108 protein-coding genes, 2 tRNA genes, 1 other RNA gene, 1 pseudogene, 1 riboswitch and 1 other annotated feature (2 of these 114 only partly in view) are annotated in these 110,230 nt (G+C 66.7%); of the genes and pseudogenes, 72 read left to right on the top strand and 40 right to left on the bottom strand.

The features are described from left to right. The 8 genes in view from LCM15_RS07375 to LCM15_RS07340 are tightly spaced (at most 39 nt apart) and all read left to right on the top strand, a layout consistent with a single transcriptional unit that may run on beyond the window. Positions 1–60: the 3' end of an ABC transporter substrate-binding protein gene (locus tag LCM15_RS07375; RefSeq protein WP_224854964.1), read on the top strand. Its footprint begins 1,491 nt before the window's first position; only the last 60 of its 1,551 coding nucleotides appear in the window; its start codon lies off the left edge, out of view; the stop codon is at positions 58–60. Between the two features lie 15 nt (positions 61–75). Further along, a complete protein-coding gene (locus LCM15_RS07370; protein ID WP_224854961.1) occupies positions 76–957 on the top strand; it encodes a dihydrodipicolinate synthase family protein in 882 nt (293 codons plus the stop codon). A gap of 39 nt (positions 958–996) precedes the next feature. Beyond that, positions 997–1,962, top strand: a complete 966-nt coding sequence (locus tag LCM15_RS07365; RefSeq protein WP_224854959.1) for a nucleoside hydrolase — start codon at positions 997–999, stop codon at positions 1,960–1,962. Beyond that, the gene (locus LCM15_RS07360) at positions 1,959–2,930 is read left to right on the top strand and encodes a nucleoside hydrolase (protein ID WP_224854957.1); all 972 of its coding nucleotides are present in this window, start codon (positions 1,959–1,961) and stop codon (positions 2,928–2,930) included. The genes LCM15_RS07365 and LCM15_RS07360 overlap by 4 nt, the downstream gene beginning before the upstream one ends. Next, positions 2,927–3,898 carry an ABC transporter permease gene (locus LCM15_RS07355; protein ID WP_007799042.1) on the top strand — a complete coding sequence of 324 codons (972 nt, stop codon included), beginning with the start codon at positions 2,927–2,929 and terminating at the stop codon, positions 3,896–3,898. The genes LCM15_RS07360 and LCM15_RS07355 overlap by 4 nt, the downstream gene beginning before the upstream one ends. Position 3,899: 1 nt before the next feature. Continuing rightward, on the top strand, positions 3,900–4,838 hold the full coding sequence (locus LCM15_RS07350; protein WP_224854955.1) for an ABC transporter permease: 939 nt from the start codon (positions 3,900–3,902) through the stop codon (positions 4,836–4,838). A gap of 2 nt (positions 4,839–4,840) precedes the next feature. Further along, positions 4,841–6,664: an ABC transporter ATP-binding protein gene (locus LCM15_RS07345; protein ID WP_224854953.1), complete on the top strand. Its 1,824-nt coding sequence runs from the start codon at positions 4,841–4,843 to the stop codon at positions 6,662–6,664. Further along, complete coding sequence (locus LCM15_RS07340) at positions 6,661–7,551, top strand: ribokinase (protein ID WP_224854951.1); 891 nt, start codon at positions 6,661–6,663, stop codon at positions 7,549–7,551. Before LCM15_RS07345 ends, LCM15_RS07340 begins: the two co-directional genes overlap by 4 nt. Before the next feature lie 84 nt (positions 7,552–7,635). Here LCM15_RS07340 and LCM15_RS07335 read toward each other — a convergent pair whose 3' ends face one another. Then, entirely contained in the window at positions 7,636–8,586 is a 951-nt protein-coding gene (locus LCM15_RS07335) for a tyrosine-type recombinase/integrase (protein ID WP_224854949.1), read from the bottom strand. A 1,193-nt stretch (positions 8,587–9,779) separates the two neighbouring features. Between LCM15_RS07335 and LCM15_RS07330 the strand changes: the two genes are divergently transcribed. After that, positions 9,780–10,049 carry a hypothetical protein gene (locus LCM15_RS07330; protein ID WP_224854947.1) on the top strand — a complete coding sequence of 90 codons (270 nt, stop codon included), beginning with the start codon at positions 9,780–9,782 and terminating at the stop codon, positions 10,047–10,049. A gap of 476 nt (positions 10,050–10,525) precedes the next feature. On the opposite strand, the gene LCM15_RS07325 is transcribed toward LCM15_RS07330, so the two are convergent. The 8 genes from LCM15_RS07325 to LCM15_RS07290 form a co-directional block, all read right to left on the bottom strand. Continuing rightward, positions 10,526–11,782 (bottom strand): hypothetical protein, encoded by a 1,257-nt coding sequence (locus tag LCM15_RS07325; protein WP_224854945.1) that lies wholly within the window; start codon positions 11,780–11,782, stop codon positions 10,526–10,528. A gap of 250 nt (positions 11,783–12,032) precedes the next feature. Continuing rightward, on the bottom strand, positions 12,033–12,440 hold the full coding sequence (locus LCM15_RS07320; RefSeq protein ID WP_224854943.1) for an XRE family transcriptional regulator: 408 nt from the start codon (positions 12,438–12,440) through the stop codon (positions 12,033–12,035). Between the two features lie 485 nt (positions 12,441–12,925). Continuing rightward, positions 12,926–14,170 (bottom strand): four-carbon acid sugar kinase family protein, encoded by a 1,245-nt coding sequence (locus tag LCM15_RS07315; protein WP_224854941.1) that lies wholly within the window; start codon positions 14,168–14,170, stop codon positions 12,926–12,928. Between the two features lies 1 nt (position 14,171). Then, positions 14,172–15,437: a RuBisCO large subunit C-terminal-like domain-containing protein gene (locus tag LCM15_RS07310; protein ID WP_224854938.1), complete on the bottom strand. Its 1,266-nt coding sequence runs from the start codon at positions 15,435–15,437 to the stop codon at positions 14,172–14,174. A 7-nt stretch (positions 15,438–15,444) separates the two neighbouring features. After that, positions 15,445–15,984: a VOC family protein gene (locus LCM15_RS07305; protein ID WP_224854937.1), complete on the bottom strand. Its 540-nt coding sequence runs from the start codon at positions 15,982–15,984 to the stop codon at positions 15,445–15,447. 8 nt (positions 15,985–15,992) lie between these two features. Continuing rightward, on the bottom strand, positions 15,993–17,270 hold the full coding sequence (locus LCM15_RS07300) for a TRAP transporter large permease (protein ID WP_224854935.1): 1,278 nt from the start codon (positions 17,268–17,270) through the stop codon (positions 15,993–15,995). After that, positions 17,267–17,812: a TRAP transporter small permease gene (locus LCM15_RS07295; protein WP_224854933.1), complete on the bottom strand. Its 546-nt coding sequence runs from the start codon at positions 17,810–17,812 to the stop codon at positions 17,267–17,269. The genes LCM15_RS07300 and LCM15_RS07295 overlap by 4 nt, the downstream gene beginning before the upstream one ends. Beyond that, entirely contained in the window at positions 17,812–18,825 is a 1,014-nt protein-coding gene (locus LCM15_RS07290) for a TRAP transporter substrate-binding protein (RefSeq protein ID WP_224854931.1), read from the bottom strand. Before LCM15_RS07290 ends, LCM15_RS07295 begins: the two co-directional genes overlap by 1 nt. 152 nt (positions 18,826–18,977) lie before the next feature. On the opposite strand from LCM15_RS07290, the gene LCM15_RS07285 reads away from it, so the two are divergent. Beyond that, positions 18,978–20,009 (top strand): LacI family DNA-binding transcriptional regulator, encoded by a 1,032-nt coding sequence (locus LCM15_RS07285; RefSeq protein WP_224854929.1) that lies wholly within the window; start codon positions 18,978–18,980, stop codon positions 20,007–20,009. Positions 20,010–20,274: 265 nt separating this feature from the next. Here the strand turns inward: LCM15_RS07285 and LCM15_RS07280 are convergent. The 3 genes and pseudogenes from LCM15_RS07280 to LCM15_RS07270 all read right to left on the bottom strand — a co-directional run. After that, positions 20,275–20,911: pseudogene (locus LCM15_RS07280) on the bottom strand (IS5 family transposase); the annotation flags it as partial. 43 nt (positions 20,912–20,954) lie between these two features. Beyond that, a protein-coding gene (locus LCM15_RS07275; protein ID WP_224854927.1) for an IS3 family transposase occupies positions 20,955–22,183 on the bottom strand; the annotation gives its coding sequence in 2 pieces (ribosomal slippage) (positions 20,955–21,895 and positions 21,895–22,183; 1,230 coding nt in all). After that, positions 21,786–21,902 (bottom strand) — a sequence feature (AL1L pseudoknot). It overlaps the preceding gene by 117 nt. After that, positions 22,152–22,742 carry a hypothetical protein gene (locus LCM15_RS07270; RefSeq protein ID WP_224854925.1) on the bottom strand — a complete coding sequence of 197 codons (591 nt, stop codon included), beginning with the start codon at positions 22,740–22,742 and terminating at the stop codon, positions 22,152–22,154. Before LCM15_RS07270 ends, LCM15_RS07275 begins: the two co-directional genes overlap by 32 nt. 138 nt (positions 22,743–22,880) lie before the next feature. On the opposite strand from LCM15_RS07270, the gene LCM15_RS07265 reads away from it, so the two are divergent. From LCM15_RS07265 to LCM15_RS07205, 13 genes are all read left to right on the top strand, one after another. Beyond that, on the top strand, positions 22,881–23,429 hold the full coding sequence (locus tag LCM15_RS07265) for a hypothetical protein (RefSeq protein ID WP_224854923.1): 549 nt from the start codon (positions 22,881–22,883) through the stop codon (positions 23,427–23,429). Between the two features lie 60 nt (positions 23,430–23,489). After that, positions 23,490–24,281 carry a hypothetical protein gene (locus LCM15_RS07260; RefSeq protein WP_224854922.1) on the top strand — a complete coding sequence of 264 codons (792 nt, stop codon included), beginning with the start codon at positions 23,490–23,492 and terminating at the stop codon, positions 24,279–24,281. Between the two features lie 131 nt (positions 24,282–24,412). Continuing rightward, on the top strand, positions 24,413–25,330 hold the full coding sequence (locus LCM15_RS07255) for a hypothetical protein (protein WP_224854920.1): 918 nt from the start codon (positions 24,413–24,415) through the stop codon (positions 25,328–25,330). Beyond that, entirely contained in the window at positions 25,330–25,812 is a 483-nt protein-coding gene (locus tag LCM15_RS07250) for a hypothetical protein (protein ID WP_224854918.1), read from the top strand. The genes LCM15_RS07255 and LCM15_RS07250 overlap by 1 nt, the downstream gene beginning before the upstream one ends. Positions 25,813–25,816: 4 nt before the next feature. Continuing rightward, the gene (locus LCM15_RS07245; RefSeq protein ID WP_224854916.1) at positions 25,817–26,437 is read left to right on the top strand and encodes a hypothetical protein; all 621 of its coding nucleotides are present in this window, start codon (positions 25,817–25,819) and stop codon (positions 26,435–26,437) included. A 338-nt stretch (positions 26,438–26,775) separates the two neighbouring features. Next, entirely contained in the window at positions 26,776–27,993 is a 1,218-nt protein-coding gene (locus LCM15_RS07240; protein ID WP_224854914.1) for a DNA cytosine methyltransferase, read from the top strand. Beyond that, complete coding sequence (locus LCM15_RS07235; protein ID WP_224854912.1) at positions 27,993–28,754, top strand: GIY-YIG nuclease family protein; 762 nt, start codon at positions 27,993–27,995, stop codon at positions 28,752–28,754. The genes LCM15_RS07240 and LCM15_RS07235 overlap by 1 nt, the downstream gene beginning before the upstream one ends. An 11-nt stretch (positions 28,755–28,765) precedes the next feature. Next, positions 28,766–29,203 (top strand): very short patch repair endonuclease, encoded by a 438-nt coding sequence (locus LCM15_RS07230; RefSeq protein WP_224854910.1) that lies wholly within the window; start codon positions 28,766–28,768, stop codon positions 29,201–29,203. A 52-nt stretch (positions 29,204–29,255) separates the two neighbouring features. After that, complete coding sequence (locus LCM15_RS07225; RefSeq protein ID WP_224854908.1) at positions 29,256–30,044, top strand: sigma-70 family RNA polymerase sigma factor; 789 nt, start codon at positions 29,256–29,258, stop codon at positions 30,042–30,044. A 65-nt stretch (positions 30,045–30,109) separates the two neighbouring features. Beyond that, complete coding sequence (locus LCM15_RS07220; RefSeq protein WP_224854906.1) at positions 30,110–30,649, top strand: hypothetical protein; 540 nt, start codon at positions 30,110–30,112, stop codon at positions 30,647–30,649. Then, the gene (locus LCM15_RS07215) at positions 30,619–31,644 is read left to right on the top strand and encodes a PD-(D/E)XK nuclease-like domain-containing protein (protein ID WP_224854904.1); all 1,026 of its coding nucleotides are present in this window, start codon (positions 30,619–30,621) and stop codon (positions 31,642–31,644) included. Before LCM15_RS07220 ends, LCM15_RS07215 begins: the two co-directional genes overlap by 31 nt. Positions 31,645–31,915: 271 nt before the next feature. Beyond that, entirely contained in the window at positions 31,916–32,089 is a 174-nt protein-coding gene (locus LCM15_RS07210) for a hypothetical protein (RefSeq protein ID WP_224854902.1), read from the top strand. Positions 32,090–32,179: 90 nt separating this feature from the next. Next, a complete protein-coding gene (locus LCM15_RS07205) occupies positions 32,180–32,521 on the top strand; it encodes a hypothetical protein (protein WP_224854900.1) in 342 nt (113 codons plus the stop codon). A gap of 120 nt (positions 32,522–32,641) precedes the next feature. Here the strand turns inward: LCM15_RS07205 and LCM15_RS07200 are convergent. Then, positions 32,642–32,716, bottom strand: a tRNA-Phe gene (locus LCM15_RS07200). A 148-nt stretch (positions 32,717–32,864) separates the two neighbouring features. Between LCM15_RS07200 and mnmH the strand changes: the two genes are divergently transcribed. After that, positions 32,865–33,923 (top strand): tRNA 2-selenouridine(34) synthase MnmH, encoded by a 1,059-nt coding sequence (gene mnmH / locus LCM15_RS07195; protein ID WP_224854898.1) that lies wholly within the window; start codon positions 32,865–32,867, stop codon positions 33,921–33,923. Here the strand turns inward: mnmH and selD are convergent. Beyond that, on the bottom strand, positions 33,905–36,067 hold the full coding sequence (gene selD / locus LCM15_RS07190; protein WP_224854896.1) for a selenide, water dikinase SelD: 2,163 nt from the start codon (positions 36,065–36,067) through the stop codon (positions 33,905–33,907). The genes mnmH and selD overlap by 19 nt on opposite strands. 231 nt (positions 36,068–36,298) lie before the next feature. Here selD and LCM15_RS07185 point away from each other — a divergent pair, with 231 nt between their 5' ends. From LCM15_RS07185 to LCM15_RS07170, 4 genes are all read left to right on the top strand, one after another. Then, a complete protein-coding gene (locus tag LCM15_RS07185; protein ID WP_224854894.1) occupies positions 36,299–37,039 on the top strand; it encodes a 5-oxoprolinase subunit B family protein in 741 nt (246 codons plus the stop codon). Next, entirely contained in the window at positions 37,036–38,049 is a 1,014-nt protein-coding gene (locus LCM15_RS07180) for a biotin-dependent carboxyltransferase family protein (RefSeq protein ID WP_224854892.1), read from the top strand. The genes LCM15_RS07185 and LCM15_RS07180 overlap by 4 nt, the downstream gene beginning before the upstream one ends. Positions 38,050–38,062: 13 nt before the next feature. Beyond that, positions 38,063–38,839, top strand: coding sequence for a LamB/YcsF family protein (locus tag LCM15_RS07175; RefSeq protein ID WP_224854884.1), 777 nt, complete (start codon positions 38,063–38,065; stop codon positions 38,837–38,839). Positions 38,840–39,166: 327 nt separating this feature from the next. Continuing rightward, positions 39,167–39,907, top strand: coding sequence for a YebC/PmpR family DNA-binding transcriptional regulator (locus LCM15_RS07170; RefSeq protein WP_224854882.1), 741 nt, complete (start codon positions 39,167–39,169; stop codon positions 39,905–39,907). Positions 39,908–39,987: 80 nt separating this feature from the next. Here LCM15_RS07170 and LCM15_RS07165 read toward each other — a convergent pair whose 3' ends face one another. Continuing rightward, entirely contained in the window at positions 39,988–40,329 is a 342-nt protein-coding gene (locus LCM15_RS07165; RefSeq protein ID WP_224854880.1) for a hypothetical protein, read from the bottom strand. 327 nt (positions 40,330–40,656) lie between these two features. Between LCM15_RS07165 and LCM15_RS07160 the strand changes: the two genes are divergently transcribed. The 8 genes from LCM15_RS07160 to LCM15_RS07125 all read left to right on the top strand — a co-directional run bounded on the left by LCM15_RS07160 (position 40,657) and on the right by LCM15_RS07125 (position 46,184). Then, positions 40,657–41,397, top strand: a complete 741-nt coding sequence (locus LCM15_RS07160; protein WP_224854878.1) for an alpha/beta fold hydrolase — start codon at positions 40,657–40,659, stop codon at positions 41,395–41,397. Further along, positions 41,394–41,990, top strand: coding sequence for a histidine phosphatase family protein (locus LCM15_RS07155; RefSeq protein ID WP_224854876.1), 597 nt, complete (start codon positions 41,394–41,396; stop codon positions 41,988–41,990). Before LCM15_RS07160 ends, LCM15_RS07155 begins: the two co-directional genes overlap by 4 nt. 5 nt (positions 41,991–41,995) lie before the next feature. Then, positions 41,996–42,433, top strand: coding sequence for a VOC family protein (locus LCM15_RS07150; protein WP_224854874.1), 438 nt, complete (start codon positions 41,996–41,998; stop codon positions 42,431–42,433). A 438-nt stretch (positions 42,434–42,871) separates the two neighbouring features. Beyond that, positions 42,872–43,582 carry an alpha/beta fold hydrolase gene (locus LCM15_RS07145; protein WP_224854872.1) on the top strand — a complete coding sequence of 237 codons (711 nt, stop codon included), beginning with the start codon at positions 42,872–42,874 and terminating at the stop codon, positions 43,580–43,582. A gap of 52 nt (positions 43,583–43,634) precedes the next feature. Continuing rightward, positions 43,635–44,038, top strand: an RNA gene (gene rnpB, locus LCM15_RS07140) — RNase P RNA component class A. A 116-nt stretch (positions 44,039–44,154) separates the two neighbouring features. After that, complete coding sequence (gene rpmG, locus LCM15_RS07135) at positions 44,155–44,322, top strand: 50S ribosomal protein L33 (RefSeq protein ID WP_007799108.1); 168 nt, start codon at positions 44,155–44,157, stop codon at positions 44,320–44,322. 93 nt (positions 44,323–44,415) lie between these two features. After that, positions 44,416–45,567 (top strand): aminodeoxychorismate synthase component I, encoded by a 1,152-nt coding sequence (locus LCM15_RS07130; protein WP_224854870.1) that lies wholly within the window; start codon positions 44,416–44,418, stop codon positions 45,565–45,567. A gap of 14 nt (positions 45,568–45,581) precedes the next feature. Then, positions 45,582–46,184: an aminotransferase class IV family protein gene (locus LCM15_RS07125; protein ID WP_224854868.1), complete on the top strand. Its 603-nt coding sequence runs from the start codon at positions 45,582–45,584 to the stop codon at positions 46,182–46,184. An 87-nt stretch (positions 46,185–46,271) separates the two neighbouring features. On the opposite strand, the gene LCM15_RS07120 is transcribed toward LCM15_RS07125, so the two are convergent. Both LCM15_RS07120 and LCM15_RS07115 read right to left on the bottom strand, forming a co-directional pair. After that, a complete protein-coding gene (locus LCM15_RS07120; RefSeq protein ID WP_224854867.1) occupies positions 46,272–47,012 on the bottom strand; it encodes a Bax inhibitor-1 family protein in 741 nt (246 codons plus the stop codon). A gap of 136 nt (positions 47,013–47,148) precedes the next feature. Further along, complete coding sequence (locus tag LCM15_RS07115) at positions 47,149–47,370, bottom strand: DUF1127 domain-containing protein (RefSeq protein WP_224854865.1); 222 nt, start codon at positions 47,368–47,370, stop codon at positions 47,149–47,151. A 125-nt stretch (positions 47,371–47,495) separates the two neighbouring features. Between LCM15_RS07115 and LCM15_RS07110 the strand changes: the two genes are divergently transcribed. Continuing rightward, a complete protein-coding gene (locus LCM15_RS07110; RefSeq protein WP_224854863.1) occupies positions 47,496–48,368 on the top strand; it encodes a LysR family transcriptional regulator in 873 nt (290 codons plus the stop codon). 106 nt (positions 48,369–48,474) lie between these two features. Here LCM15_RS07110 and LCM15_RS07105 read toward each other — a convergent pair whose 3' ends face one another. After that, positions 48,475–49,440 carry an NADPH:quinone oxidoreductase family protein gene (locus tag LCM15_RS07105; RefSeq protein ID WP_224854861.1) on the bottom strand — a complete coding sequence of 322 codons (966 nt, stop codon included), beginning with the start codon at positions 49,438–49,440 and terminating at the stop codon, positions 48,475–48,477. 298 nt (positions 49,441–49,738) lie between these two features. Here LCM15_RS07105 and LCM15_RS07100 point away from each other — a divergent pair, with 298 nt between their 5' ends. From LCM15_RS07100 to LCM15_RS07080, 5 genes are all read left to right on the top strand, one after another. Further along, positions 49,739–50,122 carry a helix-turn-helix domain-containing protein gene (locus LCM15_RS07100; protein WP_224854859.1) on the top strand — a complete coding sequence of 128 codons (384 nt, stop codon included), beginning with the start codon at positions 49,739–49,741 and terminating at the stop codon, positions 50,120–50,122. A 55-nt stretch (positions 50,123–50,177) separates the two neighbouring features. Continuing rightward, positions 50,178–50,978, top strand: coding sequence for a histidinol-phosphatase (hisN, locus tag LCM15_RS07095; RefSeq protein WP_224854857.1), 801 nt, complete (start codon positions 50,178–50,180; stop codon positions 50,976–50,978). Between the two features lie 114 nt (positions 50,979–51,092). Continuing rightward, entirely contained in the window at positions 51,093–52,433 is a 1,341-nt protein-coding gene (locus LCM15_RS07090) for an 8-oxoguanine deaminase (protein ID WP_224854855.1), read from the top strand. Positions 52,434–52,489: 56 nt separating this feature from the next. Further along, positions 52,490–52,975, top strand: coding sequence for a CAP domain-containing protein (locus tag LCM15_RS07085; RefSeq protein WP_224854853.1), 486 nt, complete (start codon positions 52,490–52,492; stop codon positions 52,973–52,975). 99 nt (positions 52,976–53,074) lie between these two features. Further along, the gene (locus LCM15_RS07080) at positions 53,075–53,635 is read left to right on the top strand and encodes a CAP domain-containing protein (RefSeq protein WP_224854844.1); all 561 of its coding nucleotides are present in this window, start codon (positions 53,075–53,077) and stop codon (positions 53,633–53,635) included. 15 nt (positions 53,636–53,650) lie between these two features. On the opposite strand, the gene guaD is transcribed toward LCM15_RS07080, so the two are convergent. Next, positions 53,651–54,934, bottom strand: coding sequence for a guanine deaminase (guaD, locus tag LCM15_RS07075; RefSeq protein WP_224854842.1), 1,284 nt, complete (start codon positions 54,932–54,934; stop codon positions 53,651–53,653). A gap of 119 nt (positions 54,935–55,053) precedes the next feature. Between guaD and mgtE the strand changes: the two genes are divergently transcribed. From mgtE to dps, 3 genes are all read left to right on the top strand, one after another. Further along, positions 55,054–56,451, top strand: a complete 1,398-nt coding sequence (mgtE, locus tag LCM15_RS07070; protein WP_224854840.1) for a magnesium transporter — start codon at positions 55,054–55,056, stop codon at positions 56,449–56,451. Further along, the gene (locus LCM15_RS07065) at positions 56,448–57,014 is read left to right on the top strand and encodes a 5-formyltetrahydrofolate cyclo-ligase (RefSeq protein ID WP_224854838.1); all 567 of its coding nucleotides are present in this window, start codon (positions 56,448–56,450) and stop codon (positions 57,012–57,014) included. The genes mgtE and LCM15_RS07065 overlap by 4 nt, the downstream gene beginning before the upstream one ends. A gap of 111 nt (positions 57,015–57,125) precedes the next feature. Further along, the gene (gene dps, locus LCM15_RS07060) at positions 57,126–57,611 is read left to right on the top strand and encodes a DNA starvation/stationary phase protection protein Dps (RefSeq protein WP_224854836.1); all 486 of its coding nucleotides are present in this window, start codon (positions 57,126–57,128) and stop codon (positions 57,609–57,611) included. 388 nt (positions 57,612–57,999) lie between these two features. On the opposite strand, the gene purD is transcribed toward dps, so the two are convergent. Beyond that, positions 58,000–59,262 (bottom strand): phosphoribosylamine--glycine ligase, encoded by a 1,263-nt coding sequence (purD, locus tag LCM15_RS07055; protein ID WP_224854834.1) that lies wholly within the window; start codon positions 59,260–59,262, stop codon positions 58,000–58,002. A gap of 141 nt (positions 59,263–59,403) precedes the next feature. Between purD and LCM15_RS07050 the strand changes: the two genes are divergently transcribed. Then, positions 59,404–59,634: a hypothetical protein gene (locus LCM15_RS07050; RefSeq protein WP_224854832.1), complete on the top strand. Its 231-nt coding sequence runs from the start codon at positions 59,404–59,406 to the stop codon at positions 59,632–59,634. Positions 59,635–59,700: 66 nt separating this feature from the next. Further along, positions 59,701–61,242 carry an exodeoxyribonuclease VII large subunit gene (gene xseA / locus LCM15_RS07045; protein ID WP_224854830.1) on the top strand — a complete coding sequence of 514 codons (1,542 nt, stop codon included), beginning with the start codon at positions 59,701–59,703 and terminating at the stop codon, positions 61,240–61,242. 118 nt (positions 61,243–61,360) lie between these two features. On the opposite strand, the gene LCM15_RS07040 is transcribed toward xseA, so the two are convergent. Further along, on the bottom strand, positions 61,361–61,756 hold the full coding sequence (locus tag LCM15_RS07040; protein ID WP_224854828.1) for a hypothetical protein: 396 nt from the start codon (positions 61,754–61,756) through the stop codon (positions 61,361–61,363). A gap of 288 nt (positions 61,757–62,044) precedes the next feature. On the opposite strand from LCM15_RS07040, the gene LCM15_RS07035 reads away from it, so the two are divergent. Continuing rightward, positions 62,045–62,242, top strand: coding sequence for a hypothetical protein (locus LCM15_RS07035; RefSeq protein ID WP_224854826.1), 198 nt, complete (start codon positions 62,045–62,047; stop codon positions 62,240–62,242). Positions 62,243–62,581: 339 nt separating this feature from the next. On the opposite strand, the gene LCM15_RS07030 is transcribed toward LCM15_RS07035, so the two are convergent. Continuing rightward, the gene (locus tag LCM15_RS07030) at positions 62,582–63,490 is read right to left on the bottom strand and encodes a lytic transglycosylase domain-containing protein (protein ID WP_224854824.1); all 909 of its coding nucleotides are present in this window, start codon (positions 63,488–63,490) and stop codon (positions 62,582–62,584) included. 100 nt (positions 63,491–63,590) lie between these two features. On the opposite strand from LCM15_RS07030, the gene ftsY reads away from it, so the two are divergent. Then, entirely contained in the window at positions 63,591–65,018 is a 1,428-nt protein-coding gene (gene ftsY / locus LCM15_RS07025) for a signal recognition particle-docking protein FtsY (RefSeq protein WP_224854822.1), read from the top strand. Positions 65,019–65,242: 224 nt separating this feature from the next. Here the strand turns inward: ftsY and LCM15_RS07020 are convergent, their stop codons facing one another. Next, entirely contained in the window at positions 65,243–65,737 is a 495-nt protein-coding gene (locus LCM15_RS07020) for an MgtC/SapB family protein (RefSeq protein ID WP_224854820.1), read from the bottom strand. 133 nt (positions 65,738–65,870) lie between these two features. Between LCM15_RS07020 and LCM15_RS07015 the strand changes: the two genes are divergently transcribed. After that, positions 65,871–66,473, top strand: a complete 603-nt coding sequence (locus LCM15_RS07015; protein WP_224854818.1) for an inner membrane-spanning protein YciB — start codon at positions 65,871–65,873, stop codon at positions 66,471–66,473. 117 nt (positions 66,474–66,590) lie between these two features. On the opposite strand, the gene LCM15_RS07010 is transcribed toward LCM15_RS07015, so the two are convergent. Next, positions 66,591–67,892 carry an MFS transporter gene (locus LCM15_RS07010; protein WP_224854816.1) on the bottom strand — a complete coding sequence of 434 codons (1,302 nt, stop codon included), beginning with the start codon at positions 67,890–67,892 and terminating at the stop codon, positions 66,591–66,593. 261 nt (positions 67,893–68,153) lie between these two features. On the opposite strand from LCM15_RS07010, the gene LCM15_RS07005 reads away from it, so the two are divergent. Continuing rightward, on the top strand, positions 68,154–70,430 hold the full coding sequence (locus LCM15_RS07005) for a DEAD/DEAH box helicase (protein WP_224854814.1): 2,277 nt from the start codon (positions 68,154–68,156) through the stop codon (positions 70,428–70,430). A gap of 83 nt (positions 70,431–70,513) precedes the next feature. On the opposite strand, the gene LCM15_RS07000 is transcribed toward LCM15_RS07005, so the two are convergent. The 7 genes from LCM15_RS07000 to LCM15_RS06970 all read right to left on the bottom strand — a co-directional run bounded on the left by LCM15_RS07000 (position 70,514) and on the right by LCM15_RS06970 (position 77,858). Then, entirely contained in the window at positions 70,514–71,443 is a 930-nt protein-coding gene (locus LCM15_RS07000) for an AEC family transporter (protein ID WP_224854813.1), read from the bottom strand. 329 nt (positions 71,444–71,772) lie between these two features. Continuing rightward, a complete protein-coding gene (locus LCM15_RS06995; RefSeq protein ID WP_224854811.1) occupies positions 71,773–72,573 on the bottom strand; it encodes an MBL fold metallo-hydrolase in 801 nt (266 codons plus the stop codon). Then, positions 72,570–73,376, bottom strand: a complete 807-nt coding sequence (locus LCM15_RS06990; RefSeq protein WP_224854809.1) for a TatD family hydrolase — start codon at positions 73,374–73,376, stop codon at positions 72,570–72,572. Before LCM15_RS06990 ends, LCM15_RS06995 begins: the two co-directional genes overlap by 4 nt. Positions 73,377–73,452: 76 nt before the next feature. Beyond that, on the bottom strand, positions 73,453–74,202 hold the full coding sequence (locus LCM15_RS06985) for an ABC transporter ATP-binding protein (protein WP_224854807.1): 750 nt from the start codon (positions 74,200–74,202) through the stop codon (positions 73,453–73,455). Beyond that, positions 74,199–75,176 (bottom strand): FecCD family ABC transporter permease, encoded by a 978-nt coding sequence (locus tag LCM15_RS06980; RefSeq protein WP_224854804.1) that lies wholly within the window; start codon positions 75,174–75,176, stop codon positions 74,199–74,201. The genes LCM15_RS06985 and LCM15_RS06980 overlap by 4 nt, the downstream gene beginning before the upstream one ends. Then, positions 75,173–75,964: an ABC transporter substrate-binding protein gene (locus tag LCM15_RS06975; protein WP_263619587.1), complete on the bottom strand. Its 792-nt coding sequence runs from the start codon at positions 75,962–75,964 to the stop codon at positions 75,173–75,175. The genes LCM15_RS06980 and LCM15_RS06975 overlap by 4 nt, the downstream gene beginning before the upstream one ends. Before the next feature lie 31 nt (positions 75,965–75,995). Continuing rightward, complete coding sequence (locus LCM15_RS06970; protein ID WP_224854800.1) at positions 75,996–77,858, bottom strand: TonB-dependent receptor plug domain-containing protein; 1,863 nt, start codon at positions 77,856–77,858, stop codon at positions 75,996–75,998. A gap of 149 nt (positions 77,859–78,007) precedes the next feature. Next, positions 78,008–78,195, bottom strand: a riboswitch (cobalamin riboswitch). A 693-nt stretch (positions 78,196–78,888) separates the two neighbouring features. On the opposite strand from LCM15_RS06970, the gene mraZ reads away from it, so the two are divergent. The 8 genes from mraZ to murD all read left to right on the top strand — a co-directional run bounded on the left by mraZ (position 78,889) and on the right by murD (position 88,421). Beyond that, a complete protein-coding gene (gene mraZ, locus LCM15_RS06965; protein WP_224854796.1) occupies positions 78,889–79,398 on the top strand; it encodes a division/cell wall cluster transcriptional repressor MraZ in 510 nt (169 codons plus the stop codon). Further along, positions 79,399–80,391 carry a 16S rRNA (cytosine(1402)-N(4))-methyltransferase RsmH gene (rsmH, locus tag LCM15_RS06960; RefSeq protein WP_224854794.1) on the top strand — a complete coding sequence of 331 codons (993 nt, stop codon included), beginning with the start codon at positions 79,399–79,401 and terminating at the stop codon, positions 80,389–80,391. It begins immediately after the preceding gene. Then, positions 80,391–80,735, top strand: a complete 345-nt coding sequence (locus LCM15_RS06955; RefSeq protein WP_224854792.1) for a cell division protein FtsL — start codon at positions 80,391–80,393, stop codon at positions 80,733–80,735. The genes rsmH and LCM15_RS06955 overlap by 1 nt, the downstream gene beginning before the upstream one ends. Then, on the top strand, positions 80,732–82,522 hold the full coding sequence (locus tag LCM15_RS06950; RefSeq protein WP_224854790.1) for a peptidoglycan D,D-transpeptidase FtsI family protein: 1,791 nt from the start codon (positions 80,732–80,734) through the stop codon (positions 82,520–82,522). Before LCM15_RS06955 ends, LCM15_RS06950 begins: the two co-directional genes overlap by 4 nt. Before the next feature lie 63 nt (positions 82,523–82,585). Further along, positions 82,586–84,070, top strand: a complete 1,485-nt coding sequence (locus tag LCM15_RS06945; RefSeq protein WP_224854788.1) for a UDP-N-acetylmuramoyl-L-alanyl-D-glutamate--2,6-diaminopimelate ligase — start codon at positions 82,586–82,588, stop codon at positions 84,068–84,070. After that, positions 84,067–85,500, top strand: a complete 1,434-nt coding sequence (locus LCM15_RS06940; protein WP_224854786.1) for a UDP-N-acetylmuramoyl-tripeptide--D-alanyl-D-alanine ligase — start codon at positions 84,067–84,069, stop codon at positions 85,498–85,500. Before LCM15_RS06945 ends, LCM15_RS06940 begins: the two co-directional genes overlap by 4 nt. A gap of 13 nt (positions 85,501–85,513) precedes the next feature. Beyond that, complete coding sequence (gene mraY, locus LCM15_RS06935) at positions 85,514–86,596, top strand: phospho-N-acetylmuramoyl-pentapeptide-transferase (RefSeq protein ID WP_224854784.1); 1,083 nt, start codon at positions 85,514–85,516, stop codon at positions 86,594–86,596. Between the two features lie 421 nt (positions 86,597–87,017). Continuing rightward, complete coding sequence (gene murD / locus LCM15_RS06930; RefSeq protein WP_224854782.1) at positions 87,018–88,421, top strand: UDP-N-acetylmuramoyl-L-alanine--D-glutamate ligase; 1,404 nt, start codon at positions 87,018–87,020, stop codon at positions 88,419–88,421. A gap of 3 nt (positions 88,422–88,424) precedes the next feature. Here the strand turns inward: murD and LCM15_RS06925 are convergent, their stop codons facing one another. Together LCM15_RS06925 and LCM15_RS06920 are read right to left on the bottom strand one after the other, a co-directional pair. Next, complete coding sequence (locus LCM15_RS06925) at positions 88,425–89,123, bottom strand: hypothetical protein (protein ID WP_224854780.1); 699 nt, start codon at positions 89,121–89,123, stop codon at positions 88,425–88,427. Positions 89,124–89,177: 54 nt separating this feature from the next. Then, positions 89,178–90,368 (bottom strand): NAD(P)/FAD-dependent oxidoreductase, encoded by a 1,191-nt coding sequence (locus LCM15_RS06920; protein WP_224854777.1) that lies wholly within the window; start codon positions 90,366–90,368, stop codon positions 89,178–89,180. Positions 90,369–90,570: 202 nt separating this feature from the next. Between LCM15_RS06920 and ftsW the strand changes: the two genes are divergently transcribed. The 3 genes from ftsW (at position 90,571) to murC (ending at position 94,437) form a co-directional block, all read left to right on the top strand. Next, positions 90,571–91,740 (top strand): putative lipid II flippase FtsW, encoded by a 1,170-nt coding sequence (ftsW, locus tag LCM15_RS06915; RefSeq protein ID WP_224854774.1) that lies wholly within the window; start codon positions 90,571–90,573, stop codon positions 91,738–91,740. 130 nt (positions 91,741–91,870) lie between these two features. Beyond that, positions 91,871–93,004 (top strand): UDP-N-acetylglucosamine--N-acetylmuramyl-(pentapeptide) pyrophosphoryl-undecaprenol N-acetylglucosamine transferase, encoded by a 1,134-nt coding sequence (locus LCM15_RS06910; protein ID WP_224854771.1) that lies wholly within the window; start codon positions 91,871–91,873, stop codon positions 93,002–93,004. Positions 93,005–93,033: 29 nt separating this feature from the next. After that, entirely contained in the window at positions 93,034–94,437 is a 1,404-nt protein-coding gene (gene murC / locus LCM15_RS06905; protein WP_412103283.1) for a UDP-N-acetylmuramate--L-alanine ligase, read from the top strand. Positions 94,438–94,539: 102 nt separating this feature from the next. Here the strand turns inward: murC and LCM15_RS06900 are convergent, their stop codons facing one another. Continuing rightward, a complete protein-coding gene (locus LCM15_RS06900; RefSeq protein ID WP_224854766.1) occupies positions 94,540–95,646 on the bottom strand; it encodes a zinc ABC transporter substrate-binding protein in 1,107 nt (368 codons plus the stop codon). An 86-nt stretch (positions 95,647–95,732) separates the two neighbouring features. On the opposite strand from LCM15_RS06900, the gene LCM15_RS06895 reads away from it, so the two are divergent. Genes LCM15_RS06895 through LCM15_RS06885 form a run of 3 tightly spaced genes read left to right on the top strand, consistent with a single transcriptional unit; the run spans position 95,733 to position 97,777 of the window. Then, positions 95,733–96,212, top strand: coding sequence for a Fur family transcriptional regulator (locus tag LCM15_RS06895; RefSeq protein WP_224854764.1), 480 nt, complete (start codon positions 95,733–95,735; stop codon positions 96,210–96,212). Further along, on the top strand, positions 96,209–96,988 hold the full coding sequence (locus LCM15_RS06890) for an ATP-binding cassette domain-containing protein (RefSeq protein ID WP_224854762.1): 780 nt from the start codon (positions 96,209–96,211) through the stop codon (positions 96,986–96,988). Before LCM15_RS06895 ends, LCM15_RS06890 begins: the two co-directional genes overlap by 4 nt. Beyond that, positions 96,989–97,777 carry a metal ABC transporter permease gene (locus LCM15_RS06885; RefSeq protein WP_224854760.1) on the top strand — a complete coding sequence of 263 codons (789 nt, stop codon included), beginning with the start codon at positions 96,989–96,991 and terminating at the stop codon, positions 97,775–97,777. It begins immediately after the preceding gene. Between the two features lie 113 nt (positions 97,778–97,890). Here LCM15_RS06885 and LCM15_RS06880 read toward each other — a convergent pair. Together LCM15_RS06880 and LCM15_RS06875 are read right to left on the bottom strand one after the other, a co-directional pair. Next, positions 97,891–97,967, bottom strand: a tRNA-His gene (locus LCM15_RS06880). A gap of 66 nt (positions 97,968–98,033) precedes the next feature. Then, complete coding sequence (locus tag LCM15_RS06875) at positions 98,034–98,525, bottom strand: GNAT family N-acetyltransferase (protein WP_224854757.1); 492 nt, start codon at positions 98,523–98,525, stop codon at positions 98,034–98,036. Positions 98,526–98,623: 98 nt separating this feature from the next. On the opposite strand from LCM15_RS06875, the gene LCM15_RS06870 reads away from it, so the two are divergent. Then, complete coding sequence (locus LCM15_RS06870) at positions 98,624–98,818, top strand: DUF6324 family protein (protein ID WP_224854755.1); 195 nt, start codon at positions 98,624–98,626, stop codon at positions 98,816–98,818. Positions 98,819–98,838: 20 nt separating this feature from the next. Here the strand turns inward: LCM15_RS06870 and LCM15_RS06865 are convergent, their stop codons facing one another. Further along, the gene (locus tag LCM15_RS06865; protein WP_224854753.1) at positions 98,839–99,306 is read right to left on the bottom strand and encodes an MmcB family DNA repair protein; all 468 of its coding nucleotides are present in this window, start codon (positions 99,304–99,306) and stop codon (positions 98,839–98,841) included. Positions 99,307–99,416: 110 nt separating this feature from the next. Between LCM15_RS06865 and LCM15_RS06860 the strand changes: the two genes are divergently transcribed. Next, a complete protein-coding gene (locus tag LCM15_RS06860) occupies positions 99,417–100,817 on the top strand; it encodes a hypothetical protein (protein WP_224854751.1) in 1,401 nt (466 codons plus the stop codon). After that, complete coding sequence (locus LCM15_RS06855) at positions 100,817–101,566, top strand: hypothetical protein (protein ID WP_224854748.1); 750 nt, start codon at positions 100,817–100,819, stop codon at positions 101,564–101,566. Before LCM15_RS06860 ends, LCM15_RS06855 begins: the two co-directional genes overlap by 1 nt. Positions 101,567–101,950: 384 nt before the next feature. Here the strand turns inward: LCM15_RS06855 and LCM15_RS06850 are convergent, their stop codons facing one another. Together LCM15_RS06850 and LCM15_RS06845 are read right to left on the bottom strand one after the other, a co-directional pair. Beyond that, entirely contained in the window at positions 101,951–102,205 is a 255-nt protein-coding gene (locus LCM15_RS06850; RefSeq protein ID WP_224854746.1) for a hypothetical protein, read from the bottom strand. Positions 102,206–102,443: 238 nt separating this feature from the next. Further along, complete coding sequence (locus tag LCM15_RS06845; protein ID WP_224854743.1) at positions 102,444–102,773, bottom strand: hypothetical protein; 330 nt, start codon at positions 102,771–102,773, stop codon at positions 102,444–102,446. A 292-nt stretch (positions 102,774–103,065) separates the two neighbouring features. Between LCM15_RS06845 and LCM15_RS06840 the strand changes: the two genes are divergently transcribed. The 3 genes from LCM15_RS06840 to LCM15_RS06830 are packed head-to-tail and all read left to right on the top strand — an operon-like array spanning position 103,066 to position 108,705. Further along, entirely contained in the window at positions 103,066–104,211 is a 1,146-nt protein-coding gene (locus tag LCM15_RS06840; RefSeq protein WP_224854741.1) for an efflux RND transporter periplasmic adaptor subunit, read from the top strand. 4 nt (positions 104,212–104,215) lie between these two features. Continuing rightward, positions 104,216–107,329 (top strand): efflux RND transporter permease subunit, encoded by a 3,114-nt coding sequence (locus LCM15_RS06835; protein ID WP_224854737.1) that lies wholly within the window; start codon positions 104,216–104,218, stop codon positions 107,327–107,329. Then, complete coding sequence (locus LCM15_RS06830) at positions 107,326–108,705, top strand: efflux transporter outer membrane subunit (RefSeq protein WP_224854735.1); 1,380 nt, start codon at positions 107,326–107,328, stop codon at positions 108,703–108,705. Before LCM15_RS06835 ends, LCM15_RS06830 begins: the two co-directional genes overlap by 4 nt. 106 nt (positions 108,706–108,811) lie before the next feature. Here LCM15_RS06830 and LCM15_RS06825 read toward each other — a convergent pair whose 3' ends face one another. Continuing rightward, on the bottom strand, positions 108,812–109,411 hold the full coding sequence (locus LCM15_RS06825; protein WP_224854733.1) for an outer membrane protein: 600 nt from the start codon (positions 109,409–109,411) through the stop codon (positions 108,812–108,814). A gap of 488 nt (positions 109,412–109,899) precedes the next feature. Here LCM15_RS06825 and LCM15_RS06820 point away from each other — a divergent pair, with 488 nt between their 5' ends. Beyond that, positions 109,900–110,230, top strand: the 5' portion of a protein-coding gene (locus LCM15_RS06820; protein ID WP_224854729.1) for a DUF4168 domain-containing protein. Its footprint extends 119 nt past the window's final position; 331 of the gene's 450 nt are visible here — the first part of the coding sequence; the start codon lies at positions 109,900–109,902; its stop codon lies off the right edge, out of view.

Genomic DNA, 110,230 nt, shown 5'->3' with positions numbered 1-110,230 from the left:
ATCGACTACCCCGGACGCTCGGATGGCTACACGTTGGCCTACGACGTGCGGCCCGAGTGATCTGGAGCCGTTCGGATGTCCTTTGAAGGAGTATTTCCTTACCTGGTCTCGCCGCTCAATCAGAGCGGCGAGGTGCGGGGCGATGTGATCGAAGCTCTGGTCGAACGCCTGATCACGGCCGGCGTCCACGGTCTGGCGCCGCTCGGCAGCACCGGCGAGTTCGCCTATCTCGATGGACGCCAGCGGTTGGCTGTGGCGAAATCTGTTATCAAGGCCTCGAGAGGACGCGTCCCGGTCATTCCCGGCGTGGCTTCGACCTCAACCGCCGACGCGGTTTCGCAGACCCGTGCAATGGTGGAGGCCGGGGCGGACGGTATTCTTGCCATTCTCGAGGCTTACTTCCCCATCGAGGAGGATGGCGTCGAGGCGTATTTCACCGCGATTGCCGAGGCGGCCGAGGGTCTGCCGGTCGTGCTCTATACCAACCCGAACTTTCAGCGCTCCGATTTGACATTGCCTGTGATCGAGCGACTGAGCCATGTCGAGAACATCCGCTACATCAAGGACGCCTCGTCGAATACAGGTCGTCTCCTGTCGATCATGGAACGGACCAAAGGTCGGCTCGAGGTCTTCGCGGCCTCCGCCCATATTCCGACTTGTGTCATGATGATCGGCGGCAAGGGCTGGATGGCGGGACCGGCGTGCATCGTGCCGGAGCAGAGCATCGCGCTCTACGAAGCCGCGAAAGCTGGCGACTGGGGCCGCGCGATGGAGTTGCAGCGACCGCTCTGGCGGATCAACGAACTCTTCGCCCGCCATTCTCTGGCTGCATGCATCAAGGCCGCGCTGGAGCTGCAGGGCTTCGAGGTCGGTGATCCGGTTGCCCCGCAGAAGCCGCTTGGCGCTGCCGCGCGCGATGAAGTGGCTTCGGCGTTGCGCGACTTAGGGGCGCTGTAGACCCACAGGCTCGGACAGCGAGATTCCCAAGGAACCAGTATGATAACTCCTACTCCCGTCATCTTCGATTGCGACCCGGGGATTGACGACAGCATCGCCTTGCTCGGTGCATTCGTCGCTCCCGAACTCGACATTCTCGCGATCACGCCGGTTTGCGGCAATCAGCCGCTTGATCGGACCGTGCGCAACGCGCTGCAGATCTGCGAGCTGGGCGGTCGTGCCGACATCCCGGTTCATGCTGGCTGCCATCGTCCTTTGTGCCGCGAGCCGATCCATGGGCAGTTCCACGGCACCACTGGTCTGGGGAGCACCGTGCTGCCCGATCCGCGCAAGACGGTCGAGGCGACCACGGCGGTTGAGGCGCTGATTACGCATCTCGGTCGTGCAGCACGCGGAGAGCGGAGCAAGATCACGATGTGCTGCCTTGGTCCGTTGACCAATCTGGCGCTGGCGTTGCGGATCTGTCCCGAGATCGCCGGCGGCATCGAGCGGATCGTGATGATGGGGGGGGCCTTTCGCGAGCCGGGCAACCGGACCCTCACCTCGGAGTTCAACATGCTTGCCGATCCGCATGCCGCGCAGATCGTGTTCGCGGCAGGAGTTCCGATGACGACACTCGGACTCGACGCGACCCATCAGGTCATGCTGCTGCCGGACCATGTCGCGATGTTCGCGCAGAAGAGCGGCCGGATCTCGCAGACCGTGGCGGAACTCATGGCATTCTGGGACCGCAACGATGTCCGCCGTTACGGGTCCCGCGGGGGGCCGCTACATGATCCGCTCGTGACGGCCTGGATGCTGAGCCCGAACTTTTTCGAGAGTGCGCCCGCCCGCGTGTTCGTCGAAACCGAAAGCCCTCTCTGCCTCGGACAGACCGTGGCGGACTGGTATGGGAAATCGGGCGAGCCCGCGAATGTCGATGTCGTGACGAAGGTGGATGCGCAGGGGGTCATCGACCTCTACCTTGACCTGATGTCCCGCTACGAGGAGCGCGGCGCTGCATGACCGTCACGCGGATCATCATAGACACCGATCCCGGCGTGGACGATGCGGCGGCCATCTGGCTGGCACTGGCCTCGCCCGAGATCGAGCTTCTGGGCGTCACCGCTGTGGCCGGGAACGTGCCGCTCGAGGCGACATATGCCAACGCCTGCCGCATCGTGGGTCTCTCCGGACGTGCTGATGTGCCGGTCATGGCCGGTGCACGGGGTCCGCTGCTGCGTGACCAGGTCTTCGGGAAATACGCCGCCATTGGCGCCTTTCCGGAAGCGTTGGTGCCCGACAGCGGCATGATATCTTCGGATGAGAACGCCGTGGCCTTTATCGCCCGAACCGCACGCGGTGCCGCCCGAGAGGGTCGTCCCGTCACGATCTGTGCCATAGGGCCTTTGACCAATGTTGCCATGGCCTTGCGGCTGCACCCCGAGGTGGCGCAGGGCATCGAGCGGATCGTCGTCATGGGCGGTGCATTTCGTGCGCTCGGTCACCGCACGCCGTGGGCCGAGTTCAACGTCTACGCGGATCCGCACGCGGCGCAGATCGTCTTGGGTTCCGGCGTTCCCATAACGATGTGCCCGCTCGACGTGACTCTTCAGGCATTGTTCACGGCGACGCATGTCGAAAAGCTTCGGGAGCAGGGAGGTGCGCCCGGATGCGCTCTGGCCCGCCTGGTGACCGAATTTGACCGCAGCGATCCCGAAAAATACGGTCGCCCTGGAGGACCGCTTCACGATCCCATGACAATTGCCTGGCTCGTCGCGCCCGAGCTTTTCTCGGGGCGGCGTGCCGCCGTGGGGGTCCAGGTGGGCGGGAGCACGAGCGGCCACACCTACGCAGATTTCAATGACAGTCAGGCACGAACCACCGTCATGACGGATGTGAACGAGCCGGGCTATATCGCGCTGGTTGTCGACCGGATCGCGGCGTTGGGCGCCGCGTCGGAGAGAACCGCGCAGGAGGAGACTAGACAATGAGCGGATACCTGTTCAGCCGACTACTTCAGACCGCCGTGACGCTGTTCGTCATGTCGGTGCTGGTCTTCGGCGGCCTGCACATGGTGGGCAACCCAGTGGACGTGCTGTTGAGCCCCACCGCAACACCTGCGGAACGTCTGGAAGTGATCAAGTCCTTCGGCCTCGACCGGCCCGTGTGGGAGCAATACTGGATCTTCCTCAAGAACGCGCTCACCGGAAACCTCGGCAATTCCTTCGTGTTCAACCAGCCTGCGCTGGACCTGATCCTGCAGCGGATGCCGGCAACTCTGGAGCTGGCTGCTGCTGCCTTGCTCATGGCGCTGGTGCTGGGCATCCCGCTGGGCATTTACGCCGGGCTCAAACCCAACGGTTGGTTCGCCAAGTCGATCATGACGTTCTCGATCCTCGGCTTCTCACTTCCGACCTTCTGGATCGGTCTGGTGATGATCATGGTCTTCGCCGTGCAGCTCGGATGGCTGCCATCATCCGGACGCGGGGACACGGTGGATGTGCTGGGAGTGCCCGTCAGCATCTTTACAATGGATGGGCTCGCCCACCTTGCGCTGCCCGCCTTCAACCTGGCGCTCTTCAAGATCTCCTTGGTGATCCGGATTACCCGTGCAGGTGTGCTCGAGACCATGCAGCTTGATTTCGTCCGCTTTGCCCGGGCCAAGGGGCTGCCCGAAAAGCGCATCGTCACGGTGCATGTGCTCAAGAATACTCTGATCCCGCTCATTACCGTCATCGGTCTCGAACTCGGTTCGCTTATCGCCTTCGCGGTCGTGACCGAGACGATCTTCGCCTGGCCCGGAATGGGCAAGCTGATCATCGACGCCATCGCGGTGCTCGATCGGCCCGTCATCCTCGCTTACCTGATGATCACCGTCGTGATGTTCAGCCTAATCAACCTCGCCGTCGACATCCTCTACTCGGTGGTCGACCCGCGCGTCCGACTGGAGGGCAACTGATATGACCGACGTCTCCAAGACCGCTTCGGTTCACACCGGCGGCAAGACCGACAAGAGCAGAAGCCACTCGGTTTCGCCTTTCCGTATCATCATGGGCAAACTGGTCCGCGATCCGCTCGCGCTCACGGGGCTCGTCATCGTCTCGATCCTCGTCCTCGCCGCGGTCTTCGCTTCGGTCATAGCGCCGCAAGATCCGTATGATCTCGCGCAGCTCGACATCATGGACGGCCGGCTGGCGCCCGGCGCTGAGAGCTTCACCGGCATGACCTACCTGCTCGGCACCGATGATCAGGGCCGGGACCTCTTCAGTGCCATCCTTTACGGGTTGCGCACGAGCATCCTCGTCGGTGTCGCGAGTGCGGCCATCGCTCTCCTGATCGGCGCCGCCGTGGGCCTGCTGAGCGCCTACGCCGGAGGGCGGACCGACGCCTTCCTGATGCGCGTGGTGGACATCCAGCTTAGCTTTCCGGCGATCCTTGTGGCGCTGATCCTGCTTGCGGTGCTGGGGCAGGGGGTCGACAAGATCATTCTCGCGCTGGTGGTGACGCAATGGGCATACTATGCCCGCACCATTCGGGGCTCTGCCCTGGTCGAGCGCAAGCGCGCCTACGTCGATGCGGCACGTTCGATGGCGCTGCCCGATCGCAGGATCCTGTTCCGGCACATCCTGCCGAATTGCCTCGCACCGTTGATCGTCGTGGCAACCATGCGCGTGGCCTACGCGATCATGCTCGAGGCGACCCTGAGCTTTCTCGGCATCGGCTTGCCGGTCACTGAGCCGTCGCTCGGACTTCTTGTGTCGAACGGGTTCGAATACATGCTCTCGGGCGACTACTGGATCAGCTTCTTCCCGGGTGTGGCGCTGCTGATCCTCATTGTGGCGATCAACCTCATCGGTGACTCGCTGCGCGACATTCTCAATCCGCGCCGGGAGGGCTGATCATGAATAACCCCATTCTTTCGGTTCAGGACCTTACCACCTCGTTCCGTGTGGACGGCCAATGGCGGGACGTGGTGCGGGGCGTGAACTTCGACATCGGTGAGCGCGAGACGGTGGCCGTCGTGGGTGAATCCGGCTCCGGCAAGAGCGTCACCGCCATGTCGATCATGCGACTGCTCTCGCCGGGAAATTCCCGCAGTGCCGGACGTATCGAGTTCGAGGGGAAGAACCTTCTCGACATGCCGCTCGATGCGATGCAGTCGATCCGCGGCAACCGCATTGGCATGATCTTTCAGGAGCCGATGACATCGCTTAATCCGGTGCTCAAGATTGGCGAGCAGATCACCGAAGTGCTGCGTCAGCACCGCGGCATGGACGGCGCGCAGGCAGAGGCCGAGGCGGTGCGCTTGCTCGACAGGGTTCGGATACCGTCCGCGAAACAGCGTCTGAACGAATACCCGATGAACTTCTCGGGCGGCATGAGGCAGCGGGTCGTGATTGCGATCGCGCTGGCTTGCTCGCCGAAGCTGCTGATCGCCGACGAGCCGACGACCGCGCTCGACGTGACAATCCAGGCCCAGATCCTCGAATTGATCAAGACGCTGCAGGAAGAGGAGGGCATGTCAGTGCTCTTCATCACGCACGACATGGGGGTCGTTGCCGAGATCTCGGACCGCACCGTGGTGATGTTCCGCGGCGACGTGGTCGAGACTGCGTCCACCGCCGAGATATTCCGCGAGGCGCGTCATCCCTATTCGCGCGCTCTGCTCTCTGCGGTTCCGCAACTCGGCGCGATGACTGGAACCGACAGGCCGCTGCGGTTCCCACGGGTCGACATGTCTTCCGGAGAGATCCAGTCGCCGCCTGCAACGGCGGACACCGTGCGCGCCGACGCGCCGCCTGTGCTCAAGGTCGACAACCTCGTGACGCGGTTTCCCGTTCGCAAGGGGATCCTGCGCAGGGTCGTTGGTCGCATCCATGCGGTGGAGGACCTGTCATTCGAATTGCGGCAAGGCGAGACCTTGTCGCTCGTCGGCGAGTCCGGCTGCGGCAAGTCGACCACGGGGCGCTCTCTCATCCGGCTCGAGGAACCTGCGGGCGGCGCGATTTCGGTCGCCGGTCAGGATGTGCGTGGCGCTGGTCATTCGGATCTCACGAAAATCCGGCGGGATGTGCAGATGATCTTCCAGGATCCGTTCGAAAGCCTCAATCTGCGGATTCGCATCGGCGACGCGATCGCCGAGCCGATGATCACTCACGGACTGGCCACCCGCCGCAATGCCGAGGCCAAGGTCACCGATCTGCTCGAGCGTGTCGGGTTGTCGGGCGACATGATCTCGCGTTTTCCGCACGAGTTCTCGGGCGGTCAACGTCAGAGGATCTGTATCGCGCGCGCTCTGTCCCTGGAGCCGAAGCTGATCATCGCCGATGAATCCGTGTCGGCTCTGGATGTCTCTGTGAAGGCGCAGGTGATCAACCTCATGCTGGACCTTCAGGAGCAATATGGCCTGGGGTATCTCTTCATCAGTCACGACATGGCGGTCGTTGAGCGCATTAGCCACCGTGTCGCGGTGATGTATCTTGGAGAGATCGTCGAGATCGGTCCGCGTGCGTCGGTTTTCGAGAATCCTCAGCACCCCTACACGCGCAAGCTCATCGCGGCGGTGCCCATTGCCGATCCATCCCGCCGTCAGCGGCGTCTGGCGACTGCTGACGAAATTGGAAGCCCCTATCGATCGGCCGATTTCGTGCCACCGAAACGCCATTACCGCGAGGTGGGCGATGGCCATTTCGTGATGGTTGATGCTAGCGAGGTGGCTGCATGATTGTCACCTTCGGCTCGATCAACGCCGACCTGATCTTCGATGTCGAGACCCTGCCGACCGCAGGGCAGACCTTGATGGCAAAGAGCCTCCACACCGAGCCAGGTGGGAAGGGGGCCAATCAGGCGCTTGCCGCAGCACTGGGTGGCGCGGAAGTCCACATGGTGGGTGCCGTCGGCAAGGATGGCCTCGCCGACATCGCCCTGCAAGGACTGCGGCGGGCGGTGGATGTCAGCCTCGTGGCGCGTCTTGAGGCACCGACGGGCTGTGCCTCCATCCATCGTGACCAGGACGGGCGGAACGAGATCGTCGTGGCGGGCGGAGCGAACCTCGCCGTTTCGTCGGACCTCGTGGACGACGCGCCGCTTGATCGGGCGAGCGTTGTCCTGTTGCAGATGGAGAATGACCCGCGAGAGACCGCGCGGCTGATCCGTCGATGCCATGAAAGACGGACCCTCAGCATTTTGAACCTTGCGCCTGCCTACCGACTCGATGCCGAAGTGCTCTCGCTTTGCGGACTTGTGGTCGTCAATGAGGATGAGGCAGAGGCGATGGCCGGCTGGCTTGGCTGCGGCAAGACTGCCGCGGCCCTCGCGGAGGCCACCGGAACCGGCGTTTTGCGCACGCTCGGGGGCGATGGGGCAGAGCTGGCCTGGCGCGGCGAGCATGTCTCGGTTCCCGCAGTCCCCTGCAAGGTGCAGGATACCACGGCTGCCGGAGATTGCTTCGTCGGCACCTTCGCGGCCGCTCTCGACCGCGGCCTGCCTCTCGCGGATGCCATGCATCGCGCAGCGGTGGCTGCGTCCCTCACCTGCGCCCGCAAAGGAAGCCAGGAAAGCATGCCGACCGCAGCGGACGTCGATGCTCATGCGAGCCTCGTCTCTGGGTGAGCGCGGCGCGGTTCTTGCGCCGCGCCGGCTTGAACCTGACCTCGAACGAGCTTCTGGTGCGGTCTGGACTTGGCGATCTTGGGATCATGCGGCGAGAAGATCACTCTCGAGCTTCGCGAACATCGAGACATCCTCCTCAGCGTTCTCGAAGAGATGCCCGTAGACGTCCATCGTCATGGTGATCGACGCGTGACCAAGTAGCGTCTGGATCTTCTTCGGGTTCCAACCCTGCTCGATGAAGAGCGACGCAGCGGCGTGTCGCAGCGCATGCAGACCAAACTTCGGCTCACCGGCTGCGTCGACGATGCCGTTCGCGACGAGCATGGGCTTGAATACGCGATTGTAAATGTTCGAGTAATTCTGGATCTTGCCCGCGCCGTTCGGGAATACAAGGTTCTGCTCTGTCACGGGCACCGTTTCTTGCCATTGCGCGAGTGTGTCGCGCACGAGCGGTGCCATCGGGATGTCACGGTGGCCGGCCCGGCTCTTGGGCTTGCCGAGGACGCAGTGCTCGTCGGCGCGCTGGCGAACATGCACAAGGCCGCGGTCGAGATCGACATTGTCCCAGGTCAGTCCGCGCAACTCCGAGATCCGCATCCCGGTGAAGATCGCGGTGACGAACATGGCGCGGTGCGAAGCGGGCGCGTTCCCGACAATCACCCTGATCTCCTCTTTCGTCGGGATGACGCGCTCGTCGCTTTCGGTGCGGCGCCGGCGGCGCATTTTCACATCGGTGGCGACGTTGTGCTCGATCCACTCCCGCTCAACGGCTTCGGACAGCACGGCGCGCAGGCTGACCATGACCTTGCGCACGAGTGCTTGCGAGATGCCGTCATCAAGCAGCTCGTGCATGAAATCCCGCACCTGACCCCGGGAAAGGTCGCCGAGCAGAAGATCACCTATCTTCGGTTCGATGTGAACGCGCGCGTGGCTGCGGTAGGCCTTCAGGGTTGATCGCTCGAGCTGATTGCGTTCGCAGGTCTTGAGCCAGCTCTCGCAGGCGTCGGTCACGGTTTTCGTCATCGTCTGGGGCATCTTGGCCTCTTCTTCGTTGCTGATGACTACATTATACTCTGCGTGGGCGCGTCCGTCGGGTGGAAACGCCGAAACCTCAATTTTTTCCATATTTGTTAGGGTGTTGGCGCTCTTGTCTCGCCGCTCTCGGCGCGACTGAGAGCATGCGATCTAGAACAGTTGTTGAACGTAACTTATACAGGATTTTGCCATTCTTAATCTTATACGGGGGCAGGGTTGGCGCTTTCGCATCAACGTAGTCGCAACGCAAATGCAAAGAACTTTCACCGGATACCTGCTAGCAACACACGGACGGCGTCGCCTGCACCGCGACCATCCAGCCGTTCGCCAACAGATCGCCAACTTGGAGGCATTTGCCAAGCAACGGAGCCACCATTCAGAGCTCGAGACCCAAAGAAGGGTCTTTATCGCCGACTACGCGCGATCGGTGCGTGGGCTGAATTCGTTGCCGCGGCTTCGTGACTATCTCCAACAAGGCGGACCGATCTTCATCGACGATGCCAGCCGGCTATTCCGGGCTTGTCCTGATGCCGCCACTCAGCGCGCACTATGGGAGGAGTTGACCCCATATCACTCCGCGATCTTCCACCTGCGCTTCATGAAGCCCTTGTCAGAAATCACGGGCACGAAAAGGGAACTCTTGGTGCGTGGAGCGCTAAGAGCAGATTACTTTCTCGCTCCGCGGCGGCGGTCACAGCTTAAACTTGAAGACCGTCGCGACCAAACGGCTTTGGCGACCACAGCGTCATCGAAAGCTAGGCGGCGAGCTTCGCGCGAGGCCGGCGAGCAATTGTCGCGCGTGAAGGCATCGATTGAAAGCGGTGGCGAGACCGCGACGCTCACGAAAATCGCGGCGCGTGCAAACGATGAGGGCCTACGGACCTCACGCGGGACGCTATGGCGAACTGATAGCGTGTCTCGCGCACTGAAAAGATACGACGGGGTCGAGGAGCAGCGCTAGGGCCATCATAAGCGCGCCAGGTGCGTGCCGCGCGACTATCTTGAGCAAAGGGGGCAGACGAGACGGGACGCACACCTACGCGCGGTTCTGCGAGTTACAGCGCCCGGCATCGAAAACGCGGGAGCATTGGCTCTCGTGGATCGAGGTAACATGCCTTGCCCGCCTCTCAGCCTAGACGCGTCGCCTGAAGCATGCGAGCAAGATGGTCTAAGAGCGAGAGGGGCGAGCGCAGATGAAAGAAGACGAGCCGAATGTCGTGATGTCGGGAAAGTGCCAGACCGTCACATTGAGCGGTTACCCCTTCTCCGTCGAGATCTACCGCCTGGAGACGGAGAGCTTGTGGACGCTCGAGGTCGTCGACTGCGACGGGACAAGCCACGTCTGGGACGACCAGTTCCGCTCCGACAAGGACGCACGCACCGCAGCGCTCGAGGCCATTCGGAGCGAAGGTCCGATCGCGTTCATGCGCGGCAGCAATGTCATTCAATTCCCGCAGGACTGATCGGGGCAGGGCGCGCAGGTTTGGGGGCGGTTGCTCGAGATACAAGGATTGGGACGTTGGGCGGCGGCCGACACATTGCTTGCGCCACGGCCGAAGCGAAGCCTTGTATCCCGTCGCAGGGTGACGACGGGCATCGGCGGGGCGCAACTCGGCCTCTTTTCCTGACATTTTTGCAGCCATAGGCGGTGCGGCTCATCGCGCGGGGCGCGCGCATCTCCCGCCAACCTGGCTTGGTCCTTGTGGTCACGGGGCTGTTCGCAAAGCTGAGCGCTCCACGTCAGTCACTGCTGACTGTTTAAGGTAAGCATCTCGGATCTCGCATCTGTGCCTCAGGTCTCTGTCCCCGTTCCTGCGCGCATCCTTCGGTCCCTGGTCTCCCGAGAGGACCGTCACACCCGCTTCTCTCTCTTCGCCTTTCCATGAGCATCAGCCCTCGCATAGAACGCGGCGCTCGAGGCCAGTAGAGGGCAGCGTCTTCACCCATCTTCAAACTGCTTCATCATCTGCTTAAGCGCGCGGCCGATGCGATCGTTGAGCTCACTGTATGCGACGCAGTGGCCACGGGGGCCGAGCTGCCGCACGAGTCTTCCGTCTCCGTGCCGCTTTCCCGTCGCTCGGTCGATCGCGTTGTTTCCCAAGTCGCAGAGCTTCACGCCGATGACGCCGGTCTTCTTGAACACCTCGACCAGCTCCGGTTCTGGCTCTCCGCTCGGAGCGGCTTTGAAGGTCGGGCATTCAAAATCGAAGAAGACAGCGCGGAGGCCTTTCCAGTAGCGTCGGCTGAAATCGTCCACTGTAAACAGGTCGAGCTGCTCCGGGATTGTATCACCCTCAAGCGTCGTGCTCTCGAGCGTGACCTCGATCCGGGATCGTCGGTCCTTCGGCGACAGTTTCACCCGGGGCTCCCCGTCCTTGTCCCTCTGGTCCGCGACTTTGTCCTGCAGCCTGTAGCTCATCGGGCGGCTTCGTTTGCCGAGATAGACCGTCGCGTTCACAGGCGCGGCGAGGTGATTGGCTGGGTCTGTCGCGGCGAGAAGCAACCGCGGCACGTCCTTGAGGTTCCTCGGACCTCGCTGTCCCTTCGGTCGTTCGATCTGGTGTTGTCCTTCACCGTCATTAAAGCGAAGCGAGTCGCGCTTCTCGGTAAAATCACCCGTCTCGAAGATCTGCTCCGGTGCGAAGTGCTTGCGCAGCAACTCCGACATCTGCACCCGGCGCAGGGCGAACTCCAGATTATCTTTCACCTTGCTCGGACGCGGATAGATGTCGATGGCAAGCTCGAAGCCCATTACCCGGTGCTCGGCTCGACCGTCCTCGACCGGCACGTCATAGCGTCGGGCGAGTTCGTCGAGCACCTTCGATAGCCTTTGGAGCGTCGGATCCTGTATTGTGAGCTTCATCTCGCGGGTGTAGCGATCTCCGCCTTTCTTGAGCGGGTTGACTGACACGCCGCCGAGCTCTGGCTGGTTGAGGCGTTTCTTGATCGACTTGCCGACGTTCACCGTGGCCTGTCTCTTGGGCAGCGTGACGGCGATCGCGATCCAGTCGAGCACCGCGCTGAACCTGTAGTTCGTCAGGTCAATGAGCGGCGTGGCCCGGATCCTGCCGTTCGTGACGGGCTGATCGCTCACGTGCGCTTGAAGCTCGTATCGCAGCGTGCGCTGATCGGAGGGCACTGCACCAGCGTCGCGCTCTTGCGTGAGTTCGATCGGGATCTTGAAGCTGTGCGGCATGGCGTCCAGTGCGTTGTGGAGCCGGTCATCTATGATCCGATCTCGGTCCGCACAAGTATGCAGAAACACGACAAAATCAGCTTATTTGGTGCGATCCTCAAATCGGCCGCTGAAGCGCGTCTGACCCAGAGGGCGCTTAGGGTAGCTTCCGGGGTGAGGTGCCCACTTGGCGGCGAATCTGAGGGCTGTCAGGGCATTTTGAGTGCCGAAGCGCGCCAGCACTGAGCCGACGCGCTCGATTCCCGCGATGTCAGACCATCTTTTCGACGTCGCCCTCCCAGACGTCGAGCAAGAGCCCGAGCATGTCGCCGTAGTTGCGGCGCTCTGTCTGGCAGATCGCCTTGAAGCGCTCCACGACCGCGCCGGGCGCGCGGATGTTGACTTGGATCTCCTGCACCGGCGAGGCGGATGCTGCGAGCACGGCCCATGTCTCTGGCATATACTCGGACATTGCGACACGGGTCAGCGCCAGCGGGTCGATGCCGGTGGCGGCGGCGAAGGCCGGGATCCGCTCGATCGGCATGCGCATCTCGCCGGATTTCAGCATGGAGATCACGTTGCCGCGCTCGAGACCCATGTCGGTGGCGATCTCCCGCAGCGTCTTCCCGCTTGCCTCGGCGGCGTCGGTGATCATGCGGGCGGTGGGGCTGGTGGTCATGTCGAACCTCTTCATCTCGTTGCGTTTGACGCGATGATAGAAGGCGCTGCGTGCGTCCTTGTCGCAGCGTGGCTGAAGGATGTCCTAGGCGAGGTGGGGGTGGCCTTGAGGGCCATGCTTGGTCTGGGGCGTGCTACCTAGTCGGTTCCTTGGACTTTCGGTCTCAGTTGCCCCTCCTCAGTTCCGCCGACAGCTTCGGGCGAGCCAGCCTATGAAACTTGACCTGCCCCCTGCCGGGCCCTCATTCATCACGAGAGTCTGCATATTGGGTTTGGGTATTCGGCTTGGCCGTCCGGCGCGCTTGCCGCGGCGTCTGGTTGGCCAGGCGTGAGACAGATTGATCTTCATAGCGGGACGATGAAGAGGCGGGCGGAGCCTCGGATGGCGTCCCGTTTTCGAAGGTCGGGTCGCTGCCGCTGGTCGTCAAGGGCACCGAGCGAGCATCGCGACACAGAGGACGGATTTCCCTAAACAGAACTTCTCGCCTACGTCCGACCGTGGACTGGGCCGTTGTCGCGACGCGTCGCGGCGAACCGGTCGAAGAGATCGCGCTCACCCATTTGCCCGCCTTTCAGCATGATGCGCATGTGGTCTCTTCGCGGTGACGGGTGACTGGCGAGGCAGATACAGACGCCCGGGGCAAGCCCGTGTTCGAAGGCGAGCGCTTCGAACCCCAGCTGCGCGCAAATGCGGCTTGAGGTGTCGCCGCCCGCGAGGCCTAGATAGCCGATCTCGGTGCCCTCCAGCAGGGTTGCCACGAAGGCGGCGCAGCGGTCGGCCAGCCCATCGGGCGACAGCCCGTAATCGGCATCCGGCAAGAGATGAACGAGCGTCGGAGTGCCGGTGCTCAGGAGACGCTGTGCCTGCGCGATCAAGGCCCCAGACCGCAGTGCCTCGGGCGTGAGGGGCAGTCTTGTGTAACTCTTGGCTTCAGCGACCTGCGCCGACGTGGTCTGCGAGCGGCTGCCGGCGAAGAGCAGAAGGTTGTTCGAGGCTGGTAGTGGCAGGTGGGCGGAGGCAGCGCGATCCGTGCCAGCGCCGAGGATCTCGGCGACCGAACTTGCGCCCACAAGAAGCTGTCGCCCTCCGGCGAGGCGCAGGACCTCGGTGATCCTCGTAAGGTCGTCTGGGTGGGTGGCGTCGATCAGCGCCGGACGGGTGCGAAGAGTCCTGGCCGCGCTTGCCGGGTCGCGAAGATCCGAGATCGAGATCAGATCGAGTCCGGTGAGGCCCTGCGCGGCGAGGTGGCGGCGCAGATCGGCCTCCCGCATCGGGGTCACCGGGTGCCGGCTCATGATCGGATGGCGGTCGATGCGGTGCGTCTCGCCGTCGGGTCCGCGGGCAAAGAGCGTGCCGAAGGCGCAATGGCGTCCAAGGCTGGGCTGGCCGCCGATCACTGCCACCACGTCCGGCGAGAAGCGGTCGATCAGCTCTTGCGTCACGGCGCCGATCGACCCCACCTCGGGCGCGGAGTCGAAGGTCGAGCAGACCTTGAAGTGGATCACCTCCGGCGCTTCTGCCGCGACGCGTGGCCAGAGGCTGGCGATTTCGTCTCGCGCGCGTTCGGGCGCCAGTGAGCGCAGATCCGTGGGCAGGCCGAGCGCCTCCAGCCCGTCGTTGCCCGCGTCGCCCAGCACCATCCGGGTGGACATGCCGGCCCGTTCATAGGTCGCGAGGCTGTCCGACGCGCCGGTGAAGTCGTCGCCGATGAAGACGATCCGTGCGCCCATCTCAGCTTGATCCGAAGAAGTTGAGCGCCGCGGCCAGCGCCGGGCGGTCGGCCTCGTCCTCGGCCAGCGATCCCCCCGAGCGGAGCACGTCATACGCTTCGCGGAGCGAGGCGATGCCCGCTTCCGGCCCCTGCGGGTGGGCGAGGATGCCGCCACCACACATGAACATCAGGTCGGAGGACTGTGCCGCCTCCAGCGTCTGCGGCAGGGTGCCGGCCCACTGGCCGGACGAAAAGGCGGGCATGACCCGGTCATCGGGGCCGTCATTGCTGAGCGGCGCGAGGCAGGCGCGGGCGGCGCCGGTGACTTCCTCAGCGGTGTCGACGAACTTGCCGCCGATGCCGTGCACGTGCATGTGGTCGATGCCCGACAGACGAAAGAGCGCGTGGTAGGCTTGGAACCCCATTCCAAGCAGCGGATGGCGGCTCATGGCGCCAAAGCCGTTTCGATGAGCGTGGATGGCAAGCGGGGTGTGGGTGCGCAGGCTTTCCATGCCCGACAGGCCGCACCAGTTGAGACTCGCCATGACGCTGGAGCCACCCTCGCGCGCCACCAGATCGGCGTGACGGCGCATGGCGTCGGTCTCGTCGGTGATGTTGAACGCCATCATCACCTTGCGCCCGGTGCGTTCCTGCCACTTGCGGATCACCGCCATCACGGCTGGCACCCGCTCCGCCAGCGGCGCAATGTCGGGGTTGGCGCAAACCTCGTCATCCTTGATGAAGTCGACCCCCGCAGCGCAAAGCTGATCGACCAGTGAGGCAATCTCGTCCGGTCGCATCCCGACATTGGGCTTGATGATCGTCCCGAAGATTGGGGTGTCTGTTACGCCGATGCTTTCGCGCGTGCCGGCGATGCCCTGCGCCGGGAGTTCAAAGCGCGCGCGGTAGGCTGCCGGGATCTCGAGCGAGAGCAGCTTCAGCCCGGTGATCTCACCGATATCGAAGAGGTTGCCCGACACCGTCGCCGCCAGCGTCGGCAGGTTTCGCCCGATATTGCTGGTCGGAAAGGCGATGCGGATGCGGGCGCGGCGGAACGGTCCGGCGGGCTGCTTCCGGGCGATGTAGGCCGAGTGCAGCGTCGCGGCATCCACGCTGTCCAGCTCTTCGATCGAGAGCACCTCGGCGGCGGCGCGGGCGCGCAGCTCGTCGGTTTCTCCGGCGACGCGCACGAAGGTGCCCGAGCTTTGCTCGCCCGCCATCATCGCAGCCACGTCGGCGAGCGGGTAGGGGGTCTCGAGGAGGTATTCGGCGATAATCCGTTCCATGCCGGCCTCAGAGCTTGCTCAGGTCGGGGAAAGGCCGCACCGGGTCCGAGCCGTCCCAGCCCTCGGAAGCGGTGCGGATCATGTCGAACATGGTGCCCTTGGGGCCCAGCACCTCGGAAAGCTCGATGCAGGTGCCGGGGTGATGCTCCTCGGCGAAATAGGCGAAACGCCCGTTCTGGCCAACGCAGCCAGACATCTTAACTGTGAAGCCACGGTCCAGCATTCGTTGCAGGTCGGTCTCGTATTCCGTGGTCCAGAACGCCACGTGCTGCAGCCCGCGCAGGCCCTTCTGCATGTAGTCTCGATACATCGAGGGAACATCGTTGCGGGTCTGGATTAGCTCGACCTGCATGGCGCCGGAATTGGCCAGAGCGACCGAGTTGTGCGGCTGGTAGCTCTGGCCGTCATAGAGGTAGTCCTCGATCGGAACCTGCGGGTTGTAGAACCACGGGCCGACGCCCATGGTCTCGGACCAGTATTTCATGCCCGCCTCGATATCGTCGACGACGTAGCCGAGCTGGCGGATGGGGCCAAGAAGGGTGCTCATTGGGAACCTCAGTTCATCAGGGTTTCGGGAAGCCAGGTGGACAGCGCCGGGACGGCGGAGACCACGAGCAAGGACAGCAGCAGGGGGATGAAGAACGGCATCACTCCGGCGATCACCTGGGTGATCGGCATGCGTGAGATGATCGAGATCATGTAGAGGCTCATGCCAACGGGCGGGGTAAGCAGGCCGATCATCAGGTTCAGCACGAAGACGATGCCCAGCTGCAGCGGATCAACCCCCGCAGCGGTCAGCGCCGGCGCCACGATCGGCGCGATGATCAGGATCGCCGCGATGCTCTCCAGCGCCATGCCGGCAACCAGCAGCAGGATGTTGACCAGCAGGAGCAGAACGACCGGGTTCTCAGAGACGCCGAGCAGCAGCGCCGAGACCTTCATCGGCACCTGGTCAAGGGTCAGGACCCAAGCAAAGAGCGCGGCCGTGGCAACGACGAAGAGGATGTTGGCGCTGGCCTCGACGGTTTCGCGCAGGGCGCCGATCACGGCGCGGCCGCTCAGGCTGCGATAGATCGTGAAACCGATGAAAAGTGCGTAGGCCACCGTGACTCCAGCGACCTCGGTGGGGCCGAAATAGCCGCTTATCAGACCGCCGATGAGCAGCACGGGCGCCAACAGTGCGGGGAACGAGATGAACGCCTTCTTTGCGATCTCGCGCGGTTTGGCGCTGACCTCGTCGCGCGGCAGGCCCTTCACCCGGGCGATGATCGCTACCTGCACCATCAGCAGTGCGGTCAGCAGCAGAGCAGGGACAATGCCGGCCAGCAGCAGCTTCACCGCAGAGACATTGGCGACCGAGGCGTAGATGATGATCGGGATTGAGGGCGGGAAGATCGGCCCGATGGTGGCGGCGGCGACGGTCAGGCCGGCAGCAAACTCCTTGCGGTAACCCTGCGCGGTCATCTGGTTGATTTGAATCGCGCCGAGTGCGCCGATATCGGCCAGGGCCGCGCCTGAAACGCCCGAGAAGATCAGAGAGACGAAGACGCTAACCTGCGCCACGGCGCCCCGGATGCGGCCGAAGAGCATCCGCACGAGATCGAAGAGATGAGTGGTGACGCCGGTGGCGTTGAGCAGCGCCGCGGCGAAGATGAACAGCGGCACCGCAAGCAGTGGCGAGCTGTCGAGCGCGTTGAGGCTGCGCTGGGCCAGAACCGAGACCGGCAGGCCTTCAGTGACGACGACCACGGCGGCCGAAAGGCCGAGGCACACGGCGATCGGCGCGCCGAGTGCGAGCAACACAGCGAAAATGCTCAGAAGGATTAGGCTCATGTGGGTTGTCCGGTCTCGTCGCGGGGATCGTAATAGTCGGCGCTCGGGTCGCGGCGGCGCAGGGCGTCGAGCACCCGGTGATAGGCCACGGCAAAGAGCAGGAGGCTGCCGGTCAGCGCGAGGCTGTAATAGGCCCAGTTCGGCACCCGCAACGCCGGGGTCAGGAACTTGCCTGCGCGCGGCAGGAACTCGGCAAAGCTCCAGAGCATCAGGCTGGCGAAGGCAAGCGTGGCGAGGTCGGCCACCAGCACCATGGCGCGGCGCGGACCGGGTTTCGACATGTCCGGCAGCATGGTCACCGCGACCATGACCTGCCGGCCGGCAAGCGCGGGAACCGAGACGAACACCAGGCCGATGCAGGCGAAGCGCGCAAGCTCGTCCGCCCAGGGCAGGCCCAAGTCGAGGAAGTTGCGCGCCGCCACCTGCAGCACGACGAGCGTGGCCATCAGCGCAAGCAGCGCCATGCCGAGCCAGATGCCCGCGTTGGTGAGCCGCGCGAGAAACGCGCGGCCTGTGGCTTTGGTCGGGGGCGTGCCCGGCATCAGCCGACCGCCGCGATCTTGGCGTAGAGGTCGCCGTATTCGCCGCCGAAACGCTCGTCCACAAGCGCGCCGACCGAGGCGCGGAAGGCCTCGAGATCGAGACCGTCCTCGGCACCGATCACGGTCATGCCGAGATCGCGCAGCTGCTGGGTCTCGGTCTCCTCGTTGTCGAGGATTGCCGCGGTGGCCTTCTCGCGGGTCTGCTGCGCGGCTTCGCGCACCGCGTCCTGCTCGACGCCGGACATGCCCTGCCAGGTGTCCTCGTTCATCACCACGACCTCGGCGTTCGACATGTGGCCGGTAAGCATGAGATGCGACTGCACCTCGTAGAGCTTGACGTTGAGCACCACGTTGACTGGGTTCTCCTGTCCCTGCACGACGCCAGTGGCAAGCGCGGTCGGCACCTCGGACCAGTCGACCGGCACGGCGACGGCGCCCATGCCCTCGACAGCGGTGGTGTAGATCGGGAACGGCACGGCGCGGATCTTGGTGCCCGCAAGGTCCTCGGGCGACATCACCGCCTTGTTGCAGGTCAGGTTCCGACGCCCGAAGTAATGCGCGTAGATAACGCGCACGTTGGCCGCGGCGATCAGCCCCTCGTTCAGCTCCTGCATCACCGGGCTGTCCACGTCGGTCACCTGCATCAGGTGATCCACGTCGCGGTAGAGATACGGCGTGTCGAGCGCAGCGAACGGCTGATAGAGCGAGCCGAGCGCTCCGGCCGTGTTGTGTGAGAATGCGATGGTGCCGAGCGACACCGCCTCGGCCAGCTCCTGCAATTTGCCGAGTTGGCTGTTGGGGAAGACCTGCACCGTGATGTCGCCGCCCGAGCTTTCGCCGAGCGCCTCTGCGAACCAGTCGGCCTGTGCACCGGCGACCGAGGCAACCTCGTTGTTGTGGCCGTAGCGCAGGCTCCTGCCGGCAAGGGCCGGGCGCGCGATGAACGGTGTCGCGAGCGTTCCGGCGCCGGTGAGCAGCAGGCTGCGACGGGACAATCCCTTGGTGGTCTGCATCTGATCTCCTCCCTGAAGGTTTGATGCGTTTTGACGTGTCGTCCGCGAAATATCCGCAAAACTCACGCTGTGCGAATAAATGTTGACGAAGGCTAGCGGTTTGCACCAGCATCAGTCAAAGCAAATAAGATGATGTTTTTTGAGGTTTATTGATGGTCTCAGCCGACCAACATCCTACCCGCGAGCGGCCGCAGCAGGCCGACGTGGCGGCCCGGGCCGGCGTGTCCTTGGCCACCGTCGACCGGGTGCTGAACCGCCGTAAGGGTGTGAAGGAGCGCACCCGGCAGAGGGTGCTCGAAGCTGCGCGCGAGCTGGGCTTCCTCAGCGAGACCGAGGAAGCGCGGCTCGGCAACGCGCGCCCGCTCAACATAGTCGTGTTGCTACCGGCCGGTTCGAATCCTTATCTTCGGCTCCTGGGCGAGCGTCTGCGCGCGCGGCTCGAGGACACCGGCGCGGAAGGGCCGGTGTTACGCTGTTTCTTCATCGAGAGTTTCAGCGCACAGGCGTTGGCCGAGGCGCTGCGCCGCAACGCCGGTTGGGCCGACGGCATCGCCTTCTTCGCCATCGAGCACCCGGTGGTGCGCGAGGCCGCGGCAGAAGTGGCCGCGACGGGCACGCGGCTCGTCTCGATCGTCTCGGATCTCGGCTCGGTCCCGGGGATTCCGCACGTCGGGCTCGACAATCGTGCCGTGGGGCGCACGGCTGGCCTGCTGATCGGCCGACTTTCGGGCGGCAGAGCAGGGGCTGTGGCTTTGGTGGCCGGCTCGCGGCACTACCGCGCCCATTCCGAGCGCGAGGCGGGCTTCCTCAGCATCCAGGAAGAGCTGTTTCCGCAGCTGCGCGTCCACGGCATGCGCGAGGGGCATGACGATGCTGCCGAAAACTACCGGCACACGCTCGCCCTGCTCGAGCAAGTGCCCGATCTTGTCGGGATCTACAATGTGGGAGGCTCATCCGGCGGCATCACTCGCGCTTTGCGCGAACAGGGTCGGCAGGACGTGATTTTCATCGGCCATGGGCTGACGCAAGACACGAGGAGGGCGGTGCTCGAGGGCATGATGGATGCGATCTTCGATCAGGATCCGGATACGTTGCTCGAACGGGCGGTGGCGTGCCTGAATGAATCGACCGCCACCGCCCGGCCTCTGAAGCTCGATATCTATTTCAGCGAAAACCTGCCTTGAGCCTGGCTTCGTTGCTCGGATCCGAGGTCGGCCGGCCTCTGCTGGCACATGCGCGGCGCTCAGCCGGATCAGAGGCTTGCCGGGCGCTTTCTGCTGCTTGGATAGGCCGGGGTCGCAAATTTCGGATGGCGTCGAGGAACGCAGGAGGCTGACGCGTATCGATCGCAGCGAATCTCCAACAAGAGTGCGCGAGGAGCGCATCTTGGAGGGAAGTGTTGCGCAAATCAACGTTGGGTCTGAGGGTCCCCTTTCCCTTGGCCCTTCGGGCGACAGCCTCGGTCCTGGCTCTGCCGAGGGACGAGGCGCGGTTCATGAAGGCGGTGCGGGTCTGAATCTCGGCGGTTTGGCGGTCGGGGTCAAGGGGCATGACCCACTCACCGAGGAGCTTCAGGCGATTCACCTGCGCCTTGACCCGACTTCAAACATCGGAGCCGGTCCACTTCTTCCAGAGTGCCCTGCCGAGGTGCCGAGTTGCGCGCAGGATCTCGTTTCGCGCCAATGTGCGGGGCAGTCTTCTTTCCAGGCGCGTCGGTTCCGGCGGATCGGTATGACGGCGTCGGCGCCGTGCTCGACGATGGCGGTTTGGAATCGGCGTGTGTCGTATACGCCGTCCGCCGTGACCGTGGCGATCTCTTCGTCCTCAGGAATTTGCGACAGCAGGTCTGGCAGCAGGGGGCTGTCGCCCTGGTGGCTTGAGGTGAACTCGACTGCGCGTATGTCCCCGGTCTCCGTGTCCACAGCATATGAACCTTGCGCCATTGCCTCCGGTGGGAGGAGCCATGCCTCCAGGCCAGCCATTCGCCATCGCCACAAAACTTGATGCCGCTGCTGTTGGTAAGCAGGTTCAGGGGCTTGCCCGAGCGGCGACAGGGTATCTGCACGCCGATCCGCGCGTGCCGTCGGGACTGAACCGCCCCGGGTTTGCCGGAGGCTGATTTTCGTTAGTTACGCGGCCATGTCTTCGGTTTCCAGAGCTGCGTAGAAGTTGGCTTCTGCCTCGGCTGGCGGGATATTCCCGATAGGCTCGAAAAGGCGGCGGTTGTTGAACCAGTCGACCCATTCCAGCGTGGCGTATTCAACGGCTTCGAAGCTGCGCCAAGGGCCACGGCGATGGATGACTTCAGCCTTGTAGAGGCCGTTTATGGTCTCGGCCAAGGCATTGTCGTAGCTATCACCGACGCTGCCGACAGAGGGCTCGATGCCAGCTTCGCCCAGCCTCTCAGTGTAGCGAATGGACAAATATTGCGACCCTCTATCGCTATGATGGATCAGACCCATGGCCTTCGTCGGCCGCCGGTCATGGACCGCCTGCTCCAGTGCATCCAAGACGAACCCGGTCTGCGCCGAGGTGCTGGCGCGCCAGCCGACGATCTTGCGTGCGTAAGCGTCGATGACGAAGGCGACATACACGAAGCCCTTCCAGGTGGTGACGTAGTTGAAATCGCTGACCCACAGCATGTTGGGCGCCGGAACCCGGAACTCGCGGTTCACCTTGTCCAGGGGGCACAGCGCTTTCTTGTCGGAGATCGTGGTCCTGTGCGGCTTGCCGCGGATGATGCCTTGAATGCCCATGTCTTTCATGAGCCTTGCCACCGTGCAACGCGCCACATCGAAGCCTTCCCGGACGAGCTGTCGCCAGACCTTGCGGACGCCGTAGACCCGCCAGTTCTCCTCAAATACACGGCGGATCTCGGGGCGCAGTGCAGCATCACGGCGGGCGCGATCCGACAACCGTGTCGGGTCAGCCCGCTTCGCCAAGTGAGAATAGTAGGTGGAGGGGGCAATCGGCAGCACCGTGCAGATCGGCTCGACCCCGTGCGCATCCCTGTGCGCTTCAACGAAATCCACCATTACTTCGACCGGCGGTCGAGCTCCGCCATCGCAAAATAAGCCGACGCCTTGCGCAAGATCTCGTTGGCTTGGCGCAGCTCTCGGTTCTCGCGTTCAAGGGCCTTCATCTTGTCAGCCATGTCACTCGGAATACCGGCGCGATCCCCGCTGTCCACCTCGGCCTTCTTGACCCAGGCGTTCAGCGTATTCGCCGAACATCCGATCTTAGCAGAAATCGAAGTGATCGCCTGCCAGCGAGAGCCATGCTGGCCCTCGTGATTAAGGACCATCCGCACCGCACGCTCGCGCACTTCAGGGGAAAACTTGTTCGTTGTCTTGCTCATGATGCTCCATCCTACTCAAGAGTTGGAGCCTCCGGCAAACCCGGGGTGGTTCATCCCCGCCTTCGCCTCCGCCGAGCATGACGCGGCCGGTGTGCTGGCGCATCCTCCGGATATCGCGCAGTTCATAGTCACGCTGACGGCGCTCACGGTGCTCGCGCTCGACCTCTTCAACCACCTCGCGACGCATCTCAGGAAGCTCCCCGTTCTCGATCATCCTTCCCAGTCGCTCATGGATCATCGACCAGGCTTGCTCATCCCAATCATACTCGTCCGCAGCTGCGATCCTGGTGCAAAGCTCGGATACGACCTCTTCGATGGCTCCGGTGAGACGAAGAACGGAGTGTGCAGAGCAGCTGCCCATCCAGTCGTCACGCCCTTTCAGGGGAAAGCGGCTCGACGAGGGGCTCTCGACATAGAGCCAACCGTCCTTGGCCATCTCTTCAGCGGCCAAGACATGCCCGACCATTTCAGGGATCTGATCCGCCATGAACTTCGGCCACGTGGCCATCGGGGTCTGCGCAATTGCGCGATCAATCGCTGTCTTGAGAACCGGTGTCATTACTGTCTCCCTGTCTGTCTTTCGAGGGACATAGGCAACGGAGAGGCGCATAAAAAAGGAAGCGCAGAAAATGTTAGGCTGGTCATAACAACCGGGTATCATCGGGGCATTGAAGCTCTGAGACACAGGGGATTTGCTATGAAGTTCTTCATTCAAGTGGCTTGCGTCGCCACTGCCTGCGCGCCGGCATTCGCGCAAGACTCCATGACCCGCACCGACATGAGCAATATCGACATGACTGCCGTGCCATCGATCCAAGAGTGGCAGCCGGTCAAAGACACGACGACCCGCGAAGACGTCATCGAGGCACTCGGCTCTGCGGGCTGGCAGTCCGGCGACATTGAGATGCAGCTTCCGAACGTCGAGAGCTACGAGTTCTATGCTCGCCCGTTGGCTCCTGGCACTACTTCATACCTCGCGATACCGAACGCAGATGGAGGACAGCCAATCGAGTTCGCGCCTTCGCTCGCAGCGGGCAGCATCCGTCAAGTGGGTTGGCCGGGAAGTTGGATCGGTGGTCCTTCTCAAGAGGAAATCCGGCAGGAAATCGTAAATGGCATGGAAGCAGCCATTGCGGCTCTCTGCGAGATGCAGGCCAGGCCGAACACGATCCGCGCTCAGGCATCAGCATTTGGAATCGTCGAAATCGAGGCGACTTGGAGTTCGGCCGAAGTCTGCGAGCCGTAGAGCCGACGTGCAGAAGATTTCCACGGTGGAAACTCCGAGGGCGGCCCCGAAGGGTCGCCCTTGTCAGAATGGGACTGCGCCCTGCCGCGCTTAGCCCATTTTTTGAAGTTTCGAAACGAGTTCATCCAGTCTGTCGCGATGCTTTCTCTCAACCGAGTCCGTGCTCAGTGCCACGATCAAGTAATCAAGAACTTGTTCTCTCTTCTCCTCAGGAATGTCGCTCGCGGACGATGCCGCGAGGCTTTCATTAAACTTCTGAGCATCGTCAGCAGATATTTGGTGTTCACCCTCAAGGGCGAAGAATTCAGAAGTCTTCAAGCGAAGCCTCGTTTCTATTGGAGATGTCCTTCATTGGCACACTTGGGTGGCGTGCCGCGGGTGGCGAAGCGTCGCACTGAGACGGACCAGCTGCACGAATTCCTGAACATCTGCATCGAGCGTGATGCGGACGCCGTCTGCCCGGCCGGCACGCTGTATCGCGCCTTCACGAAGTTCGCCGACCTGAACTCGCTTCCCGAGCTGACCAAGACGGCGTTCGGTCTCAAGCTGAAGGACCGTGGCATCGTGAACGACGAGGACGCCTCGAAGCGCTTCCGCAAGACCATGAAGGCCGGCGTCCGCCTGACCCCAGCGGGTGAGGCATACCTTTCGGGCAACTTCCCGACCCCGATCGACGGCGTGATCGAGGGCGGCTTCGTCTACCGGATCGACACCAAGACCAACCGCGCAAAGTCCGTTTCGGAACTGACATATGAAATCCGCGAGGCTGTCGACAAGGACTGCCATGGCATGATCCCTCCGGTCGGCCGGAAGATCGCGACGCGCGTCGGCACATTTGAACGTCTTGAGTGAGAGTTCCCGGCCCAGCGGGCAAACCGGGATCTACCTGAACTGCCCCCGCTTCGGCGGGGGCTTTTTTCTCCACGGAGGGCTGTTCCTCATGTTACCGGTGTCTGAATTCTAAACGATTCTGGGGAAGTGATTTGAGGAAAACTGCACACTACCGGCGCGCCGATCACGTCTTGGGTGAAGAGCTTACCCTTCAGCAGGCTCTCGGCCACTGCCAAGACCAATATCCTGATGATTCAGACGAATTCCCGGTGTTCGAGTTCAAGAACGGCGTAGATTGCTACATAGCTCGCCATTCCCAGATGGACGGGCGGGAATTCATTCATCTGGTGACCTTCGAGCGGGGTGCTGGTGCTGCCGTGATCGAGACGCTCCAGCGCGCTGGCGTGAACGAAGAGCCGGCACCTCAGGCGAAACAGTTCATCCAGTCTCAGGTCTTCATGCTGTGCTCGAACGACGACATCATCTGGACCTCGCACAACCAGCCGCTCCGCGACAGCGCGATCAGCGTCCTGATCAATCAGCTGATCGAAACCTTCGGCGGCTTCAATCAGGCGCCGAACTACATGCTCCTCGCGACCTTGGATGAAAACCGGTTCCGGGCCCTCATGCGGGAAGGAATAGAGGAGATCGACCTAAACGTCGGCGGGTATCGTGAGACCTTGGAGTATCTGATCAACAACGGGCAGATCGAGCGAGCGGGTATCTTCTCTGTGCTGAAATCCTTGGGCACAAACGACGTTTCCCAGGAGGAGCGCGAGGCGGCGGAGAAGATCAACGCGCGGCTGACGCTCAGGCCCGGACGGGACTGGGACAACCTCCACGTCAAAGAACTGCTTTCGGACATGGCGACGGACGTCCTCGACGAGGATCTCGACGATGGTTTCGCGATTGTCACCAAGAGCGGGCTACGGATCACACGCGACACCGTCCGGGTGAAAGATGACTTCAACGTCGACGGGAACCGCCGCGTCGTAGATGTCGTCCAAGTTAGAACTGGCCTTGACGCTGCATACGCCGAATTCCGGCGTATGGGTGTCCTCGAGCGCTGATGAGACGCCTGGCGCCTGGCAAGATCGTCCTGCTGGCCATCGTCCTGATCGTGCCCGGTATCGGCGTCTATTTTGGCATGGGGGACGCCTTGCGGGCCTCCGAGAAGCCTGCTGAATACATCGGCGTAATCTACTCCATCCTGGCTGCATCCCTGTTCGCAGTGGTCTCGATCGTTGGCGATCCGAGCATGCTTATGCCGGGTAATTGGCGTCAGGCTTGGCAGGATGCGAAGGACGTTCAGCTACGCTTGATGCGCCTCACCTACCTGTTCGTTCTCTACCTCATCGTTCTCGCATTGCTCGTCGCAAGTGAGATCATCGAGCACGCGAAGCTGGAATCCTGGTATATCGTCCATGATGTGTTCGCGTATCTCGCGACAGCTGCCTTCCTCGTGTCGCTCTGGCTCCCTTTCGAAATAAAGGAGATCCAGATTCTTCGGCTTGAGCAGGAGATCAAGGCGCGGCGGGAAAGGCCGAGATAGACCCTTGCTTACGCACGTCCCTAAAACGGTTTGCATTCACTGCGGCGTCGACCTCGAGACGGTAAAATCGAACAAGGACCATGTGCCTTCTCGGTCGCTTCTTTCTGGATCGCCGCCCCCCGATCTCCCAGTCATTCGCATCTGCGAGGCCTGCAACTCGTCATTCTCGAGCGATGAACCCTACCTGGTCTCATTTCTCGGCCTGATCGCGGAGGGTAGTGCTCGAGTGAACAAGAAGGCGTGGGGCCATGCGAGCAAGGTGCTCGACTCCGATTTCCGCCTTCAGGACGATCTTGACGCAAGGTTGTCGGTTGTGAACCAGCGAGACGGAGGTCAACGCGTTGCCGTCGAGCCAGATGCGGGGATCATCAATCGGGTGATTGAGAAGAACGCGAGAGGGCACATCGCGATCGAGGCGGGGCTGACCGCGCGATCTGATCCAAAGATCTCCTTTGCGTCTCTTCAAAGCTTGCCGCCGGCTGGCCGTGAGCTGTTCCACAAGGGTCCGTCATGGCGCGTGGTTGAACCGGACCTCTACCGATACGTGGTGATCACTGAGCCGATTCTGATCGTTCGCGCGGTGATTTGGGAATTTCTGGCGACCGAGGCCATGTGGCCAGCTTAACCGGTGCTCAACCATTCGATGGCAAGGTTGCTTCCATGCAGCTCATCGAACTCCTTCGCACTCTCCCCCTCAAGGAGACCACCCGTCCCGGCGAACGGGTCTATCGGTGGGGAGACGAGCTCGCGGTGATACTGCTTGACAGCGGTGAGATCGGGCAGTTCGCAACTTTCGGGTGTTGGAGTCGCCGAGACGTAGAAGATGCTGTGCGCAGCTTGGTGTAGCTACACCACAGGTAGGGTGCGGCCCCTACGCTTTCCTCAGGATGTTGTCAATATGTTCTTGTAACCAGACTCGATCTCTGGCTTTATCCCGGTCAAGAAAAGAATCCGGGGAGAGGCATGTCAGGCGAGCAACAAGCACCAAGAATCCGACCATCAGTCGAGCTCTTCGCGGGCGCGGGAGGCCTTGGTATCGGCCTGGCTCAGGCCGGGTTCGAGCCCAGTATGGTGGTCGAGTTCAACAAGTGGTGCTGCGAGACCCTGCGTGAGAACCGCAACGTCCTCGCTGAGCCCGAGGCGGAACCTCATGTGGAGCCAGAGACCTGGCGCGTGGTCGAGGGCGACATTCGCAAGGTCGACTTCAAGCCATTCGAAGGGAAGCTCGAAATCATCTCGGGCGGCCCCCCGTGCCAGCCTTTCTCCCTGGGCGGCCGGCATCGCGCCTATGACGATGCGAGGGACATGTTCCCGCAGGCTGTGCGGGCTGTGCGTGAGGCTCGCCCCAGGGCCTTCATTTTCGAGAACGTCAAAGGCCTCACCCGAGCGTCCTTCCACGACTACTATACCTACATCCAGCTCCAGCTCGAACACCCCGAGATCACTTCTGGGGATGGCGAAACATGGACGCAGCACCGAGCCCGCCTTGAGCAGCATCACACATCGAACATCCGAACCGGGCTGAACTACCGGGTCCTGCCGCGGCTTTTGAACGCGGCCGAATACGGTGTGCCCCAGCGCCGCGAACGTGTTGTGTTCGTAGGCTTCCGGGATGACTTCAATGCGCGTTGGACGTTGAGCGACGGAAAACATTCCCAGGAGGCGCTGGTTTGGGACCAGCTGTTCGGCGACTACTGGGACCGGCACAAGGTCGCGAAGAAGGATCGTGTGCTCGAAGGGCGGGCGTCGCAGATGTCGAAGCGCCTCTCTAGGGACGAGAAGCCGGACACGCTGCCTTGGCGCACCACTCGTGACGCGATCGCGGATCTCCCCGATCCGGAGAAGGTGCCTCATCAGGCTGCGAAGATCCACAATCACCGCTACCAACCCGGGGCAAAGATCTACCCGGGCCACACCGGCAGCTACCTCGACGAGCCCAGCAAGACACTGAAGGCGGGCGTCCATGGCGTGCCTGGCGGCGAGAACATGCTGCGCCGCGCCGACGGATCGGTGCGCTACTTCTCGACCAGGGAGGCCGCGCGCCTTCAGACGTTTCCGGATCATTATCGACTGCATGGCGCCTGGACGGAGTGCATGCGCCAGATCGGTAACGCGGTTCCGGTTGAGCTGGCGAGAGTGGTCGGCGAGAGCGTTGCGAAGCAGCTCGACGAGGCGGCGTAATGCCGGGCTTCGCGGAGCTCGAGTTCGACCTCCCGGGTGCGCTTCTGACGGCCATCTTGGAGCGTCTTGAAGGGATGGACGCAGCTGATTTGACCACAGCAAATGCTCTGACGATTCCTGAGGAACAAGGGGTATACGCGCTCTACCTCAAAGCGGATAACCGCCTCGTCTATATCGGAAAGACAGACAGCGATGCTGGCCTTCGACATAGATTAACACGACATGCCCGAAAGATTGTGGGACGTCGCAACATTGACCCGAACGACGTGGCCTTCAAAGCTATCCGGCTGTTCGTGTTTACCGCCATGGACTTAGAAGCCGCGCTTATCCAACATTTCGGTGGCGTTGGCGCAGTCGCGTGGAATAACTCGGGGTTCGGCTCGAATGACCCAGGGCGAAAACGGGACACGTCCGACTATAAGGCCGATCATTTCGACGCCCAGTATCCCATTGAACTGGACGAAGAGTTCGTGGCGTTTGAACCCGGCGATTATCCAGTGGCTGAGATCATGCAGAGGCTGAAGGATGGTCTTCCCTACACTCTTCGGTTCCAGCGTCCTGGGCGGAAGTCCTACCACGCCGACTTCACCAATACGGTCGTAACGATCGCTCAGCCTGGAATGACGGCACGGGAAGTGCTCGCCCTCTGTGGCAGGAATCTCCCAGCTGGGTGGCATATAACCGCCCTTCCAAGTCACATCATCTCCTACAAAGGCGACCGCAACGTCTACGACCACGGACACGAGATCGCCCGAACTTGACCCGCCCGCCAATGACTCGCTCGGAGGTCATGTCCCGGGTGCGCCACAAGGACACCAAGCCCGAGATGGTCATCCGGCGCGGCCTGCACGCGCGCGGTTTCCGGTATCGTCTGCACGACAAGAAGCTGCCCGGCCGGCCTGACATCGTGCTGCCGCGTTGGCGCGCTGCGGTGGAGGTTCGAGGCTGCTACTGGCACGGACACGAGGGCTGCGGCCGCATGCCGAAGACCCGGCAAGAATTCTGGGGCCCGAAGATCGCCGGTAACCGAAAGCGGGATGCCCGGAATGAGGCTGCCTTGCGCGACGCTGGATGGCGGCTTCTGATCGTCTGGGAGTGCTGCCTGGTCGGCACCGGTCGATGGGACCGTGAAGAGCTCCTCGAACGCGTCGCCGACTGGGTTCGCGGCGGCGATGGGTTCGCCGAACTCGAGGGTTCGCGCCCCGCCTGACATTTCCGTCGAGATCCGCCGGGGCCTACCTCCTTGAAAAGGAGGCCGGGCAGTGGCGAAAACCGATCAGAAACAGTTCCAGGCAGCATGGGCGAAGGCGTGGCTCGAGGAGGGCGACGAGAACGCGCGCATGCTTCTGGTCGAAAGCTGCATGGGTCTCGTGCGCAAGGCGGCCATGGCGCTGCTCTGGACCGATCTGGACTGGGACGACCTCGAAGCGGAGGGGGTCGCGGCTCTTTACGAGGCGACGGCCATCTATCGGCCGGAGAGCGGCGAATTCTCGGCATGTGCGTTTATCACGATCAGGCGGCGCATGTTCGAGCTTGCGCTGTCGTCCGGCTCGGCGGTGACATCGCCAAGGAGCCGGGTTGAGCGGAAGCTGCGGTATCATCTCCGGAAAAAGATGGCCGTGCACGAGGATGCCGGAATGTCTCCGGGGCAGGCTTTGGAGGCTGCGGCGGAGGACTTGGGCGTGCCGCTCGAGGCGGCAGCTGCACATCTGGCGGCGCGTTCGCCCGTGAGCTTGTCGGTGCCGCCATCCGGCGATGATGAGGAGCGGGGTTTGCAGATCGCCGCCGCGGATCGCCCGTCGGAAGATGCGATCGATCAGGACCAGGGCCGAACCCGGCGCATCCTGACTGAAATCTTCGCCGGCCTCGGTGACCTTGAACGGGATATCCTGACGCGGCGCCTGGTCCCGCGTCGGCCGGTGTCTCTCGAGACCCTCGCCGCCGAATACGGCATGACTCGGGAGCGGATCGGGCATGTCCAGCGGGAAGGCATGCGGCATGTGCGGCTCGAACTCGAGCGGCGCGGTTTGGAGTTGGAGGATTTGCTGTGAGTCCGGATTTCTGAACGGACGCCGCCGGGCCTAATTCCTGTCCAGCTCAACGAATGGAGGCAGGAATGAGCAAGACGATTACACTGACAGATACGAGCCTGAAGGAGATTATCCGGATGGCAGTCAAAATGGGGTCGATGAACCTCGGTGCGAAACAGGATCGCTTGGTGAAGGCGGTCTTCGAGGAGGCTGAGGAAAAGGCCGAGGATGTGATCATCCGAAAGCCGATCAAGTTCGACATCAGCACCGAGGGACTCGAGCTGATCGAGCCGAAGGCTGGGTGCGTCGTTCCGGAGAGCGAAATCAACATCATCGGTGGCAACGATCCCCACAGGATGGTCAACGTCGAGATCACAGCGGAGGTTTGCGAGAGCAAGATCGACATGATGAAAAGCCGGACCAGTCGCTTCGACGAGCACGACCTGAAAAGGGGCGAGGCCGAATACCTCCTCCGACGCCGCACAGCCTCTTGTGTGACGCCCGACCTCCCGAAAACTGCACGGGAAAGCCTGATCCGGCCTGGCTCCGATAGAGAGCAGCGACACCACACCACCGCCGGGAAACTGCCTTGCGCATGTCAGCGACGATTTTGCTCTCGGGGTTGACCTTGCTCACGACCGCACCCCCGCAGCGCGCAACTCACCTCGTGCGAACCTTTCGGCCACGTCGTCGCCCTCTCGCAGGGCGCGGTTCGAAGAGCGGGCTGGACGTCATCTCCAAGAGCCCGGCGCACTACCTTCATAGCCGGACGGTGGAACGGAAAGCACCGACTGCGGCTCAGCGTATCGGCACGATTGCTCACGCCCTGATCCTTGAGCCGGAGACCTTCTGGCACCTCTACGCGGCGCCCTTCGAGGCTCCTGAGGGCGCGCTCGATACGGTGCCGGAACTGAAGGCGCGGCTCAAAGAACTCGGCGAGAAGGTCGCGTCGTCGGCGAAGAAGTCGGACCTCATCGAGCAGCTCCTCCCGGCCGACCCGGGCGCCGTCATTCTCGAGATCGAGCGCGCCAAGCACGCAGTCGACGTCGGCGACAAGGAGATTATCACCGCCGACGAACTCGCCCAGGCCGAGGGGATGCGCGATGCAGTCATGGCGCATCCGAAGGCCGCCGGTCTTCTCGCGGCAGGTTCCGGAGTGGCTGAGCTTTCGTGCTACTGGACCGACCCTGGGACGGGCGTTCTGTGCCGGTGTCGGCCGGAGTTCTTTCGCGCGGATGGCGTGATCGTCGACCTCAAGACCTGCCTCGACGCGTCGCCGGAAGGCTTCCAGAAGTCGATCGAGAAGTGGCGCTATCACGTCCAGCACGCCTACTACATGGACGGCGTTGCCCAAGCGATCGAGCAGTCCGGAAGCGACCGCGAAACGCCGACGCATTTCGTCTTCATCGCCGTCGAGAAGACCGCCCCCTACGCGGTTGGGGTCTATGTCCTCGGCCCCGAGGATGTCGCGATCGGTTGCCGCGAATACCGCCTGGATCTCGCGCGCTACGCCCAGTCCATGAGCACCGGAAAGTGGCCAGCCTACAGCGACAAGATTGAGGCGATCAGCCTAACTGAGTGGCGCCTCCGTCGCGAAGAATACGAACTCGAAGAAGCCTGAGAAGGAGAAGAAGAATGGCGAAAATCGACATCACCAAAACCATGGTCGGCAAGACCGATCAACTGAACGCATACGACTTGCTGTCACCGCCGCGCCGGCATTCGCGACCGTCGCACAGTATGCAGCGCGCTATACGGAAAAGGCGTGCAAAGACCCCGGGCAGCGTTCCGCACTCTCACACAGCAAGTGGTATCTCGGCTGGGTCGACTGCCAGACCGCAGGTATCCTTGGCGCATGGTCCGGGCTCTACCGCGATAGCTACGATCTCGAGATGTCCCGGGCTCAGGACTACGACGCTGACGATCCGCGCCGGGCCTACTTCGCTTGCCGGTCCGAAGCATACTACCTCGGCGTCGACTACTATGACCGACACCGCGTCGACAGCGTCGCAGACTACCTCGCCAAGGCGAGCAACGCCGTCGCCGCCGCCCTCTCACGCTGCTGACCCCAACCGACTCCGAACTTGACCAGACCCCCGGCCAACGCGCCGGGGGTTTTCATTTCGCTCTTCCTGTTTTTAGCCAAGATAGCCTTCATGATCGATCCATACGACTGGCCAAACCCGCCGCTGCAAATCGTCGATGCAGACTACACGCAGCTCCCGACCTACGACCCATACCTTGACGGCCCCCGGAGACCGCCTTGGGTGATCCGCGTCATAGAGTGCTGGGCCTGGGGTTATATCCCGATCGCGACGAACTGGCATCATGTGCACAACCCGGGCAGCTACTGGCCAGCATTCGACCTCGACGGAATCGAGTGGATGTGGCGCAACGACGGCGCCGGGGTCTGGACGCTGGTCCAGCTGCTCGATGCGGATCTCGAGCAGGAAGAGTTCGAGATTGGTGATCCGCGGGGAAGGGTGCGAGACTTCTGATCAGCGCACGCCGTAGCATTTCCTGTAGCAAAAACTGTAGCAACTTCGAGGTGTCGCTGCTCCGGAAACCCCTTATTCCCTTAGTTTATTGGCCATCAGAGAAGGTCTGCTACTGAAAAATGGTGCCCGGGGGCGGAATCGAACCACCGACACGAGGATTTTCAATCCACTGCTCTACCCCTGAGCTACCCGGGCACTGGGTGAAGGGCGCTGCCCCTCGGGTGGAGGCGAGATAGCCGAGGCGGATGGTGGTGTCCAGAGGCCAAAGGCGAAAAAATCACCTCGCCGTGCAGAAATCCGCAAGCAGCTTCTCTCCGCCGGAAGAGCGCGCTACATCTGCGCCATGACGCGCGCCTTCACATCCCTATCCGATATGCTCCACCACGGCTTTGACACCGTCATCGACGTGCGCAGCCCGGCGGAATTCGCCGAGGACCACGTGCCCGGCGCCATCAGCCTGCCGGTGCTCGACAACGAGGAACGCGCCCGGGTGGGCACGATCTACAAGCAGGAAAGCCCGTTCCTCGCCCGCAAGCTCGGTGCGGCGCTGGTGTTCCGCAATGCCGCCGCCCATATCGAGGGGCCGTTGGCGCATCACGAGGGCGGCTGGCGGCCGCTGGTCTATTGCTGGCGGGGCGGGCAGCGTTCTGGCTCGTTCGGCTGGATGCTGCAGCAGATCGGTTGGCGCGCCGAGGTGGTGCAGGGGGGCTACAAGACCTACCGGCGCCTCGTCACCAAGGCGCTCTACCAGGATCCTCTGCCGCACCGCTTCGTGCAGCTCGGCGGCTATACCGGCACCGCGAAGACGGCGCTTCTGCCGCGGCTGGCGGCGCGCGGGGTACAGGTGATCGACCTCGAAGGCCTCGCCCGGCACCGCGGCTCGCTGCTGGGAGAGATGCCCGGAGGCCAGCCGAGCCAGAAATGGTTCGAGACCTGCCTCGCGCAGGACCTGTCGCGCCTCGACCCGGAGCGCCCGGTGCTGGTCGAGGCCGAGAGCAGCAAGATCGGGAAGATCCTGCTGCCGCCATCGCTCTGGGATGGCATGAAGCAGGCGCCGTGGATCGAGGTGGCCGCGCCGCTCGACGCGCGGGCGGCCTATCTCGACGCGGCCTATGACGACATCCTGTCGCACGGGGCGCGGCTCAAGGAGCAGCTGGCGCCGCTGCGCTTCCACCGCGGCCACGCGCTGGTCGACCGGTGGGAAGCGCTGATTGATGCCGGTGAGCGGCTGGCGCTCTGCCGGTCTCTGGCCGCCGACCACTACGATCCGGCCTACGAGAAATCCATGTCGGCGATGACGCCGGAGGTGCTTCGGCGCTTCGAGACGCCGACGCTGGACGCGGCCGGTCTCGATGCGCTGGCGGACCGCATCGCCGAGGCGTTTCACGCGATGGAGATCTGACCGGGCCAGTCGCCGTCGATGCACCCAATCACCGCCGCCTCGAAGCCCGCCGCGCGCAGCTCGGCGACGCGGGCCGCGCCCTCGGGGATCGCCGCGAGCAGGCCGCCTGCGGTCTGCGGGTCGAAGAGGAGGTCGGCGAGGGGGGACTCCTGTGTCACGCCGGGCACGGCCTCGCGGTTCTTGGGGTAGAGCGTCGAGCGGATGCCTTGCGTCGAAAGCGCCAGCGCCCCGGGCAGCAGCGGGATGGCGTCGAGCGTGAGCGTGGCACTGACGCCCGAGGCCATGCAGATCCCGTGCAGATGACCGGCAAGCCCGAAGCCGGTGACATCGGTCATGGCGTGCGCCTCCTGCAGGATCGCTGCCGCGTCGCCCTGCGGGCGGGTCATGCTGGCCAGCGCCGCGGCCACCCACGCGCCCCGCGCCGCGCCCTGCATCTCGGCGGCCATAAGAACCCCTGAGCCCAGCGGTTTGGTCAGCACCAGATCGTCGCCGATCCGCGCGCCTCCGAGGGTGATGGCCGGGCGCTCGCAAAGGCCGGTGAGCGTGAGGCCGATGGTCATCTCGTCGCCCATCGAGGAATGCCCGCCGACGATCTCGGCGCCGCTGTCGCGCAGGATCTCCGACGCGGCAGTGAGGATCTCGGTGAGGGTGCGCTGCGCCAGCGCTTCGGACATGCGGGGCAGGGTGAGGCTGGCAGTCGCGGCCTGAGGCGCCGCGCCCATGGCCCAGATGTCGCCAAGGGCGTGCACGGTGGCGATGCGGGCCATCACCACCGGGTCCTCCACGAAGGCGCGCAGGTGATCGGTGGTCATCACTTGCCGGGTGCCGCCGGTCAGCAGCAGCGCCGCGTCGTCGCCGGGCAGCGCGGTCACGTCGGCGCGGGCGGGCGCGGGCAGGTGGGCGAGCGCGGCGGAGAGCGCATCGCGCCCGACCTTGGCGCCGCAGCCGCCGCACATCGGCTTGTCCCCGAGCGCCTCGCGGCTGCCGGCGGCGCGGGGGCTGGGCAGCGGCGGCAGGGCCATCTGCGGCAGGTCGCGGAACTTGCGCATGAAGCTCTGGTCGATGTGATCCTTCCAGCGCCACAGGGCGGGCCCGGAGAGGGCAAGGCCGAAACGGTCGGCAAGGGCGGATTTCTCGCCCAGCGAGATCAGTTTGAGGTAGTCCCGCTGCGGGCGATACGGGCGCGGCGTGCCCTCGCCCGCGAGGCGTTTGCGCAGGTTGTCGAAGAGGACGGGCGTCTGACGCACGGCGAACACCCCGGCCTTGGGGCGCGGCGTCTTCATCATGTGGGCGCAATCGCCGGCGGCGAAGATGTCGGGGTCCGAGCTTTGCAACGTGGGCGAGACGTCGACGAAGCCGTCGGTGAGCGCGAGGCCGGTCGCCTCGAGCCAGCCATGCGGGCGGGCGCTGGCGGCGCCGGTGATGAACTGCGCCTTGATCTCGCCGCCATCGGCGAGGCGCAGGCCCTCCGCGGTGACCTCGGTGATCCTTGCCTGCTCGTGCAGGGTGACGCCTTGGGCCGTCAGCGCGGCGCGCAGCTTGGACGCGGCTTGCGGGCGCAACGCCGAGAGGGCGGCGCCGTTGTCGACGAGGTGTACCTTGGCGGCGCGGCCGCGTGTGCGCAGGGCGAAGGCCATCGCCGCGGCCAGCTCTGCACCGGCGACGCCGCCGCCGATCACCGCCACCGAGGCAGGGCCGGAGCCGTCGCGGTAGGTGTCCCAGGCCGCGGCAAAGGGGCCGAGGGGCTTGGCCGGCACGGCGTGCTCGGCAAAGCCCGGCAGGTCGGGCATGGCAGAGGTGATGCCGATGTCGATCGAGGCCACGTCATAGCCCACCGGCGGACGGCCCGGCACGTGGATCTGGCGGGTGCTGCGGTCGATGCCGGAGGCCGCGCCGAGGATCACCCGGGCGCCGGCGAAGCGGGCGAGTTGCACGAGGTCGATATCGAGCGCGTCACGCTGGTAATGCCCGGCGACGAAGCCCGGGAGCATCCCGGAATAAGGCGCGGTGGGGCCGGGGTTGATCACCGTCAGCCGGGCGCCGGGCAGCGGGGTCATGCCCCACATGCGCAGCACCAGCGCGTGGCTGTGCCCGCCGCCGATCAGCACGAGGTCGCGGGTGAGGGGCAGGGCTGGGGTCTTCATCGGGCGCACTCCGGACTGGATCGGGAGGCATGTAGCATGTGGCGGGCGCGGCGCCCATGCGCCTTGTCGCGCTGGGTGGCGGGGTGGGGAGGGGCGCTGCCCCTCTGCCGCCGGGGGCGGCATTCACCCCGGGATATTTCTGGCCAGAAGAAGACAGGGGCGCGCGTGGCTTGCGGCGGGCGCGGGGTTTGTTAACACTCGAACGGGTTTCCCCGTGGAGGACAGACCGTCATGGCGCTGGATCAGACCGGCTTTCCGATCATTCGCACTGCCGGCATCGACGGGATGCTGGTGAGCTTCGGCGATCGGCTGGACGAGGCGGCGAACCGGGCCGCAATCGCCTTTCGCGCCGAGGTCGCGCGGGCCGCTTGGGAGGGGGTGCAGGAAAGCTCGTCCTCGCTAGTGTCGTGCTATCTGCGGTTCGATCCTCTGGCGCTGTCGCATCACGATCTCGAGGCGCGGTTGCGCGCGCTGATGGCATCGCGCGACTGGTTGCAGGCGGATCTGCCCGCGGGGCGGCGCCTGCACCGGATCCCCACGGTCTATGGCGGGGCTCTGGCGCCGCAGCTGGGCGAGGCGGCCTCGGAGGCGGGGCTTTCGGAGCTTCAGGCGGTTGAGATGCTCTCGCAGGCGCGGGTGCGGGTCACGGCGCTGGGGTTCGCGCCGGGGCAGCCCTATCTCGGGCTGCTGCCCGAGGTCTGGGACATCCCGCGCCAGTCGGCGCTCACCCCGCAGGTGCCGAAAGGGGCTCTGGTGCTGGCGATCCGGCAGCTGGTGCTGTTCGGCGTGACCGCGCCCACGGGCTGGCGCCATGTCGGCCAGACCGCGGTCGAGCTGTTCCGGCTGGGCGAGGAACGGCCGTTCCTGCTGGCGCCCGGGGACGAGGTGATCTTCCCGGCGGTGAGCGAGGCGGAGTTCGAGACGCTGCGCGGCGCGCCGGGCGGTGGCGCAAGCTGGGAGGCGCTGGAATGAGCCGCGAGCTGATCGTGCACCGCGCCGGGCCGGCGCTCAGCCTGCAGGATCACGGGCGCCCGGGCTGGATCACCTATGGCCTGTCGCGCGGCGGCGCCATGGACCGGCTGGCGCTGGCCGAGGGCGCGGCGCTGCTGGGCCAGCCGCAGGGCGCGGCGCTGGAGATGGGCGGCATGGGCGGGCGCTTCGAGGCGGGCGAGGACATACGCATCGCGCTGACCGGAGCGCCGATGCGCGCCACGCTCGACGGCGCCCCGCTGCTCTGGCACGCGGCGCATCTGCTTCCCAAGGGCGCGGTGCTGGAGATCGGGCCGGTGACCAGCGGCGCCTATGGTTATCTCAGCGTGGGCGGCGGCTTTGCCGAGCCGGAAATCCTCGGCGCGCAATCGGCGCATCTGACCGCCGGGCTCGGCGCGCCGGTCGGCGACGGCGCGCGGCTGGCGGTGGGCCCCGACGGGGGCGGCGAGACCGGGTGCAAGCTCGCGGTCGATGAGCGCTTCTGTGGCGGCACGTTGCGGGTTGTCGAGAGCCTGCAGACCGCGATGTTCTCGGAGGCGCAGCGGGCGCGCTTCGGCGAAGAGGGCTTCACCCGCGACAACCGCGCCAACCGCATGGGGGTGAAGGTCAACCCCGACGGCGAGGGCTACGGGGTCGAGGGCGGCCTGTCGGTGGTCTCGGAGGTGATCTCGCCCGGCGACATCCAGATGACCGGCGACGGCGCGCCCTTCGTGCTGATGGCCGAGAGCCAGACCACCGGCGGCTATCCACGGCTCGCCACGGTGATTCCCGCCGACCTGCCGCGCGTGGCGCAGGCGCCGGCCGGCGCGCGGCTGGCGTTTCGCTGGATCACGCTGGACGAGGCGCTGGGCGTCGAGGCGGGCTATCGCCGCCACATGGCCGAGCTGCACCGAAAGGTGGCGCCGGTGGTGCGGCACCCGGGCGACGTGCCCGATCTTCTCTCGCACAAGCTGGTGAGCGGGTTCTCCAGCGGCGATTATCACGACCATTGAGAAAGGCTTTCACATGACATCGGTGGATCTGAACGCGGATATGGGCGAGAGCTTCGGCCCGTGGGTGATGGGGCAGGACGCGGCGCTGCTCGAGGTCATCACCTCGGCCAACATCGCCTGCGGCTTCCATGCCGGGGACCCGGACGTGATGGCCCAGACCATGGCGACCGCGGTGGCGCGTGGCACTGGCATCGGCGCGCATCCGGGGTTTCCCGACCTGCAGGGCTTTGGACGGCGCAAGATGCAGCTGTCGCACGACAGCCTGCGCAACCTCGTCGCCTACCAGTTCGGCGCGGCCCGGGCGATGGCCCATGCGGCGGGCGGCGCGGTGCGGCACCTCAAGCTGCATGGCGCGCTGGCCAACATGTGCGCGGCGGACGAGGGCATGGCGCGGGCGGCTTACGAGGGGGCGCTCTCGGTCGATCCCGAGATCATCGTGATGGTGCTGGCGGCCACCGCGCAGCAGCGCGCGGTCGAGGCACTGGGCTGCCGCTGGGCGGGCGAGATCTTTGCTGACCGCGCCTATAACGACGACGCCACGCTGGTCGACCGGTCGCTGGAGGGCGCGGTGATCCACGACGCCGAGCTGGCGGCGCGGCGGATGGTGGCAATGGTGCAGGCCGGCGCGATCATCACCGAAAGCGGCAAGAAGATTCCGGCGGCGGTGGACACGATCTGCCTGCATGGCGACGGCAAGACCGCGCTGGACATCGCGCGCCACGTACGTCGCGCGTTGGAGGCGGCGGGCGTGACGCTCGAGGTGTTCCAGGGGCGGTGGGGCGCGGTCTGAGGCGGGGCGCCGCTCGAGCTTTGCCGGAGCGGGCAGGGCCGTCGCAGGCATGGGGGTGCTGCCGTCTGTCCCTCCGGGGGTGCGCTCCTAGGAGAAGAGAGGGGGCTCTGCCCCCTCTTGGCGCGACGCGCCAATTCACCCCCGAGGTATTTCTGAACCAAAGAAGCCATGAGCGCCGCGTCCCTGGCTTCTCTTCGTCAAAAATACTCCCGCCGGAGGCGTCGGCGCGTGCCGCGGGCGCCGTGGCCGGGCTTGCGGGGGCGGGGGGTGCTGGGCTATAGCGCTGAGCGAAGTTTCAACACCACGTTTCAAAGGCAAGGGGCATCCATGGCCGGCCATTCCAAATGGGCAAACATCCAGCACCGCAAGGGCCGCCAGGACGCGGTGCGCGCGAAGCTGTTCTCGAAATTCTCCAAGGAGATCACCGTCGCCGCCAAGATGGGCGACCCCGATCCCGACAAGAACCCGCGCCTGCGCCTCGCGATCAAGGAAGCCAAGTCGCAGTCCATGCCCAAGGACAACATCGAGCGCGCCATCAAGAAGGCGTCCGGCGGCGAGGGCGACGATTACGAGGAAATCCGCTACGAGGGCTACGGCCCGAACGGCGTGGCTGTGATCGTCGAGGCGATGACCGACAACCGCAACCGCACCGCCTCGAACGTGCGCTCGACCTTCACCAAGAACGGCGGCAACCTCGGTGAGACCGGCTCGGTGGCGTTCATGTTCGAGCGCAAGGGCGAGATCGTCTACCCCCTCGATGCCGGCGATGCCGACACGGTAATGATGGCCGCGATCGAGGCCGGGGCCGAGGACGTGGAGAGCTCGGAAGACGGCCACGTGATCTACTGCGCCGACAGCGATCTCAACGAGGTGGCGACCGGGCTCGAGGCCGAGCTGGGCGAGTCGGAAAGCACCAAGCTGATCTGGAAGCCGACGACCACCACCGAGCTCGATCTCGACTCGATGCAGTCGCTGATGAAGCTGGTCGATGCGCTCGAGGATGATGACGACGTGCAGCGCGTCACCACCAATTTCGAAGCCTCCGACGAGGTCATGGCGCAGCTCTGAGCCGCGCCGGCTGAACGACACGAGAAAGGCCCGGGAGGTACCGCCTCCCGGGCCTTCACGTTTTCGTCGGCTCTGCCGGCTCAGTTCATCGCGAGCTGGCTGTGCAGGGCTTCCCCGGTGATGGTGACGGCGCCGGCCTCGCGCGCGAAGCTCCAAGTCGCGCCGCTCTGGCCGGGCATGCCAAACACCACGCGATCGCCCTCGGTCAGGCGCATACGGAGCGGCTGCGGCGCCGCCCCGCTGCCGGTGCTGTAGTAGGCCACGAGCTCGGCGGCGTCGCCATCCTCGACCCAGTAGGCCGAGAGGTCGGTGCCGGCGGCGTGCACGGTGCCGCCCGAGAGCGGGGTGGCAAGGGTGAGGCTGTCGGCGAGGCTGGCGACGGGGGCGGCGGCGATCAGCGCCGCGAGGGTGAGGGCTTTCATGAGCGATCCTTCGGATATCGGTTAAGATGGGCGCCGGCGGAGACGCGGCGCAGAATTTCTGCGTTGCAGCATTTCATGGCTGCCCGATGGGCGAAATGCTCGATGTGGAATGACCGATATGCAGTGAAATCAACTCCTTGCGGTATGCCGCCGTGCACTGTTGGTCGCTGCGGCCGGCAAGGGGTTGGCGTCAAAAGGGAAAATATATCCCGCTGAGACGACATCGGTGAGACGGCGCGCATCGAGGCGCTCGCCACGCGAAACCCTGTTGCATCGCGCCACTTGGCGGGGTCACAGTCGCGGCAATCACGCATGGAGGTGACGAACATGGCTGAGACCGCCTATCTCGACGGGCCGAACGCCCGGCTGGCCTATGCCCACACGCCCGGAGAGGGGCCGACCGTGGTCTTCCTGTCGGGCTACAAGTCGGACATGGAAGGCACCAAGGCGGTGCATCTCGAGGCCTGGGCCGCGGCGCGCGGCCGCGCCTTCCTGCGGCTCGACTATTCCGGCCATGGCCAGTCGGGCGGCGTCTTCGAGGAGGGCTGCATCGGCGACTGGGCGCAGGATGCGCAGGCGGTGATCGAGGCGGTGAGCGAGGGCCCGCTGGTGCTGGTGGGCTCGTCGATGGGCGGCTGGATCGCCTGCCTGCTCGCCAAGCGGCTCTCGGCACGGCTCGCGGGTTTCGTCGGCATCGCCGCGGCGCCGGACTTCACCGAGGACGGCTTCTGGGCCGGGTTCTCCGACGAAGAGCGGGACAAGGTGATGACCGAGGGCGTGACCTATCTGCCCTCGGCCTATGGCGACCCTTATGCCGTCACCAAGCGGCTGATCGAGGACGGGCGCGACAACCTGGTGCTGCGCGCGCCGCTGCCGATCTCGGTGCCGGTGCGGCTGATGCAGGGGACCGAGGACGAGGCGGTCACGCGCGAGACCGCGCTGCGGCTGCTCGACCACATCGACGGCGCCGATGTGCAACTGTGCTTCGTCAAGGGCGCCGACCACCGGTTCTCGGAGCCGGCGAACCTCGCGATGATCGAGGCGGCGATCGAGGAAGTCGGCGGATGAGGCAGCTGTTCTACGTCTCGCATGCGGAGGTCGAGATCGACCCGAAGGTGCCGGTGCCGGACTGGCATCTGACGCGCAAGGGGCGGGCACGGCACGCGACTTTCGCCGAGCGCTGCGCCGGGGTGACCTCGATCTATTGCAGCAACGAGCGCAAGGCACGCGAGGGGGCCGAGCTGATGGCGGGGCTGCTCGAGCTCGACGTGCAGGTGATCGACGCCCTGCACGAGAACGACCGCTCGGCCACCGGCTACCTGCCGCCGGAGGCGTTCGAGCGCATGGCGGATGCGTTCTTTGCTCGCCCCGAGGAGAGTGTCGAGGGCTGGGAGCGCGCGGTGGATGCGCAGGCGCGGGTGCTGACGGCGCTGCGGCGGGTGGTGGCGCGGGACGACCGGCCCGGCAACATCGCGGTGATCGGTCATGGCGGCGTCGGGGCCCTGCTGCGGGCGCATCTGCTGAAGCAGCCCATCGCCCGCAGCCACGACCAGCCTGCGGGCGGCGGCAATGTCCTGCGGGTGGCGCTGCCGGACTGGCGCCTGCTCGAGGGGTGGGTGCCGATGGAGCGGTTCAGCCACGACCGGGATCTCGGGGGGTAGGGCGCATGGAGCCACGGATCAGTCTCATCACGCTGGGCGCGCGCGACATGGCGCGCGAGGCGGCATTCTACGACGCGCTCGGATGGCAGCGCGCCAGCGGGCCGGAAGGCGTCATCGCCTATGACCTGCTGGGGCAGACGCTGGGCCTGTTCGAGCTCGAGGATCTGGCCAACGACATCGGCGTGCCGGTCGAGACACTCGGTCGTGGAGCGCTGACGCTGGCGCACAACCTCGGCAGCCGCGAGGAGGTCGACGCGGTTCTGGCCCGGGCCGAGGCGGCGGGGGCAAAGATCCTGAAGTCCGCGCAGAAGGTGTTCTGGGGCGGCTATCACGGCTATTTCGCCGACCCCGAGGGCCATATCTGGGAGATCGCGCACAACCCGTTCTCGCCGCTGCGCGCGGAGGACCGGGCGTTTCGCTGGGAGGGGTATGGCGAGGGGTGAGGTCCGTGCCTTGCCGTTGGGTTCTTCTCTGTCGGTCGGGTGTTGCCTGAGCACGGCGCAAAGGCCGGCGGGTTTTGCCGTCGGCCGGCCGGCTGGGGCATTGTGACTTGGACGGGGCAGGAGCTGCGGTTCGACATGTCGAGGACCTGGCGCGGCTGAGACACGTGGCGCGTTAGGCAGATCACCCCCCGCGGGGCTGTGATGACGCGCGACGCGCCGTTCTTCTGACAACGCGCCGCGGCCATACCTCCGAAGGCAGACGCAGCGCTCTCCTAGCGGTCGTGTCGGCCCACCATGCGCGGCGCTCCGCCCGCTCAGCGGTTTCCCGCTTTTCCTCGCTCGCCCACGTGCTAGGGTTTCCGACAACAATACAAGACACCAAGGGGCAGGGTATGTTGGTCTCCGGCGCGGGACGGATCCGGATTCACGGGGGGCAGAATGGCTGAGCCCCTCGTCCTGCTGCCCGACCTGATGTGCGACGCGCGGCTCTTCGGGCCGCAGATCGCCGATCTCTCCCGCGACATGGCCGTCATGGTGGCACCGATCAACACCGGTGAGCGCGTCGAGGAGGTGGCCTCGGGTCTGCTCGACGTGCTGCCGCGTCGCTTCGCGCTGGCCGGGCTGGGGCTTGGCGGCGTCATCTCGATGGAACTGCAGCGCCGGGCGCCGGACCGGGTGGCGCGGCTCATGCTGATCAACACCACGCCGCTGGCCGACACCCCGCAGCAGGCGGCGGAACGCGACGCCCTGATCATCAAGGCCCGCGCCGGCCGGCTCGATCAGGCGGTGCAGGCCCTGATCCCGTCCGAGTGCTATGCGCCGGGGCCTTACAAGCTCGAGATCCAGGCCATGCTGATGGACATGGCGCAGACCCTCGGCGCCGAGACCTTCAAGCGGCAGGTCAGGGTGCTGCAGCGACGGCGCGACCAGCAGGGCACGCTGCGCAAGCTGCGGGTGCCGGTGACGGTGGTCTGCGGCGCCCATGACACGCTGCACCCGGAAAAACGCCAGAGCTTCCTCGCCGAGCTGATTCCCGGTGCAAAGCTCGAGGTGGTCGAAGAGGCCGGGCACCTGTTGCCGCTCGAGGCGCCCGACCGGCTCAGCGACCTGATCCGCGCCTGGATGCGAGAACCGATGCCACCGCGCTGAGCGCGCGATCGGCGATTGACGCGCCGTGCCCCCGCGCCTATGTCGGGCCGGCGTGGAGGGCCGGGCGGCCGCCGCCGGCGGGGAACCCCGTCGGGGGAGGAAAGTCCGGACTCACCGAAGCGCCGGTGCCGGGTAACGCCCGGGCAGGGCAACCTGATGGACAGCGCCACAGAGAACAGACCGCCGTTCTTCGGAACGGTAAGGGTGAAACGGTGGAGTAAGAGACCACCGGGGGACGGGCAACCGGACCCGCATGGCAAGCCCCACCGGGAGCAATGCCAAATAGGGACCTCGCGCGGGCATGATCCTTCGGGATATCACCGCAGGGCTGCTTCGGCCCGAGAGGTCCGGGTTGGCAGCTGGAGCGCGCGGGCAACCGCGGGCCTAGAGGAATGGTCGCCGAGGGGCGGGGAGACCCGCTCTGAACAGAATCCGGCTTACAGGCCCTCCACGCAGAATTTTCCGGGTCATTCCCGGTTGACTCGGACGCCCGCTTGGGTAAAAGGCGGGCTTCAAGGATTTCTACGGGGCGCGGGCCAAGGTGCGCGCTTGCCCGTCGCAGGAGAAGAACCATGGCGAAGCCGACCACCATCAAGATCCGCCTGAACTCGACCGCGGGCACCGGCCACTTCTACGTGACCAAGAAAAACGCCCGCACCATGACCGAGAAGATGACCGTGCGTAAGTACGATCCGGTCGTGCGCAAGCATGTCGAGTACAAAGAAGGCAAGATCAAATAAGCCTTACCTCGTAAGGGATAGTGATCCGGGCCGCGCGGGATAAAACCCGCGCGGTCTTTCTCTATCCGGGGCAGGGCAGGCGCGGGGGCTTTGATGCGCACAGAGGCGTTCAGCGGCGTTCTGGTCGAGGCCGGGCCCGGCGGCGGGCCGGCTCTGTTTTCCAACCCCCTCGAGATCGTCACCTGCGGGCCGGGCGATGACGCAGCCGCAGCGCTCGACCGGCTCGAAGAGGCGCGGCGCGCGGGCTTCTGGATCGCGGGCGTGGCCTCGTATGAGCTTGGCTATGCGCTCGAGCCGAAGCTTGCGCCGCTTGCGGGGCAGGGCGACAGCCCGCTCCTGACCTTCGGGATCTTCGAGGCCCCGTCCGACGCCGCGCCGCTGCTGGCCCGCGCCGAGGCAGAGAGCGCTGGTGTGACGGTGTCGGAGGTCACGCCGCTCTGGGGTCGCGCCGCCTATGCCGAGCGCTTCCACGAGATCAAGGCGATGATCGCGCGCGGCGATCTTTATCAGGTCAATCTCACCATGCCGATGGCGGTGCATTTCGACGGCGCGCCGCTCGGGCTTTGGGGCGCGATGCGGCGCTTCCAGCCGGTGGGGCACGGGGCCTATGTCTCGCTGGGCGACGCGCAGATCCTGTCGCGCTCGCCCGAGCGATTCTTCCGGCTCGAGGCGGGCGGGCGGATCACGGTAGCCCCGATGAAGGGCACCGCCCCGCGCGCCGCCGATCCCGCGCAGGACGCCGCCCTGCGCGATGGTTTGGCACAGGACGTAAAGAACCGCGCCGAGAACATCATGATCGTCGATTTGATGCGCAACGACCTGTCGCGCATCTCGCGCGTGGGCTCTGTGACCGTGCCGGCGCTGCTCGAGGTCGAGACCTACGCGACGGTGCACCAGATGGTGAGCCGGGTGGAGGCGCAGCTCGACGGCGCGCCGTCGCTGCCCGATCTGATGCGGGCGCTGTTCCCCTGTGGCTCGATCACCGGCGCGCCCAAGATTGCCGCGATGCAGGCGATCCACCGGCTCGAAGGCTGGCAGAGGGGCGCCTATTGCGGCGCGATCGGCTGGGCCGGCCCGGACGGTGACGCCGATTTCAACGTCGCGATCCGCAGCCTGACGGTCGCCGCAAAAGGATGCGCGCAAATGGGCGTCGGAGGTGGTATCGTCCATGACAGTGTGTGCGATGACGAGTATGAGGAAGCGCTTTGGAAATCCCGCTTCGTGACCGGTCTGATCCCAAATTGAGAGTGATCGAGACCATGCTGTGGCTTCCCGGCTCCGGTGTGACCCGGGGTGGAATGCACATGGCGCGCGCCGAACGCACCTGCGAGGCGCTCGGCTTCGCCTTCGATCCCGCGGCGGCATGGCAGCACATCGACAGCCTCTCCGGCGACGCTCCGCTGCGGCTGCGGATGACCGTCGGGCGGGACGGCGATATCGAGATGGAACAGCAGCCCTTCGACCTCGCCTCGTCGCCGGAAGATGGCCGGGTGACGATCTCGCCGCACCGGCTCGACGCCTCCGATCCGTTCCTGAGGCACAAGACCACCCGACGGCGCCTCTATGACGACACGCTGCGCCAGAAGCCGCGCGCGGTCACCGAGGTGCTGTTCTTCAATCAGCATGACGAGCTTTGCGAGGGCGCCTATACCAACGTGTTCCTGAGCCGGGGCGGGCGCATCCTGACGCCGCACGCGGATTGCGGGCTGCTGCCCGGCGTGCTGCGCGAGAGCCTGCTCATGGGCGGGGAGGCGCAGGAGGCGGTGCTGGGGATGGAGGATCTGGAGCGGGCCGAGACGATCTGGATCGGCAATTCGCTGCGCGGGCTGATCCCGGTGCGCTTAGACTCTGGGTTGGGCTGACCGGCGCCCGCGCGCGAGGCGTTGCCATGAAAAAAGGCCCCGTGCGATTGCCCGGGGCCTCTCTGTCTGGTGCTGTCGGCTGCGAAATTACTCGCGGTTGCCAAGCAGTTGCAGCAGGAACATGAACATGTTGATGAAGTCGAGGTAGAGCTGCAGGGCGCCCATGATGGCGGCCTTGCCGAGCCACTCGCTGTCGGCATGTGCCGCGTGCTGCAGGTAGGTGTTCTTGATGTTCTGCGTGTCGTAGGCGGTCAGGCCTGCGAAGATCAGCACACCGAGGATCGAGATCGCGAAGTAGATCGCGGGCGATGCCAGGAAGATGTTGATGATCGAGGCCACGAGGATGCCGATCACGCCCATGATCAGGAACGACCCCCAGCCGGAGATGTCCTTCTTGGTGGTGTAGCCCCAGAGCGACAGGCCCGCGAAGGCGATCGAGGTCACGAGGAACACCTGCGCGATCGAGAAGCCGGTGAAGGCCACGAAGATCCAGCTCAGCGACAGGCCCATCACGGCGGCGAAGCCGAAGAAGAACAGCTGCGCGCCGGCGGCGGAGATGCGGTTGAGGATCGCGCCGAAGGCAAATGCCATGATCAGGGGGGCAAACATCACGATCCAGCCGAGGATGTTCGGCTGCAGCGTGGCGGGGTCTCGGAACACGGCCAGAAGTTCGGGGCTGGTGCCCACCGCCCAGGCGACTGCGAAGGTGAGCAGCATCCCGATGGACATGGTCCCGTAGACCTTGTTCATGTGGGCGCGCAGACCCTCGTCAATCTGGGCCGCGCTCGCGCTTCCGGTAGCGGTCCGGATTGTTCTGTATTCAGCCATTCATGCCTCCAAGCTGTATCTCAGGAATAGAGATGGAACTATTGCCCCTGATATTGGCAGAGCGGGGTGGTATTTCAAGATGGAAGGCGCCTGAAAACGGATGCTTTCGATACGTTCTTCGCGGTCCCGTCCCGGCTCAGCCGCGCCAGTGGGCCGGGGCGTCCCACGGCTTGCGACTGGCCTCGTGCAGGGCATCCGCCCGGCTGATGCCCATATCGCGCAGCGCGGCATCATCGAGCGTGGCCAGGCGCCGGCGCTGGCGCCACAGGGCCTGCAGGTCGAGAAGGCGGTGCAGCAGAGAACGGCGGCGCCCGGAAGGCGGGCAGGCGGCGCGGCGCAGGGCGGTGTCACGAGGCATGATGGTCTCCTTCACGAAAAGTGATGCGAAATTATGTATCCATGTCTTCCTGTGATCGGTATGCTGCCGGCTGACCCATCTGTAAAACGAATATCCCTGATCCCTGGCATCACGAAATCCGATTCATGCGCAATCTCGACATCACCACGCTCCGCTCCTTTCTCACCGTCGCAGAGGCCGGCGGGGTGACCCGCGCCGCCGGGTTCCTCAACCTCACGCAATCGGCGGTGTCGATGCAGCTCAAGCGGTTGGAGGAGTCCCTTGGTCTGGCGCTGCTCGACCGCTCGGGGCGGGGGGTCGCCCTGACGCCCGCCGGTGAGCAGCTGCTCACATACGCCCGCCGCATGGTCGAGCTGAACGACGAGATCTACGCGAGGCTGACGGCGACCGACTGGAAGGGCGAGCTGGTGCTCGGCGTGCCGCATGACGTGGTCTACCCGGTGATCCCGCGCGTGATGAAGAAAATGCAGCGCGATTTCCCGCGCGTGCGGCTTCAGCTGATCAGCGCCTACACCGCCGTGCTGAAAGAGCAGTTCGCCCGCGGCGAGGTCGACGTGATCCTGACCACCGAGGCCGAACCCGGAGAGGGCGGCGAGCCGGTGCTCGAGCTGCCGCTGCGCTGGTACGGGGCGCCGAACGGCACCGCCTGGAAGGTGCGGCCCCTGCGTGTTGCCCTGACGCGGCATTGCGGCTTCCGTCCGGTGGTGTCCGCGCTGATGGAGCGCGAGGGGTTCGACTGGGAACTGGCGGTGGACAGCGAGAGCGACCGCACCATTGAGGTCTCGGTCGCCGCCGATCTCGCGGTGACGCCGGTGCTTGAGGGTCACGCCCCGGCGCATCTGGAGATGATCCCGCTGGACGACTTGCCGGACCTCGGCACGCAAGCGATCTGCCTCTACGCGTCGAGCGCGCGCCCGCACCTGATCGAGCCATTGCTCGAAGCGTTGCGGGCCGAGTTCGGCGTGCTGCGCGGTCGGCGCGACATCGCCGCCGCCTGAGGGGTTCGCGCACACGCGTGTCTTGCGGGGCCGCGTCGCGACGATTTGTCCTTCGCCGCGATCCGGCGCGCCGTCTCAGTTTCGGAAAATCGAAATCTGCGCGGCGCTAGCCGTTGATACGGATCACAACCTTGCCGGTCGACTTGCGATCGCGCAGCAGGGCGAGGCCGTCGGCCACCTTCTCCAGCGGAAGGACGTGACTCACATGCGGGCGGATCTTCTTCTGGTCGTACCATCCCAAGAGCGTCGCCAGAGATCCGGTGAGAATCTCCGGCCGGAAGGTCAGGTAGCCGCCCCAGTAAAGGCCCATGACGGTGAGATTCTTCACCAATAGGTGGTTCGCCTTGATCTGCGGGACCTCTCCGCTTGCAAATCCGATGCTCAGAATTCGGGCCTCCGGCTTGCAGGAGCGGAACGCCGCGGTGAACTGATCCCCGCCAACCGCGTCATAAACCACGTCCGACCCGCCGAGCGCGAGCACCGCCTCGCGGATGTCCTCGGTGCGGGCGTCGATGAGGTGATCGGCGCCCGCCTGACGGGCCACCTCAAGCTTCTCCGGACCGCGCGCACAGGCGATCACGGTGGCCCCCATGAGCTTGCCGATCTCGACGGCCGTGAGCCCCACGCCACCCGCCGCGCCGAGCACGAGGAGGGTCTCTCCGGGCTGCAGGCGGGCGCGGTGATCGAGAGCCAAGTGGCTGGTTCCATAGGCAATCTGCAGCGCGGCGGCGTCTTCGAAGCTCATGCTGTCGGGGATCTTCACGGCGCGTTCGGCATCGAACACGCCATACTCCGCCAGACCGCCCTGACCGCCGAAAACCGCCACCCGGTCGCCGCGGGCAAACCCGGTCACGCCGGGGCCGACGGCGTCGATCGTGCCGGCCACTTCCATGCCAAGCGTGAAGGGAAGCTGTGGGGTATCCTGATACTTGCCTTCAATCATCAGGAGATCCGCAAAGTTGAGTCCGCAGGCTCCAATTCGCAGTCTGATCTGCCCTGACGCGCATTCAGGAATGTCTATATCCGTTAGGGTAGGTTGCTTTTCATGCGTGCTGAGAAGAAAACACTTCATACGGGCCTCGTGGATCGTGATCGTGAATGTGATGGTACTCTTGTTGAATTGTCAAATCTCGATCCACCCCCATATGCGCTTAAGTGGTACGCGCTCCTGCAACCTGCGGGTGCGAATTGTTGAGTGTCTTTACCGTTTCAGGCGCGTCGCGCTTGATCAAATCGCCTGTAAGGATGTACTGTCCGCGGGCTTGTGACAAGATTGCTGGGGGCGTGTGTGTGTCCCCGGACGAGGTTGCGCCGGTGGCGCAGTAAGAATTAGTCGCCCCTGGTACGGGGTGTGGTAGAAGGAAATGCCAATGACGCATCCCGTCGACGTCCATGTGGGCAAACGTATCCGTCACCGCCGCTGGCTGGTGGGGATGACGCAACAGCAACTTGCCGAGCAGGTCGGGATCAAGTTCCAGCAGATCCAGAAATACGAGACCGGCGCCAACCGCGTCAGCGCCTCGCGTCTCTGGGATATCGCCGATGCACTCGACGTGCCGGTGAGTTTCTTCTTCGAAGGCATCGATGCCGAGCAGGAAGCGGCGGAAGAGCCGGCGACTGCTGCAGCTGCGATGCCCGCCGACATTCTCGGCGACAAGGAAGCGCTGGATCTCGTGCGCTCCTACTACGCGATCCCCGAGAACCAGCGCCGCCGCTTGTTCGAACTGGCCCGCGTCCTGTCCGACGTGGCTTGAGCCTCCTTCGCCGCTGCGCTAGCTGATTTTCATGAAAATCAGCGAGGTGGCGGCGATGGCCGATATATCCGAAAATCTGGCCAATGACCTTTGGGATACGGCGCACGCGCTGGCTGATGCTGCGCGCGCGGCGATCCTGCCGCATTTCCGGGCCCACGGTCTCGATGCCGAGAACAAGCAGGCCGAGGGGTTCGACCCGGTGACCGTCGCCGACCGCGCTGCCGAAGAGGCGATGCGCGGTCTGCTCGCGGCGCGTCGCCCCGAGGACGGCATCCTCGGCGAAGAGTTCGGCACCACCACCGGCAGCAGCGGTCTGACCTGGGTGCTCGATCCCATCGATGGCACCCGTGGGTTCCTGAGCGGCACGCCCACCTGGGGCGTGCTGATTGCGCTCTCCGACGAGACCGGGCCGCGGCTCGGCATCATCGACCAGCCCTATACCGGCGAGCGGTTCTGCGGTGGGCTTGGCCGCGCCGACTGGAGCGGCCCGCTGGGCGAGTTCGCGCTCTCGACCCGCCGCCCGCGCGGGCTTGACGAGGCAATCCTCTTCACCACCTTCCCCGAGATCGGCAGTGATGTGGACCGCGCGGCCTTTGACCGTGTGAAGGGCCGCGCTCGGCTGACGCGCTATGGCATGGATTGCTACGCCTACGCGCTGCTGGCCGCCGGACAGATCGACCTTGTGGTCGAGGCCGGGCTCTACCCTTACGACATTCAGGCGCCGATCGCGGTGATCGAGGCGGCGGGCGGCATCGTCACCGACTGGGAGGGCGGCCCGGCCCACGAGGGCGGGCGCGTTCTTGCCGCCGCCAACGCGGAACTGCACGCCGAGGCGCTGGCGCTGCTCAGGGGGTAGATGGAGGCGGTCGCGGACGCCGACAGGGGCGAAAGCAGGCGGCAGGCGAGGTCCACCTTCCATTCCGGTGCCGACCGGGCCACTCTCCGGGCAAACCCCAAGGAGTGCTGCCCGATGTCCGAGACCCTGATCCGAAATGCCCACGGCGTGCTGACCATGGATGACGCCGGCAGCGAGTTCGCCGGTGCCGACGTGCTGATCCGCGACGGCGTGATCGTCCAGATCGGGGAGGGGCTGACGACCTCCGGCGAGGTGGTCGAGGCGTCGAACTGCGTGGTGACGCCCGGTCTGGTGAACACCCATCACCATCTCTACCAGACCCTGACCCGCGCGGTGCCCGGCGGGCAGGATGCGCTGCTCTTCGGCTGGCTCCAAACGCTCTACCCGATCTGGGCGCGCTTCGGTCCCGAGGAAATGCGCATCTCGGCTCTGGCAGGGCTGGCCGAACTGGCGCTTTCCGGCTGCACCCTGACCTCGGACCACCTGTATCTCTATCCCAACGGCGCGCGGCTTGATGACACCGTCGACGCCGCGACCGAGATCGGCCTGCGCTTCCACGCCACGCGCGGCGCCATGAGCATCGGCGAGAGTGACGGCGGCCTGCCGCCCGACGCGCTGGTCGAGCGCGAGGACGCCATTCTCGAGGATTGTATCCGCGTGATCGACGCCTTCCATGATCCCAGCGAGGGCGCGATGGTGCGCGTCGGCGTGGCGCCGTGCTCGCCATTCTCGGTGAGCCGCGAGCTGATGCGCGACGCCGCGCTGCTGGCGCGGGACAAAGGCGTGATGATGCACACCCACCTTGCCGAGAACGAGGAGGACATCGCCTATTCCGAGGCGAAATTCGGCTGCCGGCCCGGCCAATATGCCGAGGAACTGGGCTGGACCGGCCCCGATGTCTGGCACGCGCATTGCGTGAAGCTCGACGGGCAGGAGATTGATCTCTTTGCACAATCCAGAACCGGAGTGGCGCATTGCCCGTGCTCGAACTGCCGGCTCGGATCGGGCATCGCGCCGATCCGCGACATGGTCGATGCGGGCGTGCCGGTGGGGCTCGCAGTCGACGGCTCGGCCAGCAACGACAGCTCGAACCTCGTGGCCGAGGCGCGGCAGGCGATGCTCCTTCAGCGGGTCTCGCGCGGGGCCGACGCGATGAGCGCCCGCGAGGCGCTGCGGCTCGCCACCCGGGGCGGGGCCGAGGTGCTGGGGCGTCACGATTGCGGCCAGATCGCAGCGGGCAAGCGCGCCGATCTCGCGCTCTGGGATGTGAGCGGCATCGACAGCGCCGGCAGCTGGGATAAGGCGGCGCTGCTGCTGGCCGGACCGCAACGGGTGCGGCACCTGTTCGTCGAAGGCCGGCAGGTGGTGCGCGACGGGCTGCTCACGACGATCGATCTCGCGGCGACGCTGGCGCACCAGAACATGCTTGCCCAGCGGTTGGCCGGCCCTACGTGAACAAAACCTTAAGAATAGTCTGGCAAGGGTCGGACAACGGATAGAGGAAAAACCGGATGAAGAAGATGATCACCGCAGCTGCGCTGCTGCTCGCGGCGGGATGCACCGTGCAATCGCCCAATGTTGCCAGCCGCAGCGCCCCGTCGGCGCCCGCCGCCGCGGCGTCTGCACAGGTCGCAGCGGCCGCTTCGGCGCCGTCGCTCAACGCGTTCCGGTCGTCGCGGGGCCTGCGGCCGCTCAGCCGGTCCGCCAAGCTGGATGCGGTGGCGCAGGCCCACGCGCGCGACATGCAGTCGATGAACCGGATGACCCACACCGGCTCGAACGGCAGCCAGATGACCGACCGGCTCCAGAACGGCGGGTATCGCTATCGCACCGCCGCCGAGAACGTGGCGCAGACGGGGCAGGGCATGGACAGGGTCATGGAGCTCTGGATCAACTCTCCGGGCCACCGCAGCAATATGCTCAAGACCAATGTAACGGAATACGGTGTCGGTCGCGCGGGCGATTTCTACACCATGGTTCTGGCAGCACCGCGCTAAGCGGCGTGATTTCGCGACCGGCGGCGCAAGGGTGTGGCCGTCGGTCGGGCGGGACGCTATCTCGGGTCGATGTGCCACACCCCGCTCAAAGGTAACCCGATGAAGCTCCTTGCGCCCCTCCTGCTGCTCGCCCCGCTCGCCGCCTGTGTCGAAGTCGATGTCCGCGATCCCGCCCCGGCGGCGACGGCTGCCCCGGCGGCGGCGACGGTCCGCACCGGCGCTACGCCGGGCCTCCGCGCCGGGGAGAACGCACCGACCCAGTCGATCGTGAGCAATGGCGGCTGCCCGGCGGCCAGTGGCCAGAGCGCGGATCGCGCCTTTGCATCCTACCGCGCCGCAAAGGGACTGCCGGCGCTGAAGCGCTCGCCTGCGCTGGAAGCGGCAGCGCAGGCCCATGCGCGCGACGTGGCACGTTTGCAGACCGTGACGCATGTCGGCTCGGACGGCAGCAAGGTGGGCCAGCGTGCCCGCGAGGCCGGCTACCGGATGCGTCACGTGCACGAGAATGTCGGCTGGACGCCGTGCGGCTTCGCCTTCGTGCTCCAGAGCTGGACCGGCTCGCCCTCGCATCTCGAAACGATGGTCCGCACCGATGTCAGCGATTACGGCATCGGACGCTCGGGCGAGTACTGGGTGCTGATCACCGGCCAGCAGGGCTGATCCGGCGCTCGGCCCTCAGCGTTTCTGGCCGGCCACCCATGTCGAGGAGACGGCCCGGTCGTCGCCCATCATGATCGTCGGGAACAGCGCCTCCCAGATGTCGCCGGCCTGCGCCACGCGCTGTACGATGGCCGGCGTCGAGGCGAGGTCGAGCACGATGAAGTCCGCCTCCATGCCGGCGGCGAGGTTGCCGATGCGGTCGTCCACATGCAGCGCCCGCGCGGACCCTTGCGTCGCCAGCCACAACAGCTCCGAGGCGTGCAGAGGGCGGTGCCTGAGCTGGCCGATCTCGTAGGCCGCGGCCATGGTGCGCAGCATTGAGAACGACGAGCCGCCGCCGGTATCGGTGGCGAGACCGACGGCATGACCTTCCCCGGTCAGCCCGTCCATGTCGAACAGGCCCGACCCGATGAAGGTGTTCGAGGTCGGGCAGTGGATCAGCGACGCGCCGACCTCGCGCAGCCGGTCACGCTCGCGCGGTTCGAGATGGATCGCGTGGCCATAGAGGCCACCCGCCCCCAGCAGGCCGTGGGCCTCGTAGGTGTCGAGATAATCGCGCGCCGACGGGTAGAGCGATTTCACCCACTCGATCTCGTCGACCTGCTCGCTCAGGTGGGTCTGCATCAGGCAGTCCGGGTGTTCGCTCCAGAGCGCCCCCAGCGCCTCGAGCTGCGCCACCGTCGAGGTGGGCGAGAAGCGCGGCGTGATCACGTAGGAGGCGCGGCCCGCGCCGTGCCAGCGTGCGAGCAGGGCCTTGCTGTCGTCATAGGCCGATTGCGCGGTGTCGCGCAGGAACGCGGGGGCGGTGTCGCGGTCCATGCAGGTCTTGCCGGCGAAGACCCGCATCCCGCGCGCCTCGGCCGCCTCGAAGATCGCGTCCACCGAGGCGGGGTGGATGGTGCAGTAGGTGCAGACCGAGGTGGTGCCGTGATCAAGCAGCAGGTCGAGATAGCGCTCTGCCACCGTGCGGGCATGGGCGGGATCGGCAAAGCGCGCTTCCTCGGGGAAGGTGTAGTGGTTGAGCCAGTCGATCAGCCGCTTGCCCCAGCTCGCGATCATGCCGGTCTGCGGGTAATGCGCGTGGGCATCGACAAAGCCCGGCACGATCAGCCCGTCGCCGTGATCGACGATCTCGGCCCCGGGATGCGCCGCGCGCATCGCGTCGGCGGGACCCACCGCGAGGATCCGGTCGCCCTCGACCACCAGCGCGCCGCGGCGCTCGTGCCGGACGACCTCGTGGCCCTCGTCGAAAGGCGAGTCGTCGAAGCTCAGGACCTGTCCAAGATGTAGCGTCGCCATGGTGTCTCCGATGCAAACCCGCCGCAACATGACGGCACCGGCACCGAAGCGCAATGTGCCCTGTTGCTTGCCGTCGCGATCCCCTAAATTGCGGACAAACGGCAGGCAGCGGAGCAGCGATGACCCAGGAACCGGAACAGGCCGTCGAAGACGCCGACGCACGCGAGCAGGACGCCTACGCGCTGCAACCGAGGAACGTTGCAGCGATCCTCTTTGCCGTCGATACCGGCGAGCGGGAGAAGCTCATCGAGCTGATGGAGCCGCTGCACCCGGCCGACATCGCCGACCTTCTCGAGCAGATCAACGCCTTCGACCGGATGCGGCTGATCAAGCTCTACGGCAAGGAATTCGACGGCGACATCCTCTCCGAGCTCGACGAGTCGATCCGCGAGGAGGTGATCCGCACCCTGCACCCCGAGGTGCTGGCCGACGCGGTGCGCGAACTCGAATCCGATGACGTGGTCGACCTGCTCGAGGATCTCGACGAGGCCCAGCAGGAGGCGATCCTCGAGGTGCTCGAGGACAGCGACCGGGTCGCCGTCGAGCAGTCGCTGACCTATCCGGAATACTCCGCCGGCCGCCTGATGCAGCGCGAGGTGGTGATGGCCCCCGAGCACTGGAACGTCGGCGAGGCGATCGACTACCTGCGCTCGACCGACGATCTGCCCGAGCAGTTTTATCACGTCGTGCTGGTCGACCCCAAGCTGCGCCCGATCGGCAATGTCGGGCTGGGGCGGCTGATGGCCTCGCGCCGCGAGGTGCTGCTGCGCTCGCTGATCTCCGAGACGTTCCACGTCTTCCCGGTGACCCGCCCCGAGGGCGAGGTCGCCTACGCCTTCAACCAGTACCATCTGATCTCGGCCCCGGTGGTCGACGAGAGCGAACGGCTGGTCGGCGTGATCACCATCGACGACGCCATGTCGGTGCTCGATGAAGAGCACGAGGAGGACATCCTGCGCCTCGCCGGCGTCGGCGAGGAGAGCCGGCTCTCGGACGGCACGGTCGAGACGGTGCGCCAGCGCCTGCCGTGGCTCGCGGTCAACCTCGCGACGGCGGTGCTGGCCTCGCTGGTCATCGCGCAGTTCGAGGACGTGCTGGCGACGGTGGTGGCGCTGGCGGTGCTGATGCCGATCGTGGCCTCGATGGGGGGCAACGCGGGCACGCAGGCGCTGACCGTGGCGGTGCGCTCTCTGGCCACCAAGGACCTGACCTCGAGCAACGTCTGGCGCATCATCCTGCGCGAGCTGTCGGTGGGGCTGATCAACGGGGTCTGCTTCGCGGTGGTCATGGGGGCGCTGGCCCTGCTGTGGTTCGGCTCGCCGGTGCTGGGAGGGGTGATCGCAGTGGCGATGATCATCAATCTGGTCATCGCCGGGCTGGCCGGGATCGGCGTGCCGGTGGTGCTCGAACGCTTCGGCGTCGACCCGGCGCTCGCCTCGGGCACCTTCGTGACCACGGTGACCGACGTGGTGGGCTTCTTCGCCTTCCTCGGCCTCGCCTCCGCGGTGCTGCTGTGAGCGAGGCGGCTCTGGCCGAGGCGAAGGCGGCGGCGCGCGTGGCCGCCTTCGCGCGGCGCAAGGCGGCGCATGAGGCCGATCGCGGCGCCGGGGCCGGGCGGCTCTCGGAGCTTCTGGCGGGGCATCGGGGCGTGCCGCTGGCGGGCTACCTGCCGATCCGCAGCGAGATCGACCCGCGCCCGGCGATGGCCGAGGCCGCGGCCTACGGGCCGGTCGCGGTGCCGGTGATCGAGGCCGCGGGCCAGCCGCTGCGCTTCGCGCTCTGGGAGCCCGAGATGGCGCTGGTGCCGGGCCCCTTCGGTGCCATGGTCCCCGAGGCGCCCGCGTTTATCACCCCCGAGATCCTGATCGTGCCGCTGGTCGCCTTCACCCGCGCCGGCGCCCGTCTGGGCTATGGCGGCGGCTTCTACGACCGCACGCTGGCGGGGCTGCGCGGGCAGGGGGCGGCGCTGGCCATCGGCTTCGCCTACGCCGCGCAGGAGGCCGAGGCGCTGCCGCTCGATCCCTTCGATCAGCCGCTCGACCTGATCGTCACCGAAACCGAGGTGATCTCTCCGGGCTGACGGAACCCGCGCGGCGCTCGCGACGTTGTCAGACCGAAGCCCGGGTCCGCCCGGGGGCGCCTTCCCCATGACCCGGGCGCCATCCCCTGTTGACGACTAGGAGTGAGAGATATGCCGCAGAATTTTGTTCCCTTCCTGAGTGAGAACGCCCGTACCGAGATGATCGGCGTGCTCAACGATCGTCTTGCCGACACCCTCGATCTGGCCCACGCGGTCAAGCAGGCCCACTGGAACCTCAAGGGCACCGGCTTCATTGGCGTGCACGAGCTGCTCGACGACGTGACCGCCCACCTGCGCGATGGCTCCGACATGATGGCCGAGCGCGTGGCGATGATGGGCGGTCTGGCGCAAGGCACCTCCAAGACCGTGGCCGAGAAAAGCTCGCTCGAGCCCTATCCCACCGAAATCGTCTCGGTCGAGGATCACGTTCAGGCCCTCGTGAGCCGCTTCAACGACTACACGGTGAAACTGCGTCAGGCGATGGAAGCCGCCGACGAGGCCGGCGACGAAGATACCGCCGATCTTCTCACCGAAGTCAGCCGCACCGCCGAGAAGGACGCCTGGTTCATTGGCTCGAACAGCGCCAAGGCGGCCTGATTTACAAGCTCCAGGCGACAGACTTCGAGAAGAGGGCGCTCCCGCCACGGGGCGCCCTTTGCTTTGCGCGGTCTGAATCGTTTCGTGTCAGCCGCACGCGACCGCGCCGCCAAGGAGGCGGCCCACTCCAACACGCCCCCATCTTCTTTGGTTCAAAAATACCTCGGGGGAGGCGCAGCTCTGCTGCGACGGGGGCAGCGCCCCCACGGCCTTCGGCCATCAAGCCTTGCGCGGCTGGGGGCAGCGCGCCCTTTCCCGAATGATTGTCACGCTTTGCGTGACGGGGACAGCGCCCCCTAACCAAATGGTTGTCACGCTTTGCGTGACGGGGGCCACCACCGCACCAAGAACGCATCCCCCCGGATAGGCTCCCCCGAGGCGGAACGCCTCAGAGCGCCCGCCAGCCGATGTCGCGCCGGCAGAAACCGTCCGGCCAGTCCACCCCGTCGACGAGGGCATAGGCGCGCTCTGCGGCCTCGGCCAGCGTCGCGCCGCGCGCGGTGGCGTTGAGCACCCGGCCGCCGCTCGCCACCACCTTGCCGTCCGCCTCGGCGGTCCCGGCGTGGAACATCTGGTGGAAGCTGTCCTCGGTCAGACCGTCGAGCCCGCCGATTGCCGTGCCCTTCCGGTACGATCCCGGGTAGCCCTCGGCGGCCAGCACCACGGTCATCGCGTGATCGTCGGCCCAGTTGACCTGCGCCTCCGCCAGCCGCCCCTCGGCGCAGGCGTGGATCAGGTCGAGCGCCTGCGCGCCCAGCCGCATCATCAGGACCTGGCATTCGGGGTCGCCGAAGCGCACGTTGTACTCGACCAGCCGCGGCTGGCCATCCTCGATCATCAGCCCGGCATAGAGCACGCCGGAATAGGGCGTGCCGCGCCGGGCCATCTCGCGCATGGTGGGCACCACGATCTCTGCGAGCGCCTTCTCGGCCACCGCATCCGACAGCACCGGGGCGGGCGAGTAGGCGCCCATGCCGCCGGTGTTCGGGCCGGTATCGCCTTCGCCGACGCGCTTGTGGTCCTGCGCAGTGCCGATCGGCAGCACGTCCTCGCCATCGACCAGCAGGAAGAAGCTGGCCTCCTCGCCGGTCATGAACTCCTCGATCACCACCTCGGCCCCGGCACCGCCGAAGGCGCCGCCGAACATGTCGTCGATGGCGGCCTCGGCCGCTTCCACGGTCTCGGCGATGATCACGCCCTTGCCGGCGGCCAGACCGTCGGCCTTGACCACGATCGGCGCGCCTTGCTCGCGCACATAGGCCTTGGCCGCCTCGGCGTCGGTGAAGTGCCCGTAGCCCGCGGTGGGCGCCTTGGCGGCGTCGCAGATCTCCTTGGTGAAGCTCTTCGAGGCCTCGAGCCGGGCCGCCGCCTTCGACGGGCCGAAAACCGGGAAGCCCGCGTCGCGCAGCGCGTCGGCCACGCCCGCAGCCAGCGGCGCCTCGGGGCCGATGATGACGAGGTCGATGGCATGCTCGCCCGAGAACTCGACCACGGCGCCGCCATCCTCGATGTCGAGCGAGGCGCATTCGGCGATCTGCGCGATGCCGGCATTGCCCGGCGCCACGATCAGCTTGTCGCATTTGGGGTTCTGCATCACCGCCCAGGCCAGCGCGTGCTCGCGTCCGCCGCCGCCGAGAATGAGAATGTTCATGTCCGAAACCCCTTCCGCTTGGTTCTGGCCGCTTGGTTCTGGCGCCGTCCTAGCCGCGGCTCCGCAAGCGTGCAAGACACGGAACGAAACCACGTGCCGGCGGTTTCACGCCCGAGAGCGATGCCACGTCATGGACGGACAATGCCCGAGCAAACCTATTACGTCACCTGCGCGCCCGAAAGCGAGGGCGTGCATGTCCTTCATTCCGACGCCTGCCAGGTGTTTCCGAAGCAGGCGGTCGAGCCGCTCGGCGCCTTCGACGGCTGCGACGATGCCTTTGCCGAGGCCAGCAAGCGCTATGACCGGCTCAACGCCTGCGCGCTCTGCTGCCCGTCATGCTACATCAGGGGCGACGCGCTCGGGGCCGCGTGAGCGTGCGGCGGCCTGAGCGACGCTTGGGCATTTTCTTCCCCGTTCCGCGCCGCTAATCTGCACCGCATGGATCTTCTCGACGACGACACCGACACCGGCAATACGCCCGAATTCTCCGTCTCCGAGCTTTCGGGGGCGGTCAAACGCGTGATCGAGGGCGAATTCGGATTCGTCCGCGTCAAGGGCGAGGTCGGGCGCGTGTCGCGGCCGCGCTCCGGCCATATCTATCTCGACCTCAAGGATGATCGCTCGGTGATCTCGGGCGTGGTCTGGAAGGGCGTGTCGGCGCGGCTCGAGACCCAGCCCGAGGAGGGCATGGAGGTGGTCGCGACCGGGCGCCTTACCACCTTCCCGGGCCAGTCCAAGTACCAGATCGTCATCGAGGACATCCGCCCCGCCGGGCTTGGCGCGCTGATGGCGATGCTCGAGAAGCGCAAGGCGCAGCTTGCCGCCGAGGGCCTGTTCGATGCGTCGCGCAAGCAGCCCTTGCCCTACCTGCCCGAGATCATCGGGGTGGTGACCTCGCCCTCGGGCGCGGTGATCCGCGACATCCTGCACCGACTGCGCGACCGGTTTCCGCGCAAGGTGCTGATTTGGCCGGTGGCGGTGCAGGGCAAGTCCTGCGCCCCCGAGGTCGCCCGCGCGATCGAAGGCTTCAACGCGCTCAGCCCGGGCGGTGCGATGCCGCGGCCCGACCTGCTGATCGTCGCCCGCGGTGGCGGCTCGGTCGAGGATCTCTGGGGTTTCAACGAAGAGATCGTGGCCCGCGCCGCCGCCGCCTCCGACATCCCGCTGATCTCCGCCGTCGGGCACGAGACCGACACCACGCTGATCGACTACGTCTCCGACCGCCGCGCCCCGACCCCCACCGCCGCCGCCGAGATCGCCGTGCCGGTGCGCATGGAGCTGCTGGGCTGGACCGGCGAGGCCGGCGCCCGCATGACCCGCGCCATGGGTCAGCGGATCGAGCTGCGCGGCCAGCGCCTGCGCGATCTGTCCCGCGCGCTGCCGCGGGCCGAGACCCTGCTCGACCAGCCGCGCCAGCGCCTCGACCTGCTGGGAGACCGCCTGCCGCGCGGGCTGATCCGCGGCACCGAGCAGCGCCGCGTCGCCCTGTCAGACGCGGCGGGCGCCCTGCGTCCCTCGCTTCTCTCGCGCGTCATTGCCCACGGGCGCGAATCCCTCGGGCGCCGCACCGACCGCCTGTCGCTGCGCCCCATCGAGCGCGAGATGCGGCAGGGTCGGGAACGCCTCGCCACGCTGACCCGTCGCCTCGACGAGGCCGGCACGCGCCGGCTCGAGACGCCGCGCAGCAGCCTCGACGGGCTCACCCGCCTGCTCGAGACTTTGAGCTACAAGGGCACGCTGTCGCGCGGCTACGCGGTGGTGCGCAGCGGAGAGGGCGATATCCTCACCCGCAAGGCCGCGGCCGAGAAAGCCGGCGCGCTCGACATCGAGTTCGCCGATGGCCGCCTGTCGCTCGGCACCCCGGGCGCCGCCGACGCACCCGCCACCGTCCCGGCCAGCGAGAATAAACCCAAGCCCGCGGCGCCGCGTTCGAAGCGCAAGCCCGCCGCCGACAAGCCGGAACAGGGCAGCCTGTTCTGAGGCTGCCAACAGGGGGGCGCGGCGAAACCTTCGGGCCGAGCTCACCAGGCACAGGTCTTCTCTGGTTTAAAAATATCTCGGGGGAGGCCGCGCTTGCGCGGACGGGGGCAGCGCCCCCTCAGACGCCGATCTCGGGTCCGAGGCACAGCATCGGCGCGTCGTCCTGCCGCGCCTCGTAGAGCACCGTGCTTTCGGGGTCGTTCTCGAACACCGCCCGGAGCCCCGAGCCCTCCCGGAAGAAGCTCCAGCATTGCGGCACCGGCTGATCCTCGTAGACGAAGCAGATCTGCCCCGCCTCCTCGTACCACTCGCCCTCCTTGCACGCGCCGTCGAGGAAGGACCAGCGCACGCGGCGGTCGGGCAGGTATTCCTCGACCCCGTAGGCGCTGCCCGAAAGGCCGAAGTACAACGTCTTGCCAGCGGTGTAGCGCTCGAACTCGGCGCCGCTCATCGGGTCAGCGGCGAGCGCGGGCAGGGGCAGGCAGGTGAGCAGGAGGAGAAGGATCTGGCGCATGGTCTCAACCCTGCCAGAGCTTGCCCGTCCGGGGAAGGGCTCTGGGTCGCCCCCGGGCCTGTCCGAGCAAAAATATCGGGTTTCGCCCTGTGCGGCCCAAGCGAAAGAGTCGGGATCTAGAGGTCGAGTAAATCTATCAAGTATATGATTTTATTGAATAAAAATCTTGACGGACGGGGCGGGCGCGCCTATCTGTTCCTCAACGCCAGCCAGCCACGTACCCAGCGAAATGCCCGGTCCGCAGCTCGCCAGCAATTGTTTTGAATTCGACCCGAAAGGAGTCCAGCCATGGCCACTGCAGCCTGCAAGACCTGTGCATTCTACGAAGATCACGTCGCCAATGATGCCCACACGCTCGACGATGCGGGCCTGTGCCGCGCCAACCCGCCGGTCAGCCAGACCCAGCCCGACAGCCGCGGCCTCTGGCCGGTGGTCAAGTCCAACGACTGGTGCGGCAAGTTCGCCACCGGCTTCGCAGCCGAGTGAGACAGCCGCGTCTTTGCTGACGCATCGCACGGGGCGGGCCATCACGGCCCGCCCCGTTGCGTTTGTCCCCTCTTCCCTCGGGGAGGCGTCGACAGGGCAGCCGGTCCGGCAGCGAGGCTGATCCCGGCGGGACCCTTGGTGCCCCCGGAAAGCCTCGGGGCTTTCGACACATCACACGCGCTGGCGTCATTCGGTAAACAAGCGGCCCGGAAGCGCCCTGACATCGCGCCTGCGCCCGCTGATGACGCTCTACGCCCCTGCAGCGCAGAGCCGACCAGCGACGCCCCACACTCCCGCAAGCGCGAAGCGCCCTGTCTGGTACGCTCTGACACCCCCGCCTCAGGAATTGCTGAACACCGCACAGATGCAGCCGCTTTTCTTGAGCTGCGCGCAAAGTCGGAAGGCCGCGCCGCGGTCGCGACGCCCGATCCGCGCCATCCAGTAGCCGCCCTTGGGGCTGGCGCGGCTCTTCTGCCAGACGAGGTCCGGCTCCTCGCCCCGAACCAGTGCCGGGCAGATCCGGGTGCGGTCGCGGTATTGCGACAGCGCGCGGGACTTCGTGGTGCCATAGGCGAGTTGAACGCCCCACGGCGCGAGGCGCGGTTCCGGCTCGGGATAGGCGGTGAGGCGGCGGTCCCGCGCCAGCTCGAGGCAGGCCTCGGCGAAGGGCTTGCCGGGCTGCAGGCTGTAATCGTGAGTCTCGGGCGGATCCTTGGCCCAGTCCTCCACCGCGACACCGGTGATGATGCGCACGTAGTCCACCGTCTCGCGGGGCAGGGCGGCGCCGCTGTCGGCGACCAGCGCCTCGGCGCGGCGCTCGCCGCCGTTATAGGCCACCGCCGCGAGGCCGGGACTGCCGAAGCGGCGGGTCAGCTCGCCGAGATACTCGGCGGAATACTCCATCGCCTCGGCGGGGTTGTAGGGATCGCCCAGCCCCCGCAGCTTAGCGGTGGAGGGGATGAACTGCGCGATCCCCTGCGCGTTGGCGTGGCTCAGCGCATTGGGATCGAAGCGGCTTTCCTGCCACAAAAGTCGGGCGAAGAAATCCGGGTCGAGCCCGTGGCGTCCCGCGAAATGCCCGATCGCCTGGCAGGTGTCGTACATCGCGTGGCTGGGTCGTATGCACTGCACCGGCCCGAAGGCACCGGGCGAGCAGAGCGTGCCCGGCTCGTCCTGCGTCGGCGTGCGGCCCGCCGCGAGCGCGCCGGTCGGGAAGAGCAGGAGGATCAGGATCGCGAGGCGCCACATGCGGTTCACTTGGCCTCGCGGGCCTGCGCAGGTCAACTGGCACTTTTCACTGACGCCCGGGCGTATTACTTGGGGAACAGGTACAAAAGGGGTCCGCCACATGTCCTTCTTCGGCAAGCTCAAGAGCAAGCTGTTCAAGTCGTCCTCGAAGCTCGAGGAAGGGCTCGACGCCATAGTGCAGGAGGGCGGGTCGGAAGACGCGCCCGAACCGAGCGCACCCGAGCCGGCCGCGCCGCCCTCGCCAACGCCGCCGACACCCTCCGAGACGCCGGCTCCCGCAGATGTGCCGCCGACCCCGGCGCCGACACCGTCCGAAAAGCCGGCTCCGACGGATGTGCCGCCGCCGCCCTCCGAGACCCCCGAGCGCCCGACGGAGACGCCCCCCTCCGCGCCCGTCGAAGCGCCGTCCGAGACGCCCGAGGAGGCCCCGGCGCCGGTCGATCCCGCGCCGAGCCCGCGGCCCGCGCCGTCTCAGGCGCCCGATCCGGGCCCGGACGCCACGCCGCCGGCCGATCCGATCCCGTCGCGGCCCTCGGAAACGCCTCAGGCGCCGCCGCTCGAGATGCCGGCACCGCTCGACCCGACGCCGGTGACGCCGCCGCAGGAAACCCCGACCCAGACGCCCTCCGGTGCAAAGCCCGGCCTGCTGGGGCGGCTCTTCGGACGCGAGACGCCGAGCGCGCCGGTGGTGCGCCGGGTGCTCGACGACGACATGCTCGAAAGCCTCGAGGAGCTGCTGATCGCCTCGGACATGGGCGTCGACACCGCGCTGCGTGTGTCGGCCAACATCGCCGAGGGGCGCTACGGCAAGCGCGTCTCCACGCAGGAGATCAAGACGGCCCTCGCCGCCGAGGTCGCGCGGGTGATGGACCCGGTGGCCAAGCCGCTGCCGCTCTATCCCAAGAAGCCGCAGGTGGTTCTGGTGGTCGGGGTGAACGGCTCGGGCAAGACCACCACCATCGGCAAGCTTGCCTCGCAGTTCCGCGCCGCCGGCAAATCGGTGGTCATCGCCGCGGGCGATACCTTCCGCGCCGCCGCGGTCGAGCAGCTGCAGGTCTGGGGCGAGCGAGCTGGCGTGCCGGTGCTGACCGCGCCGGAGGGCTCTGACCCGGCCAGCCTTGCATTCGATGCGATGACCAAGGCGCAGGCCGAGGGCGCTGATCTGCTGATGATCGACACCGCGGGCCGGCTGCAGAACCGTCAGGACCTTATGGAGGAACTCGCCAAGATCGTGCGGGTGATCCGCAAGAAGGACCCCGATGCACCGCACAACACGCTGCTGGTGCTCGATGCGACGACCGGCCAGAATGCGCTGATGCAGGTCGAGATCTTCCGCCAGGTGGCGGACGTCTCCGGTCTGGTGATGACCAAGCTCGACGGCACCGCGAAGGGCGGTGTGCTGGTGGCTCTGGCGGACAAGTTCGGCCTGCCAATCCACGCCATCGGCGTGGGCGAGCAGATCGACGACCTCGCGCCCTTCGATCCCGAGGAATTCGCCGCCGCGCTGACCGGGCTGGAGCAGGCCTGACCAGGATGGAGTAGGGTTGAGCCGGCCTGAGGGCGGCTGCCCCTCTCACAGTAGGGCAGAGCAGGCTGGCGCAAAGCCAACCGGGCTGGAGCGGGGCGACTGACCCGACCTAAGCGGGTCGACCGCGCCTGAACACGTCTGACCGCGCCCGACAGCGCTGACCTATGCGGGCGAGGCCTGCGAGAAAACCGTCTTGCGGGCTGACTGAGCGGCCCGGCAGGCCCTTACTCGTCGCGCTGCTGATCGGGCCAGAACCAGTGCTCGAAGGCACGCACGATGGTCAGCACCACGACCACGATCAGCGTTGTCATCGCCGCGAGCGGCATCTGCCCGGCGCCGCAGCCCAGCCCCACCGCGCCGGCCAGCCAGAGCGACGCGCCGGTGGTGGTGTTGCGCACCTTGCCGCCGCTGGTGAAGATGATGCCGGCGGCGAGGAAGGCGACGCCCGCGGTGACGGCCTCGATCATCCGCAACGGATCGTTGCGCTGCTCGCTGCCGCCGAACTCCATCGAGGCGAGTTCAAGTCCGAGGATCACGAAAAGGCAGGCGGCGACCGACACGAGGATGTGGGTGCGCAGCCCCGCAGGTTTGCCGCGCCGCTCGCGTTCGAAGCCGATGCAGGCTGCAAGAACGATGGCGGCCAGCAGGCGCGCGAAAGCGACCGAAGGTGGAACCGCCGAAAAGGTGCCTGTCAATTCGTCTATGATCTTCTCGAACATGTCCCCTCCGTTTTTTGACGTGTTTTTTGTGGTAGTGGCACAACCCGCGGCCTTGCCCCCGGTTCCCCCCCCGGTTGCCATTGTGAAGGGGGCGGGCAAGGTCTATCTCTGCGGCGACAGAACCGGAGGCCGCATGAGCGCGAAACAGATCAATCCCTTCCTGAAATCGGCGCTCGAGATCGGCCCGATCATCGTCTTCTTCGCCGCCTACCTGCTGCTGAAGGACCAGGTCTTCACCATCGGCGGCACCGAATATCAGGGCTTCATCCTCGTCACCGCGGGCTTCATCCCGCTGATGCTGGTCTGCACCGCGGCGCTGTGGAAGCTCACCGGCCACCTCAGCCCGATGCAGATCGTCACCGCGGTGCTGATCGTGGTCTTCGGCGGGCTGTCGGTCTGGCTCAACGACGAGCGCTTCTTCAAGATGAAGCCCACGCTGATCTACCTGCTGTTCGGCGTGGCCCTCGGCGTCGGCCTGCTGCGCGGCGAGAGCTACCTGCGCAAGGTGATGGAGGGCCTGATGCCGCTGCGCGACGAGGGCTGGATGATCCTGGCCAAGCGCGTCACGGCGCTGTTCTTCGCGCTGGCACTGCTCAACGAGGTGATCTGGCGCACCATGAGCACCGAGACTTGGGTTTACTTCAAGACCTTCGGCCTCACGGCAGCGGTGTTCCTCTTCTTCATGACGCAGAACGGGCTGTTCAAGCGCTATGCGCTGGAGCAGGAGAGCAAGTAACCTGCCTCCCGGCGCCAGCGCGTGGGTCCATTCACATCGCCACAAACGCAAACGGGGCCGGCAATCGCCGGCCCCGTTTCATTTCGATGCGGGCTTGGCCGCGAGTTGCGTGTCGCCTCAGACCTTGCCGCGGGCGCTGGCCATGATGCAGACCAGCGTCACCAGTGCGGCTGCCAGCAGGTAGTAGCCGACATAGGCGAGGCCGTAGGTGCTCTGCAGCCAGGTCGCGATATAGGGGGCGAGCGAGGCGCCCACGATGCCCGCGAAGTTGAAGGTGATCGACGAGCCGGTATAGCGCACCCGGGTCGGGAAGGGCGCCGCCAGCGCGGTGCCGATCAGGCCGTAGGTCATCCCCATCAGCGCCATCGCCAGCGTCACGAAGCCGAGGATGCGGGCCTCGTTCTCGACCATCAGCACCGGCACGAGGAACGAGAATGCGGCGATGGCCAGCGTGGTTCCGATCAGAACCTGTCGGCGGCCCAGACGCTCGGCGGTGAGGCCGGCGACCGGGATGAACAAGCCGAAGATCACCGCGCCCCAGATCTGGATCGCCAGTGCATCGGTGAACGGGATCTGCACGACCTTGACGTTGTAGCTCAGCAGGTAGGCGGTGCTGAGATAGAACAGCACGAAGGTCGCCAGCGCCACGAAGGTGCCGAGCACGATGGAGATCTTGTGGTTGGAAAACAGCTCGAGCACCGGGACCGCCACGCGCTCCTCGTTGTCGATGGCCTTCTGGAAGTCCGGCGTCTCGGTGATCGAGAGCCTCACCCAGAGCCCCACGACGATCAGCACGATCGAGGCAAGGAACGGGATCCGCCAGCCCCAGCTCAGCAGGGTTTCCTCCGGCATGAACTGCAGCAGCAGCCAGAACATCCCCGACGACAGGAACAGGCCCACCGGCGCGCCCAGCTGCGGGAACATGCCGTACCAGTTCTTCTTGCCCTCGGGCGCGTTCTCGGTCGCCATCAGCACCGCGCCGCCCCATTCGCCGCCAAGGCCGAAGCCCTGACCGAAGCGGCAGAGCGCCAGCAGCGCCGGGGCTGCAACGCCGATCTGGGCGTAGGTCGGCAGAAGGCCGATCACCACGGTCGAGATGCCCATGGTCAGCAGCGCGGCCACCAGCGTGGCCTTGCGGCCGATGCGGTCGCCGAAATGGCCGAACACGATGGCCCCCAGCGGGCGGGCGAAGAACGCGATCGAGAAGGTCGCGAACGAGGCCAGCAGCGCGGTCATCGGGTCGCTGTTGGAAAAGAACAGCGCCGGAAACACCAGAACCGCCGCCGTGGCATATACATAGAAGTCGAAGAACTCGATGGTGGTCCCCACAAGGCTCGCGAGCAGGACCTTCGCGGGGGAGTTGAGTGCCGGCTGCCCTGTCCGGGCCTCCGTTTCAATTTCGGCGGTGCTGTCAGTCATTTTCTTTCTTATCCGTTCGCGTTCGGGACATATTTCTCTTGTGCATGTTCCGTTAACGCGAACACCGCCAAGTGTTAACGCCACCTCCGTTGTTGATTTTGCAGGGCCGCTATGTGTCTGCCGCATTGCGAAAGGCCGCGCGACACAAAGAAACCCGTGTACAAACGCCCGCAACCGCGCTAGGAGGGCGCCTTCCTGACGCGATGCGCCCTTCATGAGTCGGCTTGTTCCGCGTCCCATTTCCTCGCAGATCGGCCCCCCATGATTCAGACCCTTTCCGATGCGCTCGCAGAGCGTGGCTATGACACGTTGACCCCCGTTCAGGAGGCGGTCACCAATCCCGACCTCGAGGGCTCCGACCTTCTGGTCTCGGCCCAGACCGGCTCCGGCAAGACGGTGGGCTTCGGTCTCGCCATCGCGCCGACCCTGCTCGACGAGGCAGGGATGATGGGCGAGGCGAGCCTGCCGCTGGCGCTGATCGTGGCCCCCACGCGCGAGCTGGCCTTCCAGGTCAAGCGCGAGCTCGAGTGGCTCTATGCCAAGGCCGGCGCCCGCGTCGTCTCCTGCGTCGGCGGGATGGACATGCGTGACGAGCGCCGGACGCTCGAGCGCGGCGCGCATATCGTCGTCGGCACCCCCGGCCGCCTGCGCGACCACATCCAGCGCGGCTCGTTCGACATGAGCGCGCTGCGCGCGATCGTGCTCGACGAGGCCGACGAGATGCTCGACCTCGGGTTCCGCGAAGACCTCGAGTTCATGCTCGGCGAGGCGCCGGAAGACCGTCGTACGCTGCTGTTCTCGGCCACCGTGCCGCCGATGATCGCCACGCTGGCGCAGCACTACCAGCGCGACGCCGTGCGCGTGACCACGATCTCCGAGCGCAGCCAGCACGCTGACATCACCTATCAGGCGCTGCGCGTGGCCCAGCACGACGCCGAGAACGCCATCATCAACATGCTGCGCTACCACGACGCGCAGAACGCCATCGTCTTCGCCAACACCCGTGCCACGGTGAACCGCCTGACCGCGCGCTTCAGCAACCGCGGCTTCGCGGTGGTCTGCCTGTCGGGCGAGCTCAGCCAGTCAGAGCGCAGCCACGCGCTGCAGGCGATGCGCGACGGCCGTGCCAAGGTCTGCGTTGCCACCGACGTGGCCGCGCGCGGCATCGACCTTCCCAACCTCGAGCTGGTGATCCATGCCGAGCTGCCCTCGAACACCGAGGGCCTTCTGCACCGCTCGGGCCGCACCGGCCGCGCCGGGCGTAAGGGCATCTCGGCCCTCGTGGTGCCGCCGAAGCTCACCAAGAAGGCCGAGCGCCTGCTGAAATGGGCCAAGGTCACCGCTGAGTGGATCGAGGCACCGAGCGCCGAGGAGATCCTGCGCCGCGACGAGGAGCGCCTGCTGGCCGATCCCACCTGGTCCGAGGAGATCACCGAGGACGAGGCCGCGTTCGCCGCGCGCCTGCTGGTCGAGCAGTCGCCCGAGACCGTGGCCGCCGCCTATCTGCGCCTTTACCGCGACCGCCACTCGGCGCCCGAGGAGCTTTCGGCACCGGATGCGCGCCCCGAGCGTCCCGAGCGCAAGGAGCGCGCGGCGTTCGGCCCGAGCCGCTGGGTCGCGCTGTCGGTCGGCCGCGACGACCGTGCCGAGGCGCGCTGGCTGCTGCCTCTGCTGTGCCGCGGCGGTGGGCTCGACAAGGACGCCATCGGCGCGATCCGGGTGCAGGATAACGAGACCTTCGTCGAGCTGTCCGAGCCGGTGGTCGAGGGCTTCCTCGGCGGTCTCGGAGAGGGCGCCATGCTTGAGGACGGTGTGACCGTCCGCGCCGTCGAGGGCACGCCGGAATTCGCCAGCCGCCCGCCGCGCCGCGACGGGCCGCGCTCGGACGGGCCGCGCAACGACCGTCCGCGCTCGGATGGCCCGCGCAAGCCGCGCCCCGAGGGCGATGCGCCGGCGCGCAAGCGTCCCGATGGCGAGGCATGGGGCGCCAAGGGCGGCTCCGCCCGCGGCGACAAGCCGAAGGGCAGCTTCAAGCGCGACGATCGTCCGCAGGGCGACAAGCCCAAGTTCGACAAACCGCGCGGCGACAAGCCCTGGGGCGACAAACCCCGCGGCGACCGCCCGAAGAGCGACAAGCCCTGGGGCGACAAGCCCCGCGGTGACCGTCCGAAGAGCGACAAACCCTGGGGGGACAAACCCCGCGGTGACCGTCCGAAGAGTGACAAGCCCTGGGGTGACAAGCCCCGCGGCGAGGGCGGCAAGGACTGGAAACCGAAGCGCGACAGGGATGGCGACGGCAAGCCCGGTGGCAAGCCCTTCAAGCCCAAGCGCCCCGGCGAGGGCCGCGACGGTCCGTCCAAGGGCTTCGGCGGCAAGCCCGGCGGGCGTCCGGCACCGCAGGGTGACAAGCCCCGGCGCCCTGCCAACGCCTCCGACACCTCGCAGCGCTTCGATCCGACCGGCCGCGCCTCCAAGGGCGCGCGCCCCGGCAAGCCCCGCCAGGGCGGGATGCAGCCGCCGAAGCGCGGCAAGTCCTGACGCCAGTCCGGCGCTACGATGCAAATAGAAAGGGCCCCGTCCGGCTGGACGGGGCCCTTTTCCGTTCAGGCTGAAGGGGCGTCTCAGGGCAGGACGTGCAGCCAGACCCAGCTGGTGAACAGGCACAGCCCGGTGGCCAGAAGCACCGAGGAGGCGGCCACCCGCTTGGCCCGGCCATACATGTTGGCGAAGACATAGGCGTTGACCCCCGGCGCCATCGCGCCGGTCATCACCGCCGAGCGCAGCGCATCCGTCGACAGATCGAGGCTCTGGCCGAGCGCGAAGGTGATCGCCGGGTGCAGCCCGAGCGAGATTGCACAGACGTAGAAGATGGTGCGCAGGTCGCCCTCGGGGCGATAGCGGAACAGCACGCCCCCCAGAGCGAAAAGCGCCGCCGGAAGCGCCGTGCGGGTGATCATGTCGAGCGCCTGCATCACCGGCGCGGGGAGGCTGACATTGCCCAAGTTGAAGGCGACGCCGATCGCAATGCCGATCACCAGACCGTTGCGGAACATCGCGCGCCCCACGGTCAGCGGCAGCCGGCGCAGCGCGGTGCCGCGGGCCCGGGCGATCTCCATCGCGGTGATGCCGAGCGCGTAGCAGAACGGCGAGTGCATCGCGATGATGGCGTAATTGCCCGACAGCGAATCCGGCCCGTAAGCGCGCTCGGTGATCGGCAGGCCCAGCAGCAGCGAGTTGGAGAACAGGCAGGCGAAGCCGATGGCGACGGAATCTTCCCAGTCGCGCCCGAAGATGTAGCGCGTGCCCAAAAGGCCCGCGACGAAACCGCTCGTGGCGCCGAGATAGAACGAGATCAGGATCGGCGGCGAGAAGTTCGTGCCCAGATCGAGCTGCCAGATCGCGGTGAACAGCAGGCAGGGAATGGCGATGGTCTGGGTGAAGCCCATCAGCCCGTCGACCGCGCTATCGGTCAGAAGGCCGCGCCAGCTGGCGAGATATCCGACGCCGATGACCAGGAAGACCGGCAGGATGATGTCGAAGAGGGCTTGCATGTCAGTCTCTTGGGGCGAGGTGTTGCGCCGCGCTGCGCGCGTCGCCGGGGGCGCGCCGGTTTGTCGCGGCGCCGGGGGCCCGGCGGCGGGAGGGCCGGTTGGGGGGGCGGTGAGTATTTGGGACGTAGAGAAGAGCAGGGCGTGGCGCGGGGCGGCGAAGGTGGTGTGGTTGGTGGTGGGCGGCGGTGTCCCGGCGGCGGGAGGAGCGGTGGGCGTCGCGGTGAGTATTTGGGACGTAGAGAAGAGTTGGACGCGGCGCGGGGCGGCTGGGCGCTGCGCTTATGGGGCGGCGTGTGTGGGGCCGGGCGGGCTGTGTCGGCCGCGCCGGCTCAGAGTGCATAGCGCAGGACCATGCCGTCATAGGCCGGGCGGATGTGATCCGGGGTCTCGGCGGCGACGACGTCATGGTCGAGATCGATATGCATGTTGGTCAGCACCGCCTCTTTCGGTTGCGCCATGGCAATCCACTCCAGTGCCAGATCGAGATGGGCATGGGTCGGGTGCGGCGCGCGGCGCAGCGCGTCGAGGATCCAGCAGTCGAGCCCCTGAAGATGCGTCCAGCTGGCCTCGGGGATCCGGATCACGTCGGGCAGGTAGGCCACCTTGCCGATGCGGAATCCAAGCGCGTCCATGCTGCCGTGGTCGACCTCGAACGGGGTCAGCGTGATCGGGCCGCCGGCGCCGTCGATGGTGAAGGGCGCCGCGCCGATCGTGTTCATCTCGAGGATCGGCGGGTAGGGGCTGCCCTCGGGTTGCACGAAGGCGTAGTCGAACCGCGCGAAGAGCGCGGCCTGCGTCGCGTCATCGGCCCAGACCGGCAGCCGGTCGCGCCGGTTGAAGACGATCTGGCGCAGGTCGTCGAGCCCATGCGTGTGATCGGCGTGGCTGTGCGTCCAGGCCACCGCGTCGAGATGGCCGACGCCCACGTCGAGCAATTGCTGGCGCATGTCCGGCGTGGTGTCGATCAGCACCCGCGTGGTGCCGTGGTCGCCCTCGCGCTCGACCAGCATCGAGCAGCGCCGCCGCGTGTTGCGCGGGTTGGCCGGGTCGCAGTCGCCCCAGTGCCCGCCAAGCCGCGGCACGCCGCCCGAGGAGCCGCAGCCGAGGATGGTGAAACGCAGCTCGGTCATGCGGTCTCCGGGGTCCAGTCGGCGGCCTTGGCGAAGAGGCGCTCGAAATTGGCCTCGGTGGCGCGGGCGAAGTCCTCGTAGGACAGGCCGAACGTCTCGGCGCCGACCTTGGCGGTGTGCACGCTGTAGCCCGGCTCGTTGCGCTTGCCGCGATAGGGCGGCGGCGCGAGATAGGGGCTGTCGGTTTCCACGAGGATGCGTTCGAGCGGGGCGCTGGCGAAGATGTCGCGCAGCTCCTTCGACTTCGGAAACGCCGCGATGCCCGACATCGACAGGTAGAAGCCGCAGTCGAGCGCCGCCCTCGCCAGTTCCGCCGAGGAGGAGAAGCAGTGCATCACGCAGGCATAGGGCTTGGCGCGGTGGGCCTCGGAGAGGATCTGCGCCATGTCGTCGTCGGCGGCGCGGGCGTGGATGATCAGCGGCAGGCCGGTTTCCTGCGCCGCCTCGATATGGATGCGCAGCGAGGTCTTCTGAACCTCGGCGCTCTCGGCGGTGTAGTGATAGTCGAGCCCGGTCTCGCCGATGCCGACGAATTTCGGGTGCTGCGACAGCGAGACCAGCTCGTCCACGGAGGTGAGCGGCTCCTCGGCGGCGCTCATCGGGTGGGTGCCGGCGGCGTAGAACACCGGGTCGTTGGCCTCGGCGATGGCGCGGACCTGCGGCTCGAGGCGCAGGCGGGTGCAGATCGTCACCATGCGGTGCACGCCGGCGTCGATGGCGCGGGCGATAACGTCCGGGCGCTCGGCGTCGAAATCCGGGAAATCGAGGTGACAGTGGCTGTCGGTGATTAGGGGAGTGGTCATGGTCATGTCCTTTGCGCCGGTTGTGGGGGATGGCGTCGGCAGGGTCAAGCGGATGCGGGCGTGGCGCGCGGACGCCTCAGCCCAGCACGTCGATCGCCTGCAGCAGCGGGCCGTCCCCGGTTTCGAGCATGTGGCCGCGCAGGTGGAAGACCTCGGCGAGCCGGGCCTCGCTCAGCACCGTGAGCGGCGGGCCGTCGGCGGCGACGCGACCGCGATCAAGCAGGATCAGCCGCGTGCAATGGCGCGCCGCCAGCGTCAGGTCGTGCAGCGAGACCAGCACCGCGTGACCCTCTTGCGCGAGCGACTGGAACACCCGGAGCGTGGCGATCTGCGCCGCCGGGTCGAGCCCGGCGATGGGCTCGTCGGCCATCAGCAGCGGCGCCTCCTGCGCCAGCGCGCGGGCGATCAGCACGCGGGCCTGCTCGCCGCCCGAGAGCTCAGTGGCGCGGCGTTGCGCGAAGGCGGTCAGGCCCATGCGATCAAGCGCGCGCAGGACGGCTTCAGCGCGCAGGTCTCCGGCGCGGCTGTCATGCGGCAGGCGGCCAAGCGCCACCAGCGTCTCGACGGTCACCGGCCAGGCGATCTCGCGCGACTGCGGCAGCCAGGCGGCGGCGCGGGCGCGCTCGCGGGCGGGCAGGTCGGTCAGCGAGGAGCGGCCCTCGTGTTTCATCAGGCCGAGGGCGGCGCGCATCAGCGTGGTCTTTCCGGCCCCGTTCGGGCCGATCAGCCCGACGCATTCGCCGGGGGCGATCTTCAGGCTGACACCATCGACCACCGGGCAGGGGCCGCGCCTGACGGTGAGCGTCTCGAGCGACAGCAGGCTCATCCGCCCCTCCGTGTCTTGTAGATCAGGTGCAGGAACAGTGGCGCGCCGATCAGCGCCATCACCACGCCGAGCTTGAGGTCGCGCTCGGGCAGCACCAGCCGCACCGCGATGTCGGCGGCAAGCAGCATTGCCGCGCCGCCGAGCGCCGAGGCCCAGAGCAGCCGCGAGGGCCGTGCGCCGCAGAGCGGACGCAGCAGGTGCGGCACCACCAGCCCGACGAAGCCCACCGCGCCGGCCACCGCGGTGGCCGCGCCGACGGCGGCGGCGGTGCCGAACAGCAGCTTCAGGCGCAGCGCCGTCATCGACACGCCAAGCGCCTGCGCCCCATCCTCGCCCAGTGTCAGCGCGTCGAGCCCACGGCCCAGCGTCAGCAGCACCGCGCCCCCGAGCGCCACGAGAGGGGCGGCGAGCGCGAGATGGCTGAGCGAGCGGTCGGCGACCGAGCCCATCATCCAGAACACGATCTCGAAGGTGGCATAGGGGTTCGAGGACAGGTTCAGCGCCAGCGAGGTCAGCGCGCCGGCGAGCGCCGAGACCGCGATGCCCGCGAGGATCAGCGTCAGCGATCCGCCGCGCGGGCCGGCGAGCAGCAGGATCAGCGCCACCGCGCCAAGCGCGAAGAGCAGCGCCATCAGCGGCAGGGCGAGCGCGAACGCAGCCGCGAGGCCGGTCTGCAGCGCGATCACCGCGCCAAGCGCTGCGGAGCCCGAGACACCGATCAGCCCCGGCTCGGCCAGCGGGTTGCGCAGGTAGCCCTGCATCGCCGCGCCAGAAAGTCCGAGCGCTGCGCCCACCAGTGCTGCGAGCGCGGTGCGCGGCAGGCGGATCTGCTGCATCACCATGACATGCAGCGGATCCCCCGCGCCAACCACGCCGCGCAGCACGGTGGAGGGCGGCAACGGGGCATAGCCCAGCGACAGCGAGGCGAGCAGCAGCGCAAACACGAGGGCGGAGAGGGACAGCGCCAGCCTCATTGCGTGGCCTCCCAGTCGCGGCGCAGGTCGCGCATCGCCTCGACCGCGTCGAGCACGAAGGGCGTGCCGCAGATCCAGTTCTGGCCGTCGGGGATCTCGTGCAGGGTGCCGGTGGCGCGCAGCACCGGGTGCTGCAGCAGCGCCGTGGCCTGCGCCGGGCTGTCATAGGGCTGACCCACGAGGATCATATCGGGCTGCGCCAGCACCAGCTCCTCGAGCGGCAGGCGGCCGCCATAGGGCAGGCCGCGCGCCTCCGAGATGTTCGCCATCCCGGCGGCAGCGAGGATCTCGCCGGTCAGGGACTGGACCCCGGCGGTTTCGTTGAAGGGGAGATAGTAGGCCACGACCGGGCGCGTCTCGGGGGCATCGCTCAGCGCGGCGAGGCGGGCGTCGAAGCGCGCGAGCAGGGTGTCTGCCTCGGCCTCGCGCCCGAGCAGGGTGCCCATGCGCGCGATGTTGTCGCGCACATCCGCGAGAGAGTTGGCCGGGTTGAAGCGTTCGACGCGGTAGCCCAGCTGGTCGAGCATGTCGGTGGCGGCGCGGGCGGTGAAGTTGCCGGCAAGCACGAGATCCGGCTCGAGCAGGGCGATCTCCTCGGCATGGGCGTGATTGGCGGGAAAGGGCGCGGCTTCGTGCGCCATCGCCGAGCTGCGCGGGTCGTGCGCAAGCGGCGAGACCGAGACCAGCTGTCCGGGCGCGGCCAGCAGCAGCGCAAGCTGGTCGGTACAGACGTTGAGTGAGACGACGCGGGCCGGGCCCGCGCCGTCGGCCGCCGCCGCGCCTGCCATGAGGAGCAGGGCGGCGGCGATTCTGGCGTGCTTAGAAGCGCGCACGGATCCCCGCGTAGTAGGCGCGGTCCGTGGTCTGGTAGCCGGGCACGACCTGGTACTCCTCGTCGAAGAGGTTCTCGATGCGGACGTAGCCCTCGAGGCCGTTGCCGAACTCATAGCTCGCCTGCGCATTGACCACGGTGTGATCGTCGCTTTCGTCCTGAACCGTTGCGCCATAGGTCTCGGCATAGTCGGCCTTGTGCACAACGCTGAGACCGGCGCGCAGCTCGTCGGTGATGTCGGCATCAAGGCGCATGGCAAGATCGTAGCGCGGCACCCGCGCCAGCGGATCGTCGTTTTTGTCGCGCGCATCGGTGTAGGTGTAGCTGCCCGAGAGCGTGAAGCGGTCGCCGAGCAGCACGCTCCCGGCAAGCTCGAGGCCCTTCGATACGGAGGTGCCGGAGACCTGGGCGTATCCGCTGCCCTCATATTGGATCAGGTCGTCGATCTCGGTGTAGAACCATGTCGCGCCCAGCGTCGCACCACCGGCAAAGGCATAGTCCGCCCCGATCTCGCCACCCCGGCTGGTTTCCGGCTCGAGGCCGTCATTGCCGTAGGACGGGCTGTAGAGCTCGTAGAGCGACGGGGCGCGATAGCCTTTGGCCAGCGCGCCGCGCAGGGTGAGCGCCTCGGTGGCGCGCCAGGACATGGTCGCGCGACCGCTCCACTCGCCGCCGAACTCCGAGTGATCGTCATGGCGCACGGTGACCACGGCATCGACATCCGGCGTGAAGGCCCAGGCAAGCTCGGCATAGGCGCCGGTGTTGTCGACCGACTCGCTGTTTTCGGCGGTGCCGACGCGCGAGTAGAAGGCATCAAAGACCGGAGCGCTGAAGTCGGCTTCTTCGAGGCTGTGATCGGCACCGAAGCTCAGGCTGCGGCCGGCGGCGAATTCCCACGTGCCGCTATAGGTCCACTTGTCGCGGGTCGAGCCGAAGCTGTCGTTCCAGCCGGCGGCATCGGTGTCGCGTTCGATCTGGTAGCGCGAATAGGCCAGCTCATGCGCGACGGCGCCGGTCTGCAGCTCGGCATAGGCGCGCAGACCATAGCTCTCGATGTCGTTCGTGCCGCTCTCGGGCGCGGTGAAGCTGTTGGAGTCGTAGTCGCCCTCGCCGTCGAAGCGGAAGCCAGAAAGGCCGACGCGCAGGTCTGGGGTCGCCTGGAAATAGCTGTCGAAGGCCAGCTGGGTCGCAGCGAAACCATCGTCTTCGTCGTAGCCGTCAGCCTCGACCGCCGAGAACCCGTCGGTCACGAAACGCGTGGCGCTGACCGCGACACCGGCGCGGTCGGTCGCGGCACCATAGCTCAGGGCCGAGCTCTTGGTGTTGTAGCTGCCGGCCTCCGCGCTCACCTTCGTGGTCTGGCCCGGCTCTTCCGGGGCGCGGGCGAGGTCGATCGCGACGATCCCGGCAACCGCATCGGCGCCGTAGAGCGCCGACTGCGCCCCCTTCAGGACCTCGACGCGGCTCACGCCGCCGGCGAGGATGTGGCCGAAGTTGAAGCTGGTTTGCGTCGACGAACTGTCGGTCGCCTCGATGCCATTGATGTAGACCGGCGCGTAATAGGCGGGCAATCCGCGGATGCTGACAGCGCTGTTGGTGCCGGGCCCGCCATTGCTGACGGCGTTGACGCCGGGCAGCGTGTCGAGCGTATCGGCCAGCGTCGTCTCGGGGCTGTCGTCGAGATCGCGCTCGGTGAGGACCGAGACCGAGGTGCCGGTGCGGCCAAGCTCGAACGGCGTGCTGTTGGCATAAAGTGTCAGCGTCGGCAGTTGATAATAGCCGTCATCCTGCGCGAGCAGGGGGGTGGTGCTCAGTGCGAGAACCGAGGCGGTGGTGAGGACATGCTTCATCCCTGTCCATCCTTTCCATGTCGGCCCCTCCGGCAGAGGGGCGGCTGTCGTGGTGTTCCCGGGAAAGGCGGGGGCGCCCCGGCTCCGGTGAACTCTGCGGATATCACCACGAACGGACGGACCGTCCCCCGAAGCGCAACCCCGCGCATGAGGAGGGTGATCACCTTGGCAGGTCTCCTGACTTGCGGGTCGTCGCGCGACGCGGGCCTTCCCGGGCGGCTCGCCCAGTGGCATATGCCGGTCGCACTCGCCGCTCACAGTTGCGGGGGCAGTCGCGGGTTTGCACCGCGTTCCCTATTCTCCGGACGGGGCCGGAACCGAGGCCTGCTTCGCTTAATGCCGGGCGTCCCACCGCACAAGAGACTCGGTCGTGTCAGGGGCGAGGGGCGTGGATTCCGGGCCGCATGGGAATGGATGGCACCGGACATGGGATTGCATGGCACGGATTTGGGAAATGCTGGCCCGGTTTGGGATCGAGACCCGAACGGCGTGGGATTCGGGGGTGATTCACCGGCTTTCCTGCCTCCGAATCCATCTGATCTGTGGAATGCCGAATTCAGCGCACTTCGCAACAAAACATTTCTGGGATTTTGTGGCCCGTGACATCTTCACGACAGCGTGACTACATCTAGTGACATGCGGGTTCCCGCTTACCACATCTTCGTGATATTTCCGTAAGGTGCCCCCTAGATATTGTTTTCCACAGGGGCTGTGGACAAGAAGTTGTGCCTCGTGTCGAAATTCCCCGTTGCCTCCCATGAATTCCCATGACATACCTTTAACCACGATGAGGGACGGGACAGAGGGCAAAAAACAAAGCCCCGGCAAACACCCACAATAATAAAAGAGCAGGTTCATACAGGCACCCGCCCTCATCGAAACACAGAGATCCGGCGCGCGAGCGAGCAGACATCCCCCCAGGTGGCGCGCGCAGCTGGACAAGCCCGCAAAGCGGGTCAAGGCGGCGGGTTGATCGGTGGCAGCAGATCAACCCGCCGTATTTCGTTTAAAGGGGGCTTGGGTAGGGACAGTGAGCCGCAGGCTGAGGTTCAGAGGCGAAAGTCGGCACAAGGTCGACAGTAAGGGCAGGGTGTCCATCCCGGCCTCTTTTCGCCGTGTGCTCGAAGCCGGTGATCCCGACTGGACCGAAGGTCTGAGCCCCAACTTCGTGATCGTCTACGGCGACCAGCGCCGCAAGTATCTCGAATGCTTCACCATCCAGGAAATCGAGGCCATCGAGGACCGCATCAGCGGCATGAAGCGTGGCTCGCGCAAGCGGCGCCTGCTCGAGCGGCTGATCTCGGCCCAGTCGGTCACGTCGAGCGTTGACGACACCGGGCGGATCGTGATTCCTGTCAAGCTGCGCGACAAGATCGCGCTCGACAACGAAGCGCAGTTCATCGGCACCGTCGACACCTTCCAGATCTGGGAGCCCGGGGCATACGAGGCCGATCTCGAGGCGACCGAGGACGAGCTGGCCGATTTCGATGGCGACCCGCTGGAATTGCTCGATGAAGACGACGAGGACGAGGAGATCTGAATGGCACCTGCGGCGGATCAGACCAACAGCGCGCCGCATGTTCCGGTTCTCCTGCGGCCCCTTCTCGCGGCCGTGGCGCCGGTCGCCGGCACCTGGGTCGATGGCACCTTCGGGGCAGGGGGCTATGCCCGCGGCCTGCTCGAGGCCGGGGCCGACAAGGTGATCGGCATCGACCGCGATCCGCTGGCGCATCAGATGGCGCAGGGCTGGATCGGCTCCTATGGCGACCGGCTCGAGCTGGTCGAAGGCAATTTCGCCGACATGGACAAGACGGTCAGCGACGCCGATGGCGTGGTGCTCGACCTTGGCGTGTCGTCGATGCAGCTTGATATCGCCGAGCGCGGCTTCTCGTTCATGAAAGACGGCCCGCTCGACATGCGCATGGAGCAGTCGGGCGAGAGCGCCGCCGACCTGGTCAAGCGGCTCGACGAGACGGCGTTGGCCGACGTGCTCTATACCTATGGCGAAGAGCGTGCCTCGCGCCGCATCGCCCGGGCCATCGTCAAGGCGCGCGACGAGGCGCCGATCGAGACGACCGCGCGGCTCTCGTCGATCGTCGAGGCTTGCCTGCCGCGGCCCAAGCCCGGCCAGTCGCACCCCGCAACCCGCAGCTTCCAGGCGCTGCGCATCGCGGTGAACGACGAATACGGCGCGCTCTGGCGTGGGCTGATGGCCGCCGAGCGGGCGCTGAAGCCCGGCGGCTGGCTCTGTGTCGTCACCTTCCATTCCGTCGAGGACCGCATGGTGAAGCGCTTCTTTCAGGCGCGCACCGGGCGCCTGGACACGGTCAGCCGTCACGCCCCGGTCACCGAGACCGAGGCGCCGCGCTTCGAGCTTCTCACCCGCAAGGCCGTGGGCCCGGATGACGAGGAGCTTGCCGCCAATCCGCGCGCCCGTTCGGCCCGGCTGCGCATCGGCAAGCGCACCGACGCCGCGCCCGGAGAGGTTGGCGCGGACAAACTCAACATGCCTCAGCTCAAGGGGAAACGCTGATGCGGACGCTGCTCTACGTGACCACGTTCCTCGGCCTGATCGGCCTCGCCTTCTGGGCCTATCGCGAGAATTACGAGACCAAGGCGGCGCTCGACAATGTCGACCGCCTGCATCGCAACATCGCAGATGCGCGCGCCCGGCTCGCGATCCTCAAGGCGGAGTGGGCCTATCTCAACCGCCCCGACCGGCTGCGGGATCTGGCCGAGATCAACTTCCCCCGGCTTGAGTTGCTTCCGATGCGGCCGGACCAGTTCGGCCGCGTCGATCAGGTCGCCTACCCGGTGATTCAGCCTCTGGTGGTGATGGACCCGATCGACGTCTCGAGCGCGGGGGCCACGCAATGACCCGCACGCCGCTGCGTCCGCTCGCCCGCATTCTCCAGGCCCGCCAGAAGGGCGAGAACCCCGACGCCATCGAACGCGAGAACCTGCGCATCCGCCACGAGCAGATGCGCGACAAGGCGCGGGTCCGCGCCGAGGGGCGTCTGCTGGTGATGAGCGTGATGTTCCTCGTGGCCTTCGCCGTGGTCGGTGCCCGCATGGGCATGCTCGCCGCCTCCGAGCCGGCAGAGCCGCGCGCCCATGCCAGCGGTGCCTCGATCATCGCCAGCCGCGCCGATATCACCGACCGCCATGGCCGCATCCTTGCGACCAACATGGAGACCCACTCGCTTTACGCCCACCCGCAGCAGATGATCGAACCGCTGCGCGCCGCGCGCGAGCTGAAGGCGATCTTCCCGGATCTCGACGAAGAGCGCATGGTGAAGGATTTCACCGATCCCAAGCGCAAGTTCCTGTGGGTGAAGAAGAAAATCAGCCCCGAGCAGATGCAGGCCGTGCATGATATCGGCGAGCCGGGCCTTCTGTTCGGTCCGCGCGAGATGCGCCTCTATCCCAACGGCGCGCTGGCCTCGCACATCATGGGCGGCGCCAGCTTCGGCCGCGAGGGCGTGGCCTCGGCCGAGGTGATCGGGACCGCCGGCATCGAGAAGTTCTTCGACGAAGAGCTGCGCGACCCGGCCCGCGGCGGCGCCCCGCTGGAATTGTCCATCGACCTTTCCGTGCAGGCGGCGACCGAGCGGGTGCTCGATTCCGGGATGCGGCTGCTCAACGCCAAGGGCGCGGCCTCGGTGCTCATGGATGTGCACACCGGCGAGGTCATAGCACTTGCTTCGCTGCCCGATTTCGACCCCAACGACCGGCCGAATCCGCCCACCAAGGGCAGCCCGTCGGACAGCCCGCTGTTCAACCGTGCGGTGCAGGGGGTCTACGAGCTCGGCTCGACCTTCAAGATCTTCGCCGCCGCGCAGGCGATGGAGCTGGGCCTTGTGCGGCCCGACACGATCATCGACACCCGCCCGCCCTTCAAGGTCGGCGGTCACCGCATCGGCGAGTTCGAGGGCCACAACTACGGCGAGATCCCGGTCGAGGAGATCATCATCAAGTCCTCGAACCGCGGCACCGGCAAGATGGCGCTGGCCATCGGCATCGACCGCCAGCAGGATTTCCTCAGGAAGCTCGGCTTCTTCGAACCGACCCCGCTCGAGATCGTCGAGGCGGCGGGCGGCAAGCCTCTGCTTCCGTCGCGCTGGACCGACCTCTCCTCGGTGACGATCTCCTACGGCCACGGCCTGTCGTCCTCGCCGCTGCACCTCGCGGCGGCCTACTCGGCCATCGCCAATGGCGGCACGCTGGTGAGACCCACGCTGCTCAAGCAGCAGGGCGCGCAGTTCGGCGAGCGAGTGATGTCGCCGCAGGTGGCCGCGGACTCGCGCGACATGCTGCGCAAGGTGGTCAGCAGCGGCACCGCGAGCTTCGGCGAGGTGCCCGGCTATCACGTCGGCGGCAAGACCGGCACCGCGGACAAGCCGCGCGAGCATGGCGGCGGCTATTACAAGGACAAGGTCATCGCCACCTTCGCCGCGATGTTCCCGGCGCATGATCCGAAATACGTGCTCATCGTGACGCTCGACGAGCCGGTCGAGACCTCGGGCTCGAAGCCGCGCCGTACCGCCGGCTGGACCGCTGTTCCGGTGGCTGCCGAGATGATCGGCAGGATCGCGCCGCTTCTGGGCTTGCGTCCGGAATACGATATGGGAGAAGTGGCGGAGGTCACGCTGGTCCGGCAGTGATGCCGCCGCAGGCTCCCGCCGGATCCGGACCTCTCTCAACCACCAAACGCTTCGGGGGCAGATATGAGCGGTGAGGAAAAGAGCCTGTCGGATCTCGGCTTGACGGCCCGCGGGGGCCGCGAGGCCCGGGTCTCGGGCATCTCGGTCGACAGCCGCGCGGTGATGCCCGGCCATCTTTTTGCGGCGATGCCGGGCACCAAGGTGCACGGCGCGACCTTCATCGACACCGCTCTGGCGCAGGGCGCCGTCGCGGTGCTGACCGATGCCGAGGGCGCCCGCCTCGCCGAGGCGGCGCTGGCCGAGAGCGACGTGGCGCTGGTGATCGCCGCCGAGCCGCGCGCCGCGCTGGCCTATGCCTGCGCGCTGTTCTTCGGGGCGCAGCCCGCGACGATGGTGGCGGTCACCGGCACCAACGGCAAGACCAGCGTCGCGAGCTTCGTGCGCCGGCTCTGGCAGGAGCTGGGCTACCGCGCCGTCAATCTCGGCACCACCGGGGTCGAGGGCGACTGGCAGGCGCCGCTGCGCCACACCACGCCCGACCCGATCACCCTGCACAAGGCGCTGGCCGAAGCGGCCGCCGCCGGCGTGGAGCACGCCGCGATGGAGGCGTCGTCGCACGGGCTCGACCAGCGCCGGCTCGACGGCGTGCAGCTGTTGGCCGCCGGGTTCACCAATTTCAGCCAGGATCACCTCGATTATCACGCCGATTTCGAAGAGTACTTCGCCGCCAAGGCCGGTCTCTTCGCCCGCGTGCTGCCCGAGGAGGGCGTCGCGGTGATCAATATCGACGACGCCCGCGGCATCGACATGCTCGCCATCGCCCGCGCCCGCGGGCAGGACGTGCTCACGGTGGGCGAAAGCGAGGGCGCCGACCTGCGCCTGCTCGGCCAGCGCTTCGACGCCACCGGGCAGGAGCTGCGGCTGAGCTGGCACGGCGTGGTCGAGCAGCTCCGCCTCAACCTGATCGGCGGTTTTCAGGGCCAGAACGCGCTGGTCGCGGCGGGCCTCGTGATCGCCTGCGGCGCCGAGGCCGAAGACGTGTTCCGCGCGCTGCCCCGGCTCGAGACCGTGCATGGCCGGATGCAGCTTGCCGCGACCCGCGACAGCGGTGCGGCGGTCTATGTCGATTACGCCCACACGCCCGACGCGGTGGCCACTGCCATCAAGGCGCTGCGCCCACATGTCATGGGGCGGCTGATCGCCATCGTCGGCGCCGGCGGTGACCGCGATGCGGGCAAGCGTCCGCCGATGGGCCGCGCCGCCGCCGAGAACGCCGATCTCGTGATCGTCACCGACGACAACCCACGCTCGGAGGAGCCCGGCGCGATCCGGGCGCAGGTGCTCGAGGGGGCGCCCGAGGCCACCGAGGTGGGCGACCGCGCCGAGGCGATCCTGCGCGGCGTCGATCTGCTGCAGCCGGGCGACGCGCTTTTGGTCTGCGGCAAGGGCCACGAGACCGGGCAGATCGTCGGCGACACGGTCTATCCCTTCGACGATGTCGAGCAGGCCAGCGTGGCCGTGGCGGCGCTGGACGGGAGGGGCATGTGACACTCTGGACGGCTCAGGACGCGGCTGCCGCCACCGGCGGACAGGTCGCGGGCGACTGGGAGGCCGATGGCGTCTCCATCGACACCCGCACGATCGCCAAGGGCGATCTCTTCGTGGCGCTCAAGGCGGCGCGGGACGGGCATGATTTCGTGGCGCAGGCCCTCGAGAACGGCGCCAGTGCCGCGCTGGTCAGCCGCATCCCCGAGGGCGTGGACCCGGCGAAGCTGCTGATCGTCGACGACGTGCAGGCCGGGCTCGAGGCGCTTGGCCTCGCCGCGCGGGCGCGCACGCGGGCCAAGGTCGTGGCGGTCACCGGCTCGGTCGGCAAGACCTCGACCAAGGAGATGCTGCGCGTGGTGCTGGGCGCGCAGGGCCGTGTCCACGCCGCCGAGAAGAGCTACAACAACCACTGGGGCGTGCCGCTGACGCTGGCGCGGATGCCGATGGACGTGGATTTCGCCGTCATCGAGATCGGCATGAACCACCCCGGCGAGATCGCCCCGCTGTCGCGCATGGCGCGGCCCGACGTTGCGATGATCACCATCGTGGCGCCGGCGCATCTTGCCGCCTTCGAGAGCCTCGAGGGCATCGCGCGCGAGAAGGCGGCGATCTTCGAGGGGCTGGCGCCCGGCGGCACCGCGGTGGTCAACGGCGATCTTCCGGTTTCGCCGTTGCTGATGGCCGCCGGCGAGGCCAGCGCCGCGCATGTGCTCACCTTCGGCCAGGCCGAGGGCAACCATCACCGGGTCACGCATGTCGACATCTGCGACAGCACCACCGTGGTGCAGGGCCGGGCGTGGCGCTCGCCGGTGCTATTCAAGGTGGCGGTTCCGGGGCGGCATTTCGCGGTCAACGGCATGGGCGTGCTGGCGGTGGCGCACGCGCTCGGGCTCGACCGGGCGCTGGCGGTGACCGCGCTGGGGCAGTGGTCCCCGGGCGCCGGGCGCGGCCTGCGGGAGACCATTCTGCTCGACCCGGTGGAGACGCATCTCTCGCTCGAGCTGATCGACGACGCCTATAACGCCAACCCCGCCTCGCTCGCCGCCGCGCTCGAGGTGCTGGCCGGCGCGCGGACCCGCGACGGAGTGGGGCGGGTGTCGCATGGGCGCCGCATCGCCTATCTCGGCGACATGAAGGAGCTTGGCGCCACCGAGGCGGCGCTGCACCGCGCGGTGGCGGAGCTGCCGGCGATGGAGAAGATCGATCTGGTGCACTGCGTCGGGCCGCTGATGCGTCACCTCTGGAAGGCGCTGCCGGAGCACAAGCGCGGGCACTGGACCGAAACCGCCGACGGCATGGCGGCCCGGGTGCGGCACGATATGGATTCGGGCGATGTCGTGCTGGTGAAGGGCTCGCTCTCCACCGGGCTCGGGCGCGTGGTTGACGCCATCCGGCGCATGGGCGTATCCCCCGCAGGCGGCAACGGGTAACAAGGACCACAGCATGCTTTACTGGCTCACCGAACTGAGCGACGGCGGCGACCTGTTCAACCTGTTTCGCTACATCACCTTCCGCGCCGGCGGCGCCTTCCTGACGGCGCTGATCTTCGGCTTCATCTTCGGGCGGCCGCTGATCGACGTGCTGCGCAAGCGGCAGGGCAAGGGCCAGCCGATCCGCAACGACGGCCCGGAGGGACATTTCGTCAAGGCCGGCACCCCCACCATGGGCGGGCTGCTGATCGTGGGCGCGCTGCTGACCTCGACGCTGCTCTGGGCGCGGCTGGACAATCCCTTCGTGTGGATGGTGCTCTTCGTCACCATGGGCTACGCCGCCATCGGCTTTGCCGACGATTACGCCAAGGTCGCCAAGCAGAACACCGCGGGCGTCTCGGGCCGGGTGCGGCTCCTGCTGGGCTTCCTGATCGCCGGGCTGGCGGCCGCATGGGCCGCGTGGCACCACCCGGCCGAGCTGACCGGTCAGCTCGCCTTCCCGGTGTTCAAGAACGCGCTGCTGGATCTGGGGATCTTCTTCGTGCCGTTCTCGATGATCGTCATCGTGGGCGCGGCCAACGCGGTGAACCTGACCGACGGGCTTGACGGGCTCGCCATCATGCCGGTGATGATCGCCGGTGGCACGCTCGGCATCATCGCCTACGCGGTGGGCCGCACCGACTTTACCGAGTATCTCGACGTGCATTACGTGCCCGGCACCGGCGAAATCCTGATCTTCTGCGCCGGCCTGATCGGCGGTGGTCTTGGCTTCCTGTGGTACAACGCGCCGCCCGCGGCGGTGTTCATGGGCGATACCGGCTCGCTGGCGCTCGGCGGCGCGCTGGGGGCGATTGCCGTGGCCACCAAGCACGAGATCGTGCTGGCCATCGTCGGCGGCCTCTTCGTGGTCGAGGCGCTGTCGGTGATCATCCAGGTGTTCTACTTCAAACGCACCGGCAAGCGGGTCTTCCTGATGGCGCCGATCCACCATCACTACGAGAAGAAGGGCTGGGCCGAGCCGCAGATCGTGATCCGGTTCTGGATCATCTCGCTGATCCTCGCCCTGATCGGCCTCGCGACCCTCAAGCTGCGCTGATCTGGCGGCGCGCGGCCGGGGGCCGCGCACAGGTCACGTCGCCCGGGGCCGCGGCCCCGGTCTCCACGGCCGTGGCGGGCGTGACGCCATTGCCCGGGGCCCGCGCCGATTGGGCCGGACGGCCTGCCTCCGGCGGGAGTATTTTTGACGAAGAGAAGCCAGGGGCGCAGCGCTCATGGCTTCTTTGGTTCAAAAATACCTCGGGGGTGAATTGGCGCAAAGCGCCAAGAGGGGGCAGAGCCCCCTCTCTTCTGTTGAAGGCGTGCCTCCGGTTTTCTCGAAGGCGCACCTCCGGCTTTTTTTGACGGCGCACCTCCGGTGCGACAGGCGCTGGTGCCCGTTCCCGCCGCTTGGCGCTCTGGTCATGGCGCGGCGCTTGCGGTAGCGCTGGGGCGAATGCAAGCAGGCGAGGGCAGGGCGGATGATTCCGGTAACCGGGTTCGAATGTCAGACGGTGGGGGTTCTGGGGCTGGGGCGCTCCGGGCTGTCTGCGGCGCGGGCGTTGCGCGCGGGCGGGGCGCGGGCGTTGTGCTGGGATGACAACCCATCGGCACGGGCCACGGCGGAGGCCGAGGGCTTCGAGACCCGCGAACTTGCCGGGCCCGACGGCTTCGATGGAGTCGCCTGGCTGGTGGTCTCTCCCGGTATCCCGCATCTCTATCCCGCGCCGAACCCGGTCATCGCCGCGGCGTGGGAGGCGGGTGTGCCGGTCGACAACGACATCGGGCTGTTCTTCCGCTCCTTCGGCAGCGGCGACTGGGCGATGTTCGACCAGCCCCCCAAGGTGGTGGCGGTGACCGGCTCGAACGGCAAATCGACCACCTCGGCGCTGATCCATCACATCCTGCTCAGCGCCGGGCGGGCCAGCCAGCTTGCCGGCAATATCGGCCGTGGCGTGCTGGATATCGAGCCGCCCGAGGAGGGCGGCGTGGTGGTGCTCGAGCTGTCGAGCTACCAGACCGAACTGGCGCGTGCGCTGACCCCCGACGTGGCGGTGTTCACCAATCTCTCGCCGGATCACCTCGACCGGCATGGCGGCCTTGGCGGATACTTCGCCGCCAAGCGCCGGCTGTTTGCCGAGGGCGGGCCGGACCGCTGCGTCATCGGTGTCGACGAGCCCGAGGGACGGTATCTGGCCAACCAGCTTGCCGAAGGCGCGGTGGACGACCGGCTTCTGCGTGTCTCGGCGGGGCGCAAGCTGAGCGGGCCCGGCTGGGATATCTTCGCGCGCAAGGGCTTCCTGACCGAGTGGCGCAAGGGGCGGCAGGTGGCCTCGATCGACCTGCGGAAGGTGCGCGGGCTACCCGGCGCGCACAACCATCAGAATGCCTGCGCGGCCTACGCGGCGACGCGGGCGCTGGGGCTGGCGCCGCGGGCGATCGAGGCGGCGTTCCACTCCTTCGAGGGGCTTCCGCACCGCTCGCAGATCGTCGCCGAGGCGGGCGGCGTGGCCTATGTCAACGACAGCAAGGCGACCAACGTGGACGCGGCACTGAAGGCGCTGCAGGCCTTCCCGCGGATCCGCTGGATCTGTGGCGGTCTGATGAAGGAGGGCGGGCTGGACGCGCTGGCGCCGGGCTTTGCCAACGTCTCCAAGGCCTATGTCATCGGGCGTGAGGCGGCGGGCTTTGCGCTGGCGCTGTCGGGGGTCGAGGCCGAGGTCTGCGGTGACATGGACACCGCCGTGGCGCGCACCATGGCCGATGCAGAGCCCGGCGAGACGGTGCTTCTGGCGCCCGCGGCGGCGAGCTTCGACCAGTACGACAATTTCGAGCAGCGCGGCGACGACTTCGCCGCCCGCGTCAAGGCACGGCTGGCGGGCTGAGGCTCAGGTGCCGGTCCCGATCCGGGAGCGGCGCAGCGGTGCGTAGAGCCCCTTCTTGACGGCCTCCCGGTGCACCGCGCCGATCTGCACCGGGATCTCGGGAAGCTCGAGGATCTGTGCGATCGCGAGGCGGTGGATGCCACCGCTGGCTGCGCGCAGCGGAGCGCCGTTGCGGTCGATATGGATCAGGATGCCGCCATGCTCGCGGCGGAAGAAATCGGGAAGTTCCGCCTTGCTCAGCAGGCGCCCGCGGCGGCGGGTCTCTTCGAAGACCCGGTCGAGCGACTCGTAGCGATTGAGAATGTCTTCGCGGCTGGCGCATTCGTCGGGGCGCTCGCCGGCGGCGATCTTGCCCATCAGGCTGTCGAAGAGCGGGGTCTGCTCCCAGTCGACGCCCTCGAGATAGCGCATCCGGCAGCTCACCACCTTGACGTTGCCACCGAAGGTCGTGCGCGACAGGTCCCAATCGCCGGCGACGACCATGCCGCTTTGGCGTCGGCGCAGGCGGGGGCCGCCGGGCATGGTCCGGCAGGTTTCCTTCACCGCAAGCGGGTCGATATAGATTGCCTCGTCCGACAGCGGCGCATCGGCCCCGTAGAGCGCCCGGTTCCACGCGTCGCGCACCAGCTTGCGCGGCACCTGTGCCTTGAGGTCGCGAATCCAGTTCGCCGGGTGCAGCGTGGGATGATCGGCGAACGCCATCGGCTCGTCTCCGTAACAGACAGACGATGAAAATGTGACGTTTTGATTTCTATTTCAAGTCGCGCCGCGGCGGGAGGCGATCTCGCGTCCGCAGACGGTGCCGGAAGACCACGCCCACTGGAAGTTGTAGCCGCCCAGCCAGCCGGTCACGTCGACCGCCTCGCCGATGGCGAAGAGACCGGGAACCGACTTCGCCTCCATGGTCTTGGACGAGAGCGCCTCGGTCGAGATGCCGCCCAGCGTGACCTCGGCGGTGCGCCAGCCCTCGGTGCCCTGCGGGCGCAACTGCCAGGCCTGCAGCGCCTCGGCCAGCTCGGCGATGCGCCGGTCCGACAGATCGGCGAGGTTGCCCGCAAGCGGCAGGCTTTCGGAGAGATACGCCACCAGCTTGGGCGGCAGCAGATGCCCGAGCGCGGTGGTGACGGCGCGGCGCCCGTTCTCGCTGCGGGCGGCCTTCAGAGCCGCCGCCAGATCCTGCCCCGGCAGCAGGTCGACGGCGATGTCCTCGCCCTCGTGCCAGTAGCTCGACACCTGCAGCATTGCCGGTCCGGAGAGCCCGCGATGGGTGAACAGCATCGCCTCGTCGAACGCCGCCTGACCGGCGCGCGCCCGGACCGGGAGCGACAGGCCCGAGAGCGCCGAGAAGCGCCCGTCTGGGAAGGTGAAGGGCACCAGCCCGGCGCGGGTCGGCACCAGCGGCAGCTCGAACTGCGCAGCGATGTCGTAGGCCAGACCGGTGGCGCCCATCTTGGGGATCGACTTGCCGCCGGTGGCGAGCACGAGATTGCGCGCCTTGACGGTGTGCGTGCGTCCCTCGCGGGTCAGCCGCGCTGTGAAGTGGCTGCCATCGCGGCCAAGACCGGCCAGTTCGGTGGAGAGCCAGAGCTCGGCGCCCGCGGCCTCCATCTCGGCGCGCAGCATGGCGACGATCTGCGTCGCCTTGTCGTCGCAGAAGAGCTGACCAAGGGTCTTTTCGTGCCAGGCGATGCCGTGGCGGCTGACCAGCTCGATGAAATCCCACTGCGTGTAGCGCGCCAGAGCGGATTTGCAGAAATGCGGGTTCTCGGAGAGGAAGCGCGAAGGCTCGACCTCGAGATTGGTGAAGTTGCAGCGTCCGCCGCCGGAAATGCGGATCTTCTCGCCCGGGGCGCGGGCGTGGTCGATGACCAGCGTGCCGGGCCCGGCATGGGCCGCGCACATCATGCCGGCGGCGCCGGCCCCGAGTATGAGCGTGTCGATCTGCATGGCCGCTCAGGACCACGGATCGACGCGCCGCGCAAGGGCCGGAGGCGCCTCAAGGGCGCATCGGTGGTTCGGGACGCGCGGCGCAACCAGCGCTTCCCAACCGTGCCCGGCTTTGCTAAGCTTTTTTCCACAAGATCCGGGACCACCCGGACGATACAGGCAATTCGCCGGCCGCGCGCCGGCCATCTCGAGCGGTGATCCCATGACGGAAATGGTTTACGGCACGGTCTCTTCCGTGCGCGAGGGCGAACCCGTTCTGCCCAAATGGTGGCGGACGGTCGATCGCTGGGCGTTGTCGTGCATCCTCATGCTGTTCGGCGTCGGGATCCTGCTGGGGCTCGCCGCCTCGCCGCCGCTGGCCGAGCGCAACGGCTTCGGCCATTTTCATTACGTGCAGCGGCAGGCCTTCTTCGGCGGGCTGGCGCTGACCGCGATGCTTCTCACCTCGATGATGTCGCCGGTGCAGGTGCGCCGCGTGGCGGTGATCGGCTTCCTCGGCGCCTTCATCGCGCTTCTGGGACTGCCGTTCCTCGGCACCGACTTCGGCAAGGGTGCGGTGCGCTGGTACTCGCTTGGCTTTGCCAGCGTGCAGCCGTCGGAGTTCCTCAAGCCGCTCTTCGTGATCGTGGTGGCCTGGCTGATGGCCGCCAGCCAGGAGATCGGCGGCCCGCCGGGCAAGCTCTGGTCCTTCGGGCTGACGGTGACCATCGTGCTGACGCTGGCGCTGCAGCCGGATTTCGGCCAGGCCTGCCTCGTGCTTTTCGGCTGGGGCGTGATGTGGTTCGTGGCCGGCGCGCCGATGGTGCTGCTGGTGGGGCTGGCCGGCCTCGTGGGCTTGGGCGGAATGCTCGCCTACAGCAATTCCGAGCACTTCGCCCGCCGCATCGATGGCTTCCTCAACCCCGAGGTCGATCCCACCACCCAGCTGGGCTATGCCACCAACGCCATTCAGGAAGGCGGCTTCTTCGGCGTCGGCGTCGGCGAGGGCACGGTGAAGTGGTCGCTGCCCGATGCCCATACCGATTTCATCATCGCCGTGGCGGCCGAGGAATACGGCTTGATCCTCGTGCTGGTCATCATCGCGCTCTACACCACCGTGGTGGTGCGCTCGATGATGCGGCTGATCCGGGAGCGCGACCCTTTCATCCGCCTTGCCGGCACCGGCCTTGCGGCGATGTTCGGCGTGCAGGCGATGATCAACATGGGCGTTGCGGTCCGGCTGCTGCCCGCCAAGGGCATGACGCTGCCCTTCGTGAGCTATGGCGGCTCGTCCCTGATCGCCGGGGGCATCGCGCTGGGGATGCTGCTGGCCTTCACCCGCACCCGCCCGCAGGGCGAGATCGGCGAAATCCTGCGCGGGCGCGCCCGCTAGGCTGGGTTTTCCCTGCCGCCTGTGCTCTGAGGCGGCGTCGGGCCGCGTGAGCGGCCCGTGAGGCAACAGTCAACAGCCGGCGCGGCGCGAAGCGGCGTCCCGGCAGACAAGAACGGGAGATCACGGGTTCATGGCAGAGCAGTACCGGCGCCCTCTACTGGTCATCGCGGCGGGCGGCACCGGCGGGCACATGTTCCCGGCGCAGGCGTTGGCGGAGATCATGCTGCGGCGCGGCTGGCGGGTGAAGCTCTCGACCGATGCGCGCGGGGCGCGCTACACCGGCGGCTTCCCCCATTCGACCGAGATCGAGCAGGTCAGCTCGGCCACCTTTGCCCGCGGCGGGGCGCTGTCGAAGCTCGGCGTGCCGTTCCGCATCGCCGGCGGCGTTCTGGCGATGATGCGGCGCTTCCGGCGCGACCGGCCCGACGTGGTGGTGGGCTTCGGCGGTTACCCCTCGATCCCGGCACTCGGCGCGGCGCACTTGATGAAGCTGCCGCGGATGATCCACGAGCAGAACGGCGTGCTGGGCCGCGTCAACGAGATCTTCGCCAAGAAGGTCGACTGCGTCTGCTGCGGCACCTGGCCCACCGAGCTGCCCGAGGGCATCGAGGGCGTGCACACCGGGAACCCGGTGCGCATGGCGGTCAAGGAGCGCGCCGGGGCGGGCTACATCGTGCCGGGCGACTATCCGATGTCGCTGCTGGTGATCGGCGGCAGCCAGGGCGCGCGCATCCTGTCGGACATCGTGCCGCCCGCCATCGAGCGTCTGCCGATGGAGATCCTGCGCCACCTTCGCGTCAGCCATCAGGCCCGCGACGAGGATGGCGCGCGCGTGGCCGAGTTCTACCACCAGCACGGCATCGACGCCGACGTGCAGCCCTTCTTCACCGACATTCCCGCCCGCATGTCCGAGGCGCAACTGGTGATCTCGCGCTCGGGCGCGTCGTCGGTGGCGGATATCTCGGTGATCGGGCGCCCGTCGATCCTCGTGCCCTACGCGGTGGCGGCGGGCGACCACCAGACAGTGAACGCGCAGGGGCTCGTGGACGCGGGCGCCGCGATCCGGATGCCCGAGAGCAAGCTCAGCGTCGACAGCATGGCCGAGGCCATCACCGCGGTGATGGGCAACCCGGAGGGCGCGCTGCAGATGTCACGCGCCGCCCTGTCGGTGGCGAAACCGAGGGCGGCGGAACATCTCGCGGCCCTGGTCGAACATCTCGCCGGGTTCGGAGAGGAACAGGCAGCAGAGGAGGGGCAGGCATGAAACACGAACGCGCAGACGCAGGGGGCATGATGAACGCCGCAACCAAACTTCCCGGCGATGTCGGGGCGATCCATTTCGTCGGCATCGGCGGTATCGGCATGTCGGGCATCGCGGAGGTGTTGCTTAACCACGGCTACACCGTGCAGGGCTCGGACCTGAAGGCCTCGAAGATCACCGAACGGCTCGAGAGCCTCGGCGCGCATGTGTTCGAGGGCCAGCGGGCCGACAATCTCGAGGCCGCCGAGGTGGTGGTGATCTCGTCGGCGATCAAGCCGGGCAATCCCGAGCTCGACGAGGCGCGGCGCCGCGGTCTGCCGGTGGTGCGCCGGGCCGAGATGCTGGCCGAGCTGATGCGCCTGAAGTCGAACGTCGCGGTGGCCGGCACGCATGGCAAGACCACGACCACGACGATGGTCGCGACGCTGCTCGATGCGGGCCAGCTCGATCCGACGGTGATCAATGGCGGCATCATCCACGCCTACGGCTCCAACGCCCGCGTCGGGCTTGGCGAGTGGATGGTGGTCGAGGCCGACGAGAGCGACGGCACCTTCAACCGCCTGCCTGCGACCATCGCCATCGTGACCAATATCGACCCCGAGCACATGGAGCACTGGGGCTCGATCGAGAACCTGCGCGACGGCTTCTACCAGTTCGTCTCCAACATCCCGTTCTACGGTCTCGCGGTGTGCTGCACCGACCATGCCGAGGTGCAGGCCCTCGTGGGTCGGGTCAGCGACCGCCGGGTGACGACCTATGGCTTCAACGCCCAGGCCGACGTGCGCGCGGTCAACCTCCGCTACGAGAAGGGTATCGCGCATTTCGACATCCTGCTGCAGGCCGAAGACAGCAAGATCGAGGGATGCACGCTGCCGATGCCGGGCGATCACAACGTCTCGAACGCGCTCGCCGCCGTGGCGGTGGCGCGTCATCTCGGCATGAGCCGTGACGAGATCCGCGCTGCGCTCGCTGGATTCGGGGGCGTCAACCGGCGCTTCACCCGCGTCGGCGAAGTCAACGGCGTGACGGTGATCGACGATTACGGCCACCACCCGGTCGAGATCGCGGCGGTGCTCAAGGCGGCGCGTCAGGCCAGCGAGGGCCGGGTCATCGCGGTGCACCAGCCGCACCGCTACTCGCGCCTGCACACGCTCTTCGATGATTTCTGCGCCTGCTTCAACGAGGCCGACGTGGTCGCCATCGGCGATGTCTACGGCGCCGGCGAGGACCCGATCGAAGGCGCGAGCCGCGACGATCTGGTCGCCGGACTGATCCGCCACGGCCATCGCCACGCCCGCGCGATCCACGACGAGGACGATCTCGAGCGGCTGGTGCGCGAGCAGGCGCGTCCGGGCGACATGGTGGTCTGCCTCGGGGCCGGCACGATTTCGACCTGGGCCAACAACCTGCCGGATCGACTTCGCGGCGAGGGCTGAGCCGGGCGAAGATTTTTCGCACGAAAAATCTTGTTCATTGCTGCGCAATGACAAAGGGGGCCATCGGCCCCCTTTGCTTTACCTGTCGTCTGCGCGCGCGGCTCAGTCGGCGGAGCAGTCGGAAACGCGGCTTGCGAGGTCCTCGATCAGCGCCGGGTAGAATCCCGCACCGGGCTCCAGCGCCATGCCGAGCGGATCAAGTTCGGCCACCTTCACGTCGCTGCCTTCGGTGACTGCCTCGATCAGCCGGGGATCGAACTGCGGTTCCGCAAAGACGCAGGTGGCGCCGGTCTCGGAGATTTCGTTGCGCAGTTCGTCGAGCCGCGCGGGGCTCGGCGCGGTGGCGTCCGAAAGCTGGATGGCGCCGAGCACGTTGAGGCCGAACTCCTCCTCGAAATACTGGTAGGCGTCGTGGAAAACCACGAAGCGGTCGTCCTGCGTGCCGTCCAGCCGCTCGCGCGCGGTGGCGACGGCGGTGTCGATCTCCGACTGTGCCGCCTCGGCATTGGCGCGGTAGGTCTCGGCATTCTCGGGATCGGCCTCGGCCAGCGCCTCGGCGATCACGCCGAGCCAGGCGCGGGCATTGGCGGGCGACAGCCAGACATGCGGGTCTTCGGGGCCGTGGTGGTGCCCGTGATCGTGCCCGTGGGCCTCGGCGTCGTGGCCCTCTGCGTCGTGATGGGCCTCGTCATGGCCTTCGTGATCGTGCTCGTGTTCGGCATGGTCATGGTTATGGTCATGACCGTGCTCTTCGTGGTCATGGTCCGCATGGTCATGGTCATCATGATCGTGCTCGTCGTGCGCGTGCTCGTCATGGTCGTGCCCGTGCTCGTCGTGCCCCGCGTGATCGTGATCGTGCTGGAACAGCGCGCTGTCGCGCGTGGCGAGATGCGCGGTGACCCCGGCGTCGAACAGCGCCAGCGAGGTCGCGCTGCCGGCAATGGCCTCGATCTTGCGGCCGATGCCCGGTGTCAGTTCGGAGCCGATCCAGATCACCAGATCCGCATCCTGCAGGCTGCGTGCCTCCGACGGGGTCAGCGCGTGGTCGTGCGGCGAGGCGCCCTGCGGCACCAGAAGCCCGGGCGCCCCGAGATCGCCCATGACCGAGGCGGCCAGCCCCTGCACGGGTGCGATATCGGTGACCACGTTGGGCACCTCGGCGCAGAGAGGGCTGGCGAGGAACAGCGCGGGGAGGAACGGTTTCAGCATCGTCTTTGCCTTGTTACAGTATAACATCATGGGCTTGATACCGGCCACGCTATAACATATCAAGCAGGTAATTGATGGAGGCCGCCATGGACGCGCTCGGGTTTACCCACCACGATCACCAGCATTGCATCTCGCACGCCATTGGCGCTGCCGAGGAGGCCTGCGCCGAGCAGGGGCTCCAGCTCACCCCGCAGCGCCGCCGGGTGCTCGAGATCCTGCTCGAGGAGCACCGGGCGATGGGCGCCTACGAGCTTCTCGACGTGCTGCGCGCCGAGGGGATCGGGGCGCAGCCGCCCACCGTCTACCGGGCGCTGGATTTCCTCGTGAGCAACGGCTTTGCGCACAAGATCGAGCGGCTGAACGCGTTTGTCGCCTGTGCCCATCCGGGCGAGCGTCACGCGCCCGCCTTCCTGATCTGCTCGGACTGCAAGGCGGTGGCCGAGATGCCCTCGCGCGAGATCGCGCAGGCGGTGCGCAAGGCCGCCGGCACGCTCGATTTCGAGGTGGCGCGCATGGTGATCGAGGCCGAGGGGCGCTGCCCGGACTGCCGGACCGCCGCGGCATGACCCTGATCGAGGCGCAGCGTCTCGAGGTGACGCTCGGCAGCCACAAGGTGCTGAGCAACGTGGACTTCCACGTCGACCCCGGCGAGATCGTCACCATCGTGGGGCCGAACGGCTCGGGCAAGTCGACGCTGCTGCGTCTGCTGGTGGGCGCCCTGCGCCCCGATGCCGGCAAGGTGATCCGCAAGCCGGGTCTGCGGCTGGGCTATGTGCCGCAGAAGCTGATGATGGATCCGACCCTTCCGATGGACGTGATGCGGTTCCTGTCCCTGCCGAAACGCGTGCCCGCGTCCGAGCGGCAGGCGGCGCTGGACGAGGCCGGGGCGGGGGCGCTCGGAGACCGGCCGATGGCGGCGCTCTCGGGCGGGCAGTTCCAGCGCGTCCTGCTGGCGCGCGCGCTGCTCGAAAAGCCCGACCTGCTGCTGCTCGACGAGCCGACGCAGGGGCTCGACCAGCCGGGCTCGGCGGCGTTCTACCGGCAGGTTGAGCAGATCCGCGAGCAACTGGGCTGCGCCGTGGTGATGGTCAGCCACGAGCTGCACGTGGTGATGAGCGCCTCGGACCGGGTGGTGTGCCTGAACGGCCATGTCTGCTGCCAGGGCCACCCCGAGGTGGTGGCGCAGGCGGCGGAGTACCGTGCGCTGTTCGGCACCGGCACCGCCGGCGCGCTGGCGCTGTACCGGCACGAGCACAGCCACCGCCACGATGCGGGCTGCGATCACGATCACGATCACACCCGTGACCACACGCACGCGCATCCCCGGTCGGAGGCCCACTGAATGCTCGACGATTTCCTCGTACGTGCCGCGCTGGCGGGGCTGGGCCTTGCGCTAGCCGCGGCGCCGCTCGGCTGTTTCGTGGCGTGGCGGCGCATGGCCTATTTCGGCGATGCGACGGCGCACGCGGCCATCCTCGGCGTGGCGCTCTCGCTGGCGCTGGCGCTGCCGGTGGTCATGGGCACGATGGTCGTGGCGCTGCTGATGGCGCTGCTGGTGGGCGCGCTCACCGACCGCGGGCTGGCGATGGACACGGTGCTGGGCGTGCTGGCGCACAGCGCGCTGGCCCTGGGCCTCGTGGCGGTGACCTTCGTTCCCGGCGTGCGGCTGGACCTCTCGGCCTACCTGTTCGGCGACATCCTCGCGGTAACCAAGACCGACCTCGCGGTGATCTGGGCCGGGGCGGGCGCGGTGATCGCGCTGATTGCATGGCGCTGGCAGGCGCTGCTGACGGCCACGGTCTCGCCGGATCTGGCTTATGCCAGCGGGCTCGACCCGCGCCGCGAGCAGCGCATCCTGACGCTGGCGCTGGCGCTGACCGTGGCGGTCGCGATCAAGGTGGTGGGGGCGCTGCTGGTCAGCGCCATGCTGCTGATTCCCGCCGCCGCCGCCCGGCCTCTCGCCCGCAGCCCCGAGGGCATGGTGCTGATCGCCGCCGGCATCGGCGCGACGGCGGCGCTGTCCGGCCTCTGGGGCGCGTTCGTGCTCGACACGCCGGCGGGCCCGTCGATGATCAGCGCCGCGGCCCTGCTGTTTGCCGTCACCAGCGCGGGGCGTTTCCTGAAGAAATGAGCGCGGCGCCCTTGGCGGGGCGCGGCGATTCGCGGCCCCGCGACGGGGGATGACGACCGCTCATGAGGCAGGGAAACCCTGCGTTCAGGCGCCGTAATCTGCGAGGGGGAGGGTGGTACCGCCTTCCCGGTTCGAACGGGAGACCTCTTGATCCACAATCAAGCGCTCTAACCTACTGAGCTAAGGCGGCACGTTGGGGGGAAATACCGTCGGCTCCGGAGGATTGCAAGTCAAAATCCCGAGCTTGTTTAGGTGATCAGAGCGGGCGCTCCCAGACCTGCTCGACCAAGTCTTGACCGTAGCTGCGGACCGGTGTCGACCGGGTGCAGGCAAAGCCGGTCCGGGCGTAGAGCGCACAAGCCGCGCGGTGGCTCTCATGCGTGGCAAGCACCGTGCGGCGGTAGCCGTGCCCCCGGGCGAAGCCCATGCAGGTCTCGAGCAAGCGGCGGCCCTGACCGCGGCCGCGCATCTCGGGTTCGAGCAGGAACAGGCGCAGACGCGCGGTGCTGGTTTCTTCGCGGACGCAGAAGATGCTGCCGAGCCGCCGCGCTCCGTCGCGCAGGACCCAGCCCCGCTCGCAGGAGGGGTCGTGCGACGTTTCGAAATTCTGGAGGGCAGCATCGACCACGATCGGGAAACTGGCATCGAAGCCGTTTTCGGCGGCGTAGAGCCGGCCATGCGCTTCGACCAGCCAGTCGTGATCGGCGGCTGTGTAGACGGTGATCTCGGGCAGGGGCGCGGTGGTCATGGCAGCACGGTTCCACCGCTTGGCTTGCAAATCAAGCCCGCCGGGGCTACCTCGCTGGGATGCCGCGCGGGCTTGCGCGGCCAGACGAGGACGAGGCCATGAGTATCAATACCGAACGCGACATCGAAGCCAACCTGCAGATCGGTCCGACGGATCAAGCCATGGTGCGGATCTTCGTGGCCGCGGGAGACTCCGAGATCCCGATGGATTTCGAACCCGAGGAGGCCGAGGAGATCGCAGAAGAGATCCGCGCCGCCGCCGCGGCCGCGCGCAAGATGAAGGGCCGCCGCTAAGGCCCTGAAACGAGGCCGGTCTAGCCGATCCGGCCATCCAGCATCGCGCCGGGATCGCGCAGCGCCTGCAGCCGCTTGGCGGCGTGCAGCGCAAAGCGCCGGATCAGCGCGTTGCGCCGGGCGCCTGCGAGCTTGCTCTCGGGGCCCATGCGCAGAATCTCCGCATCGTAGGCATCGGCGATGATCAGACCGGTGCCCTCGGGCAGAAGGTCGGTCGGGAACGCCTCGTCCACCGCCCAGAAATAGCGGTCGCACCAGTCGAGATAGCCCTGCCACTTGCCGTCCGACATGAAATCGGCGCGGCTGCTCTTGCACTCGATCACCCAGATTTCGCCCTTCGGCCCCAGCGCCATCACGTCGACGCGCCTGCCGCGCTCGGGGACGAACTCTTCGACGACGGCGAAGCCGTGCGCGCCAGAGAGGTGACGGCACACGCCGCGCGCCAGAAGCTGGCCGGGCATCAGGGCGGGATCGGTATGGATGGTCATGGCGCAAGTATGAACAATGCGTGAACAAAGGCAAGCACTTGCCCGCTCACTCTTCCTTGAGCGCCGGAAGCTCCTAACTTGAAACAAATGGGCTTACGGGAGACGGGCGTATGAGTGACGACAGGACGGGCGACGAGACGGGGCTGCCCCGGCATCAGGCGCGGCGCGTGCGCCATGCGCGTGAACTGCAGGACCACCTGAACTGGCTCGACACATTCTCCGGCACCGCGCTTGGCGTGCTGGCGGTGGCGTCGGGGATTTACACCTATCTCGGCGTGTCCTCGCTGCTCGACGACAACGGCGCGATGACGGTGTTTGCCGCCATCGCCTATAGCATCGCCGTCTCGGTGGGGATCTTCGTGTTCTGGTCCTACCTCATGCGGCTGTTTCCTGCGGTGCGCACGGCGCGGGCGCGGATCGGCCTGCTGGGGGCGATGGGGCTGGGCAGCCTCGCCATCGTGGCGATGTCGTCGTGGCTGAACGCCGCCGCGCTGGCGGGCTCGGCGGCGATCGAGCAGCACCTTGCCAAGACCGTTCAGGACTACCAGTCCTCGCTCGAGCGCACGCACGAGATCGCGCTGTCGGCACAGGCGCTGGAGCGCGACGTGGCGCGGGTGCGCCAGAGCTTCGAGGATCTCTCCGAGCAGGAGGCGCAGGGCACGCTGTCGGGGCTGGCCGGGCGCGGTGCGGTGTTCCGGGTGCTGCGGCAGAAGGCGGCGGAGCTGTCGGCGCTCGAAACCCAGATTGCGGGCCAGACGCCGCTGGTGCAATCGGCCTTCACCGAAGGCAACACCATCCTGTCTCAGATGCGGGCGCTGACGGTGGAGCCGGGCCCTGTCGAGGCGCGCTCGGTCGAATTCTCCGAGGCGGCGGTGCAGTTGCAGGGCCTCATTGCGCAGCTGCGGCAGCTTTCGGTGGCGCCTCTGGTGGAGCGCGCGGCGCAGGATCTCTCGGCCTCGGTGGTCTTGCCCGAACTCGACGGCAGCACCGAGGAGATCCGTGGCAACCAGACGGCCACGATCGACTCGGTGCTCGAGGCGCTCGCCAGCCGGGCGGCGACGCTCGAGCAGGCGGCGCGCGAGGTCATGGCGATGACGCCGGCGGCCGAGGTGACCTACACGCCGGTTTCGGCGGCGGATGCGGTGATCCTCTACGCCCGCAACTTCGTGCCGTCCTGGGCCGGGGCCATCGCCATCGACCTGCTGCCGGCGGTGCTGGTGCTGATCCTTGCCGTGACGCAGGCGGCGATCCGCGAGAACCGCGAGGATGCCGCCATTGAGGACACCATGACGCTGAGCGAACTGCGCTCGGCACTCGCGGCGCTGCGCGACGTGGAAACCGACATGTCGCGAATGCCGGAGGTGCGCGACCGGGCAGGGGACGCGACCGATGATTTCCCCGAGAGGACGGCGCGGCCGGTCTCGTCCGAGGCTGCACAGGCCGAGACGCCCGAGCCCGCGACACCCCGGCCCGAAACGGAGGTCGCGCGGCTCAAGGGCGCGGGCAACTGATGCGCGGGCTGACGGTCGGGCGGGTGCTGACCGGCATCCTTGCCTTCCAGATCATCATCGGGGCTTTTCTCGTGCTGGGCGACATGCGGGCCAACGGCTTTCGGCTGCCCGGTATGACCCCTTCCGCGCCGCGCCTGTCCGAGCCGGTGCGCCCGGGCGATCAGCGCCGGGTGTTCGAGCCGTCGCGCCAGCGCCCGCCGCTGAACCCGGCGCGCGACGCGGGCGACCTGCCGTCGCGGCTCACCCTGACCGAGACCGGCAGCGCTGGTGAATGGCGGCTCGAGGGGACCATCGCTCCGGGCGACGGCGCGCGGCTGATCGGGCTGATCGACGAGGCCGACCCGGCGGTCGATACGCTGGTTCTGCAAAGCCCCGGCGGCTCGGTGGGCGATGCGCTCGAGCTTGGCCGCCACCTGCGCGAGGCGGGGATCAACACACGGATGCTGCGCGGCGAGATCTGCTACTCGGCCTGTCCCTACCTGCTTGCGGGCGGCGCGGCCCGCGAGATCGAAGAGGGCGCCTCGGTCGGCGTGCACCAGCATTACTTCGGCAAGAGTATTATCCTGCCGGCCTTCGTGGCGGTCGAGGACATCCAGCGCGGGCAGGGCGAAGTGATGATCTATCTCGAGGAAATGGGCATCGATCCCCTTGTGATGAGCCACGCGCTGACCACGCCATCGGACGAGATCTACCTGCTGCTGCCGGAAGAGCTGGAACGTTACAATTTCGTGACAAACGCCGACGCATGATTTTGTGGCTGGCCCTTGCCGAACGGGCCGGGCGCGACTATCTCGCGGTCAGGCGGGTTCTGCCCTTCTCGTGCATGGTTGCATTCCGGTGGCCTTAAGCAATTCCGAGGGAGTTGGCTCTGTCCGGGCCCTGGTCCGGTTACCTGACGCCCACCTGTATATACAGGTCCTCGGGAATGAGATAACCCCACGGTTGGCGTGGTTCCCGCCGCTTTCCCCCACATTCGGTTCGCGCGTCTGACGCGATGGTCTCCGACGCCGCTGTCGCGTTGCGCCATGAGGGGGCCGTGTGCAGCGATGAAACGGTGGCCTTGGCCTTGCGGCACGCCTCTGGCCCCCCAGGGCAGTGCGGCGCGAACGGCGCACGGGGGACAAGCCGGGCAATCAGCTTTTTTCGTCGTCCGACGAGCGGTTGATCTCGGGGTCGTTGTAGTCGTTGGGATCGTAATCCACGGGATCGTAGGCTTCTTCGTGCTCGGGGATCCCGGTGACATGCGTCGTCCCGGTTTCTTCGTTGTAGACCAGCCCGTAGCTGGCGCGACCTTCGGTGCGGTATCGGAGGTATTCGTGGATGCAGGCGTAGAGAAAGGCCAGTGCGAATGGCACGATGATCAGGAAGGCGATCGTCTGAGCTTGCAAGAAGGAAGTCCTCTTCGTTGTGATCGAACGATTGGCGATGGACGGCTGCGGATGTCGCGCACTGCGCGCCGCGGCCGGCGGGATCATAAGACGCGCGCACCGGCACCGTAGGACAAAACAACGTTACCAAACTGTCATGGTTCCTGTGTAAGGCCAATAACGCAGGGCCAGAACAGACAAAAGCGCCCCTTGGGGCGCTTTTTCCGTCTTGCGATCCGGGAAGGCTGTCGGCGCAGGCTCAGGGCCGGCGGGGCGACAACCGGCTGCGGGGCGCCTGATCCACCGGCACGCGCACCGGCTGATAGTCGAGCACCATGTCGCGCTTCCCGCCCGAGGGGGGCGTGCCGTTGTCCTGCATCCGCATCACCGAGATGGCGAACTGCACGCTGGCGAAGACCAGACCGTTGAACAGCCACAGCAGGAATACCGCCAGCAGGCCGGCCTCGGTATGGGTGACGAGATGGTAGAGATTTGCGACGTTCTGCCAGAGCAGGATGCCGACGAACACGGTTGCCAGGCCGAAGCCGGCAAGGACCTGCTGGATGTACAGACGGATCAATCGGGGCATTTCGAAGTCTCCTTCCTCTCAATGCAAGGTATCGCACATAAGACCGATGGCAAGCGCAAAGCGGCTCTCGAAACCGTGACATAAGGAAGTTGGGACGCGCGCGTCAGATTTGCAAGCGGCGCGCTGTCGCAGGTGGGCCGCGTGCGTCGGGGCACGATTTTCGTCGAAACATCCGACGGGAACTGGCCTTTGCATCGTGTTAGACCAGTTGAGCAGAATTCGAGACAATCGAACGAGAGGTTTCATGCACCGAGGTTGCGCCTATCGCCCGTCATGGCTTGCAGGGTTTGCCATGGCGACCGTCATCCTGTCGTCCTGGGGAGGAGACAGCAGCGCACAACAGGCCGGAGGCGCCCCGGGTGGGCGCGAAACCGAGGTCGGGGTCATCACGCTGGAGCGCGAGGCGGTGCCCTTCACCACCACGGTGCCGGGCCGGGCCACCGCCTATCAGGAGGTGGACATCCGCCCGCGCGTGGGCGGGATGATATCGGAGATCATCTATGAAGCGGGCCGCCCGGTCGCGGCTGGCGATGTGCTCTTCCGCATCGAGGACGACACCTACCGCGCCGATGTCGCCTCCGCGCAGGCCGCGGTCGATCTGGCGCAGGCCTCGGTCGATGCGGCACAGGAAACGGTCACCCGCTACGAGAACCTGCTCGGCACAGGCATCACCGCCGAGAACATGGCCACCGCGCGCGTCTCCCTGAAGCAGGCCGAGGCCGACCGCAGCTCGGCGGAAGCGGCATTGGAAGTGGCGCGTCTCGATCTCGAGCGCACCGAGATCACCTCGCCGATCTCGGGATTTCCCAAGGTGCCCACCGTGTCGGTCGGATCGCTGGTGACCGAGAACCAGACCGATGCGCTCACGACCGTCACCCGGCTCGATCCGATCTATATCGACGTGGCCGAATCGAGCCGCCGCGTCGGCGAGATCCGCAACCGCTTCGACAGCGGCTCGTTGCAGCGCGGCGACCGGTTGGAGATCAATCTTCAGCTCGAGACCGGCGACACCTATGCCAGCGAGGGCGAGCTCGTCTCGCCCGGCACCACCGTCTCGACCACCACCGGCACCACCGCGATGCGGCTGCGCTTCGACAATCCCGAGCGCCGCATCCTGCCGGGCCAATATCTGCGGGTCGACATCACGCTTGGCACGATGCAGGCGATTCTGGTGCCGCAGGGCGCCACCTCGCGCGCGTCGAACGGCGAACTGACCGCCTTCGTCGCGGTGGATGGCATCGCCCAGAGGCGCGTGCTCGAGGAGCAGGGCAGCCACCGCAATGCCTGGGTGGTGACCGACGGGGTCGAGACGGGCGAGAGCCTGATCGTCGACGGCCTCAGCAGTCTGCAGGACGGCGCGGCGGTGCGCACGGTCCCAGTCACGATCTCGGAGGATGGGGTCGTCACCGAGATTCAGGGCAGCACGGACGGGGACTGACACAGTGGGACTTTTCTTCATCCGCCGTCCGGTCTTTGCCTGGGTGCTGGCACTGATGACCATGCTTGCCGGGGCGTGGTCCTTCCTCTCCCTGCCGGTGTCGCAATATCCCGACATCGCCCCGACCACGGTGCGCATCTCGGCCAGCTATCCCGGCGCCACCGCCGAGGCGGTCGAGAACTCGGTCACCCGGGTGATCGAGGACTCGATGACCGGGCTCGAGGGCATGATCTACATGACCGCGCAATCCTCGCAGGGGTCGGCCTCGCTGGCGCTGACCTTCGATGACAGCGTCGATCCGATCGATGCGCAGAACGAGGTGCAGACCAAGGTCAGCCAGGTCGAGCGCCAGCTGCCCTCGGCGGTGCAGAGCCAGGGCGTCAGCATCCGCCGCTCGACCTCGTCAATCCTGCTGGTGGGCGCGCTCGTGTCGACCGATGGCGCGCAATCGACGCTGGAGCTCGGCGACATCCTGACCGAGACCGTCGAAGGCCCGATCCAGCGCACCAGCGGCGTGGGCGGTGTCAGCATCTTCGGCTCGGGCTATGCCATGCGGATCTGGCTGAAGCCGCTGGCGCTGGCGCGCTACCAGCTCACGCCGTCGGACGTGGTCGCGGCGGTGCAGAACCAGAACACCACCGTGTCTGTGGGCTCGCTGGGAGAGCAGCCCACGGTAAGGGGACAGCAGTTCACCGCCACCGTCACCGCGCAGAGCCAGCTCACCGGCGTGGAGCAGTTCGAGCGCATCCTGCTCAAGACCGAGGAGGATGGCGGCGCCGTGCGGCTGGCCGACGTGGCCGATGTCGAGATCGGTCAGGCGAGCTATGGCGGCGGCTCGCGCTTCAACGGGCTCAACGCCGCGGGCTTCGGGGTGAACCTCGAGACCGGCGCTAATGCCGTCGACACCGCACGCGCGGTCAAGGCGACGATGGCGCGGCTCGAGAACACGCTGCCCGAGGGCGTCGCGTTCCGCATCGCCTATGACACCTCGCCCTTCGTTGAGCTGTCGATCGAGCAGGTCTATCACACGCTGATCGAGGCGGTGGTGCTGGTCTTCCTCGTGCTGATCGTCTTCCTGCAAAGCTGGCGCGCCACGCTGATCCCGTTGATCGCGGTGCCGGTGGTGCTCGCGGGCACTTTCGCGGTGCTTTACGCGACCGGGTTCACCATCAACACGCTGACCATGTTCGCCATGGTGCTGGCCATCGGCCTGCTGGTCGACGATGCCATCGTCGTGGTCGAGAACGTCGAACGCATCATGGACGAAGAGGGGCTCCCGGCGCGCGAGGCCACCAGGAAGAGCATGGGGCAGATCACCTCGGCGCTGCTGGGCATCAACGTGGTGCTGGCGGCGGTGTTCCTGCCGATGGCCTTCTTCGGCGGCTCCACCGGCGTCATCTACCGTCAGTTCTCGATCACCATGGTCACGGCGATGACCCTGTCGCTTCTGGTGGCGATCATCCTGTCGCCGCCGATGTCGGCCAAGCTGCTGCGCCCGCGCGACGAGATGATCCGCTTCGCACCGGCGCGATGGTTCAACCGCAGTCTCGACCGGGTCACAGATGTGTATGGGCGGGGCGTCAAGCAGAGCCTGCGCGCGCGGGTTCTGATGCTGGGCGCTCTGGCGCTGGTGCTGGGCGGGGCGTGGTGGCTCAACGACCGGCTCGAAAGCTCGTTCATCCCCACCGAGGATCAGGGTGTTCTGATCACCATGGTGTCGTTGTCGGAAGGCGCGACCTCTCAGCAGACGCTCGAGACCGTCAAGGAGGTCGAGGCCTATCTGCTCGAGGAGGAGGGCGACGCAGTCGAGGCGACCTTCGCGGCGCTCGGCTTCGGCTTCGGCGGCAGCGGGCAGAACAGCGCGATGGTCTTCGTGAAGCTGCGCGACTTCGAGGCGCGGCAGAACGATCCCGCGCTCTCGGCGGCCAATGTCTCGGCCCGCGCCAATGCGCGCTTTGCCGGGCACCGGGCGGGACGGGTGATGATCATGCAGCCCCCCGCCATTCCCGGCCTCGGCAACACCGGCGGCTTCTCGATGTACCTCATCGACCAGGCCGGCAACGGCCCCGAGGCGCTCAAGGCGGCGGCCGAACAGCTTGTGGCGCTCGGCGCCGAGAATGCGCGGGTCACCAATGTCGATGCCCGAGGCACCGAGGATGACAGCGCCCTGCGCATCGACATCGATCAGGAAAAGGCCGAGAGCTTCGGCGTCTCGCTGTCGGCGGTGAACAGCATGCTGTCGGTGATCTTTGCCGGCTCCGAGGTCAACGACTTCGTGCTCGGCGCCTCGCTGCGCCCGGTGATCGTGCAGGCCGCGCCGGAGCACCGGATGCAGCCCGAGGACATCATGAAGTGGTACGCGATCAACGACAGCGGCGAGATGGTGCCGTTCTCGGCCTTCATGACCACCGACTGGGAGCCCGTCGCGCCGTCGCTGCAACGCTACGGAGGCACCGCGGCGCTGGAGGTTTCCGGCTCGGCGGCCAACGGCGTCAGCTCCGGCGCGGCGATGGACGCGATGGAGGAGATGGTGGCAAGCCTCGATGGCGGCTATGGCAGCGCCTGGACCGGGATCAGTTACCAGGAGCGGCAGTCCGGCGATCAGGCGCCGTATCTCTACGCAATCTCGGCGCTGGTGATTTTCCTCGCCCTCGCAGCGCTTTACGAGAGCTGGTCGATCCCGTTCTCGGTCATGCTCGGGGTGCCGGTCGGGGTTCTCGGGGCGTTGCTGGCGGCCTGGGCCTTTGGCCAGTCCAACGACGTCTACTTCAAGGTGGGCATGTTGACGACCATCGGGCTTGCGGCGCGAAACGCCATCCTAATCGTCGAGTTTGCCGAGGAACTGCGCCGGGGCGGGCGCTCCATCGTGGAGGCGGCGGTTGAAGCGGCGCGCCTGCGGCTCAGGCCGATCCTGATGACCGCGCTGACCTTCATCCTCGGGGTGGTCCCGCTTGCCACGGCCAGCGGGGCAGGGGCCGCGGCCCAGAATGCCATCGGCATCGGGGTGATTGGTGGCATGATTGCCTCAACTTTTGTCGGGATTTTCTTGGTCCCTGCCTTTTATGCTTTAATCATGCAATTACTGTCCGGAAAGCCTTCCAGAGTATCGAGCAGATGACCCCGAAAAAAACAGCCCTACTTTCCCTCGCACTGGGACTCGCGGCCTGCACCGTCGGGCCCGACTATCAGGCTCCGAAACAGACGCTCGCCGTGTCGTTCGCCGAAGGCAACGCCCAACCGATCGGGCAGGCGACCCAGCAGTACTGGTGGCGCGCCTTCAACGACGCGACGCTCAACGATCTGGTGCAGACCGGTCTGAACCAGAACCTCGACATCCAGACCGCGATCGCGCGGGTGGCAGAGGCGCAGGCGGTGGCCCGGACCACCGGCCTTCCCAGCCTTGTGAGCGGCAACCTCTCGGCGCAGCGCACCGTGTCGGGCAGCGACATGGTCGACAACAGCGCGGCCAACTCCGGCTCCTTCAATCCGGCGATCGTGCTCGACCTGTTCGGCGGCGAGCGGCGCTCGCGCGAGGCAGCACTTGCCTCGCTGCAATCGGCCGAGCTGAGCGTGGGCTCGGCGCGTCTGGCCTACCTGTCGTCGCTGGTGACCAACTACATCGACATGCGCTACTTCCAGAACGCGCTCGCGATCAACCGTCAGACCATCGAGACCCGGCGCGACACGCTTTCGCTGGTGCAGAGCCAGCGCGAGGCCGGCGCCGCCACCGCGCTTGACGAGGCACAGGCGCAGGCCAGCCTCGACGCCGATCTCGCGGCACTGCCGACGCTGGAGGCCGGCTTCTATGCCGCGACCTACGCCATCGCGACGCTTCTGGCACAGCCGGTTCAGACCATCGAGGACCGTCTCGAGCGTGGAGCGGCCCAGCCGCGCCCGGCCTCGGGCGCCGATGTCGGCGTGCCCGCGGATCTGGTGCGCAACCGCCCCGACGTGCGCGCCGCCGAGCGCAAACTCGCAGCCGCCACCGCCGAGATCGGCATCGCCGAGGCGGCGCTTTACCCCTCGCTGACGCTGGGCGGCACGATCACCCGCACCGAAGGCTTCGACTCCTGGACCTACGGCCCGTCGGTGCTTGTGCCGGTGCTGAACCAGCCGGCGCTGCGGGCGTCGCGGGACCAGCAGATCGCACAGGCCGAGCAGGCCGAGCTGCAATGGCGCTCCTCGGTGCTTGACGCCGTCGAAGAGGTGCAGAGCGCCCAGTCGAGCTATCTGCGCAACCGCCGCGCGGTCGCGGCCTACCAGCGCAGCGTCGTGTCGAACGAGCGCGTGGTCGAGCTGTCGCGCGAGACCTATCGCGGCGGCACCACGACCCTGCTCGACCTGCTGACCGTGCAGCGCTCGCTCTCGAGCGCGCGCCTGACGCTGGCCTCGAGCGTGCGCGATCTCGCCACCAGCTGGGCATCGCTGCAGGTCGCCGCGGGCAAGGGCTGGGCGTTTCCCACCGCCACGCGGACCGTCGCCCGCGACAGCTGAGCCGCATCGCTTCGCCCATCATAAGCCGGGCGAAGCAGGCCGAACATGAATGAGCCGCGCCCGGGTATCCCGGACGCGGCCCTTTCTTTGTGCACGTGGCGTGCGCTTAGAAACGGTAGTTCAGGCCGACGGTCGCGGTGGTCGCGCCGACTTCGAGATCGTCGTTGTCGAAATCGCTGAACTCGTTGTACTTCACGTCGCCGCTGAGGGTGACGTTGTCGGCCACGTAGGTCTCGGCGCCGACGCCCACGTAGTAGCCGTTGGAATCGCCGGCATCGAGGCTGCCGCCGTCGGTCATGGCGCGGGCATAACCACCCTGGCCGTAGACCATGGTCTTGCCCAGGTCGTAGCCGAGACGGCCGCCGACGCGGGCCATGCTCTCGAGATCGCCGGCCTCGCCGAGGTCGATGTTGGTGCCCTCATACTCCACGCCGGCACCGGCAACCCAGTTGCCGAAATCGTGGTCGTAATAGGCGTTCAGGCCGTAGACGCCGCCGTCCGAGGTCTCGTCTTCCGGACCGTCGGGATCGGCATAGCCGTAACCCAGCTGCACACCGACCGAGGGACCGGTCCAGTCGCCGGTCACCGGCGATGCGACGGGGGCGACGGGCGCCACCGGTGCGGGCTCGATCGGGGTCTGATCAAGAGAACCCGCGAAGGCCGGGGTGGCGAGGAAAGGGACGAGGATGAGCGGTTTGAAGGTCATGTCTTCTGCTCCATTGCTTTTGTGTCTCGCGCCGAGCCGGGGGAAGGTCCGGTGCGGCGACTGGGGAGATAACCACCACCCCGCCGTTCCGCTCCACACGGACCGATCACATGATCTTGCTGTTGCGGAACCGCGACGAATTTGCGGGTTTTCGGCCCCATTTGCAGGAATGTGCCGGCGCGTGATCGGCCTTCGGCAGGGTTTGGCTCGGCTCACGCCACGTCATTGGAACCTTTTCTAAGGCGCGCTTCCGCGGCGAGGTTTTTGGCCGGGGTTCGCGCGTGGGGGCGGATGGTGAAACGTCAAGTTGCGTGCGCGGCGCGCCGCCAGCGCGTTTGGGCCGTTCTGGCAAGTCCTCGCTGTCCGGGGTCGGGCGAGCGCGTCGCCCCTTTGATCCGGCGGGAAACACTGCCTAACTCTGTCGGGACGGCGCAGGATGCCCCTGTGCCCGACGATACTGACAACCGGAGATCCCGGAAGGAGACGTCATGAAACTCAATGGTATGCTTCTCAAGTCCACCGTCATCGCAGCTCTCGTGGCCGCGCCCGTCGCACCGGTCATGGCCCAGACCATGGACGAACCTGCCGCAACCGAGGCGCCCGCGCAGGCGGCCCCGGAAACCATGCCCGAGACCCCGTCCGCCGGCTTCAGCGAGGATGAGCTGAGCTCCTTCGTCAACGCCGCGATGGAAGTGCAGGCGGTGCAGGAAGACTACATGGCCAAGATCGAGGCCGCGCCGGAAGATTCCGAGCGTCAGGCGCTGGTGCAGGAGGCCCAGGAAGAGATGGCCACCGCGGTTGAGGAGACCGACGGCATGG

This window comes from Salipiger bermudensis, from assembly GCF_020171625.1.
In the GTDB taxonomy this organism is placed as follows: domain Bacteria; phylum Pseudomonadota; class Alphaproteobacteria; order Rhodobacterales; family Rhodobacteraceae; genus Salipiger; species Salipiger bermudensis_B.
The sequence above is the reverse complement of the archived record's forward strand: the minus strand, read 5'-3'. Positions and strand labels throughout refer to the sequence as shown.

What these genes read in the sequence shown, in the direction of transcription:
- LCM15_RS06980 (WP_224854804.1), bottom strand. Translation starts at nt 75,176, where the DNA reads ATGAGGCTGGCGCTGTCCCTCTCCGCCCTCGTGTTTGCGCTGCTGCTC.
- LCM15_RS07215 (WP_224854904.1), top strand. Translation starts at nt 30,619, where the DNA reads ATGTCAGCGACGATTTTGCTCTCGGGGTTGACCTTGCTCACGACCGCA.
- LCM15_RS07365 (WP_224854959.1), top strand. Translation starts at nt 997, where the DNA reads ATGATAACTCCTACTCCCGTCATCTTCGATTGCGACCCGGGGATTGAC.
- LCM15_RS06865 (WP_224854753.1), bottom strand. Translation starts at nt 99,306, where the DNA reads ATGACCATCCATACCGATCCCGCCCTGATGCCCGGCCAGCTTCTGGCG.
- LCM15_RS07050 (WP_224854832.1), top strand. Translation starts at nt 59,404, where the DNA reads ATGCCCGAGCAAACCTATTACGTCACCTGCGCGCCCGAAAGCGAGGGC.
- LCM15_RS07315 (WP_224854941.1), bottom strand. Translation starts at nt 14,170, where the DNA reads ATGGGCGCACGGATCGTCTTCATCGGCGACGACTTCACCGGCGCGTCG.
- LCM15_RS07360 (WP_224854957.1), top strand. Translation starts at nt 1,959, where the DNA reads ATGACCGTCACGCGGATCATCATAGACACCGATCCCGGCGTGGACGAT.
- LCM15_RS07170 (WP_224854882.1), top strand. Translation starts at nt 39,167, where the DNA reads ATGGCCGGCCATTCCAAATGGGCAAACATCCAGCACCGCAAGGGCCGC.
- LCM15_RS07305 (WP_224854937.1), bottom strand. Translation starts at nt 15,984, where the DNA reads ATGAGCACCCTTCTTGGCCCCATCCGCCAGCTCGGCTACGTCGTCGAC.
- LCM15_RS06985 (WP_224854807.1), bottom strand. Translation starts at nt 74,202, where the DNA reads ATGAGCCTGCTGTCGCTCGAGACGCTCACCGTCAGGCGCGGCCCCTGC.
- mraY (WP_224854784.1), top strand. Translation starts at nt 85,514, where the DNA reads ATGCTTTACTGGCTCACCGAACTGAGCGACGGCGGCGACCTGTTCAAC.
- dps (WP_224854836.1), top strand. Translation starts at nt 57,126, where the DNA reads ATGCCGCAGAATTTTGTTCCCTTCCTGAGTGAGAACGCCCGTACCGAG.
- LCM15_RS06925 (WP_224854780.1), bottom strand. Translation starts at nt 89,123, where the DNA reads ATGGCGTTCGCCGATCATCCCACGCTGCACCCGGCGAACTGGATTCGC.
- LCM15_RS07300 (WP_224854935.1), bottom strand. Translation starts at nt 17,270, where the DNA reads ATGAGCCTAATCCTTCTGAGCATTTTCGCTGTGTTGCTCGCACTCGGC.
- LCM15_RS07035 (WP_224854826.1), top strand. Translation starts at nt 62,045, where the DNA reads ATGGCCACTGCAGCCTGCAAGACCTGTGCATTCTACGAAGATCACGTC.
- LCM15_RS07250 (WP_224854918.1), top strand. Translation starts at nt 25,330, where the DNA reads ATGAGACGCCTGGCGCCTGGCAAGATCGTCCTGCTGGCCATCGTCCTG.
- LCM15_RS06875 (WP_224854757.1), bottom strand. Translation starts at nt 98,525, where the DNA reads ATGACCACCGCGCCCCTGCCCGAGATCACCGTCTACACAGCCGCCGAT.
- LCM15_RS07310 (WP_224854938.1), bottom strand. Translation starts at nt 15,437, where the DNA reads ATGGAACGGATTATCGCCGAATACCTCCTCGAGACCCCCTACCCGCTC.
- LCM15_RS06975 (WP_263619587.1), bottom strand. Translation starts at nt 75,964, where the DNA reads ATGGCAGGCGCGGCGGCGGCCGACGGCGCGGGCCCGGCCCGCGTCGTC.
- LCM15_RS07175 (WP_224854884.1), top strand. Translation starts at nt 38,063, where the DNA reads ATGACATCGGTGGATCTGAACGCGGATATGGGCGAGAGCTTCGGCCCG.
- guaD (WP_224854842.1), bottom strand. Translation starts at nt 54,934, where the DNA reads ATGGCGACGCTACATCTTGGACAGGTCCTGAGCTTCGACGACTCGCCT.
- LCM15_RS07235 (WP_224854912.1), top strand. Translation starts at nt 27,993, where the DNA reads ATGCCGGGCTTCGCGGAGCTCGAGTTCGACCTCCCGGGTGCGCTTCTG.
- LCM15_RS07010 (WP_224854816.1), bottom strand. Translation starts at nt 67,892, where the DNA reads ATGACTGACAGCACCGCCGAAATTGAAACGGAGGCCCGGACAGGGCAG.
- LCM15_RS07005 (WP_224854814.1), top strand. Translation starts at nt 68,154, where the DNA reads ATGATTCAGACCCTTTCCGATGCGCTCGCAGAGCGTGGCTATGACACG.
- LCM15_RS07340 (WP_224854951.1), top strand. Translation starts at nt 6,661, where the DNA reads ATGATTGTCACCTTCGGCTCGATCAACGCCGACCTGATCTTCGATGTC.
- hisN (WP_224854857.1), top strand. Translation starts at nt 50,178, where the DNA reads ATGGCCGATATATCCGAAAATCTGGCCAATGACCTTTGGGATACGGCG.
- LCM15_RS07020 (WP_224854820.1), bottom strand. Translation starts at nt 65,737, where the DNA reads ATGTTCGAGAAGATCATAGACGAATTGACAGGCACCTTTTCGGCGGTT.
- LCM15_RS07090 (WP_224854855.1), top strand. Translation starts at nt 51,093, where the DNA reads ATGTCCGAGACCCTGATCCGAAATGCCCACGGCGTGCTGACCATGGAT.
- LCM15_RS07230 (WP_224854910.1), top strand. Translation starts at nt 28,766, where the DNA reads ATGACTCGCTCGGAGGTCATGTCCCGGGTGCGCCACAAGGACACCAAG.
- LCM15_RS06995 (WP_224854811.1), bottom strand. Translation starts at nt 72,573, where the DNA reads ATGACCGAGCTGCGTTTCACCATCCTCGGCTGCGGCTCCTCGGGCGGC.
- rsmH (WP_224854794.1), top strand. Translation starts at nt 79,399, where the DNA reads ATGGCACCTGCGGCGGATCAGACCAACAGCGCGCCGCATGTTCCGGTT.
- LCM15_RS07130 (WP_224854870.1), top strand. Translation starts at nt 44,416, where the DNA reads ATGCGCACAGAGGCGTTCAGCGGCGTTCTGGTCGAGGCCGGGCCCGGC.
- LCM15_RS06900 (WP_224854766.1), bottom strand. Translation starts at nt 95,646, where the DNA reads ATGCTGAAACCGTTCCTCCCCGCGCTGTTCCTCGCCAGCCCTCTCTGC.
- selD (WP_224854896.1), bottom strand. Translation starts at nt 36,067, where the DNA reads ATGAAGACCCCAGCCCTGCCCCTCACCCGCGACCTCGTGCTGATCGGC.
- LCM15_RS07085 (WP_224854853.1), top strand. Translation starts at nt 52,490, where the DNA reads ATGAAGAAGATGATCACCGCAGCTGCGCTGCTGCTCGCGGCGGGATGC.
- LCM15_RS06870 (WP_224854755.1), top strand. Translation starts at nt 98,624, where the DNA reads ATGAGTATCAATACCGAACGCGACATCGAAGCCAACCTGCAGATCGGT.
- LCM15_RS06970 (WP_224854800.1), bottom strand. Translation starts at nt 77,858, where the DNA reads ATGAAGCATGTCCTCACCACCGCCTCGGTTCTCGCACTGAGCACCACC.
- mgtE (WP_224854840.1), top strand. Translation starts at nt 55,054, where the DNA reads ATGACCCAGGAACCGGAACAGGCCGTCGAAGACGCCGACGCACGCGAG.
- LCM15_RS07220 (WP_224854906.1), top strand. Translation starts at nt 30,110, where the DNA reads ATGAGCAAGACGATTACACTGACAGATACGAGCCTGAAGGAGATTATC.
- LCM15_RS07350 (WP_224854955.1), top strand. Translation starts at nt 3,900, where the DNA reads ATGACCGACGTCTCCAAGACCGCTTCGGTTCACACCGGCGGCAAGACC.
- LCM15_RS06910 (WP_224854771.1), top strand. Translation starts at nt 91,871, where the DNA reads ATGGCAGAGCAGTACCGGCGCCCTCTACTGGTCATCGCGGCGGGCGGC.
- LCM15_RS06845 (WP_224854743.1), bottom strand. Translation starts at nt 102,773, where the DNA reads ATGCCCCGATTGATCCGTCTGTACATCCAGCAGGTCCTTGCCGGCTTC.
- LCM15_RS07355 (WP_007799042.1), top strand. Translation starts at nt 2,927, where the DNA reads ATGAGCGGATACCTGTTCAGCCGACTACTTCAGACCGCCGTGACGCTG.
- LCM15_RS06990 (WP_224854809.1), bottom strand. Translation starts at nt 73,376, where the DNA reads ATGACCACTCCCCTAATCACCGACAGCCACTGTCACCTCGATTTCCCG.
- LCM15_RS07295 (WP_224854933.1), bottom strand. Translation starts at nt 17,812, where the DNA reads ATGCCGGGCACGCCCCCGACCAAAGCCACAGGCCGCGCGTTTCTCGCG.
- LCM15_RS07320 (WP_224854943.1), bottom strand. Translation starts at nt 12,440, where the DNA reads ATGACCACCAGCCCCACCGCCCGCATGATCACCGACGCCGCCGAGGCA.
- LCM15_RS07240 (WP_224854914.1), top strand. Translation starts at nt 26,776, where the DNA reads ATGTCAGGCGAGCAACAAGCACCAAGAATCCGACCATCAGTCGAGCTC.
- LCM15_RS06945 (WP_224854788.1), top strand. Translation starts at nt 82,586, where the DNA reads ATGAGCGGTGAGGAAAAGAGCCTGTCGGATCTCGGCTTGACGGCCCGC.
- LCM15_RS07185 (WP_224854894.1), top strand. Translation starts at nt 36,299, where the DNA reads ATGGCGCTGGATCAGACCGGCTTTCCGATCATTCGCACTGCCGGCATC.
- LCM15_RS07335 (WP_224854949.1), bottom strand. Translation starts at nt 8,586, where the DNA reads ATGCCCCAGACGATGACGAAAACCGTGACCGACGCCTGCGAGAGCTGG.
- LCM15_RS07105 (WP_224854861.1), bottom strand. Translation starts at nt 49,440, where the DNA reads ATGAAGTGTTTTCTTCTCAGCACGCATGAAAAGCAACCTACCCTAACG.
- LCM15_RS07210 (WP_224854902.1), top strand. Translation starts at nt 31,916, where the DNA reads ATGTCCCGGGCTCAGGACTACGACGCTGACGATCCGCGCCGGGCCTAC.
- LCM15_RS07270 (WP_224854925.1), bottom strand. Translation starts at nt 22,742, where the DNA reads ATGACACCGGTTCTCAAGACAGCGATTGATCGCGCAATTGCGCAGACC.
- LCM15_RS06885 (WP_224854760.1), top strand. Translation starts at nt 96,989, where the DNA reads ATGCTCGACGATTTCCTCGTACGTGCCGCGCTGGCGGGGCTGGGCCTT.
- ftsY (WP_224854822.1), top strand. Translation starts at nt 63,591, where the DNA reads ATGTCCTTCTTCGGCAAGCTCAAGAGCAAGCTGTTCAAGTCGTCCTCG.
- LCM15_RS06860 (WP_224854751.1), top strand. Translation starts at nt 99,417, where the DNA reads ATGAGTGACGACAGGACGGGCGACGAGACGGGGCTGCCCCGGCATCAG.
- LCM15_RS07100 (WP_224854859.1), top strand. Translation starts at nt 49,739, where the DNA reads ATGACGCATCCCGTCGACGTCCATGTGGGCAAACGTATCCGTCACCGC.
- LCM15_RS07150 (WP_224854874.1), top strand. Translation starts at nt 41,996, where the DNA reads ATGGAGCCACGGATCAGTCTCATCACGCTGGGCGCGCGCGACATGGCG.
- xseA (WP_224854830.1), top strand. Translation starts at nt 59,701, where the DNA reads ATGGATCTTCTCGACGACGACACCGACACCGGCAATACGCCCGAATTC.
- LCM15_RS06920 (WP_224854777.1), bottom strand. Translation starts at nt 90,368, where the DNA reads ATGCAGATCGACACGCTCATACTCGGGGCCGGCGCCGCCGGCATGATG.
- LCM15_RS07155 (WP_224854876.1), top strand. Translation starts at nt 41,394, where the DNA reads ATGAGGCAGCTGTTCTACGTCTCGCATGCGGAGGTCGAGATCGACCCG.
- LCM15_RS06840 (WP_224854741.1), top strand. Translation starts at nt 103,066, where the DNA reads ATGGCGACCGTCATCCTGTCGTCCTGGGGAGGAGACAGCAGCGCACAA.
- LCM15_RS07205 (WP_224854900.1), top strand. Translation starts at nt 32,180, where the DNA reads ATGATCGATCCATACGACTGGCCAAACCCGCCGCTGCAAATCGTCGAT.
- LCM15_RS07145 (WP_224854872.1), top strand. Translation starts at nt 42,872, where the DNA reads ATGGCTGAGCCCCTCGTCCTGCTGCCCGACCTGATGTGCGACGCGCGG.
- murD (WP_224854782.1), top strand. Translation starts at nt 87,018, where the DNA reads ATGATTCCGGTAACCGGGTTCGAATGTCAGACGGTGGGGGTTCTGGGG.
- LCM15_RS06855 (WP_224854748.1), top strand. Translation starts at nt 100,817, where the DNA reads ATGCGCGGGCTGACGGTCGGGCGGGTGCTGACCGGCATCCTTGCCTTC.
- LCM15_RS07345 (WP_224854953.1), top strand. Translation starts at nt 4,841, where the DNA reads ATGAATAACCCCATTCTTTCGGTTCAGGACCTTACCACCTCGTTCCGT.
- LCM15_RS07040 (WP_224854828.1), bottom strand. Translation starts at nt 61,756, where the DNA reads ATGCGCCAGATCCTTCTCCTCCTGCTCACCTGCCTGCCCCTGCCCGCG.
- LCM15_RS07290 (WP_224854931.1), bottom strand. Translation starts at nt 18,825, where the DNA reads ATGCAGACCACCAAGGGATTGTCCCGTCGCAGCCTGCTGCTCACCGGC.
- LCM15_RS07110 (WP_224854863.1), top strand. Translation starts at nt 47,496, where the DNA reads ATGCGCAATCTCGACATCACCACGCTCCGCTCCTTTCTCACCGTCGCA.
- LCM15_RS07015 (WP_224854818.1), top strand. Translation starts at nt 65,871, where the DNA reads ATGAGCGCGAAACAGATCAATCCCTTCCTGAAATCGGCGCTCGAGATC.
- LCM15_RS07325 (WP_224854945.1), bottom strand. Translation starts at nt 11,782, where the DNA reads ATGCCGCACAGCTTCAAGATCCCGATCGAACTCACGCAAGAGCGCGAC.
- LCM15_RS06890 (WP_224854762.1), top strand. Translation starts at nt 96,209, where the DNA reads ATGACCCTGATCGAGGCGCAGCGTCTCGAGGTGACGCTCGGCAGCCAC.
- LCM15_RS06830 (WP_224854735.1), top strand. Translation starts at nt 107,326, where the DNA reads ATGACCCCGAAAAAAACAGCCCTACTTTCCCTCGCACTGGGACTCGCG.
- LCM15_RS07120 (WP_224854867.1), bottom strand. Translation starts at nt 47,012, where the DNA reads ATGGCTGAATACAGAACAATCCGGACCGCTACCGGAAGCGCGAGCGCG.
- mnmH (WP_224854898.1), top strand. Translation starts at nt 32,865, where the DNA reads ATGACGCGCGCCTTCACATCCCTATCCGATATGCTCCACCACGGCTTT.
- LCM15_RS07180 (WP_224854892.1), top strand. Translation starts at nt 37,036, where the DNA reads ATGAGCCGCGAGCTGATCGTGCACCGCGCCGGGCCGGCGCTCAGCCTG.
- LCM15_RS07265 (WP_224854923.1), top strand. Translation starts at nt 22,881, where the DNA reads ATGAAGTTCTTCATTCAAGTGGCTTGCGTCGCCACTGCCTGCGCGCCG.
- LCM15_RS07330 (WP_224854947.1), top strand. Translation starts at nt 9,780, where the DNA reads ATGAAAGAAGACGAGCCGAATGTCGTGATGTCGGGAAAGTGCCAGACC.
- LCM15_RS06895 (WP_224854764.1), top strand. Translation starts at nt 95,733, where the DNA reads ATGGACGCGCTCGGGTTTACCCACCACGATCACCAGCATTGCATCTCG.
- LCM15_RS07000 (WP_224854813.1), bottom strand. Translation starts at nt 71,443, where the DNA reads ATGCAAGCCCTCTTCGACATCATCCTGCCGGTCTTCCTGGTCATCGGC.
- LCM15_RS07165 (WP_224854880.1), bottom strand. Translation starts at nt 40,329, where the DNA reads ATGAAAGCCCTCACCCTCGCGGCGCTGATCGCCGCCGCCCCCGTCGCC.
- LCM15_RS07080 (WP_224854844.1), top strand. Translation starts at nt 53,075, where the DNA reads ATGAAGCTCCTTGCGCCCCTCCTGCTGCTCGCCCCGCTCGCCGCCTGT.
- LCM15_RS06955 (WP_224854792.1), top strand. Translation starts at nt 80,391, where the DNA reads ATGCGGACGCTGCTCTACGTGACCACGTTCCTCGGCCTGATCGGCCTC.
- LCM15_RS07125 (WP_224854868.1), top strand. Translation starts at nt 45,582, where the DNA reads ATGCTGTGGCTTCCCGGCTCCGGTGTGACCCGGGGTGGAATGCACATG.
- LCM15_RS07160 (WP_224854878.1), top strand. Translation starts at nt 40,657, where the DNA reads ATGGCTGAGACCGCCTATCTCGACGGGCCGAACGCCCGGCTGGCCTAT.
- LCM15_RS07115 (WP_224854865.1), bottom strand. Translation starts at nt 47,370, where the DNA reads ATGCCTCGTGACACCGCCCTGCGCCGCGCCGCCTGCCCGCCTTCCGGG.
- LCM15_RS07030 (WP_224854824.1), bottom strand. Translation starts at nt 63,490, where the DNA reads ATGTGGCGCCTCGCGATCCTGATCCTCCTGCTCTTCCCGACCGGCGCG.
- murC (WP_412103283.1), top strand. Translation starts at nt 93,034, where the DNA reads ATGAACGCCGCAACCAAACTTCCCGGCGATGTCGGGGCGATCCATTTC.
- LCM15_RS07285 (WP_224854929.1), top strand. Translation starts at nt 18,978, where the DNA reads ATGGTCTCAGCCGACCAACATCCTACCCGCGAGCGGCCGCAGCAGGCC.
- LCM15_RS07370 (WP_224854961.1), top strand. Translation starts at nt 76, where the DNA reads ATGTCCTTTGAAGGAGTATTTCCTTACCTGGTCTCGCCGCTCAATCAG.
- rpmG (WP_007799108.1), top strand. Translation starts at nt 44,155, where the DNA reads ATGGCGAAGCCGACCACCATCAAGATCCGCCTGAACTCGACCGCGGGC.
- ftsW (WP_224854774.1), top strand. Translation starts at nt 90,571, where the DNA reads ATGACGGAAATGGTTTACGGCACGGTCTCTTCCGTGCGCGAGGGCGAA.
- LCM15_RS06950 (WP_224854790.1), top strand. Translation starts at nt 80,732, where the DNA reads ATGACCCGCACGCCGCTGCGTCCGCTCGCCCGCATTCTCCAGGCCCGC.
- LCM15_RS06825 (WP_224854733.1), bottom strand. Translation starts at nt 109,411, where the DNA reads ATGACCTTCAAACCGCTCATCCTCGTCCCTTTCCTCGCCACCCCGGCC.
- purD (WP_224854834.1), bottom strand. Translation starts at nt 59,262, where the DNA reads ATGAACATTCTCATTCTCGGCGGCGGCGGACGCGAGCACGCGCTGGCC.